This window comes from Butyrivibrio sp. NC2007 (assembly GCF_000421405.1).
In the GTDB taxonomy this organism is placed as follows: Bacteria; Bacillota; Clostridia; order Lachnospirales; family Lachnospiraceae; genus Butyrivibrio.
In genome coordinates this window covers 57,672-173,014 of sequence record NZ_ATWY01000005.1, presented here as the reverse complement: position 1 = coordinate 173,014, position 115,343 = coordinate 57,672, and the positions used below count along the sequence as shown (strand labels likewise).

104 protein-coding genes and 1 tRNA gene (2 of these 105 cut by a window edge) are annotated in these 115,343 nt (G+C 45.6%); 9 read left to right on the top strand and 96 right to left on the bottom strand.

The annotated features are described in order from the left end of the window. The 18 genes from rffA to G632_RS0105850 form a co-directional block, all read right to left on the bottom strand. Positions 1 to 959, bottom strand: the 5' portion of a protein-coding gene (gene rffA, locus G632_RS0105935) for a dTDP-4-amino-4,6-dideoxygalactose transaminase (protein WP_022768110.1). 178 nt of this gene lie to the left of the window's left edge; the window shows 959 of its 1,137 coding nt (coding positions 1-959); the start codon lies at positions 957 to 959; its stop codon lies beyond the left edge, outside the window. A 3-nt stretch (positions 960 to 962) separates the two neighbouring features. Beyond that, entirely contained in the window at positions 963 to 1,466 is a 504-nt protein-coding gene (locus G632_RS0105930) for a GtrA family protein (protein ID WP_022768109.1), read from the bottom strand. Between the two features lie 11 nt (positions 1,467 to 1,477). Further along, on the bottom strand, positions 1,478 to 3,214 hold the full coding sequence (locus G632_RS0105925; RefSeq protein ID WP_022768108.1) for a hypothetical protein: 1,737 nt from the start codon (positions 3,212 to 3,214) through the stop codon (positions 1,478 to 1,480). Next, complete coding sequence (locus tag G632_RS0105920) at positions 3,211 to 4,344, bottom strand: acyltransferase (protein ID WP_022768107.1); 1,134 nt, start codon at positions 4,342 to 4,344, stop codon at positions 3,211 to 3,213. Before G632_RS0105920 ends, G632_RS0105925 begins: the two co-directional genes overlap by 4 nt. Positions 4,345 to 4,359: 15 nt before the next feature. Then, complete coding sequence (locus tag G632_RS0105915) at positions 4,360 to 6,108, bottom strand: ABC transporter ATP-binding protein (protein ID WP_022768106.1); 1,749 nt, start codon at positions 6,106 to 6,108, stop codon at positions 4,360 to 4,362. A 6-nt stretch (positions 6,109 to 6,114) separates the two neighbouring features. Continuing rightward, entirely contained in the window at positions 6,115 to 7,188 is a 1,074-nt protein-coding gene (locus G632_RS0105910; protein WP_022768105.1) for a glycosyltransferase family 2 protein, read from the bottom strand. Positions 7,189 to 7,280: 92 nt separating this feature from the next. Further along, on the bottom strand, positions 7,281 to 8,291 hold the full coding sequence (gene pseB, locus G632_RS0105905; RefSeq protein ID WP_022768104.1) for a UDP-N-acetylglucosamine 4,6-dehydratase (inverting): 1,011 nt from the start codon (positions 8,289 to 8,291) through the stop codon (positions 7,281 to 7,283). Positions 8,292 to 8,387: 96 nt separating this feature from the next. Beyond that, positions 8,388 to 9,959: a hypothetical protein gene (locus G632_RS0105900; RefSeq protein WP_022768103.1), complete on the bottom strand. Its 1,572-nt coding sequence runs from the start codon at positions 9,957 to 9,959 to the stop codon at positions 8,388 to 8,390. A gap of 2 nt (positions 9,960 to 9,961) precedes the next feature. Then, positions 9,962 to 10,969 (bottom strand): glycosyltransferase family 2 protein, encoded by a 1,008-nt coding sequence (locus G632_RS0105895; protein ID WP_022768102.1) that lies wholly within the window; start codon positions 10,967 to 10,969, stop codon positions 9,962 to 9,964. Then, positions 10,962 to 12,179 (bottom strand): hypothetical protein, encoded by a 1,218-nt coding sequence (locus G632_RS0105890; RefSeq protein WP_022768101.1) that lies wholly within the window; start codon positions 12,177 to 12,179, stop codon positions 10,962 to 10,964. The genes G632_RS0105895 and G632_RS0105890 overlap by 8 nt, the downstream gene beginning before the upstream one ends. Before the next feature lie 8 nt (positions 12,180 to 12,187). Then, the gene (locus tag G632_RS0105885; protein WP_022768100.1) at positions 12,188 to 13,378 is read right to left on the bottom strand and encodes a glycosyltransferase family 4 protein; all 1,191 of its coding nucleotides are present in this window, start codon (positions 13,376 to 13,378) and stop codon (positions 12,188 to 12,190) included. A 6-nt stretch (positions 13,379 to 13,384) separates the two neighbouring features. After that, the gene (locus G632_RS0105880; RefSeq protein WP_026512413.1) at positions 13,385 to 14,674 is read right to left on the bottom strand and encodes a glycosyltransferase family 4 protein; all 1,290 of its coding nucleotides are present in this window, start codon (positions 14,672 to 14,674) and stop codon (positions 13,385 to 13,387) included. 16 nt (positions 14,675 to 14,690) lie between these two features. Further along, positions 14,691 to 15,569, bottom strand: a complete 879-nt coding sequence (locus G632_RS0105875) for a glycosyltransferase (RefSeq protein ID WP_022768098.1) — start codon at positions 15,567 to 15,569, stop codon at positions 14,691 to 14,693. Next, a complete protein-coding gene (locus G632_RS0105870; protein WP_242826709.1) occupies positions 15,566 to 16,390 on the bottom strand; it encodes a glycosyltransferase in 825 nt (274 codons plus the stop codon). The genes G632_RS0105875 and G632_RS0105870 overlap by 4 nt, the downstream gene beginning before the upstream one ends. 11 nt (positions 16,391 to 16,401) lie before the next feature. After that, positions 16,402 to 17,808, bottom strand: coding sequence for an exopolysaccharide biosynthesis polyprenyl glycosylphosphotransferase (locus G632_RS0105865; protein ID WP_022768096.1), 1,407 nt, complete (start codon positions 17,806 to 17,808; stop codon positions 16,402 to 16,404). A 16-nt stretch (positions 17,809 to 17,824) separates the two neighbouring features. Continuing rightward, complete coding sequence (locus G632_RS0105860) at positions 17,825 to 18,571, bottom strand: glycosyltransferase family 2 protein (RefSeq protein WP_022768095.1); 747 nt, start codon at positions 18,569 to 18,571, stop codon at positions 17,825 to 17,827. Beyond that, complete coding sequence (locus G632_RS0105855; RefSeq protein WP_022768094.1) at positions 18,571 to 19,509, bottom strand: glycosyltransferase family 2 protein; 939 nt, start codon at positions 19,507 to 19,509, stop codon at positions 18,571 to 18,573. The genes G632_RS0105860 and G632_RS0105855 overlap by 1 nt, the downstream gene beginning before the upstream one ends. 108 nt (positions 19,510 to 19,617) lie before the next feature. Next, positions 19,618 to 20,478, bottom strand: coding sequence for an AraC family transcriptional regulator (locus tag G632_RS0105850; RefSeq protein WP_022768093.1), 861 nt, complete (start codon positions 20,476 to 20,478; stop codon positions 19,618 to 19,620). 137 nt (positions 20,479 to 20,615) lie between these two features. On the opposite strand from G632_RS0105850, the gene gmd reads away from it, so the two are divergent. Both gmd and G632_RS0105840 read left to right on the top strand, forming a co-directional pair. Beyond that, positions 20,616 to 21,707 (top strand): GDP-mannose 4,6-dehydratase, encoded by a 1,092-nt coding sequence (gmd, locus tag G632_RS18960; protein WP_022768092.1) that lies wholly within the window; start codon positions 20,616 to 20,618, stop codon positions 21,705 to 21,707. A gap of 18 nt (positions 21,708 to 21,725) precedes the next feature. Continuing rightward, the gene (locus tag G632_RS0105840; RefSeq protein ID WP_334291360.1) at positions 21,726 to 22,667 is read left to right on the top strand and encodes a GDP-L-fucose synthase family protein; all 942 of its coding nucleotides are present in this window, start codon (positions 21,726 to 21,728) and stop codon (positions 22,665 to 22,667) included. Positions 22,668 to 22,758: 91 nt separating this feature from the next. On the opposite strand, the gene G632_RS0105835 is transcribed toward G632_RS0105840, so the two are convergent. From G632_RS0105835 to G632_RS0105650, 38 genes are all read right to left on the bottom strand, one after another. Beyond that, positions 22,759 to 23,196, bottom strand: a complete 438-nt coding sequence (locus G632_RS0105835) for a CAP domain-containing protein (protein ID WP_022768090.1) — start codon at positions 23,194 to 23,196, stop codon at positions 22,759 to 22,761. A 141-nt stretch (positions 23,197 to 23,337) separates the two neighbouring features. Continuing rightward, positions 23,338 to 25,158, bottom strand: a complete 1,821-nt coding sequence (locus G632_RS0105830) for an LIC_10190 family membrane protein (RefSeq protein ID WP_022768089.1) — start codon at positions 25,156 to 25,158, stop codon at positions 23,338 to 23,340. A gap of 29 nt (positions 25,159 to 25,187) precedes the next feature. After that, positions 25,188 to 25,640, bottom strand: coding sequence for a divergent PAP2 family protein (locus tag G632_RS0105825; protein WP_022768088.1), 453 nt, complete (start codon positions 25,638 to 25,640; stop codon positions 25,188 to 25,190). Then, positions 25,640 to 26,512, bottom strand: a complete 873-nt coding sequence (gene rfbD / locus G632_RS0105820; protein ID WP_022768087.1) for a dTDP-4-dehydrorhamnose reductase — start codon at positions 26,510 to 26,512, stop codon at positions 25,640 to 25,642. The genes G632_RS0105825 and rfbD overlap by 1 nt, the downstream gene beginning before the upstream one ends. Positions 26,513 to 26,600: 88 nt before the next feature. Beyond that, positions 26,601 to 27,779 carry a DUF3048 domain-containing protein gene (locus tag G632_RS18955; protein WP_022768086.1) on the bottom strand — a complete coding sequence of 393 codons (1,179 nt, stop codon included), beginning with the start codon at positions 27,777 to 27,779 and terminating at the stop codon, positions 26,601 to 26,603. A gap of 54 nt (positions 27,780 to 27,833) precedes the next feature. Continuing rightward, positions 27,834 to 28,097: an HPr family phosphocarrier protein gene (locus tag G632_RS0105810; protein ID WP_022768085.1), complete on the bottom strand. Its 264-nt coding sequence runs from the start codon at positions 28,095 to 28,097 to the stop codon at positions 27,834 to 27,836. Positions 28,098 to 28,115: 18 nt separating this feature from the next. Then, a complete protein-coding gene (locus tag G632_RS0105805) occupies positions 28,116 to 29,390 on the bottom strand; it encodes a CdaR family protein (RefSeq protein WP_022768084.1) in 1,275 nt (424 codons plus the stop codon). Next, complete coding sequence (gene cdaA, locus G632_RS0105800; RefSeq protein WP_022768083.1) at positions 29,387 to 30,253, bottom strand: diadenylate cyclase CdaA; 867 nt, start codon at positions 30,251 to 30,253, stop codon at positions 29,387 to 29,389. Before cdaA ends, G632_RS0105805 begins: the two co-directional genes overlap by 4 nt. 19 nt (positions 30,254 to 30,272) lie before the next feature. After that, on the bottom strand, positions 30,273 to 31,211 hold the full coding sequence (locus tag G632_RS0105795) for a hypothetical protein (protein WP_022768082.1): 939 nt from the start codon (positions 31,209 to 31,211) through the stop codon (positions 30,273 to 30,275). 1 nt (position 31,212) lies between these two features. Then, on the bottom strand, positions 31,213 to 31,608 hold the full coding sequence (locus tag G632_RS0105790) for a hypothetical protein (RefSeq protein WP_022768081.1): 396 nt from the start codon (positions 31,606 to 31,608) through the stop codon (positions 31,213 to 31,215). Positions 31,609 to 31,617: 9 nt separating this feature from the next. Continuing rightward, the gene (locus tag G632_RS0105785) at positions 31,618 to 32,025 is read right to left on the bottom strand and encodes a hypothetical protein (protein WP_022768080.1); all 408 of its coding nucleotides are present in this window, start codon (positions 32,023 to 32,025) and stop codon (positions 31,618 to 31,620) included. Between the two features lie 18 nt (positions 32,026 to 32,043). Next, on the bottom strand, positions 32,044 to 32,787 hold the full coding sequence (locus G632_RS0105780; RefSeq protein ID WP_022768079.1) for a ComF family protein: 744 nt from the start codon (positions 32,785 to 32,787) through the stop codon (positions 32,044 to 32,046). Beyond that, positions 32,768 to 35,026, bottom strand: coding sequence for an SF1B family DNA helicase RecD2 (recD2, locus tag G632_RS0105775; protein ID WP_022768078.1), 2,259 nt, complete (start codon positions 35,024 to 35,026; stop codon positions 32,768 to 32,770). The genes G632_RS0105780 and recD2 overlap by 20 nt, the downstream gene beginning before the upstream one ends. A 75-nt stretch (positions 35,027 to 35,101) precedes the next feature. After that, the gene (locus tag G632_RS0105770) at positions 35,102 to 35,515 is read right to left on the bottom strand and encodes a hypothetical protein (RefSeq protein WP_022768077.1); all 414 of its coding nucleotides are present in this window, start codon (positions 35,513 to 35,515) and stop codon (positions 35,102 to 35,104) included. 19 nt (positions 35,516 to 35,534) lie between these two features. Further along, positions 35,535 to 36,368: a flagellar hook-basal body protein gene (locus tag G632_RS0105765; RefSeq protein WP_022768076.1), complete on the bottom strand. Its 834-nt coding sequence runs from the start codon at positions 36,366 to 36,368 to the stop codon at positions 35,535 to 35,537. A 140-nt stretch (positions 36,369 to 36,508) separates the two neighbouring features. Further along, positions 36,509 to 37,453, bottom strand: coding sequence for a flagellar hook-basal body protein (locus G632_RS0105760; protein ID WP_022768075.1), 945 nt, complete (start codon positions 37,451 to 37,453; stop codon positions 36,509 to 36,511). A gap of 63 nt (positions 37,454 to 37,516) precedes the next feature. Continuing rightward, a complete protein-coding gene (locus G632_RS0105755) occupies positions 37,517 to 38,509 on the bottom strand; it encodes a rod shape-determining protein (protein WP_022768074.1) in 993 nt (330 codons plus the stop codon). 155 nt (positions 38,510 to 38,664) lie between these two features. After that, on the bottom strand, positions 38,665 to 39,354 hold the full coding sequence (gene pseF / locus G632_RS0105750) for a pseudaminic acid cytidylyltransferase (protein WP_022768073.1): 690 nt from the start codon (positions 39,352 to 39,354) through the stop codon (positions 38,665 to 38,667). 14 nt (positions 39,355 to 39,368) lie between these two features. Beyond that, positions 39,369 to 40,442 (bottom strand): UDP-2,4-diacetamido-2,4,6-trideoxy-beta-L-altropyranose hydrolase, encoded by a 1,074-nt coding sequence (gene pseG / locus G632_RS0105745; RefSeq protein WP_022768072.1) that lies wholly within the window; start codon positions 40,440 to 40,442, stop codon positions 39,369 to 39,371. Further along, positions 40,442 to 41,497 (bottom strand): pseudaminic acid synthase, encoded by a 1,056-nt coding sequence (gene pseI / locus G632_RS0105740; protein WP_022768071.1) that lies wholly within the window; start codon positions 41,495 to 41,497, stop codon positions 40,442 to 40,444. Before pseI ends, pseG begins: the two co-directional genes overlap by 1 nt. Positions 41,498 to 41,511: 14 nt before the next feature. Next, a complete protein-coding gene (locus G632_RS18950) occupies positions 41,512 to 41,967 on the bottom strand; it encodes a GNAT family N-acetyltransferase (protein ID WP_022768070.1) in 456 nt (151 codons plus the stop codon). Positions 41,968 to 42,003: 36 nt separating this feature from the next. Next, positions 42,004 to 43,092 (bottom strand): glycosyltransferase family 52, encoded by a 1,089-nt coding sequence (locus tag G632_RS0105730; protein WP_022768069.1) that lies wholly within the window; start codon positions 43,090 to 43,092, stop codon positions 42,004 to 42,006. A 137-nt stretch (positions 43,093 to 43,229) separates the two neighbouring features. Continuing rightward, complete coding sequence (locus G632_RS0105725) at positions 43,230 to 44,888, bottom strand: hypothetical protein (protein ID WP_022768068.1); 1,659 nt, start codon at positions 44,886 to 44,888, stop codon at positions 43,230 to 43,232. A 115-nt stretch (positions 44,889 to 45,003) separates the two neighbouring features. Continuing rightward, positions 45,004 to 46,746, bottom strand: coding sequence for a DUF6044 family protein (locus G632_RS0105720; RefSeq protein ID WP_022768067.1), 1,743 nt, complete (start codon positions 46,744 to 46,746; stop codon positions 45,004 to 45,006). After that, positions 46,736 to 47,881 carry an N-acetyl sugar amidotransferase gene (locus tag G632_RS18945; protein WP_022768066.1) on the bottom strand — a complete coding sequence of 382 codons (1,146 nt, stop codon included), beginning with the start codon at positions 47,879 to 47,881 and terminating at the stop codon, positions 46,736 to 46,738. The genes G632_RS0105720 and G632_RS18945 overlap by 11 nt, the downstream gene beginning before the upstream one ends. A gap of 51 nt (positions 47,882 to 47,932) precedes the next feature. Beyond that, positions 47,933 to 49,453 carry a sensor domain-containing diguanylate cyclase gene (locus G632_RS20975; RefSeq protein ID WP_022768065.1) on the bottom strand — a complete coding sequence of 507 codons (1,521 nt, stop codon included), beginning with the start codon at positions 49,451 to 49,453 and terminating at the stop codon, positions 47,933 to 47,935. A gap of 34 nt (positions 49,454 to 49,487) precedes the next feature. Then, the gene (locus G632_RS0105705) at positions 49,488 to 50,630 is read right to left on the bottom strand and encodes an EpsG family protein (RefSeq protein WP_022768064.1); all 1,143 of its coding nucleotides are present in this window, start codon (positions 50,628 to 50,630) and stop codon (positions 49,488 to 49,490) included. Further along, positions 50,631 to 51,530 carry a hypothetical protein gene (locus G632_RS0105700; RefSeq protein WP_022768063.1) on the bottom strand — a complete coding sequence of 300 codons (900 nt, stop codon included), beginning with the start codon at positions 51,528 to 51,530 and terminating at the stop codon, positions 50,631 to 50,633. Between the two features lie 76 nt (positions 51,531 to 51,606). Beyond that, complete coding sequence (uvrA, locus tag G632_RS0105695) at positions 51,607 to 54,480, bottom strand: excinuclease ABC subunit UvrA (protein ID WP_051154880.1); 2,874 nt, start codon at positions 54,478 to 54,480, stop codon at positions 51,607 to 51,609. A 108-nt stretch (positions 54,481 to 54,588) separates the two neighbouring features. Then, on the bottom strand, positions 54,589 to 56,580 hold the full coding sequence (gene uvrB, locus G632_RS0105690) for an excinuclease ABC subunit UvrB (protein ID WP_022768061.1): 1,992 nt from the start codon (positions 56,578 to 56,580) through the stop codon (positions 54,589 to 54,591). Between the two features lie 101 nt (positions 56,581 to 56,681). Next, positions 56,682 to 56,921, bottom strand: a complete 240-nt coding sequence (locus G632_RS0105685) for a hypothetical protein (RefSeq protein ID WP_022768060.1) — start codon at positions 56,919 to 56,921, stop codon at positions 56,682 to 56,684. Further along, on the bottom strand, positions 56,918 to 57,892 hold the full coding sequence (locus G632_RS18935; protein WP_022768059.1) for a serine/threonine protein kinase: 975 nt from the start codon (positions 57,890 to 57,892) through the stop codon (positions 56,918 to 56,920). The genes G632_RS0105685 and G632_RS18935 overlap by 4 nt, the downstream gene beginning before the upstream one ends. Positions 57,893 to 57,904: 12 nt before the next feature. Continuing rightward, positions 57,905 to 58,687, bottom strand: coding sequence for a PP2C family protein-serine/threonine phosphatase (locus G632_RS0105675; protein WP_022768058.1), 783 nt, complete (start codon positions 58,685 to 58,687; stop codon positions 57,905 to 57,907). 113 nt (positions 58,688 to 58,800) lie between these two features. After that, positions 58,801 to 60,102, bottom strand: a complete 1,302-nt coding sequence (locus G632_RS0105670; RefSeq protein WP_022768057.1) for a S41 family peptidase — start codon at positions 60,100 to 60,102, stop codon at positions 58,801 to 58,803. Between the two features lie 18 nt (positions 60,103 to 60,120). Continuing rightward, positions 60,121 to 61,344 (bottom strand): murein hydrolase activator EnvC family protein, encoded by a 1,224-nt coding sequence (locus G632_RS0105665; RefSeq protein WP_022768056.1) that lies wholly within the window; start codon positions 61,342 to 61,344, stop codon positions 60,121 to 60,123. Positions 61,345 to 61,369: 25 nt separating this feature from the next. After that, complete coding sequence (gene ftsX / locus G632_RS0105660; RefSeq protein WP_022768055.1) at positions 61,370 to 62,266, bottom strand: permease-like cell division protein FtsX; 897 nt, start codon at positions 62,264 to 62,266, stop codon at positions 61,370 to 61,372. Continuing rightward, positions 62,256 to 62,996: a cell division ATP-binding protein FtsE gene (gene ftsE, locus G632_RS0105655; RefSeq protein ID WP_022768054.1), complete on the bottom strand. Its 741-nt coding sequence runs from the start codon at positions 62,994 to 62,996 to the stop codon at positions 62,256 to 62,258. The genes ftsX and ftsE overlap by 11 nt, the downstream gene beginning before the upstream one ends. 46 nt (positions 62,997 to 63,042) lie before the next feature. Next, the gene (locus tag G632_RS0105650; protein ID WP_022768053.1) at positions 63,043 to 64,125 is read right to left on the bottom strand and encodes a PucR family transcriptional regulator; all 1,083 of its coding nucleotides are present in this window, start codon (positions 64,123 to 64,125) and stop codon (positions 63,043 to 63,045) included. A gap of 271 nt (positions 64,126 to 64,396) precedes the next feature. On the opposite strand from G632_RS0105650, the gene G632_RS0105645 reads away from it, so the two are divergent. Next, a complete protein-coding gene (locus tag G632_RS0105645; RefSeq protein ID WP_022768052.1) occupies positions 64,397 to 64,585 on the top strand; it encodes a YjfB family protein in 189 nt (62 codons plus the stop codon). Between the two features lie 66 nt (positions 64,586 to 64,651). On the opposite strand, the gene G632_RS18930 is transcribed toward G632_RS0105645, so the two are convergent. The 13 genes from G632_RS18930 to mtaB form a co-directional block, all read right to left on the bottom strand. Continuing rightward, complete coding sequence (locus tag G632_RS18930; RefSeq protein WP_022768051.1) at positions 64,652 to 65,575, bottom strand: CPBP family intramembrane glutamic endopeptidase; 924 nt, start codon at positions 65,573 to 65,575, stop codon at positions 64,652 to 64,654. A gap of 8 nt (positions 65,576 to 65,583) precedes the next feature. Beyond that, positions 65,584 to 66,414: a CvfB family protein gene (locus G632_RS0105635; protein WP_022768050.1), complete on the bottom strand. Its 831-nt coding sequence runs from the start codon at positions 66,412 to 66,414 to the stop codon at positions 65,584 to 65,586. Positions 66,415 to 66,453: 39 nt separating this feature from the next. Further along, entirely contained in the window at positions 66,454 to 67,182 is a 729-nt protein-coding gene (locus G632_RS0105630; protein WP_022768049.1) for an acyl-[acyl-carrier-protein] thioesterase, read from the bottom strand. Positions 67,183 to 67,278: 96 nt separating this feature from the next. Further along, positions 67,279 to 67,351, bottom strand: a tRNA-Gln gene (locus tag G632_RS0105625). Positions 67,352 to 67,508: 157 nt separating this feature from the next. Further along, a complete protein-coding gene (locus G632_RS0105620; protein WP_022768048.1) occupies positions 67,509 to 69,620 on the bottom strand; it encodes a glutamine synthetase III family protein in 2,112 nt (703 codons plus the stop codon). Between the two features lie 68 nt (positions 69,621 to 69,688). Further along, entirely contained in the window at positions 69,689 to 70,933 is a 1,245-nt protein-coding gene (locus G632_RS0105615; protein ID WP_022768047.1) for a peptidase U32 family protein, read from the bottom strand. Positions 70,934 to 70,953: 20 nt separating this feature from the next. Next, on the bottom strand, positions 70,954 to 71,598 hold the full coding sequence (locus G632_RS0105610) for an O-methyltransferase (protein ID WP_022768046.1): 645 nt from the start codon (positions 71,596 to 71,598) through the stop codon (positions 70,954 to 70,956). After that, entirely contained in the window at positions 71,588 to 72,016 is a 429-nt protein-coding gene (locus tag G632_RS18925; protein ID WP_022768045.1) for an endolytic transglycosylase MltG, read from the bottom strand. Before G632_RS18925 ends, G632_RS0105610 begins: the two co-directional genes overlap by 11 nt. A gap of 18 nt (positions 72,017 to 72,034) precedes the next feature. Beyond that, positions 72,035 to 73,714, bottom strand: a complete 1,680-nt coding sequence (locus tag G632_RS0105600; RefSeq protein WP_022768044.1) for a ribonuclease J — start codon at positions 73,712 to 73,714, stop codon at positions 72,035 to 72,037. Between the two features lie 59 nt (positions 73,715 to 73,773). Continuing rightward, complete coding sequence (locus tag G632_RS0105595) at positions 73,774 to 74,037, bottom strand: DUF1292 domain-containing protein (protein ID WP_022768043.1); 264 nt, start codon at positions 74,035 to 74,037, stop codon at positions 73,774 to 73,776. A gap of 6 nt (positions 74,038 to 74,043) precedes the next feature. Next, complete coding sequence (gene ruvX, locus G632_RS0105590; protein ID WP_022768042.1) at positions 74,044 to 74,469, bottom strand: Holliday junction resolvase RuvX; 426 nt, start codon at positions 74,467 to 74,469, stop codon at positions 74,044 to 74,046. Continuing rightward, positions 74,469 to 74,744, bottom strand: coding sequence for an IreB family regulatory phosphoprotein (locus G632_RS0105585; protein ID WP_022768041.1), 276 nt, complete (start codon positions 74,742 to 74,744; stop codon positions 74,469 to 74,471). Before G632_RS0105585 ends, ruvX begins: the two co-directional genes overlap by 1 nt. Before the next feature lie 137 nt (positions 74,745 to 74,881). After that, on the bottom strand, positions 74,882 to 76,231 hold the full coding sequence (gene mtaB, locus G632_RS0105580) for a tRNA (N(6)-L-threonylcarbamoyladenosine(37)-C(2))-methylthiotransferase MtaB (RefSeq protein WP_035782094.1): 1,350 nt from the start codon (positions 76,229 to 76,231) through the stop codon (positions 74,882 to 74,884). Positions 76,232 to 76,305: 74 nt separating this feature from the next. Between mtaB and G632_RS0105575 the strand changes: the two genes are divergently transcribed. Further along, entirely contained in the window at positions 76,306 to 76,536 is a 231-nt protein-coding gene (locus G632_RS0105575) for an HPr family phosphocarrier protein (RefSeq protein WP_022766493.1), read from the top strand. 82 nt (positions 76,537 to 76,618) lie between these two features. Here G632_RS0105575 and thiI read toward each other — a convergent pair whose 3' ends face one another. From thiI to G632_RS0105495, 16 genes are all read right to left on the bottom strand, one after another. Then, a complete protein-coding gene (thiI, locus tag G632_RS0105570; RefSeq protein WP_022768039.1) occupies positions 76,619 to 77,821 on the bottom strand; it encodes a tRNA uracil 4-sulfurtransferase ThiI in 1,203 nt (400 codons plus the stop codon). Between the two features lie 10 nt (positions 77,822 to 77,831). Next, positions 77,832 to 78,989: a cysteine desulfurase family protein gene (locus G632_RS0105565; RefSeq protein WP_022768038.1), complete on the bottom strand. Its 1,158-nt coding sequence runs from the start codon at positions 78,987 to 78,989 to the stop codon at positions 77,832 to 77,834. Between the two features lie 8 nt (positions 78,990 to 78,997). Further along, entirely contained in the window at positions 78,998 to 79,756 is a 759-nt protein-coding gene (locus G632_RS0105560) for an RsmE family RNA methyltransferase (protein ID WP_022768037.1), read from the bottom strand. Then, a complete protein-coding gene (prmA, locus tag G632_RS0105555; RefSeq protein WP_022768036.1) occupies positions 79,756 to 80,793 on the bottom strand; it encodes a 50S ribosomal protein L11 methyltransferase in 1,038 nt (345 codons plus the stop codon). The genes G632_RS0105560 and prmA overlap by 1 nt, the downstream gene beginning before the upstream one ends. Positions 80,794 to 80,870: 77 nt before the next feature. Next, the gene (gene dnaJ, locus G632_RS0105550; RefSeq protein ID WP_022768035.1) at positions 80,871 to 82,049 is read right to left on the bottom strand and encodes a molecular chaperone DnaJ; all 1,179 of its coding nucleotides are present in this window, start codon (positions 82,047 to 82,049) and stop codon (positions 80,871 to 80,873) included. A 5-nt stretch (positions 82,050 to 82,054) separates the two neighbouring features. Further along, the gene (dnaK, locus tag G632_RS0105545) at positions 82,055 to 83,941 is read right to left on the bottom strand and encodes a molecular chaperone DnaK (protein ID WP_022768034.1); all 1,887 of its coding nucleotides are present in this window, start codon (positions 83,939 to 83,941) and stop codon (positions 82,055 to 82,057) included. Positions 83,942 to 83,986: 45 nt separating this feature from the next. Then, on the bottom strand, positions 83,987 to 84,631 hold the full coding sequence (gene grpE / locus G632_RS0105540; RefSeq protein ID WP_022768033.1) for a nucleotide exchange factor GrpE: 645 nt from the start codon (positions 84,629 to 84,631) through the stop codon (positions 83,987 to 83,989). 30 nt (positions 84,632 to 84,661) lie between these two features. After that, on the bottom strand, positions 84,662 to 85,693 hold the full coding sequence (gene hrcA, locus G632_RS0105535) for a heat-inducible transcriptional repressor HrcA (RefSeq protein ID WP_155828845.1): 1,032 nt from the start codon (positions 85,691 to 85,693) through the stop codon (positions 84,662 to 84,664). Between the two features lie 213 nt (positions 85,694 to 85,906). Next, the gene (locus tag G632_RS22115; protein WP_022768031.1) at positions 85,907 to 86,470 is read right to left on the bottom strand and encodes a DUF6465 family protein; all 564 of its coding nucleotides are present in this window, start codon (positions 86,468 to 86,470) and stop codon (positions 85,907 to 85,909) included. A 128-nt stretch (positions 86,471 to 86,598) separates the two neighbouring features. Then, complete coding sequence (locus tag G632_RS0105525; protein ID WP_022768030.1) at positions 86,599 to 87,246, bottom strand: phosphatase PAP2 family protein; 648 nt, start codon at positions 87,244 to 87,246, stop codon at positions 86,599 to 86,601. A 21-nt stretch (positions 87,247 to 87,267) separates the two neighbouring features. Next, on the bottom strand, positions 87,268 to 88,458 hold the full coding sequence (locus G632_RS0105520; RefSeq protein ID WP_022768029.1) for a pyridoxal phosphate-dependent aminotransferase: 1,191 nt from the start codon (positions 88,456 to 88,458) through the stop codon (positions 87,268 to 87,270). 124 nt (positions 88,459 to 88,582) lie between these two features. Further along, positions 88,583 to 92,140 (bottom strand): transcription-repair coupling factor, encoded by a 3,558-nt coding sequence (mfd, locus tag G632_RS0105515; RefSeq protein ID WP_022768028.1) that lies wholly within the window; start codon positions 92,138 to 92,140, stop codon positions 88,583 to 88,585. Beyond that, entirely contained in the window at positions 92,137 to 92,766 is a 630-nt protein-coding gene (gene pth / locus G632_RS0105510) for an aminoacyl-tRNA hydrolase (RefSeq protein ID WP_022768027.1), read from the bottom strand. The genes mfd and pth overlap by 4 nt, the downstream gene beginning before the upstream one ends. 83 nt (positions 92,767 to 92,849) lie before the next feature. Continuing rightward, positions 92,850 to 93,143, bottom strand: coding sequence for a septation regulator SpoVG (gene spoVG, locus G632_RS0105505; protein WP_022768026.1), 294 nt, complete (start codon positions 93,141 to 93,143; stop codon positions 92,850 to 92,852). Between the two features lie 42 nt (positions 93,144 to 93,185). Continuing rightward, the gene (gene glgD / locus G632_RS0105500) at positions 93,186 to 94,304 is read right to left on the bottom strand and encodes a glucose-1-phosphate adenylyltransferase subunit GlgD (RefSeq protein WP_022768025.1); all 1,119 of its coding nucleotides are present in this window, start codon (positions 94,302 to 94,304) and stop codon (positions 93,186 to 93,188) included. A gap of 2 nt (positions 94,305 to 94,306) precedes the next feature. Beyond that, positions 94,307 to 95,575, bottom strand: coding sequence for a glucose-1-phosphate adenylyltransferase (locus tag G632_RS0105495; protein WP_022768024.1), 1,269 nt, complete (start codon positions 95,573 to 95,575; stop codon positions 94,307 to 94,309). Between the two features lie 212 nt (positions 95,576 to 95,787). Between G632_RS0105495 and murC the strand changes: the two genes are divergently transcribed. The 4 genes from murC to G632_RS0105475 all read left to right on the top strand — a co-directional run bounded on the left by murC (position 95,788) and on the right by G632_RS0105475 (position 101,187). Next, entirely contained in the window at positions 95,788 to 97,182 is a 1,395-nt protein-coding gene (murC, locus tag G632_RS0105490; RefSeq protein ID WP_022768023.1) for a UDP-N-acetylmuramate--L-alanine ligase, read from the top strand. A 292-nt stretch (positions 97,183 to 97,474) separates the two neighbouring features. Continuing rightward, the gene (locus G632_RS0105485; RefSeq protein WP_022768022.1) at positions 97,475 to 98,563 is read left to right on the top strand and encodes a DnaD domain protein; all 1,089 of its coding nucleotides are present in this window, start codon (positions 97,475 to 97,477) and stop codon (positions 98,561 to 98,563) included. 426 nt (positions 98,564 to 98,989) lie between these two features. Continuing rightward, positions 98,990 to 99,973, top strand: a complete 984-nt coding sequence (locus G632_RS0105480; RefSeq protein ID WP_022768021.1) for an ATP-binding protein — start codon at positions 98,990 to 98,992, stop codon at positions 99,971 to 99,973. Then, on the top strand, positions 99,973 to 101,187 hold the full coding sequence (locus G632_RS0105475; protein ID WP_022768020.1) for a ribose-phosphate pyrophosphokinase: 1,215 nt from the start codon (positions 99,973 to 99,975) through the stop codon (positions 101,185 to 101,187). Before G632_RS0105480 ends, G632_RS0105475 begins: the two co-directional genes overlap by 1 nt. Before the next feature lie 25 nt (positions 101,188 to 101,212). Here the strand turns inward: G632_RS0105475 and G632_RS0105470 are convergent, their stop codons facing one another. The 8 genes from G632_RS0105470 to G632_RS0105435 all read right to left on the bottom strand — a co-directional run bounded on the left by G632_RS0105470 (position 101,213) and on the right by G632_RS0105435 (position 109,534). Beyond that, positions 101,213 to 101,866, bottom strand: a complete 654-nt coding sequence (locus G632_RS0105470; protein WP_022768019.1) for an HAD family hydrolase — start codon at positions 101,864 to 101,866, stop codon at positions 101,213 to 101,215. Positions 101,867 to 101,869: 3 nt separating this feature from the next. Then, entirely contained in the window at positions 101,870 to 102,499 is a 630-nt protein-coding gene (locus G632_RS0105465; RefSeq protein ID WP_022768018.1) for a lactate utilization protein, read from the bottom strand. A gap of 23 nt (positions 102,500 to 102,522) precedes the next feature. Beyond that, entirely contained in the window at positions 102,523 to 103,014 is a 492-nt protein-coding gene (locus G632_RS0105460; RefSeq protein WP_022768017.1) for a hypothetical protein, read from the bottom strand. 136 nt (positions 103,015 to 103,150) lie between these two features. Further along, complete coding sequence (locus G632_RS18915) at positions 103,151 to 104,806, bottom strand: S1C family serine protease (RefSeq protein WP_022768016.1); 1,656 nt, start codon at positions 104,804 to 104,806, stop codon at positions 103,151 to 103,153. Positions 104,807 to 104,888: 82 nt separating this feature from the next. Further along, positions 104,889 to 105,158 carry a hypothetical protein gene (locus G632_RS0105450; protein WP_022768015.1) on the bottom strand — a complete coding sequence of 90 codons (270 nt, stop codon included), beginning with the start codon at positions 105,156 to 105,158 and terminating at the stop codon, positions 104,889 to 104,891. A gap of 87 nt (positions 105,159 to 105,245) precedes the next feature. Then, entirely contained in the window at positions 105,246 to 106,262 is a 1,017-nt protein-coding gene (gene galE / locus G632_RS0105445; RefSeq protein WP_022768014.1) for a UDP-glucose 4-epimerase GalE, read from the bottom strand. 121 nt (positions 106,263 to 106,383) lie between these two features. Continuing rightward, a complete protein-coding gene (locus tag G632_RS0105440) occupies positions 106,384 to 107,613 on the bottom strand; it encodes a UTP--glucose-1-phosphate uridylyltransferase (RefSeq protein WP_022768013.1) in 1,230 nt (409 codons plus the stop codon). Between the two features lie 226 nt (positions 107,614 to 107,839). Beyond that, entirely contained in the window at positions 107,840 to 109,534 is a 1,695-nt protein-coding gene (locus G632_RS0105435) for a GH25 family lysozyme (protein ID WP_022768012.1), read from the bottom strand. Positions 109,535 to 109,679: 145 nt separating this feature from the next. Here G632_RS0105435 and pap point away from each other — a divergent pair, with 145 nt between their 5' ends. Beyond that, positions 109,680 to 111,155: a polyphosphate:AMP phosphotransferase gene (gene pap, locus G632_RS0105430; protein WP_022768011.1), complete on the top strand. Its 1,476-nt coding sequence runs from the start codon at positions 109,680 to 109,682 to the stop codon at positions 111,153 to 111,155. A 50-nt stretch (positions 111,156 to 111,205) separates the two neighbouring features. Here the strand turns inward: pap and G632_RS0105425 are convergent, their stop codons facing one another. The 3 genes from G632_RS0105425 to xylB all read right to left on the bottom strand — a co-directional run. After that, positions 111,206 to 112,165: an NAD(P)-dependent oxidoreductase gene (locus tag G632_RS0105425; protein ID WP_022768010.1), complete on the bottom strand. Its 960-nt coding sequence runs from the start codon at positions 112,163 to 112,165 to the stop codon at positions 111,206 to 111,208. A 141-nt stretch (positions 112,166 to 112,306) separates the two neighbouring features. Further along, positions 112,307 to 113,785: an L-fucose/L-arabinose isomerase family protein gene (locus G632_RS0105420; RefSeq protein ID WP_022768009.1), complete on the bottom strand. Its 1,479-nt coding sequence runs from the start codon at positions 113,783 to 113,785 to the stop codon at positions 112,307 to 112,309. Between the two features lie 70 nt (positions 113,786 to 113,855). Further along, positions 113,856 to 115,343, bottom strand: partial view of a xylulokinase gene (gene xylB / locus G632_RS0105415; protein WP_022768008.1) — the 3' portion only. 51 nt of this gene lie beyond the right edge of the window; 1,488 of the gene's 1,539 nt are visible here — the last part of the coding sequence; its start codon lies beyond the right edge, outside the window — the gene reads right to left on this strand; it ends in the stop codon at positions 113,856 to 113,858.

Here is a 115,343-nt window from a genome sequence, read left to right as displayed (position 1 = left end):
TGAGAAGCAGGAAGGACATCGTTAGCCATGAGATAATCGATAAGGCCCTTTCTCTCCTCGAAGTCCTTACATTTAATGTAGAACATGTGGGCATTGTGAACGCACTCTTTTGGCACATAAGGCAGTTCAATAAGGCCCTTCTCTTCAAGAGGCTTAAGTGCCTCGTAGTATCTGTTGTAGTGATTCAATCTGTCGGCATTGATCTCATCTGCCATCTGAAGCTGAGCATAGAGGTAAGCTGCGTTCATATCGCTTGGAAGATAGGATGAACCGGGCATGATCCAGCTGTACTTATCAACCTTGCCAAGCTTATAGAGGGTTCTGTTGGTTCCCTTTTCTCTGATGATGATGGCGTTATCAACATAGGTCTCATCGCGAAGAAGAAGCGCTCCGCCCTCACCCATGCTGTAATTCTTGGTCTCGTGGAAGCTGTAGTTACCAAAATCTCCGATGGCACCGAGAGCCTTGCCCTTGTAGGTTGCCATAACGCCCTGAGCAGCATCTTCAATGACAAAGAGGTTGTGCCTTTTTGCGATGTCCATGATGGTGTCCATCTCACAGCCAACTCCTGCGTAGTGCACAGGGACGATAGCTCTTGTCTTTGAAGTAATTGCCTGCTCGATCAGATTCTCATCAATGTTCATGGTGTCAGGTCTGATGTCGACAAAAATAACCTTGGCACCTCTTAAAACAAAGGCATTGGCAGTTGAAACAAAGGTGTAGGAAGGCATGATGACTTCATCACCCTCTTTGATATCTGCAAGAATCGCAGCCATCTCAGTGGCATGAGTGCAGGAGGTTGTAAGAAGAGCCTTTGTAACTCCTGTCTTTTTCTCGATCCACTCATTATCTTTTGCTGTGTATGGACCATCTCCGCAGATCTTCTGGTTCTCTACACACTCTTTTATGTAATCAAACTCTTTTCCCGTATAAGGGGGAACATTAAAGTTAATGCGCATGATTTAATCCTCTTTTTTCTTAAATACGATAAGCTTACTGATGATGTAATTAAGTACTATTACAATAAATGTCGCTCCAAGCTTTACCGGCATCTCAGGGAACTTCAGCAGTGATACAAAAATAAAGATCAGGCCATCTTCAACAACAAGTGTGAAGAGTCTTCCCGCAGTGAAGGAACCTGCCTGCTTGAGGAAATCCTTTTTGTTATCAACTTTTCCGTCAAACACCCATGTTCTGTTTGTAAAAAACTGAAATGCAACGCAAATAACCCAGTCGATAGTGTTATTTACGATCGGATTGAGGTGCATTACGCCCTCACCCATAAACCAGAACAGGAAGATGCTCAGAAAGAATGTAAGTCCTCCGAAGAACAGGTACAGAAGCCCTTCCTTATATTTCTTGTAAAAAGGTTCTAATATATTCAGAACCGGCAGTGACATGATCTTGTCAAAGATATCCTTCTTCTCTGCTACCTGTGTTTCAATTGTTTCATGTGTCTCAGTCATTTCATAAACTCCTATTTACTGCTAAAAACCATAAATCTATCATTCTCAAAGACCTTATTATAATCGTGATTAGCAATATAGTCCATCAAAATGTCATATTTCTCATCTATGTTGGCATACTCAGCCAGGTCTTTTCCCATGATCACAGAAGGTGCATCCCCAGATGTACTAAGTTCCATAAGCTGCTCATCAAACTTGGATGTCGAATAGCTGTCAAGATCCGGCCATACGGTGTCGATTGCAGGCTCCATATCAAGAATGTATGAAAGTCCCGGAACTCCACCAAATAAGAGGACTTTGTCCTGCAAAAGACCCTCATCCTTAAGTGCAGCATAAAGCTCATCCAAAGTAGCTGCATTCTCTTTAGTTGTCTTCATCCCCGAAACCTTAGGAATGCTGCAGTAAGCATCTCTCTTGCTTCCATCCACAGCATCCATAAAAGCAAAGCTGAAATGGAAAATGATACCCTGAACAATGAGCACGGTAATGACCATGGAGATCATGGCCTGCCATGCGAAATGGTACTGAGCCTGCCCTACTCTCTGCATCAGCCTTCTCATGAGCCAGAGTACTACCGGCGCAACTATAAAGAGGTTATTGATAACAGGGAAGGTGTAGTTGTTGCTTCCAAGGGGCGTTATGAGAATTATCATAAGCGCCGCAAAAGCAAGGGTCTGCTCCTGTTTGCTTCCGTTTAAAACTCCTGTGCTTCCTACGATGCACAGGATAAGTGCGATGATAACAAACATCATGGCTGCCTGGAAGACACAGTCATAATAGTGATAATTTTTTGTAAATACACCTCTCGAGAAATAGAACTTAACGACTATGAAAAGTCCTGCGATGTACAGGAGCTTTTTTACCAAAACATATCTGTCCGGAAGGAGCATGAACATAATGATTCCTGCAGCTATGCAGGGAAGCATGATAAACATGTCCGTAGCGGTACTGAAATATGCACTTATGATGGAACTTATCATTCCGCCGGCTGTATAGTCAGAGGCCTTCTCGGTCATTCCAAAAAGGCTTCCTATCATCTCAAAGTAAGCGCCGGGACCATAAAGACCTACAATTCCGATAAAGGGAATTAAAAGGCCTGCGATATATCCCGCGATACAGATAAGGGTCTTTTTCAGAGTCTCCGAAAATTTGCCGTGAGTTATAAATGCGTAGAACCATAAAACCAGTATCATTGCAGCTTCTACCACATTTGGAAAGCGGGCCATAACGCTCATTCCAAAGCATACACCTGCAATGACAAGAAAGAGGTTCTGTCTCTTCCACTCGAAGATTCCCACCAGCAAAAGAAGTGTTCCCAGCGTAAAGAACAGATAGGTCAGATAGTTGTACATGATGACTCTTGGGCACCAGCACAGGCTCTCTGCAATGAACTCACCGATGAAGATCATCCAGCCCGGCATCCACTTCTGCAGAAGGTAATAGGGCAAAAGAGCTATCAGACTTATCACAAAGCTGCAATATACGCTCATTCCCAGCATGGTCCCTGCAAAGGGAAGGTTCATAAACAGCCTTCCTGCCACGTTACTGAGAAACGTTGACAGAGCCCACATGGGATCTATATTTCCAAGAAACTCATAGTTGGAAAGGCCGTAGGTGGTGTCCGTTATATCCAGCCCCAAATTAAGGCCAATAAGCGGATATAAGAGAAGGATCACGGGAAATACGTACTTTTCCAGCGGAGCCTGGTACTTTTTTAAATTAAGGAAATAGCTTCTAAAGTTTCTCAATCCAGCTCCTCGTCCAGCTTTCTTACCTGCTTAAACAGCCAGGTGTCATGAAGGACTCTTCCCACATAGTCAAAGATCATCTTTCTGATCCAGTCCACAAAAATACCTGCTAAAAATACAATGAGTATCGACCTTACAGCGTGCCATGCAAACAGCGGAACACTATAGGTCGGAACGCTTCCCATAAGGCTTTCCATCCACTCTACCCATCTGTCTCTGATCTCCACATGCATGTGAAGAAGATATACACCAAAGGTGAGGGGGCCAAGGAATCTTACCACGTCGGCAGCTTTATTTTCTCTCATCTTAAAGAACCTGAAGAAGGAGAACAGTCCAAGCGACCCCGTTAAAGTGAAGAAAAAATTGAAGTTAAACGGTACTTCCTGAAAATGAGCAACTCCGCCCCAGTTATAGTTTATGTAGTAAAGAGAGATACTCATGGTGGCTATGACCGCACAGGATATCACAAATACGAGGGCACTGTTTCTTGCGTTGTAGAATAGAACAACATCGTACTTGCGGATATATGCCGCTATGAGATAGAGGCATATAAACCATCCGTAGTCATATCCGAACTTATCCGTTGGGAAAAGAACCGGAACCACACTCTTTATAAAGCAGAACCAGGTAAGGAGAAGAAAGATCACTGCCCTCATCTGTTTTCTTGAAAGTTTCTCAACAGCTGCATTCATAACAGGTGCCAGGATGTACATGATCACATAGGCTGTCACAAACCAGTAATGCTCTGAAGAAATCGGGAATATGTATTCCACGATCTTGTACATGGAGTCATATCTTACTCCGGAAGATGCTCCTACAGCCTGCATCACAAGGGATATTATCAGTGTGTAGAAGTACACCTGACAGATCAAAGTGATGATGCGGCTGAGTTTCACCTTGCCCTTTGAGAGGAAATATCCGCTTATCAGCACATAAACATTAAGGCCTGTTATGACAAAAGCCTCCATGATATTTGCAAATATATTGACGGCTGTAGCAGGAATCCCAAGCTGAAGCAGCGCATTCGTGTGCGTGTTGTAATGCAGAGTAATTATCATGAACATTGCAATCACTCTTAGAAGTTCAAAGCTGGGATTTCTCTTTTTACCCAAAGAATTAGTACCTTCCATAACTCCTCCAAGGCTTTACTTAAGTGTAGCCTTACCCTCTCCAATACTGTAGATCATGTCGCACTTCTCAATGGTCTGAAGCCTGTGAGCGATAATGACCAGAGTCTTCCTGCCGTGAAGTCTGTTGATGGAATCCATGATGGCTGCCTCGGTGTCATTATCCAGGGCAGATGTGGCTTCATCAAGAACCAGAACCTCAGGGTCTTCAAAAAGAGCTCTTGCAATACCGATCCTCTGGCGCTGTCCACCTGAAAGACGAATACCCCTTTCGCCTATCTGTGTGTCGAGCCCCTCAGGAAGCTCTTTTACAAACTCATCAAGAGCCGCTTCCTTAAGTGCCTGCCAGACCTTGTTATCATCTATTTCATCATCGGGAACGCCAAATGCCACGTTCTTTCTGATGGTTGAATCCGTCATAAAGATTGTCTGAGGGATGTAGCCTATGTTCTTAAGCCATCCCTGGTAGTTGGTGTTTACATCCACGCCGTCAGCCAGGATCCTGCCGTTCTCGGGCTCAAGGAGTCCCAAAAGCACGTCAACGATTGTTGTCTTACCTGCTCCGGATGTTCCTACGATACCGACAGACTTGCCAACAGGAATCTCCATGGTAGCTTTATCTAGGATGAGCTTGTCCGTTCCGGGATACTTATAGGTAATATCCTCCATCCTGATTGTCTTTGTTACAGGGAGCTTGGTAACTGCAGTCTTAACGCGGTAGTCATCGCTGTTGTAAGAAATTGACTCATCGTGGATTTCCATCTGGAGATTGTCGCTAACATTGTCCAGGAAAGGCTCAAAATACGCGATTGATGTCAGGTAGTTGTTGATCCTGTTGGCGCTGGGCAAGAGACGCGCTGCAGCAGCTGCAAGGACCGTGAGCTGAGGAAGGAGCGTCGTGATGCTGGTTCCTGAGAGCATAACTACAAGCATGTATCCGACCATTCCTGCGATGGCGATGGTCTCGATAAGGAGTCTTGGTGTTGAGTTGTAGAGATTGTACTTCTGAACGGCATTTACATAGCCTGCTCCGCAGTCAGCGTAGCCATTGATGAAGTAGTTCTCCTTATTTGCAACCTTGATCTCTTTTATTCCTGTTACGGACTCATAGATCCACTTGTAAAGTCCGCTGTAGTAATCCTGGTTATCCTGACCTGCCTTGACCATTACAGGCTTGATAAAGTACTTGATGACAAGGAGCACGATAACAAGCAGAGTTGCTATTGTCAGTGTCATCCTGGCATCCTGACTAAGAAGGATAGCTACCAGGCAGACAAATACTATGATCTCACTGATAAGCTGAAGGCAGCTAAGGATCAGTGCGTAGAGATTGTTTACGTCTGATGTGATATTCCTCTGGATTACCGTTGTATCAGCGTTCAGATAATACTCATAAGGACGCTGCATGAAATTGATCATCATACGCCTTGAAGTTGCGAACTGATTGGTATATACAAACCGAAGCTGAACAACATTCATGAAGTATAAGAATACGTTCTTGATTACAAAGACAAGAATCAGCGCCACCATTATAAGAGCCGCCAGCTGGGTTGTACTGCTAAGGTTAAAGAGATTGTAAACGCCTGATAAGATCTTGCTTTCTTCCACCTTCTGGGGATCGATGACAACTTGCATAACTGGCGCTATCATTGCGATACCCAGTGATTCCAGGACGCCACCAATGAGCATGAGAATGACTATGCCCACCATCTGTCTCTTTTGCTTCTTATCAAGAAGCACTTTTAATTTGCTGATAATCTTACGCATTAAGCTTTAATTCCTTCCTGACAGACTGCTCCTTAGATCTCTGTAGAACCACAGCAGTCTGTAGTATATATAAAAGAATAAATGGGACTTCATCTGAAATCCTATGAGTTTCCTCTCCTCGGGATGTATCTTCTCCAAATAATAACGATTGTTCTGGAAATTTGGGAAGGTCTCTTTCATCTCTTTTCCAAGAGCCTTGCAAAAATTATAGCATCCTTTAATTTTGTATCTTTTTGGCATGGCTGAGAACAATGTGTTGACATAAAATAACACAGTGTACTGAAATTCTATCTCCGGAAGATAGTCTTCATAATAGCCATTTTCCTTTGCCTCGGACACTATCATCCTGCCGGCCACCATTCGGTCCTCGAGGTTCTTTTTTGAAATGCTGTGGACCGTTGATGAGTCATGCTGATAGTAAAAGTAAAGAGGCTCCCGGATGTATTCAAAGTGTTTGGCTCTCGTCATCCAGGTGTTGCTGACCGCATTGTCCTCATAGAAGATGTCCTCAGGGAAGATATCCACTTTATCTTTGGTCCCGGGCACATAGTCTCCCAGGATAAGTTCCCTTTTATATACCTTGACCACAAGACTTCCGGTCTCGATAAGGAGCTTCCGGTATCTCTCTTTGTCCATGACTCCTGTCTGCTCAAAGTTATTGTTGTGGACGATCTCGCCAACCTTGAAGCTGTGCTCATGGGTCAGGTTATAGTCGCACCCTACCATATCGGCTCCGGTCTCTTCAGCCTTGCCAATCAGTCTCTCGTAGTAATCGGGGACAACCCAGTCATCGGCATCGATAAAGCCGATCCACTCGCCCTTCGCCCCGGCAAGTCCTATATTCTTGGCTCCGCCCTGATGACGGTTCCTGTCGGAGGCGATGGCGATAAATCTGTCAGGGTATCTGTCCTGATAAGACCTTAATATCTCCAGGGAGTTATCCGTTGAGCAGTCATCTACAGCGATTATCTCAAAACTCCCCGGCGCAAGGGTCTGATTAACCAGACTGTCCAGGCAGTACTCCAGCTTCCCATCCGCCGCCATATTATAAACCGGTACGACAATACTTAGTTTGATCATATTCTCCCCGTAAACTTGCCTCTCAAACAACAAAGGAAGCATCGGCCACTTAAAGACCAGGTGCTTCCGATTAGTCTGAATTTCTGTATTTATCAGTGATCTACTGCTTCACTGAGTCTGTTTCTGATATCCTCCACACTCATCCACTCAGTGTTGTTACCTGAGCTGTAGTAGAATCCGTCGGGAACTCTCTTTCCGCCGGGAGCGGGAACGATCTCGTGAGAGAAGGAAACCTGAGGATATACGATGAAGTGTTTATCATACTCGTAAGTATTAGGAGCATCTTCCTTGGTAACCATTACTTCATCAAGCTTCTCACCGGGTCTTATGCCGACTTCCTTGGTTCCGATGCCCGGGCACATAGCCTCAGCCAGGTCCTTGATGTTGAATGAAGGGATCTTGCTGATGAAGGTCTCTCCGCCCTTAGCCTCTGCAAGAGCCTTAAGAACCAGCTCAACACCTTCGGGAAGGCTGATCCAGAATCTTGTCATACGATAATCGGTGATAGGAAGCTCTTTTTCCCCTTTCTCAATAAGGCTCTTGAAGAAAGGAATGATGGAGCCACGGCTTCCGGCTACATTTCCATAGCGGACGATCGAGAAGTTGATGTCCTTGGAACCAGCGTAAGCGTTAGCTGCGATAAAGAGCTTATCTGAAACCATCTTGGTTGCACCGTAGAGGTTAACGGGATCTACTGCCTTATCTGTTGAAAGAGCCACAACTCTCTTAACACCTGTCTTAAGTGCTGCGTTTATTACGTTCTGAGCGCCGTTAATATTGGTCTTGATGGCCTCATCAGGATTGTACTCACAGGCAGGAACCTGTTTGAGCGCAGCTGCATGAACGATGTAATCAACATTCTCGCAAGCTCTCTCAAGTCTTGCCTCATCTCTTACATCTCCGATAAAGAAACGCATCTTGTCAGCGTTGTCCTTATATATCTTCTCATTGGACATAGTGAACTGCTTGAACTCGTCCCTTGAATAGATTATGAGCTTCTTGGGATTGTAATGCTCAAGAACATACTGAGTAAAGCAGTGTCCGAAAGAACCTGTTCCCCCGGTAACCAGGATCGTCTTATCATCAATAATTGATCTTTCCATTTTAACTCTCCATAAATATTGTTTTTATCTCATGACATTCATAGTCACTCTATATCATATACTAATGAGACGCAAAGGTCAAAAGAGCTGTTCTCATCACTTAACTTCATAGGTAGTCCACATATCTTCAGTAAATACACAGCTCATGGCGCTGAGCTTCTTACAGCTGTCAAACAGGTTCTCAAAAGCATCTTCCTGAAGCTCGTCATCGGCTGCATAGAGGATGATCTTATCTGCACCGGTAACTGTCGGATCTGTGATCTTATCAAGGTTCTCCTCATCCATGTAAAAGACCTTTGGATACTCTAAAAGCTCATCCGTAAGCCTCCAGACATTCTGAGGCGTCTTGGGATTGAACATTACCACCGCAACTTCATCTGCGTTCTCTGAAGCATACGCCATCTTTTCCGTATCCTCAGGATATAAGAACAGCACACTCTTATCACTAAAATGCCCTTTTAGTAAAAGAGCTATCAGAATTGCTCCCATTGCATAGATGAGTGCTTTGTTGCCCATATCACTCAGGACGTAGTAAACATCCATAAAGATCAGCAATATCAGAAGAGAATAGATTGGCATCTCATATCTGTTTGAAGCGCTTCCTACGAGGAGTGCTGTCTTCGACGTCAAAAGGAAATACCCCAGTGATGCAAGCGTAAGTATTATGATCTCTGGCCTTGGAGCCGGCTTTCCTTCCTTCTTTACCCTCTTTTTGGACGTTATCTTAAGGAGAAGTCCCATAAAGATGATAAGCACAATTATAAGAAGTCCTCCGGCAAACACGAAGTCATTAAACAGCCCTGTAAAGAAAGATAGCCTCATCCAGGTATTAGCAATGTCAAAGAGACTTCCCGAAGCATCTCCTCCGCGATATCCTCCAAACATATGCCTTGGAGCTGATGGGTATGTAAGTACCGCAAAAGCGAGGCTTACAGCGCAGCCGGCAACATATGTAAGGCCTACTTTAATGTCTTTTTTGAAAAAGACAATCCAGAGGGTGGTAAGAAATCCGATTCCCACAAAGAAAAAGATGTAGAAGTACTGGATCAAAAAGCCGATGTAGGAAGTGATCATTATCGGAAGAAGGCTCTTGAGCACAAAGTCCTTAATCTCCAGAGCGTTGTTGTCAAAGTCCTGTATGAGCTTTATATGAAACAGCGCACAAGCGATCAGCGCTGCCCCGAGCCAGGCATACATTCTGATCAGCATATTGCAGGATACAGTCTGAGGATTGAGCCCCCAAAATAGCAGAACCGCCACCTCAACAGGAAGTGGAACCTTGAGTCGTTTCATGAGCAGACAAAGAAGCAGGAATGCCACCACAAAAGCCATCAGATTTGTTATAAGCCCCGTCCACTTGGTGAATTGTCCCGGAACAAAGCTGCAGAGCGTGTGGAACAGAAAATAATAAAATGGCGGATGCACATCCCAGGACTGAACCAGCTTAACCATTCCATAGTTAAAGCCCTCTCCCGGCTTAACGGCAAACTCATCCAGCACAGCCTGCCTCTCCTGCCACTCCCTGTCAGGCTGAAACAGCCCTATGCTTCTGTTACTGGAGTAGTAGGTATAATATTCATCCTCGTGAAATCCCGCCTTCTGTGTTCCGTAGAAAATGCTCAGAGCCAGCGAGATAATTAATATCAAGCCAAATATATATTTTTTCATTATCAAAGTCCCCGAATCCGAGCATGAAGAGTCCTTACGCCCTTGGGCGCGATGGTAAGGAGCATTAAATACGCCTTCTGTTTAGCGGTAAGATACTTGTTTGTGAGCATCCTTCCAAAGCCGGATCTTAGATCCGACACAACTTTTTTGTAAAAAGAATTATCTGCCGTCATCTTGGAGATTGGAATATGAAGCAAATAGTCGAGCCTTTGCACAAATCCAAACCTGTAGGCAACGGGTACAAGCTCGGGGTTACTCTTTTTGACCAGATCAAGGGCCACGTCGGCGTTTCTTACGATATCCGTAAATACCGGCGGGAAATAGTCCTTATCCCGAGCCTTTTTCCTTGAGTTAGAGCCGGTCCTGTAAAAGACATGGTAGGTAGCCTCGGGAAGAAGAACGAGCTTATTAACCTTCTGAAGCATATGGATCATCAGGTAGAAATCTTCGTTGAGCTCCCCTTCCGGAAATCTCATATCCTCGGTAAATAGTTCTCTCTTTGTGAGCTTGGTGCAAAAAGACGCATCTCCTGTGTGCATAAGAAGAGTCCGAAGGTGCTCAGCGGGAGTAATCTCTTTTTCCTTATCAAATCTCTCAAGGACATCCGGGAGCTTATCACCGCTTTCGGATATCTCGTCTCTGGCGATCTGTATCATGTCCGCACCGGTGCGCATGGCAGCTTCCATCATGGAGCTGTACATGATTCCGGAAATATAATCATCACTGTCAACAAAGCCAAGGTAATCCCCTGTTGCAACATCTATCCCGACATTCCTTGCGCTGCTGGATCCGCCGTTTTTCTTATGGATAACCTGGACGTTACTATATTTATCCGCAAGTTCATCGGCCTTTTTGGCTGTTCCATCCGTTGAACCGTCATCCACCACGATTATCTGTAGAAGGTCTTTTGGATAGTCCTGAGCAGCAACCGAGTCCACGCACTTCTCTAAAAGGTCCTCTATGTTATAGGCAGGTATGATAACCGATATGCTTTTGCTAAAATCAGGCATCTGCCACCTCCGGTGTTTTCATCTGTTTATAAAGGTCATAGCCCACAAGCATTATTATGATCAGATTCATAAGTGACATGAGCCACATGTCTTCAACAGTCGTTCCAAACAGGAACTTTGAGTAAGTTACTATCGATACGAACTGCATCATGACGAGAACTGCCAGCCTCTTATAGTTTGTAACTGCGTAAGAAACAGCTATAACTTCCGGCAGATATCCATACCTCTCATGCATGACAGGAAGAGTGAAAAGAGCTATTTCTGCCGTAAATATAGCGATCGTTATCATAAAAAGGCCGTCTACTCGAAACTTCCTGTTTCTGACGTAATATGCAATAAAGCCAAGTATGGCTATGGCTGCTACTGTTGCTGAAGCTATTATTAGTTTTCTGGTTTCAAGGTTTAGTCCCGGATTTACCACCATGAATATGCTTGGGTAGTTCATGGTGAGCATACTGTAGGTGGAAACCTGCTTTCCATAAATGGAAAAAAGTTCAGCAAAACTTCTTCCTGCAATCATAGCAGGTATCATAGTGATAAAAAGGACCACCGGGAGCCAGAAAATATATCGTGCTTTAATTTTACCTTTAAGCCACATTATTATCAGGAAAGGAACAATAAATATCACCTGCTGTTTAAACGTATATCCAAGGGCCAGATATATAAATACCCTGTTATTGTTACCCTTAAGCGCATGAAGAAGGGATAATAACACAAAGGCTGTATAGATTGAATCGCACTGTGCCCAAGCCGAGCTGTTTAAAACAACCGTCGGAAGGATCATTACTCCGCCAAAAGCCATGACTGATTTCTGTACATTACCCTCAGTAACGCAGTAGGCAATCCTAAATATGGTCATGGCGCAGATAACATCAAATATAACAGATACAGTCTTTATCAGATGGAGGTCTTTCCCTGCGATATAATGGAGCAGAACGATAACGTACTGATACATGCAGCCGTAGTTGATGGTGCTTGCATCGCTCTCAAAGGGCGTTATCCCAAGATATCCGATGCCTCCGGCCCTATGGCACTCCTCCATCCAGTGGGAGAGAAAGTGATAGTAATCCCCCGATTCAAAATCAAACAAGGGGAGTCTTATGGCTATTCCAAGCCCTAACATAAACACCAGGAAGAACAGATCAACCATCCTTAACCTGATGTCCTTTAATCTTATTTCACTGTCCAAAACATCATCTAAAACGTTCATTTAGGCACTCACTCCAAGTGGTTTTTCTCCTTGAGAGTCCTGGAGAACCCGGGAGGTGTAAGGACCGCTGCCGGGCTCATGGGACCGTTATCTGTAGCAACCGGCGTCTTTCCACTCTCAAGCTCTCTGCAGAATCTAACCAGCTCTGCTGCTGCATTCTTTGCATTCCACTTGTTATTTATTGTTTCCATGGCAGCTGTGCCCATGGGTTTTATCATATCAGGGTGATCAAGAAGGAATCTTACCTTATGCTCAAAATCCTCATAACTGCCATCTTTATAGATAAGACCGTTCTTGCCCTCTTCTATAAGAAACGGAACTGCACCGGCTTCATTCGACGCCACAACAGCGCATCCGCTCTGCATCGCTTCGTTAACAACTGCTCCCCAGCCCTCGAGATAATTGCTGGTGAAAAGAAATATATCCGCCCCTCTCATGTAAGAGAGAACTTCCTCAGGGGTTTTCCCTCCGGTGAGATTAACTGACGCTTCAAGTCCAAGCTCTTTTACCATATCTGTGAGCCTGTCCTTGAGGGGACCATCGCCCACGATATCCATACTAAAATCAAAGCCTGCAGCCTTTAGAGCCGCTGCGACCTTAACCGCGAACTCAGGGTGTTTGAGGTCAATAAGCCTTCCGGCCCAGCACAGGCGCTTTTTATCACCGCCTCTTTGAGCCACTGCCTCACTACCTGCTGCATCAGGGAAGTATCCCCATTTAAGCATCTTGCCTGGGAAGCTTTTGATCAGACTAAAATCCGATGCCACATAAGCTCCGGTGCATAGGAGATAGACCGGTTTATTCCTGAACTTAAAGTGTTCATTGTACTTTTTCATAAGACCGCGGGGACTTATGAATTTCCACTGACCCTCTCTGTAAATTCTCTCGCTGACACGGAAGGAGAGCTTACCGGAGGAGAGCCTTTTTTGCTCTACATCCCAGATGCGGTCCTCAGTCCAGCCAAAGAGAACAACGTCGGAGTTAAGGATAAGGTCTTTTGCCCGTTCCTCTTCCTCGTAGTAGCGCACCACGAAGGAAAGGGCTGAATCATCGAATCCCCACCCCATATTAAGGCGCTTCTCCTCCATGGGTATGGTCTGGATAAAGAAAAACTCCACATCATCGCCTATCTCGCTCATCGCCTTACAGAAAGGCAGCTGGTGGTGATTTATGTAGTTGGAAACAAATGTTATCCTCAATTTGTCTTACCCTTGCCTGTCATCGATATCCTTGTAGATCTCAATGAGTCTTTTAAAGTTAGTATCAGCGTTGTGGGTGATCCTTGCATGAGCAGCTGCATTATCTCCGTAAACTGCCGCAATAACAGGCTCGTCCCATATCTGAAGTATTGCTCTTGCTATATCATCAACGTTGCCTTTTTCAAATAACACGCCATCCTTATCCTCGGAAACCATGTCAGGGATTCCGCCAATTCTCGAAGCTGCAATCGGCACGCCAAGAAGCATGGCCTCTCCCAGCGAATTGGGCGAATTCTCAATAACCGATGGGCAGACAAAGACGCTGCATTTAAGGAAGCGCTCCTTCATCTCCTGGTCAGTCAGCATTCCAACCATGGTGACTTTCTTTTTAAGATGGCCCTTGGAAATAAGGCTCTTTATATACTTGCCGTATGCACTGGCTCTCATAAAGTACGGGTATTTGCTCTCGCCTTTGCCAATGATGTTGTTGCCGGCCACATAGAGGTGAGCATCCGGATACTTCTCTAATATCTTAGGCATTGCGTTTAATACAAAATGGAAGCCCTTAAGAGGGTAATCTCCCTGAGACAGGAAGATAGTGTGTGGCTCTGCCTTCTTTTCACTCCACTTGCCCATGTAGAAGCAGGGTCTCATGGTCTCGTTCATGTGATAATATCTTGCTTCAGGATTGATCTTCTCGATCTCGCTCTTGTCAAAAGAGGTTCTTCCGGTTATATTGCCTACCAGCATAATGGCTTCTCTCTCATGCTCTCCGCGGATCTTATACTTCTCCTGCTGCTGCATAATGGAGTCATCTTTAAGTCTGTCCCTTAAAGTCACGGTTCTCTGAACCTCTTCGGGAATGTCAGCCATGTACTCCCTTGCGATCACACTGCAGACACCCTGGATTCCCAAAAGAACTCTGTCCGGATTACCGAAGGCTCTTATCATTGCCAGAGTGTGCGGGAATTCAGTACCAAAGATGTGGACAACATCCGGCTTAAAGTCATCCAATATAACATGGAACCTGTTCTCAACTGTTCCATCGTAGATCTCGGGATGGTTTAAGTCCTCCCTGAAACCATAATAAGTAATGCCGTCTATCTCCTCGCTGGATGAGGCAATACTGCCTTCAGCGGGAAAACATACGGCCAGAGTGATCTTTTCGTCGTCCTTTTTCTGTTCCTTTATTCTGTTAAGGCATCCTGTAAGCCAACCCTCTCTCACCGAATACGGCAGATCATGAGCAATGGCGTAGGCAGGAAGCATGACGTTACAAAGCCAGAGTACTCTCAAATCTATTACCCCTTATTTATCTCCTTTTGCCTCTAAGCGCATAAATGATGTTCTTGACGGCATTGTAAGGACCTGAAGTTAACTTGTTTGAAGCAATCGCTGTACGCAGAGAAGAAAGAGTTATTATTCTCAAAAGGTCATACTTCTTTATCTTGGACGCAGGAAGATACATCGCAATGATCTCCTTGCGCTCTTTCTCCGATATCTTGAGGTTCTGGGCTGAATATCCCCCGCCCTCATAGTCAGTGATTATAACCGGCATATACACGGTTTCTGCCTTCTCTCTGTAGAAGCACCTGAGGAACTGCTCGTAGTCAGCCCTTACCTTATACTTAAGGTCAAAGGGATTTCTGCAGATAAGGCGCTCATCGTAAAAGCAGGCCTGGTGCGACGGAACATTTCTATAGCAACCATAGTCATCCATCTTAGGATTTGAAGCGACTTTGCTGCCCGCGGAGCAGTCAAAGATATCTCCGTAGTATATTACCGGAAGTGTGGTGCCTTCCATAAGGTTCCTCTCAACGATATGCCTGTGCACATCCCTGAGTACGTTTTCATTTCTGAACAGATCTCCGCAATTTAAGAAGAACACGTATGATGGGCTCTCTCCAACCTTAAGCTCCCCGTCAAGGGATGCGCAGGCTATATTCATTGCGTGATAGATACCGTTGTCACAGCTCTCCATCAGTGTAATCTTACCGGGATTCTCATCCCCTGCCTTACTGACAGAATATGCTGCTCTTAGCTTCTCTAAAGATCCGTCGGTGGACATTCCGTCTTTTACAAGTATCCTATAGTCCGTAAAGGTCTGTCTGTTTACGCTCTCTACGGTCTTAAGGAGCTTGTCTCCCGCGTTATACGAAACGACAATTATTGTAAAAAATGGCTTCTTCATAGCTTTCTCCCATGCCTGACTCCGCTGCACAAAAGCTTGTAGCAGTGCATTAGTCCCAATTCTTTGCACATTTCATTTCTGTTTTTAAAAAGAAATCTAAATCCAAATATCATTGCCATCTTTCCGTAAAGGAAGTGGTATAGTACTCCTCTGTCGAAGAAGAATTTCTCATCCTTATAGCCCTTAAACCAGGTGGATTCGCCCTTGCGCTCTTTGCCTATTGCTACAGGAGTCCTGTAGATTGCAAGTCCGGCCTTCAGAGCGTCATGTAAAAAGAGAGAATCCTCTCCGTTCATGAAGGGTGCTCCGCCTCCAAATAAAAGCGAGTACCTGACACCTGTGTCCATAAGTTTCTGCCTTCTTGCACATATGGCATAAGCCGGATATCTGCCGTAGTTACGCCAATTAACCCTGACAAAATCTGTGTTCCAGTAGGTTTCCCTTCCCTCCTGAGCCTTGACGTTAAATAATAAAATGTCAGCCTCCGGATGCTTATCAAACTCCGCGATCACCTTCTGTACGTACCCATCGTCATAGACAATGTCGTCATCACCGAACTGTATAAGCTCGTGGTCGGCATTTTCCAGGGCTGTATTTCTTGAAAGTCCTACGCCCTTTTCCGCCCTGCAGAAGATTCTGGCTTCATAATCCTTAAATTCCTGTATGTAATCCCAGCTTTTGTCCGTCGTATTGGCGTCCTGATCATGGCCGATAAGCTGGTTGACTATCACAGCATCACAATCCAGGTTCATGTTTCCGATCAGCTCTTCAGGATCCTTGTTAACAGCAGATATTAAGATTTGCAGTCTCTTGTTGGCCATACCTGACTCCATCATGAGTTCTTCTGTGCTGTGGTCTGATTCTCCTCAACGCCCTCTGTACTGTCAGGAGTAAAGAGGATCTTGACGGTAAGAAGCATCAGCTTGATATCCAGCCAGATCGAGTAGTTTTCGATATATGTAAGGTCAAGCTTTAATTTGTCATAAGGTGTGGTGTTATATTTGCCGTAAACCTGTGCATATCCGGCAAGTCCCGCTTTAACCTTCATTCTGAAGGCAAACTCCGGCATTTCCTCAAGGTACTGCTTAATGATCTCGGGGCGCTCAGGTCTTGGTCCTATAAAGGACATATCGCCGGCGAGGATATTAAAGAGCTGTGGAAGCTCATCAATCCTGCAGGAGCGGATGAATTTTCCAACAGGTGTTATTCTTGAATCGTTCTTGGCAGCAAGTCTTGCAACGCCGTCTTTCTCAGCATCAACCCTCATGCTCCTGAACTTCATGATCTTAAATTCCTTCATATCCTTGGTGCAGCGGATCTGTTTGTAGAGCACCGGTCCCTTATCATAACACTTGATAACAATAGCTGTTACAAGCATGATGGGCGAGGTCAGGATTATAAGAATGAGAGATATCAATATATCAAAAAGTCTCTTGATGGCTCTCTGTTCAATCTTAATGGAATACTCTCTAAGGAGAAGTACCGGTGTATCAAAGAGATGAAGTTGGGATGATCCTTTTAAGAGAACATCCGTTATCTTAGGCATTACGTATATCCTGATATTTCTGCCATAGCAGTACTTAACAAGACCGTTTCTGAACTGACTTGGTACATCCCAGATAACAACACCGTCATATTTGCCAAGGCACTCTTTATATACCGCATCGATTCCCTCGGAGATATTGATCTTCTTGGCGATATGGTACTTGTCTTTTCTGGTGTTGAACTTGGTAACGATATCATCAACAGGATATACTCCGCTTACAAGAAGAAGCTCTCTCGGCGGGAATATATGCATATAAATTGCATTTGTTATGTATGCCCACACAAAGGCTATAAGGAGCTGGAAAAGGAAAATCACGAAGATCGGAGGAACCTGAACCAGCCAGTTGTTCAAAAGTGAAATCTGGAAATAGGAGATGAAATTGACCATGAACAGTGCAAATATCTGTGAGAAGAACACGTCCATAGGTCTTAGGTAGCCAATCTTCAGTCCACCGTAAGTGTTCGAGAAAAAGAGCAGCAGAATGAAATAGATGGCAAGAATAAGAAGATGTCCACGGAAATAGAGCTTTAGTCCGTTACCAAGCGCATATCCGTCCACACTGATACGAGGTCTTGAAACCTCGGGATAGTATACTTTAAACCAGAACCATGCATATACAGCTGTCTGCATACACAGTCCAATAAATCCCAACAGCAAAACAAGGATTCTCTTTTTTGATTCTCTTTGTTTCATACTCTTCCCACGGCAGTTAAACCCTTCTAAGGGTTGCTCTTACTGCCCATCCTCCAAAATAAAATAATGACTTTGCCACAGAAAGTCCTGCGATGTTTCTGTACAGGAACCATATCCTTCTTATGGCTTCCAGCTTATTAGAAGACAAAGACTTGGCCGGTCTTCTGTAAATAGCCAGATTCTCATCAAGACCGTATGCCTCGTACCCACTCTTTAAGATCCTCCACCAGGTGGCTGTATCTTCGCTTGGGACATTGGGCATATGGATTATTTCCATATCTATCTTCTCGGTATCAAACATCACCGTAGTGGTGAAAATTATTGTCCTTGAAAGTGCCTGTTTGTACTTAAGAACCGGCGGCACATGAACAATCTTACCTGTAGGGTTTGCCTTCTCATCGCCAAACTCATAGGCGTGAAAACAGAAGGCTGCGCCAGTCTTCTCCATGTATGCCACCTGCTTTTCAAGCTTGTCAGGCATCCATACGTCATCCGCATCAAGAAAGGCGATGTATCTTCCGGAAGAAGCATCAATACCGGTATTTCTGGCTTCAGCTGCCCCCTGATTCACATTCTTTTTGATGAGACGGATTCTTTTACCCTGTTTCTTAATGTAATTCTCAATGATCTCGGCGCTGTTATCTCTGGATGCATCGTCCACCAGGATAAGCTCCCAGTCCTTGTAGGTTTGTCTGCAGACCATCTCCATGGTCTTCTCTATGTAGTTTGCTGCGTTATAGACCGGAACAACAATGCTGACCATCACAGTTCCTCTTTAACTATATATAAGGGACGGTTCTTAACTTCCAAGTAGGTCTTGGACAGGTATTGTCCGACGATTCCCACGCAAAAGAGCTGAACACCGCTAACAAACAAAATGATGCAGACCATGGAAGCCCAACCAACAGTATTATTGGGATCTCCAACTGTCCACTGTCTTACCATGACAATAATAATGAACAGAAATGCCACGATACAAAAGAAAACTCCAAGGAATGAAGCCATGGCAAGGGGCGCAGTTGAAAATGCCATGATTCCATCAATGGCATAGGCAAAAAGTTTCCAGAAGGACCACTTGGTCTCTCCCTTCTTTCTCTCGATATTCTCAAATTCGAGCCATTTATTCTTAAAGCCAACCCAGCCAAATATACCCTTGGAGAATCTGTTATATTCTCCCATGGAAAGTATGGCGTTTACAAAATCTCTTGTCATGAGCCTGTAATCTCTGGCTCCGTCAACGATCTCGGCCTTGGTCATTTTATTGATGATCTTATAAAACTGCCTTGCAAAGAAGGATCTGATGGGAGGCTCGCCTTTTCTGTTTACTCTTCTGGTTGCAACAGAATCATAGCCCTCTTCAGTAATGGCCTTTAACATCTCCGGAAGAAGAGCAGGTGGATCCTGAAGATCACAGTCCATGATGACAACGTAGTCACCCTTTGATGCATTAAGTCCCGCATACATTGCAGATTCTTTTCCAAAGTTTCTTGAAAAGCTTATGAGATGAACCCTTTTATCTTTTTCATTAAGCTCTTTTACTCTGGATACAGTCTCATCCTTAGAGCCGTCATCAACAAAGATGAGTTCAAAATCAACGTCCGAAGACTTAAAGAAAGCCTCGTTCTTTATAAACTCATCATAGAAATCGAAAATATTCTCCTGTTCGTTAAAGCATGGAACAATAGCACTAAGCAGTTTCATAGCGTTACACTTTCTGGTCTTATTTTGTCAGGTGCGCACAGTATCGCAATCCTAATCCTTATTCTACACTTATTGCGCCTTTCTTTCAATGTTGCCGTAGGGGCAAGCTCACTTCCAGCTCATGCGATATTCGAGGGGGCTTACCCCTTCAATCTGCTTGAACATGCGGGAGAAGTAATAAAGCGGTGTTATTCCGCAGCTGGCGCCAATCTCCTCCACAGTCTTGTCCGTGAAGCGCAGCATCTGCTTGGCATGGGTGATTCGTACAACGAGCAGGTAGTTAATGATTGAAGTTCCAACCTGTTCCTTGAAACTCCTTGAGAGGGTGTACTTACTCATCAGGAAGTTATCCGCAAGCATATCGAGCGTTATCTTTTCCTGATAGTGGGTACCCAGATATTCCTTAAGGGCACTTACCGTCTTACTGCTTCCACTCTGCTGTGTTATCTCGGGATTCCAGCTGAAGGTCATAAGGAAGGTCACAAGCCCCGATAAGTATTCGTTGATCTTAATGTCCCTGATGTAGTCGGAGGACCTTGACACGGAGTTTAGCTCATCCCACAAATGCATGAACCTTGAAGGGTCATCAGGCCTAAATACCGGCTGACCACCTCTTTCTATGTACTTAAGATATATGGGCAGGAGATTTTCACCGTTAAAGTGGATCCACTCGATAGACCACAGGTCATTGGAAGTCCTGTGGGAATAGAGGTTCTGACAGTTGATAAAGACACAATCCCCACAGGATACCGCGTACTCTTTTCCCTCATAGTCGATAAACCCACTGCCACTCTTAACGTAAATAAAAAGAAAAGAGGACAGATTCTGCCTCTTGCTGGTGTGGGGCTTCTGAGCTGTCAGCCTGCCAATTTCCTGCAAATACATAAGATTATTCTTGGCAAATTCAGAGGGGGTGTACAAAAGCCTGTCCGAGGATACGTATTCACCTTGAAATAATTGATTCTTCATATTTCTCATTATAAAATCGGCAGCAAGATAATGCAAATCAAAGTCAAGAAAGTGAATTTAAAAAGTGATAACATATAAATATAATGATAGGGAAAAGTACAAATCTAAATGTTTTTTTGTTAAGAAAGGATTACTATATGGCAAAGAAAGCTTTGATAACCGGTATAACCGGTCAGGACGGATCTTACCTCGCAGAGTTCCTTCTCGAGAAGGGCTATGATGTTCACGGTATCATCAGAAGATCATCTGTGGACTACAGAGAAAGAATTGCTCACCTTGAAGGAAAGCCCAACTTCCACCTTCACTACGGCGATATGGGCGATTCCATGAGCATCCTCGGCGTAGTATCAAAGGTTCGCCCGGATGAAATATACAATCTTGCAGCTCAGTCACACGTTCAGGTTTCCTTCGATTCACCTGAGTTTACAGCTGATGTTGACGCAACAGGTGTTCTTCGTGTTCTTGAGGCAGTTCGTCTCTGCGGGCTTACTGAGACCTGCAGAATTTACCAGGCATCAACTTCTGAGCTCTACGGTAAGGTCGAGGAAGTTCCTCAGAATGAAAAGACACCTTTCCACCCTTACAGCCCTTACGCTGTAGCCAAGCTCTACGGCTACTGGATCGTAAAAGAGTACAGAGAAGCTTACAACATGTTCTGCTGCTCAGGAATCCTCTTCAACCACGAGTCTGAGCGCCGCGGAGAGACCTTCGTTACACGTAAGATCACTCTTGCTGCTTCCAGAATTGCTCAGGGCAAACAGGACAAGCTCTACCTTGGAAACCTCTCCAGTCTTCGTGACTGGGGTTATGCAAAAGACTATGTTGAGTGCATGTGGCTGATCCTCCAGAACGACAAGCCTGAGGACTTCGTTATCGCAACAGGTGTACAGCACTCTGTTCGCGAATTCGCTCAGCTGGCTTTCCACTATGCAGGCATCGAGCTTGAGTTTAAGGGAGAAGGCGCAGATGAGAAAGGATACGATAAGGCAACAGGTAAGGTTCTCGTCGAAGTATCACCCGACTTCTACAGACCTACAGACGTCGTTAACCTCTGGGGCGACCCAACCAAAGCAAAAGAGAAGCTCCACTGGAATCCACAGTCCACATCCTTCGAGGATCTTGTAAGGATCATGGTCGAGCACGACATGGCCAAGGTTGCTGTTGAAAGAGCCAACGAGCACGTTGAATTCAACCTGGCAGAGTTCCTTGAGAAAGGTATTGATAAGTAATAGAGGTACAAAGATATGATGGAAAAGAATGCAAAAATCTATGTTGCAGGCCACAGAGGAATGGTTGGCTCTGCCATAGTAAGAGAACTTGAAAAGCAGGGTTATAACAACATAATCACAAGAACCCATAAAGAGCTTGACCTCACAAGACAGGATCAGGTAGAGAACTTCTTTGCCGAGCAGAGACCTGAGTACGTATTTCTTGCAGCAGCCAAGGTTGGCGGAATCATGGGTAATTCACAGGCGCTTGCAGATTTCATGTACGAGAACATGATCCTTGAGATGAATGTAATAAATGCAGCATGGAAGAACGGATGCAAGAAACTTGAATTCCTTGGTTCCTCCTGCATCTATCCCAGAATGGCACCTCAGCCCATGAAGGAGACTTGCCTTCTTACTTCCGAGCTCGAGAAGACCAACGAGGCCTATGCACTTGCTAAGATTTCCGGTCTTAAATACTGTGAATACCTCAACAAGCAGTACGGAACCGACTACATCTCAGTAATGCCCACAAACCTCTACGGACCAAATGATAACTATCACCCCACACATTCACACGTACTTCCTGCTCTTATCCGCCGTTTCCACGAGGCCAAGGAGCAGAACCTTCCATACGTAACCTGCTGGGGTGACGGAAGTCCCTTAAGAGAATTCCTCTATGTTGACGATCTTGCCAACCTCTGCGTATTCCTTATGAATAACTACAGTGGCAACGAGACAGTTAACGCCGGCACAGGAAAAGAGCTTACGATCAAGGAACTTACCGAGAAGGTTGCAAAGATCATCGGCTACACCGGAGAAATCCGCTGGGATCCCACAAAGCCCAACGGAACACCAAGAAAGCTTCTTGATGTCTCCAAGGCTAAGGCTCTTGGCTGGACTTACACCACAGAGCTCGACGACGGAATAAAGCTTGCTTACGAGGATTTCCTTAACAATCCTATGAGAGCAGAAAGATAACAGAATAAAATAAACAGTAAAAAGGCCCGCCACTTTCAAAGTAACGAGCCTTTTTATATATTCGAAACACCCCTACCTAAGGTATTTAGAATCAGTTAAATTCGCAGACAATATAGGTTTCACCATTGGCGCCCTTGTAATATGCGATGCCGACACCGGTGCAGTTCTTTCTCATCACATTGGCTTTGTGCGTGGGGCTAAGAAGCCATGCCAGAACTACATTTTCAGGGGACTGCTGCGCATCATTTACTGCATGTGCAAGATTTTCTGCGTTGGTTGCTGCCGATACGGTATGCCACGCCTTTCCGTTAGGCCTGATGTGAGAAAACTTCTTGGAGCATTCTACTGCTCGAGTCTCGGCGACATTAGTAAGTGTCTGGTCAATACTTACAGCCGTAAGCCCCTGACGGGCCCTTGCATCGTTCATCAGCGCCACAATATCATCCTCCCTGGCAGCTTTTGCTGTAACAGGTTGAAATAATATTCCAAGCATAAAGACCAGGATCACCGAAAAAATCGCTCTTCTCATAATGTATCCTCCAAGCGCAGCTTATACGCTTTTCATTAATTCATGATACATTATTTCGTAATAAAAATCAGAGAAGTACAGTCTTTTGTCAGAAAATTTAGTTTGTATTAATAAATTGCCAAATAATTTATAATGTTTTTATTATTGGTGTACAGCCTTAAATCCTTCTTTAATTTCTCCCCCTATAAGTTCTACTTCCCCCGTAATATCATGGGTTGCAGAAGGGAATGGATCATAGCCGACCTGGTCTCCCGAAACGGGATAATAAAAGGTCTCATCACCCAATTTAAAGGTATCTACTTCATAGCTGCCATAGTCCTGCTGCCTTAGCAGATACTCAGGGTTAAAGTGCCTGTTATCCTCCAGTGCAACAATCGCACATTTATAGATAAACCAGGCTAAAAAGACGATAACGAAGGCCTTCACCACAGTGTCTTTTACCTCATCCTCGAAGAGCCTGTTGTAGGCGAGAATAAATGTCCTTCCCAGAATCACTGCCGGCAGGAGCCAGACGTATACAATTCCGTATCTGATAAGCGGAGCGCTCATGAACCAGAATGCAAAACAGCCGATAAGAGTTCCTCCGATCGTAAGAAAGTCCGCCATGCTCAGCATACTTCTGTGGCTGATTTCAAAGACCTTGGAGTCATTAAGACCCTTTAACTTCTCGGTCTTTTCTCCGGCAAAGGCAAGTACAAAATACACAAGATAAATAACATACACTATGATTGAAAGCAGCGCCAGTATCAGCATTATCTTATCTAAACCCGTAATACTTGCAAACCAGTTCGGTATCCACTCAGACATTGGTGCACTTGCGTAAGTTGCAACGTCGTTGTAGCCTCTTCCGAAGGTCCTGATCTCAAGGGCATCATAGGCTGCGAGACCTTTTGGAATCTCCCAGTAAAAGCCAAAGAAATCAAGGAAAGTTACCGGATATAACAGCCATCCGGACAGGATTATATTCCTGATGAGGAACGGGAGCACAATTACAAAGGCAAGCGCCACCGAAACCCAGAATGCCCTCATCTTCTGTTTTGTCCTGTTGTGGAAAAGCTTATAGATCGGAACTATTGTCAAAAGAAGCATCGGCGCTGCGGAAAGTTTGATGGTAATAGCAAATACTCCCAAAAGAGCCAGCAAAATATATGGCAGATAGGATCTCTCATGCCTTACATTCATATCAAGCCAATGGATGATTATGTAGAAAACGAGGCAGGAAAGGAAATAGTCTGAAGCCGGAGCCATCATCTCATCATATATGGTAAAGAGATAGTAAATGGCTGCAAGACGGGCAAAGTCCGAGATTACCGGATGTCCTCTTCTGACGAAGTTCTTGATATCGACGCACTGCCATGCAAGGAGGAGTGCGAAAAATCCGGACATTACATGATAGGACTGTCCCCCAAGAAATCTAAAACTATAAAGAGCTGACAGCGGAAAAGCAGAGCTGTTATAAGCAAGTCTCACATGTAGATTGCCAAGACCTCTTACGATTCCATATTCTTCTATCCAACGGATTGCCTGGGCATGATAAAGATCCGAGTCATAGTGCATATACCCGTGTGATGCCCCATAGGCCATGATCAGAAAAACTGCAAGATATACATAGAAGTTTGCGCCGGCTTTCAGCTTGCCAAGCATACTAAGAAAATCATCACTGAGCTCCTCGCGATAATAAACAGCGATAAGGACGCTGAGTGCAAGCAAAACCAAATTGGCACCTAAAGAAACCTTTGTAAATAGACTGACTATCTGCGCATAAACTGTAACCAGAACAATTCCGGTAATGATGTAGCTCTCTCTGAACTTAAAGTCGTATCTTCTGCTTTCTCTTTCGTGTTTCTTGTTCTTTTTGCCGGGAAGCATACCCGGCATATTGACCAAAGACATCAGAAAGCCGTATCCAATAAGATATGTTGTAGCTATGACATACATCCAGATAACAAGCACTGTCAGCATAGTTATTTATGCCCCCAATAGGTAAGTGATTAAAGATTGCAAACGACGATTCCTACAATTATGCCAAGAAGTGCGCCGAAGAAAACCTGCGTCGGTGAATGTCCAACGAATTCCTTGAGCTTTTCCTCCGGAGAGATATCACTGTTTTGTACAAACCAGTCCATCATGTTGTTGATGACCTTGGCCTGTTTGCCCGTCTCGCGTCTTACACCCATGGCATCATGCATGACGATGAGTGCAAGAATGGCTGTAACTGCAAATTCAAAGGTATCCGGTCCAAAATAGAAGGCTGTAGACGTCACCATCGCCATTACTGTTGCCGAGTGTGAACTTGGCATTCCGCCATCTCCCAAAAGCCTTTCGGGATTAAAAGTCTTATTTACCGCAACATATATAATGGTCTTCAAAACCTGAGCTACCAGCCAGCCACAAAACGCAGCAATAAGTATTTTGTTGCTAAATAAACCGCTAATAAAACTCATCAAAGCATCTCCTTAAGGTAAACTTCGATTGCATCATGCCAGTCAGCAAACATAAAGTCAGATGTAAGCTTGAACATATAGTTCTCAAGAATACTGTATGCAGGTCTCGGAGCTGCCTGAGGGTTCTTCTCAGTGTATTCCTTGGTTGTTACGTGGTTAACTCTGGTTGACTTGCCGGCGATCCTGAAGATCTCCTCCGTAAAGTCTGCCCAGTTGGTGTCACCCTCACAGGTACCATGGAATACTCCGTAGTTCTCGGTTCCGAGAAGGAAGTGGATTGCCTTTGCCAGCTCTTTTGTACTGGTTGGTGTACCGAGCTGATCCTTAACAACGCTTACCTCGTCGTATTTCTCTGAAAGAGAGAGCATTGTCTTAACGAAATTCTTGCCGTCTCCGTAGAGCCATGCAGTTCTTATGATAAAGAAATCCTTGGCGAACTGCTTTACCATTTCTTCGCCGGCAAGCTTTGTCTTTCCATATACACTGACAGGTCCTGTCTTATCAAACTCGGTATAAGGTCTTGTGCCATTTCCCTCAAAGACGTAGTCGGTTGAAACATGAACAAGCTTAGCACCAACCTCAGTTGCTGCTATTGCAAGGTTTCTCGGGCCGATTGCATTTATCTTGTAAGAGAGGTCGATATCACTCTCCTGCTTATCAACAGCAGTGTAGGCTGCGCAGTTGATGATGGCGCTTGCTTTTGTCTTTCTTGCAAGGTCGACTACCGCATCGACATTAGTGATATCAAGCGGAATGATTCCTTCTCCCTGGAATACATCTGTATTGATAAGCTCATACTTATCCTTTGGAAGCTCTAAGTTGATTGCTCTTCCAAGCTGTCCGTTACATCCGGTTACAATGATTTTCTCCATTTTAATCACCTTTCAGTTTTATCTGACGAAACACTTAGCGGACGACATCTCTGCCGTCCGCCTATTATTTACATTACGTTTGCAGATATCAATCTGCGTACTCTACTCCGTTAACCTTGAACTTGGAGAATGACTTACCCTTAAGCTGAACAACAAAGATCATTGTTCTACCTGTGTTGAAGGTAACCTCATTACCGTTGTCATCAAAGTATTTTGTAGGTGCGTAGTCATCTGTCTTTTCCCAGGTAACATGGATCATCTTGCCCTTGGTGATAAAGTAACCATCGTTGGTTGTATCGTGCATCTGATAAGCAAGGTATCCGTTGTCATCACGAGTCTCGTGATATGTTCTCTGGATCACGATATTTGCAAATGAAAGCTGCTCACCTGTAAGAGCATCCTTTTGAGCTGAGCCGTAAAGAGTCTTAAGATATACGCCCTTCTCTTCATCATAAGTAAGGGTTGACTTGGTAACAGGGAAGCATCCTGACATATCGATCTCAGTTGCCTCTACAGCATCTGAGTAATCCTCAAGTGTGTTGGGATTTGTATATCCTGTAAACTTAAAGTGTGGCTCACCATTAAATGAATCTCTGTGCTCAAGTGAGAAACCGGCCTTGCTGATAGCACTTGATACGTGAGATCCGTCTGTGAAAGCTGTGTGCTCTGAAGTACTTCCCTCAGGTACTCTGAAGAATGCGCCGTAATCAGAACCCATAACACCACCGACACCGTTTAAGTTATCTACATCTGAACGTGTAAGAATTGTCTTAACATAGAGCTCAGGTCCGCCGTAGTGAACGATAACCGGATCATACTCAAGAGCAGCATATACGAAGTAATCACGGATACTACGGATATTACCGATACGCTCAAGATTCTGCCAGTCCTCAACGATACCCATCTGACGGCTCATGCTGCCTTCTTCCATGATCTCATAGAAAACTGCCACATTGCTAAGTCCGTACTGTGGCTGAGCTTCCTTGTTGATAGGGTACATAACTGCGATAGGTCTTGTATTATTAACAGCTTCATCAACCCACTGGTTTGTGAAGTAGCTTCTTACCATTCCTTCTGCAGGAGGAGCATCCTCATCGATAACCTCTTCCTCTTCAGATGTTGCCTCTGTTGCTGCAGGTGTTACATCCTGAACATCTTCAAGCTTCTCAATACTAAGTCCGACAACAGCTTCATCGCTGGCTTTTCCGCAACCAAAAAGCATTGTTACAGCAAGACCTGCAACTAATGCAGCTTTTAACTTTTTCATTTCCAAAACTCCCTCTTTAAAATTTTAACTCATGTGATTTTAACACAAGATAGTTCACTCGCCAAGTCCTGTTTCAATGGCCTCAATAAGCGCCTGCATAGCCTCTTCTTCATCCGGGCCTTCGCATTTAAACTCCAGTTCATCGCCGCATTTGATGCATGCACCCAGGACGCTCAAAACACTCTTTGCATTGGCCGTGTTATCACCGTAATTAAAAGTAATATGCGATTTATAGTTCATCGCCACCTTGCAAAGATTGCCGGCAGGACGAAGATGTAATCCTGTAGGATTGGTAATGACAACTTTTTTCGTTACCATTAAGCATTTCCTCCTAAATTAATTCTGTTCAACTGTCACATAGACACTCACTGTTCCCTTTTCGCTGACGCCCTCGGGCAAAGCCCAATCCACATCTGCGCTGTAGGTTCCTGCTGTGAGTTCGGTAAGATCATTAGCTGCGAGTATTTCATCTACACTTACACTTCCCTGAAGAGAATTCTCTGAAATGGCATTAAGAGCAGCAGAAAGCCCCTGAAGAGTAAGTGATACGGTGTCATACTCACTGTCATCGACATAGACCTTAAAGCCCTCGGCTTCTCCGTTAACGCTTATCTTGGAAACATTCACGTCGTAAGTTCTGCTCTCGACAGGTGATACATGTATCACCACAGAAACAGATCCGTTAAAGTCTTTATCCGCCAGAGTTACCCCTGATGGAAGGAACTGGCTCAAATTATAGGTATAAGTCAGATTTGAATTAAGCCCATCAACATTTATGTTGGGATCATCAACAATGATCTCGTTTACGGATGAAAGAGTGCTGCTTCTGCCTGCTATCTGCACAGCATCAGGGGTACTCTCAATCTCTTTTGTAAAAATGTATCCGTTTGCCGGCACTCCTGTCACATTATAAGTGATCGGCACATACTTGGTCTCATAGATTACAACGTTGACTCTTACTGTCTTGATGTTCATAGAGACAAGTGAAGCATCTACAGGCTCTCCCTCGGAATCAAGCAGTACAATATCCGCATCGGTTCCTATGTTGGAGGTAAATCCTGTGACATCGACATCTACCGTGGCAGAAGCGACACGATTTACAACGGATTCAGGTCCGCTTATCCTCACCATGTTCTGCTCGGTGGAGACGTCTCCGATAACATATCCGTCAGCCAGTGAACCTGAGGTTGTTGCTCCGAGAGCAAGGGATTTTGATGCCTTTCTCTCTACGCTGAGCTTGACCATGTCGGAACTGGTGTCTATCTTCTCAATCTTGTCAAAGTACTTGTTGGTCTTAACATCGATATTAACGGTATTGAAGCTTGAAAGCTCCTGCAGATCCGCTGTTGCAATAATATTGTTAAGACTCAGGGAATCTATTATTGATCTGGGCGCATAGATTGTCACACTGCTGATGGTATCACTGCCATCAAGAATGGTGTAAACCTGGCCCTGATCGGTAATAAGATTGGTGTTTTTTAGTGTTACGGGAATATTGTTGTACCTCACCGAAGTGATGGGGTCGTTTATGTTGGTTACAAGGAACCACACAACCATCGCAAATATCAGTGAAGCAAGCTTAAGTCCCCAGTTGGCCGTCAGTCTCTTCATTTTCTCACCTTGGCCTTTCTGGCAAGGTACTTGATGGGTGCTTCTTCCTCATGCTTGTCCTGGATAACTCTCAGGCGCTCCCTTAGCCTGTCACTGTCAAGAGCTCTTTCAAGCTCTCCTTCATATGCAACGCTTATCTTACCTGTCTCCTCTGAAACTATGATAACAAAGCAGTCTGAAGCCTCAGACACACCGATTCCTGCACGGTGTCTTGTTCCCAGTTCCTTACCGATTCCCATGTTGTCGGAAAGCGGAAGATAACAGGTTGCCGAGGTGATCCTGTCACCACGGATTATTACTGCTCCGTCGTGGAGCGGTGTATTATGCTCGAAAATATTGATGAGGAGCTGACTGGTTACTATTCCGTCCACATCAATACCGGTTCTCTCATACTCAGTAAGCGGATGATTCTGCTCAATAACGATAAGCGCTCCGGTCCTGACCTTGGCCATCTCAACGCAGGCTCTTGTGATCTCATTGAGAGTCTTGTCCGAGAACCTTCCGGAACTCTTCATATCACCAAGGGACAAGACATTGGAAAAGAAATTCTTCCTTCCCAGTTCTTCCAGCGCCTTCCTGAGCTCGGGCTGGAGTATTACCACGATAGCTATGATGGCGATACTGAATACCCTCTCAACAATCCACAGGATCGTCGACATGTTTAAAAGCGCACAGAGCAAAATGAACACAAGAATAACTATGACCCCTTTTAAAAGAGACCATAGTCTAGTACTTCTTGCCCATACCAGAATGTGATATATCAGAAACGCAATGATAAAAACTTCCAATACATCAGAAAATCTGATGGTTGGCATGTGAAGGCTTGTTCTGTTGAAGTCAAAAATAAAATCTAACTGATCCATGACATTCCCCAAAAACTAATCAGTGCTGCTCTCTTGCGCGGTTAATCTTTTTTACCTTCCTTTCGGGGGTTGCGACAGTAACCTTGGGCACTGCCTTGACATAGTAATAATACTCGTCATCTTCAAACTGAACCTTCTCGGTTCTGCTGTAATCCATGTTAAACGCAAAGAACTCAACCACCAGCATCAAGAGTGCTGAGATGATAGTTCCCAAAATAACCCCGGCGATCGATATCTGTGTATCTGACATGATATCTCCGATGAGGGTAAAGATCATAAGTCCGATGGATCCTGCTGCGATGGCAATCTTCCAGCAGTGATCGATTGAAGATCTTCTGATGATGTAAACCAGTATCAGGACAATGGCAAATACAACTATCATCACCATCATCTCCTTGTTGCCGATGATTCCATTGACAATTGTAGAGAATCCGTTGGCTGCCTCCACTACTCCGTCACTGCCAAAGCTTGTGGCATTTGAAGAGAAGTAAGTGATCATGTATGAGATTACAAGTCCGAAGGAAACAGAAACTACTGACGCCGGTGTTCCCAAAAGTCCCATAGCAAGTGGCATAACATATGGGATATGCATGAAGAAAAAGATCGGTGTCAGAAGAACCGCCAATGTGTCCTTAGGCGAAAATCTGAAGTACAAAAGGAACATCAATATAAATATCACCAGTGCGATGAGCGCACACTCCATCGCAAGGGAATACAGATGTCCCAGGATAAACGCTGCTGAAACAAATACAATAAAATTAGCCGGAAGAATTGCGCACAAAAGTGAAGCCATCATGACAATGGCGATATTTGTAAGTGCGTCCATATATCCGAGCTTGCTGTTGATAACCAGGATAGACACAAGTGCCAGAAGGAATTTCCAGACGTATGTGATGTAAGTTTCATACTTGATGTAAAAGCGCTTTATATACTGTTTTAATTCCAATAGTGATGTCATGTCATTGTTCCTTTTCGTAAATTCTGGCTAATTTCTTAAGATCTGCATAATATGCCTTCATACTCTTACGCATCTTGCTGTAACGATAGGAATAAATGACATATGATACAAGGGAATACACGCCAACAAGCAGGAGGTAATACATCAAGTACCTCCTGCCGATGGCTAATAGATTTTCAGTATTGTATAAATTCGATAAAACGGTTTCAAAGTTGCATAAAACATAGGTCGCGACTACTACTCCAAAGACAATAGTGGCGCTTATCAAAGATTTAAGAACATTGAATCCAATGTAGTCGCTCTTAAAGTATGAATTGATTGCGTCGTTCTTCTTGCCCTCGCGATCTATGAAGGCAGCCATTTTGGTCATCAAAATGACTTTTTCTTCGTTTAACATCGCTGCTCCTTAAGTATCCAGGAAGCGCATTCCGGCCTTAGGCTCCTTCTTAACAGGCTGCTGAAGTGCAGGCTTTGGTTTTGCAAAGGTGCTGTTGAGTGTATTGGCCATGCTGGTCTTACACTTAGCACAAAATCTTCCTGTTGTTATAGGCTCTCCGCAGCCCTCACAGAGAAGCTGGATTGGAGAATCCTTAGAGAACATAAGTCTCTCTTCACGAATCCACTGCTGGATCTGCTTGGTAGAAACCTGGTTTTCTTCAGAGATCATTTTCAAGCTTGCAGTAGGATTGTCTTCTATGTACTGTTTTACCTTTTGGAAATCTTCCTCGATGGCCTTCTTACAAGGGTCACATATCGGCTGACCTCCGATGTAATTAAACATCTTTCCGCATCTTGCACAATTCCGTAAGTTCATAAGCTGACCTCCATATATTTAAGTAGTTTGCCCGATAGCAAGAGTCAAACAGTATATTTTCTTAACTCCCGCCATCCGAAACTCATGGGCGATCTCATCAATAGTACTTCCAGTTGTATAGATGTCATCGATAATAAGTACGCACTTAAATTTTACATCATTTTTAGCTATAATAAAAGCTTTTTTCAAATTATTACGGCGTCCGCGAGCGTCCAGTTCCTTCATCGGAGCTGTGTTTCTGACCCTTCTTACCAGACCCTTAAGGACGGGTATATGCAACTGTGCAGAAACTGCTTCGGCATATACTGCTGCCTGATTGTAGCCTCTCTTTCTCTCTTTCGCAGGATACATAGGCACCGGAACTATTGCTTCTATGCCCAGGCCTTTAAGTTTCCTGCCAAGGATCTTACCCGTGGCCAGTCCGTAGAAATCAGCATATTCCTGCCTACCCATATACTTGAATCTGTATATGGACCCCGAAATGGATCTGTAAGCAAAGACAGAGTAGCCTCTGTCAAAGTTATGCTTCGTCCGTCTGCAGTCCTCGCAGTACTCCTGTTCGTCGTCCGAAAGAGGCTTTCCGCATTTTGCACAGGTTGCGCCTCTTACATATTCAATTTTTCCAAGGCACTTTCTGTGAATAAGTCCTGCCCTTTTTATGTGCCCATCTCTGATCTCAAAGGCCGGAACTACCCCGTCGCATACCGGGCACCTTCTGGGGTATAAAAGATCCAGTGCCCGTTTAAAACTCTGATGTATCAAATATTTCTATGATCCTGTCTTTCAATCCTGTATATCTTTTGAGCTGCTCCTCGTTCTCCACCATGCTCATAAGAGTCTGGCTGCTGCCGAGGATGCATACCGTACTTCTGGCCCTTGTAACTGCCGTGTACAGAAGGTTTCTGTTGAGTAGGACTCTTGGCCCACCCAGTATCGGAAGCACAACCGCCGGATACTCGCTTCCCTGAGACTTGTGAATGGTTATGGCATAGGCAAGCTCTATCTCATCCAGATCCGCAAACGGATATCTGACCTGCCTTCCCTCATCAAATTCCACGATCACATCCTGTGAATAGTCGTTTATCTGCTTGATGACTCCCATGTCTCCGTTGAACACTCCGGTTCCGGAATCTATGGCGATGTTGAACTTGCCAACAACCTCCCAGGTAGCCTGATAGTTGTTTCTTATCTGCATGACCTTGTCACCCTCGCGGAAGGTGCAATCACCGTAGGTGTGCTCCTTCTTGTCAGGGGACGGAGGATTTAAATGCTCCTGAAGAATAAGGTTTAGCTGCTGCGCCCCAAGCGGTCCTTTCTTCATGGGGGTCAGCACCTGAATATCGTAAGGTCCTGCGTCCACATAGGATGGAAGCTTGTCTCTTATGAGCTGTACCATATGCTTGTAGATAACGCCTGCATCGCTCCTCTCAAGGAAAAAGAAATCCTTGCTCTTGTTATCGAGAACCGGCTTCTCTCCGTCGTGGATCCTGTGAGCATTCATGACGATGTCGCTCTCCTCGGCCTGCCTGAATATCTTTTTCAGATAGGTGGTCGGGAATTTACCACTGTCTATAAGGTCCCTAAGAACCTGTCCCGGGCCTACGCTCGGAAGCTGTGAGCTGTCTCCGACCAGTATCAGGTGTACTCCCGGCACCAGTGCCTTGAGCAGTGCGTAAAAGAGATGAATATCCACCATAGACATCTCATCAATGATGATAGCATCCGTCTCTAAGGGGTTATCTCGGTTTCTCTCAAAATGTACGCCGGAGCTCTTCACTGACATGTCATCGGACATCTGTCCCGAAACCTCCAGCAGCCTGTGAATGGTCTTGGCTTCATACCCGGTTGCCTCGGTCATTCTCTTGGCAGCTCTTCCTGTAGGCGCTGCCAGCATGATGTCCAGCCCCATCCCGGCATAATAGCTGATGATGGTGTTGATGGTAGTGGTCTTACCTGTTCCCGGACCTCCCGTGATAATGACAACACCATTGGTAATGCTCTGCAGCACTGCATTTCTCTGAAGGTCGTCAAGCTCAATTCCCTTGCTCTCTTCAAGCTTCAATATTAGCTTTTTGTACTCCTCTTCCTGAGCAGGTGTTATGTTCTCCTGAAGATTAAGACCTTCAAGCATGGCTGCACAGCCCTGTTCCTCATAGTAGAAGCTTGCTGCGTAAACCTGATCATCGCCTTTGCAGATGAGCTTACGATCCATCATCAGATTGGATATGTGAGTCTCTATATTGTCCCTTCTGATCTCGTATCCGGGCCTTGTCTGAAGCACCTGTATGGTCCTTGCTATAAGCTCCTCCATAGGAAGATAGGTGTTTCCATCCGCAGCTGACTGAGAGAGAGCATAGAGGATTCCGCTCCTGATACGGTAGTCGGAATCAACAAGGATTCCTGCTTTCTCAGCGATCTCGTCGGCAGTCTTAAATCCGACACCGTTTATATCCTCAGAGAGCTGATAGGGATTCTCCTTGATAACGCTGTATATGCGATTCCCATAAGTGTTAAATATCTTGACCGAAAGGGCATTTCCAATGCCAAACTGCTGCAGAAAGATCATGGCATCGCGCATTTCTCTTTTGCTGGCCATCTGCATTCCGATGTCCTGGGCCTTATTAAGGCTTATGCCCTTGACCTCCGCAAGCCTCTCGGGCTCATCCTCAATGATCCTGAAAGTGTCATCTCCGAACATCTTGACAATACGGGCAGCAAGAGCTTCCCCCACGCCTCTGATGGCGCCGGAGCCCAGGTATCTCTGCATTGAAGCTGCATCATCGGGTATTGATATCTCGTAAGAAGAAGCCTTGAACTGACTTCCGTAGACCGGATGGTTGACGTATTCACCCTCTATCTCGATGGTATCGCCAACATCGACATCACGAAAAGAGCCGGTACAGATGATCTCGGTATCGGCTGTAACAATATTTAAAACCCCATAGCCATTCTCGGCATTTTTATATAAAAAGTGTTCTATGTATCCCTTTACTTTTTCCATAGACTGAATTATAGCATAGAAAAAGTCGCCAAGACTTTAAGATTTTCTTAAGATTTGACGACTTTTATAATTTTATTAAACCTGCTCCGGACCCTGTGTCTTTTCTGCTTCAGGAGCTGTAGGAATGTCATAATTTCTTTTCAGATTCTCGTAGAGCATCTGGGCAAAGCCATTACTCTGGGTATCTACCGAATCAGCACATATCTCCTGGAGAGTCTGATTCTTGAAGTAGTCAACCAACGTCGAGGTGGATTTGTCCTGATCGTCGGGCTTGAGAGCATCCACGGACTTCTGCATCTCTTTGTAGATCTGCTCCATAAAGTAGGCTTCAAATCCCTTACAGGCCTGCCAGAGTTCATCGTCGGTAGACTTAGCTGAAGTGTTCTCAAGCTTTTTCTGAAGAGCGATGGTGCTGGCGTTCTTGCTCTCCTGCATTGCATATTCACTTATTGCCGATGCGTTTATACCGCTGACATTAAAGCTCGCCATAACTACCCCTAACTACAGCTTATCTCTTAAGAGAGTTAGCTGTCTGCATCATCTCATCTGTTGTCTGGATCGCAGTTGAATTCATTTCATAGGCACGCTGTGCAACGATGAGGTTAACCATCTCTGTTGCTACGTTTACGTTTGATCCTTCAAGATATCCCTGAACCAGCTCGGATCTCTTAATGTTTCCGGCTGCCTGATTCTCATTGATAGCTGCTCCGCTGGCTGCCGTCTCCTGCCATGCCACGCTTCCTACTCTCTGAAGACCTTCTCTGTTAGGGAACTGCCAAAGACCTATCTGCATTCCGCCAACTTCCTGAGGAACGCCCTGTGCATCAGGATAGTAGATCTTGCCGTCTCCGCCGATGGTGATACGGCTGGCAACCATGTTTCCGTCTACCTGAATAGGCTGATCATTGATTCCAAGAACCTTGTTACCTTCTGCAGTGGTAAGAACAAGAGGTGATCCGTTTCCGCCGGAAAGAGCCCATGTGAAGTTACCGTTTCTTGTATATAATACTTCTCCGTCAGTTGCTCCCTGGTACTTGAAGAAGCCATCGCCACTAATGGCAATAGCTGCAGGATTTGCATTCTCCTGAAATGATCCCTGGGAAAAATACTGATTGATCGTAGAAGTACGAACACCAAGGCCTACCTGTGATGTGGTGGGCTTGGGTGCGCCGTTTGCTGTTGTAGTTATAGTCTGTAACTCTTGATATAAAAGAGATTTGAACTGAGCGCCCTGTGCCTTATAGCCCGTTGTGTTAACGTTGGCGAGATTGTTGGATATAGTATCCACATTCGTCTGCTGGGCGTTCATTCCTGTAGCTGCTGACCATAAACTTCTTACCATATTCAGTCACCTCCGATTCAGTAAGAGCTGTTACCATCCGTGGCTCTTTGCTGAACAATGCGTCATCCGTGACTTCAATATAGTTCTCTGTTTATTTATCGTCATACTGTGTGAGTTAAATTATTAAAAATTTATAAAATTTAACTCAGGGTTCCGATCTGGTTAACCGCCTTATCCAGAGTATCATCAATTGTGGTGATCATCCTCTGGTTGGTGTCATAGTTTCTCTGAACTGCAATCATGTTAACCATCTCATCAACTACAGAAACATTGGACTGCTCCAAAAATCCCGCATAAACCTGGCCGGTAGCCTCTACCTGAGCAGCATCGTCCGTAGGAATAAATCCATTCTCGCCGTAGTGCTCAAGCGTTGTATAGGTACTCATTCCATTTCTCTGAACAGTCTTTTCAAAGTCGAAGACTCCTATGGTAGCAACAACCTGTCCGTCCTGAACCACCTCTCCATTGGTAGAAATCTGTACGGGAAGGTTGGGATCAAGTTCAATGTGTCCCTGATCCTGTGAAAGAACAAAGTCGCCGTCCTGAGTAACCAGAACGCCTTCACTGTTAAGAGTGAAGTTACCGTCTCTTGTATAGAGCACCATCTGCTCGTAGCCGTTATCTCTCATCTGATCAAGAGAGAGCTTGCCTGCCTTGTAGGCTGCCAGAGTCCTGTCGTTCTGATATCTTGAAAGTCTCCAGTTGTTGGTATTATTGGTACCGGTTGTATCCTCGTCCTCGTTTTCATCCTCAGCCTTCATGGCGTATTCGACTGCGAAAAATCCGCTTCCGCCGATGGCCATATCGAAGGTGTTATGAGTCTCCTTCATGGGGCCCTCGGTCCAGTCTACATAGCCCTCGCCGATCTTAACCCCGGGATTAATAATGCCCAGTCCACGAGCAGTGAACGGGGCATCAGTTATGTCTTTAATTTTGAGCGCAAGCTGATCCTTGAAAGACTGTGCAGTTGCGCCTTCCTTCTTGTAACCATTGGTATTGGCATTGGCAAGATTGTTGGTGAGCACATCCATCCTGTGCTGCTCATTGATCATCCCTGTGTAAGCAGTGTAAAGACCCTTTACCATACAAAGTACCTCATGCCATCCTGGCCATTACTACCGCTCTATCCATGAGCAGTGATGTGTGTATTAATCCTCGCGGTAACCGGATACGAATTCAATGTAACGGCCTGTTCCGATAGCAACGGCTGTCATTGGATCCTCAGCGGTCATTGTGTTGATACCTGTCTTTGAATAGATAAGGTCCTCAAGTCCGCGAAGAAGTGCTCCACCACCGGTAAGAACAATTCCTCTGTCAGCGATATCTGCTGCCAGCTCCGGGGGTGTATTCTCAAGGACGCTATGGATAGCCTCAATGATCTGGCTTGTAGGCTCTCTGAGCGCCTCTTCTGTCTCTTCTGATGATACTCTTACTGTCTTGGGAAGACCTGTTACAAGGTTTCTTCCTCTTACGTCCATTGTGTCGTTCTCAGCTCTTGGATAAGCTGAACCGATCTTGATCTTGATATCCTCGGCTGTTCTGTCACCGATAAGCAGATTGTGTTTCTTACGCATGTAACGAACAATTGCCTCGTCGAAGTCATCGCCTGCAACCTTAACGGATGTGCTGACAACGGTTCCTCCAAGAGAGATAACAGCGATATCTGATGTACCACCGCCTATATCAACGATCATGTTTCCACATGGCTTTGTAATGTCAATTCCGGCTCCGATAGCTGCTGCAATAGGCTCCTCGATGGTCTCAACATCTCTTGCTCCGCAGAGTCTTGTAGCATCTTCTACCGCCTTCTTCTCAACCTCTGTTGCTCCGGAAGGAACGCAAACAGCGATAAAGGGCTTTCTGTGGATCCTTCTGCCGATAGCCTTCTTGATGAAGTATCTCATCATCTGCTCGGTTATCTTGTAGTTGGAAATAACGCCCTGACGAAGAGGTCTTACAGCTACGATGTTACCCGGTGTACGACCAAGCATAAGTCTTGCATCCTCTCCGATAGCCTTGATCTCTTCTGTATCTCTGTCGTAAGCCACAACTGATGGCTCTTTTAAAACAACGCCCTTACCCTTGATATATACAAGTACAGAGGCTGTACCTAAATCGATTCCGATATCTGCATACTGCATAATTCTCAAATACCCCTTTCAACGCATTTATGAAAGCGCATAAACGCGGATAATAACAATAAGTCTATGATTTCATTCCACATTATAACGCAAAGGATGACAATTTAAAAGAGGGCATTCATCCTTTATATATATCGGATGCCCCCTTTCATAACTTAACCTTCATTCAAAAGATTGTATTTAAGCTCTGCCAGTTTCCAGTCAACTTCGTTGTCGATGTCCTGAACCTCAAGTTCCGAGAGTTCCATGGGAAGGATATCTCCCACCATTATCCCGCGGTTCTTAAAAAAGCTCTCGCTCCTTACCACATAAAACTGCCCTGCGTCGTGGAAGTGCGGCTCAAGATCCTGGCTCCTCTTTGAGAGGTTCTCAGGCTGCCTGAACACCAGCTTTCCGTCGTGTACCTCCATTGCCCTCTGAGGCGGATAGGAGAACCTTACAACGGGGATAAGTGAATCGGCATCAGATTTTGCCAGCTCCTCAACAGCGTCTTTTAACCTCTTTGCTGTTATAAACGGCGCCGTAGGATAGATGCAGCAGAAGATGTCGAATTCCTCTCCTCTTTCCTTGTAGGTATTGAGCACCTCTTCGATGACATCAACCGTTGTAGCAAAGTCATTCGCAGTCTTCTCGCTCCTGAAGAAGGGCACCTTGGCTCCGTACTTTTTTGCAATCTCTGCAATCTCCTCATCATCTGTGGAGACCATTACTTCGTCGAACACTCCGGATGAGAGCGCCGCCTCAATTGAGTATGCGATGATGGGCTTACCATTGAACTCCTTTATATTCTTACGGGGAATCCTCTTGCTTCCTCCCCTTGCTGTGATCATAGCCAGTGTTTTCATAGATAAATCCTCACTTAGTTTATTGTTAAAAGAGCTTTTGCAATCCTTACAGCTCCTCGGCCGTCAGTAACGCCGGAAAGGGCATTCTTCATGGCCGACAGTTTTTCTTTATTCGTCAAAAGAGCTTTCACCTGATTGCAGATATTCTGCAAGGTCTCTTCTCTGTCTCCCTCTTTGGTAACATCTCCTGCAAAAGACATTCCGCCTGTCCCCTGCCAGAATGATACGTTGAACTTCTGATTGTCAGCCACCTGATAGTATATGACAGGGAGGCAAACAGCTGCGCACTCTGTCAGCATGGTGCCTGCTGCTGCGATGGCAAGGTTGCAACTCCTCATAAGATCTGCCATCTGCTCCACGTTCTTTAAAACTTCAACATTCCGGTATCTGCCGGCGTAGTCCCTCAGGATGTCTATGCCGGATACCATGTTGCCGGCAACAACCTTGAAGTTTGCCTTTGAGATAAGGTCCTGCTCCTCCATGGCCTTTATCACGCCTGAGAGCATTCGGTAATTGTCCGTCCCTCCGGAGGTGACAAGGATGTTGAAGTCATCGCTTTTTGCATTGCTGCTATCTGTTTCTGAGTAAAACTGCTCGCGAAGCGGTGCATAGGACAGGCCAAGGAGCAGCTCTGTTGGCGCTTTCCTGTATCCGCTCTGTCCCTTGTAGAGCTCTTTATAGTTCATGCTCTCATAGTATCCGCTGTAGTTAATGAGTATATCTACCGGATAAGGCTCTTTTCCCAGATCGTCCATGTAGGCGATGGGGCAGATATCCTTAAGTTCTTCAAAATATCTGACAGTGACTTGATAGGAATCCACCAGAAGGGCTTTAATTTTGCGCTCATCAAGTTCGCGTCTAAGTGCCGGGATCTCTTTTTCCATGTCCTGCCAGTTGCTGCCAAGGACAATCGTCTCGATACCGGAAACGCCTTTCGCGTAAAGGTTAACCAGTTCTCTTGACTCTTCGTCCGCCACAAAAAAGGTCACAGACTCTCCCTGCTTTACTATTTCCTTTGCGATAGTAATGCAGCGCATGACGTGACCTGTTGCGATTATTCTGTTGGCATCTGCTCTAATACCGATCATCAGTCAATAAGCTCCCAGCTAAGGGGTGTGCCTTTCTCTATGTCCTGAGATGCCTTTCTGCCGAGGACTTCCTCGTAGTGCTTGGTGTGCATTCCGATTCCCGGGCGGATGGATCTCACGTTTTCTTCAGTTATGGTCTCGCCCTTCCTAATGTCTTTTACCACGAAAAGAGATCTTGAAAGGCCGCGTTCCTTGATCTGCTTGTCAGTAAGCTTGTATTCATAGCTTCCGAGGGCTTCTTCCATGATGCGCACTTCCTTGACCATCTGGGCAAACTCAGAGGGTTCCATGGAGAAGGCATCGTCAACGCCTCCGGCTGAGCGGTTCAGGGTCAGGTGCTTCTCTATCATCCTGGCACCGAGGGCGATGCTTCCAACGGGGATTGTTCCGCCGGGCGTGTGGTCTGAGAGGCCGACAACGCAGTCGTATTTGTCCTTAAGATTCTGCATCATGCGAAGGTTCACAAGGTTGTAGGGTGTAGGATATGCGCTGACACATTTAAGAAGGATCACCTGGTCGTTACCCTCTTCCTTGCAGGTGTTAAGAGCGAGCTCTATATCCTCCTCGTAGGCAATTCCTGTCGCGAAGATAATGGGCTTGCCGAGCCTTGCGATCTTCCTGATAAGGGGAATGTCGTTTATCTCAAAGCTTGCGATCTTGTAGGCAGGAACATTTAAGTTCTCAAGATAATCTACGGATGTGGGGTCAAAGGGCGATGAGAACGCCTCCATTCCGAGCTTTTTGGCCTCAGCAAAAAGGCCTTCGTGCCACTCCCAGGGAGTGTAGGCCTCCTCGTAGAGGTTATGAAGGGTCCTTCCGGCCCAGAGTCCGTCGCCGGGTGTCATGAACCAGGGCTTGTCGCAGTCGATGGTTATGGTATCCGCTGTGTATGTCTGAAGCTTGATGGCATCCGCTCCCGCTTCCTTGGCGGCGTGGATGATCTCTATGGCTCTGTTGTAGTCACCGTTGTGATTGCCGGAAAGCTCAGCCACTATCATGGCAGGGTGGTTTTCTCCAACCGTTTTGTTTCCGATCCTGATCTCTTTATTAAACATAGTTATCTGTCACCTCAAATTTCTTTTGTGAAGCAGTAGGAATCTTCTTCCTCTGACTGGGTGTAGCCGTTTGCGATAAAGCACTTGCAGGAAGCTTTGTTGCCTTTAAGGACACTGCCTTTGAGTCCGGTTATCCGCTCTCCCGCTTCTGTTTCTGCAAGGGTCTTTTCAAGAAGGGCAAGGATCTTTTTGCCATAGCCCTTACCGCGGGCTTCGGGAGCTATCATATAGCTGATCTCTCCCGTGGTTCCCTCTATGTCTATCCTGATGTTGCCGGCCTTTTTGTTGCCGTTCATGAGGATGTACATGAGGGTATTCTCCCGGCCGAGGCGCTTTCCGAACCAGAGCATGTGGCTCTCAAGGTCTATCTCGTCCTTGTTAAAAGAGTTTGCGCGGGTATCGGGGTCATTTCTCCAGTTAAAGACATCCTGCGCATCTTCAATTGTCGCATTACGTAAAAACAATGCCATTTTATTTTTCCTTTTGGGTAGCAGTGCTGCTCCGTGCTATTTGTCGAGATTTTCTGTCTTTCTGTGAATGGACGGATCCTCGTATTTATCAAGAAAATCCAGGCCCAGATAGACAATCTCTTTTGCAAAATAAACATTCTCCATCTGAGTGATGACGGAGATCACTTTATCAACTTTAAAGCCCTCGATGTCGCCAAGAACTTCCATGGGGAACTTGTCTCTGATGACAACTGTGTCAGGGAACTCTTTTTCATAGTCAAGAACATCCCTGGGGTGGGGCTTGATGATAACGCGGTTGTCTGCCTTGTACTCATCGATGATGTCGCCAAAGAGTTTCTTACGGACATCCATCTCGCAAAGGGGTTCGGTAAGGATCATGACCTGTGGACGTTTGTCGCTGCCATCTCCGATGAGCTGTGATACTACGCTGTCTTTGTTCTCAAGGAAGATATCCACCAGGACTTTGTGGTCCTCAGGGGTGAGCTTATTATTGAGCTCTTCTCTGGGCTCCTCCACTACGTTTGGCGGAAGCGAATGATTGGCGCTGATATCGTTGACTTCATAGTCTATGCAGTATCTGCTGTATCCGCTCTCTATAAAGATCAGCCCAAGCGCTGCCATGGCGCGCTTAAGGGGCCATGCACCTCTGTTGGCGTTGCGGGCCTGATCGTCAAGCCTTCCGGAATTAAGGCCATCCTCAATGGCATGATAACGGATCTTCTTGTAATTTAAGTAGTAGCCGATAGGGTCCGAGTCGCAGAACACATACACATCGCTGTACGCTGAGAGGTCTGTCGGAATATGTGGTTCCTGGAGCTTACCAAGGAGCTTGGTATAGGTGATCCTCTGAAGAAGATTGGCAACAATGTTGCCCTTGTCCCTGTGATAGCTCATGACTTCTTCGCTGGTCACATCTTCCTTCTCATCAAACATGAAGACTCTATCGAACACTCCGGCTCTCTCGAGGCGCTCTTTTAACCTTCCGAAGTCATTGGACATTGTGCTTAGCATGATGTCCGCCTTGGCGCTTGAGTCATGTCTTTTCACCAGCTCTTTTACCACAGCTATGTAGGCGTGGTAGTAGGTGTGGCATATGTAAATTCTTGTGTTATCTCTTTTACTCATATCAACAATTATATTCTAATTGCACAAAATAAAAAAGATGAGTCACTGGGGACGTTTCAGATTGACTCATTTTGAGTCAATCTGAAACGTCCCCGGTGACTCATTTTGAGACGAACTGAAACGTCCCCGGTGACTCATTAATCCTGTACGACTGCGTATTCTACTGGCTGGCCGGAGAAGTACTCGTCGAAGATTCTGGTAAGATTGGAGTCGTCCTTAACCTCTTCGGCAGTAGCTCCGTCCTTGGCGTAGTAGTAAGTAGCGTTGCCTGCTGTGTCGAAGACTTCGGATGCTTCCTCGGCTACAACGAGCTTATTATCCTTAACTGTGTACTTGAAAACCTCATGATGTCCGCCGACGTAAATGTAACCGTCATTGAGGGTAACAGGATAAGCTGTTCCGATTGAAGCTACCTGACCGATCATTACGATAGAATCATTATCATATACAAACAGTGATGAATCGATGGCATTCTTGGTGTCATTCTCTCCGTTGTAGCATGCGCTTGAAACGAAGAATACGTCTGTATCTCCGACAGGTTCATTTGCATATCCCATGCCGGGCTTGAAGTCATCGATCATCTTGGTGAAGGTTGCGTACTTACTAAGATCAACCTTTGAATAATCGATAGGAATAAGGTCTGAGATGGGCTTAAGGTCGAGATTTAAGTATCTCTCCTCAGTCATCTTAAGTCTGTCTGTGTAATCCTCCTCGGTCATGCTCTCCCAGGTCGCTCCGTCATCGTAGCTTACAAACCATGGATTCTTCTCATCTTCGTAGCCGTCATACTTAAGCGTGAACTGCTGTATAAGATTTGTTGTGCCGGGTTCGATCTCATATAAAGCCACTTCGTTTTCATTTGCACCGCCGGAAGCAACATTTGCAAATCCGCTGTACTCAAGGGCATAGCATCTGTTTCTTGAAGTTCCGCTGATAACGTGTGCCGGCTCTCTGTTTACCATGGTGTAGATGTCGTACACCACGGTAGGCTCGCTGCTATCTCCGATAACACCGATGATGAGATCGTCAACACCATCGCTTGAGATATCCCTGTAAGCATAGCCAATCTTATCAAGTGCCTTCTCGCCCTCGTTCTGGATGAGTGCACCATACTCCGGGCTAAGGCCATTCTCCTCAAACTTGGCTGCATCCCAGCCCTCTGTGCAGGCCTGAACAAATGAATCAAGTGTAACAAAGTACAGGTCCTCACCCTTGATGCCTGCACCGTACATATAGTAATAACCATCATTTGCCTGAATGGATTCGATAATGCTGTCTGTTGCCAGATAAAGCTTGTTGTAATCCTCAGCTGATTCCATATCGGGATATGTCACGTAATCCCACTGTACATCTGATGGATAGCCCTTTAAGACATCTACAGTCTGTCCCTCGGGAGTCAGGATCTCGCCAACCTTTGTGTACATTCCGCCTGCAATGTAGTTCTTGTCTACATCTGCAACTACGGAAAATGCATATCCACCAAAGCCTGCCTCGTTACTTGCCTTGTCGTAGAAGCTGATCTCGTTACCGTTTATGTATGCAAGAAATTTGCCCTTGAATTCCTCGGGCATTGTTATTGAATAAAGATCTGTTGAAAGAACCATGTCCTCAACATAAGTAATGTCCTGACCCAAATCAGCTTCTGCAGTTTCTGTCTCGGGAGCCTGCTCTGCAACCTCCTGCGCTGCCTCAGTCTCCTGTGCCTGCTCTGCAGGTGCTTCTGCTACCTGCTGTGTTCCGCAAGCTGTAAGTCCAAACATAACACCAACCATTAAAAGTGCAATTCTTCTCTTCATAATAAATCTGTCTCCTCTTCTCTCTTAAGCGACCGTTGTGGCCTATCATTTTTCTCAACAAAATGATAATAGCATTAGATTTATCACAGAATTATCACACCAATCTCAAGGTGCTTTAAAGTTCATAAACAAAAATGGTATAAGGACTGCTCTCATCCGTGTAACTGCCAACCAGATTAAGGCCGATATCTGCAGCATTACTGATTTCAAACCTTGCAAATATATATTTGCAGTCAAGACTCCTTAGCTCATCCATGTCGGCAACAAGTCTCTTGTCTACGGGATCCATAACGCGAAGTGGTGCGTAGGTGTTTTCATCATCAGCTGAGATAAGGTTGACCCTTGCTCCCCATCCGACGAAGTATGAAGCAAGCGAAGGTGAGCCTTCAAAAGCAGGCTCAATAACCTTGGTCCACTTATCCTTGTACTCCTGAGCATACATGCCGAGATATCCGTCAACGGAAGCAATACCGTTGTAGTTGAGGATAGCGGGATGGAAGCCGTAGGTAGCAGACCATTCGCCGTTATAATCAATCTCGTCCTTGATCTTTTCAAAAAGCTTAGCTGAATAGAACTCGTTGTAATTAACAGTGCTGGTTTCTTTGTGCTTAATAACCTTGTATGCCTGATTGTAGCAGGTGTAGTAGAAATCGTTGTAAACCTGCGGAACAAACATTACAACAACCACTGCCAGGGTGACGATAACGTTTGCAAGCAGCTTAAGGTTCTTTTTCCCATAATCGTACATGCGGATGCAAACAAGAAGAAGCTCTGCGTACCACAGGAAGGTGTTAAAGTAAGCTGTACGTGCAAACTCAAAGCCTGTAAGAGGCGGAAGCAGCATTTCAAAGAGATGCCTGAAAGGTGCAAACTGATACAGACCAAAGATCAACACGTTGAAGATGATCCAGAGCATCACCAGATTAATTGGATCTGTCAGTATCTCTTTTGCCTTACCTGCTCTTACGTGGCCGATGTTGATAAGAACCATTGCAATCAGCACCACTCCCAGCACAATGTAGGTATGTGAATCCTCCGAGTGGAAGGATGTGTTCACAAATTCACTAAAGGCAGTAGCCATGGCCTGTCCGAAGGACAGATCGCCGTGGTCCATGGTGGTCCTGATGGTGACAGTATCCGTTCCGAGCATCTGCCCGAAAAGCCTGTACTCGAGAAGGATATATCCCAATGAGAGAACAACGATTGATGCGAAGGTGCTCTTTGGGAATTTCCTGTCCCTGATCCACAGGATGATAACCGCACAGACCATGTAGCTCAGGATAAAGAAGCCATGGTATGAGAAGTAGGAAATCAGCGGATAGAAGAACACTGCCACATACCACGGAAGTCTCTCTTTAAAGCTCTGCGCGAAGTAGAGCTTTCTCAGGAAAAGAACTATAAAAGGCACCGAGGTAAATGCAATGCCGTAGGTCGGGAAAACCGGTATCATTCCGAAAGCTGCTGCGATGACGATAACAAGGGGCTTATAGTTTTCGTAGCGCTCCTTATATATGTCTTTGGCCAGGAGGATGAAAGACAACATTCCGATGGCTATCTTGGCAGCGTAGCCGGCAAGGTACGCCCAATAGGTGGGCAGAATTATGTAAAAGAAATTGTAGAGATTAAATTCAGAACCGAAGAGGTCCCTTGGCACTCCGTGAAGAATGGGAGCGTCAACTCCGTGAGCAAACCAGAGATGCGCCTTCTTTAGCATCTCATAGTGGCCCATAAACAAATCTAAATTATCGTGGATCTGAAAATAGCTCTCCCCACGAAATACAAGGAACACTGCCGCTTGTATAAGAAGCAGTGTTCCTGTTAAGTACATATACCAATACTTTTTTATCTTATGATTCATAGTCCTCACCAACTGTGAACTTAGGAGTCCATTTTCCGTTTACTTTCTCGAAGAGATCTCTGTTGACGTACTTATCAACAACTTCCCAGAACTCTGCCTCGGTGATAGACAGATACTTGCAGGCCTTGGCGATGTACTGCTGACCGCAGAGTCCGTCGTACTCGTTGACGTACCACTTTCCGTCCTCTCTTGAGAATCTTCCCTCTCTGATGTCGTAGCAGATCTCATCTGTAGCGTATCCGAAACCGAACTTTAAGTACTTGATCATCTGGTTAGGAATCTGAAGATCGCAGTCGAGAGCTGTGTATCTTCTGTAGCGGCCAAGATCATGAAGATCTCCTGATCTTCCGGTAAGTCCTCTTGCAACAGCAAAGTCTGCGTTGCTGACCTGTGACCATTCTTTGGTGTAGTACTGAAGGAATATAGCCTTGATGCCCTTAGCCTGCATCTCCTCAACGGTAGGAATCTTGTAGAGGAAAAGATCTTTTTCAGTAATGTTGTTTGAAAGATCAACGAAGCTGTCTACGCTGGCTCCACGGATTGTCTCAAGCTGCATTACAGAGAAAGCGTTACCTGTTGCTTCCTGGTTCTTGGCAGCGCCAAGAGTAAGAGCTGCGTTCTCGCCCTGGATGATAAGAGGGATGTTGAACTTAACAGCCATGATGTATGAAGAAGCCCAGAGGCAGTACTCTGAAGCTGCGATGATATTGCCGCGCTCAAAGAATGACTTTCTTGCGAGCTTCTTGGCAACGATAGGATTTGGACGGATTGAGATGATGTCAAAACCAAGGTTGTTTAAGTTATTGATGTTCTTGCGACCGATCTCTGTGATCTCGTCAGGCATGCAGTTGATAAGAAGGGGATTAAGTCCAAGCTTCTCCTTGGCATATACTGCCTGGAAGGTTGAATCCTTACCTCCGGAAACACCGATGATACAGTCATAGATATTTCCTCTCTTCTTGGCCTCTGCCTTGGCTTCCTCAGCAAAGCCCCTGAGCTCTGCCTCTCTTGCAGCCCAGTCTATTGTAGCCTTGGATTCCTCGTATCTGCAGGCAAAACAGATCTGCTCATCATCGAATATGATGCCCGGTCTTGTATCCGGCTGAAGGCATCTCTTGCAATATCTCATCTTCATGTCTAAATCCTCCGAAAATCTTATGAATAAATTATCCCGTTAAGTATACAATTATTGTTTTCTTCTGTCTATTCCCGCAGCCTTGTAGTATTCAGCCTTATCACTGTACATCATTCTGTCCGCCACCTTCTCAAGGTCTTCTACAGAAAGTTCAGGATGATCTTTATGGGCTGCATAGCCTACGGCTATTGTAAGTACATTCTGATATTTGCCATGCCAGGATGCAGCCTCATTCTTCATATCAGTCAAAAGAGCTTTTGAGTCATCGGTATGTACAATAGCAATAAACTCATCACCGCCGGTACGATAAACCTTGCCCCTCGAGGCAACTGCCTTTAACAAACATTCAGAACAAGCCTTTATGAGCTCATCTCCTGCAGCATGACCCTTGGTATCATTGGCGGCTTTCAGTCCGTTTACATCAATTGAGAAAACAGAGAAATCGTCCTCGATCTCTTTTTCATGATACACAAGTATATCTTCCTCGTAGCATCGTCTGTTATAGAGTCTTGTGAGCTCATCCGTCATCGCTATACGAATAAGGTGCTCTTCTCGTCTCTTCTCTTCTTCTATGCTTTGGATAGTAAAGACAACGATCATCGGTCTGCCGTCATCGCCTCTTTCAGCCACAATGTACTGAGCTCTGAACCATCCGCTGTACTTGTTGATGAACTCACCGGATATGATCTTTTTGTCTCCAAGCCTGTCCTGAACAGTAGTTATATTTGTAAAATTGATAAACGCTTGTGCCTGGTCCTCTACAATATCCCCCATAATCTGGCGGGTCATATAAGTGTGGTCATACACAGCAAAGTCAAGCTTCTTCTCGTGGAGCTTGTCATCTGCATTATCGTCTCTTAAAGGGCGCTCAGTCATCTTGTAGAAGTCAATGAGGTTAACCTTGTCATAAATCTCCGCCATTGAATCCAGAATGTCGAGCTGCTCTGTCATCTGAGTTTCATGCTCTATCAGATCTTCCTGCTGGACCATTGTGTCCCGGAAATAGGTTGACGCCAGTCTTCCAAGGGCAAGACCTGCGAATGTCATGATAATGGTCTCTATGGTATATCCGCCAATTGCATTAAGAAAATACGCCAGCGTTGTCTCATAGTCTGACCTCATACCGGAAAAATAAGGCGCTACCATCCATGTAGAAAGCAGCATCAGACAGTAGTTGGATATTACAGCGAAAATATATATCCTGGTATCACAAAACAGCAGGCTAAGGAGCGGCACTAAAAACCAGGTCAGATAAACCGCGACACGTCCATAGGTCATATGAGCCAGGAGCATGTTAAAAGCCAACAGTGCAGTAATACTAGTCACCACAGAATCCGGCCACTTCTTAAGCATCAGATAATGTCCAAAGGCAAGTATCGCCACTATCACAGATATCTGAATGCATATATCATAATCCACATTCTTGAATATATCTCCTGCGACTCCAAGCGCTATTGCCGGTCCTGTAAAAATGCAGAACCACAAAACGACATTGAGGGATTTGTTTACTGCTATTCGATTTTTCCTTAAAAATTCTGCATAGGATTTTGTTTTCTGGGGGGCATTATCCATATTAGTCCTCCTGTAGTGGCTTTATATCAGATCTTTAGAACGTATCCGTCTGGTTGAGCCATCTGTGATCGTAAAAGAGCCAGCTCTTATATGGCAGTACTCTTACGCCCATCTTGTCTGCTTCTCTAAGGAAATACAAAAAGTAAAGAACGCAGAAGGCGATTACTGCAGTTGTAACTGCCTTTTTCTTTTTTGGGTTCTTTATGCTGCAGATGATATTTGGCAAAAGAAGCATCTGCGCCGTTGTCAGATAGTATGAAAATCTCGTTACCAGAGGAAGCCAGTAACAGTTCAGGTAAAGAGCAGTTCCCATGATGTTCATGTTGAAATACATGCGATTGTCGATGCGGTTTTTGATGGCATCTTCGTAGCAGATGAGGCATATCACCAGGACAAAAATGCATCCTGCTATCGGAGCTGCATAATCAATAATTGTATGAACTTCCTCGATATACACGGTATTTCTGTATGAAGGATAGAGCTTAAGTGCAATATCCATTATCTGTTTGTTAAAGAGTCCTACCACAGCAGCAAAGACTGCCAAAAGAGCTATCGCCCATTTCTTCCACTGCACCCTTGCCAGAAGGTACATAGGAATTACTACCAGCACAGACTTGTGGAAGGTTGCTGCAAACAGTATCAGTACAAAGAACTTGATGATACCCTGCCAGTCTATATCCACCAGATAGCGCAGTGCAAAGGTGGCGATGGCCAGCGCAAAGTAATACCTGACAGTATTAAAGCTCTTGTAGTAAAGGCCAAATGTCATGAATATGAAAAAACCCCAGGCAAAGCTGTCGCTCTGATCCCTGATCACTTTCAGGAAAACAGCTACTATGGCGGCTCCGAAAACTCCGAACATCAGAAGATAATCTTCCTTGCCTGAGAGTGTGTATAGTATCCTCACAGCCAGATTAAATCCGGGTTCGGTAACAACATATCCCCTCTGGAATATCTCATGGCAGGTAACCACGTAGGTTCCGTAGTCATTGCCAACCTCGTGGCGAAGAGCTGCAAGGGTTGTAAGTATCACAAACACAGAAACAAGACACAGAGCATTAAGAGCTCTCTGCCTTGTAGTATATCCCATCAATATTTCACCATGCGCTTTAGAAACTGTCTGAACATGGCAAGCCAGCACGATGGTGATGGCAGCTATCAGCACGTAAAGAACCATTTACTCCATCACTCCGACTATTTTTATATCCTGCTTCCTAAGGGTATAGACCACCTTGTCCATAACCTCTGTCTTATCTTTTCCGGATCTGAGCTTAAGGATAACTCCGTCCGCTGCTCTCATTCTGTCGAATTCATCAAGATCATATCTGAACTGATCTGTGGCAAGCTCTATATAGTTGCCATCATACTGCAAAAGATGTGATCTGTTGGCGTTGTACTCGTCGGTATCTCTTTTGCCAAGGTAAGGGATCTGTGGGTATCTGATGACCCAGTCTCTCTCGGTGTAGATGGCATCGTCAAAAATTCCGTATAAAAGAACTGCAAACAGACTTACGAAAAGACCTATGAGAGCACCTAAAAATGCTGCATTGCCCTCTCTGGTATACTCGTCATACTCCTCAATCTCCGCATCTGTCCAAAGATCGATTGATGCTATCATGTCCAATACATCTGCAAATGCAGGAAGTGCAACCTTGTAGGCATCAGAAATGCTCTGTATCATCTCCTTGTCTGTACCTGTAACAACAACGGTGAGAATCCTGTAATCTCCAAGGATCTCTCCCTTGACGGACTCAAGTATCTGAGCCTTGGTAATGCCGGGGGCAACTTCCAGTACCTTGTTCACAACAGGGTCATCTCTTAATATTCCGTCCCAAGTATAGGCATTGAAATAATCCGGTCCCTGAGGAAATGCCTCGTAATCAAAGTTTATATAATAGTCGTTTCTTATGCGGTAAACTGTATTGCCACTCTTTACATTGCTATAGATCACATAGCTGACAAATCCCAGCAGCGCACCGAGTGCTGTTACTGCAATGACAATCCAGAATCTCTTTACAAACTGTCTAAAGAACCTTTTAAGGTCTATAGGTCTTGTATCAAAGTCCTTTGTGGACATGTTTTCCCTCCCCCGGATGGCAAAATTTACTCTATTTTAATAATAAGAATTGAGCCGTCCCAATGCAACAACCTATTTACTTAAGGAGTCTCTTTATGTATGCGCCTGTATAGGACTTTTTGCACTTTGCAACTTCTTCAGGAGTTCCGGCAACAACCACTGTACCGCCCTTGGAACCTCCCTCGGGGCCCATATCTATGATATAGTCTCCGGTCTTGATAACGTCCAGGTTGTGTTCAATGACAACAACGGTGTTTCCCTGATCAACAAGAGTGTGCATGATCTTAACAAGCTTCTGGACATCTGCAAAATGAAGACCTGTTGTGGGCTCATCCAGGATATAAACGGTCTTGCCTGTTCCAACCTTGGAAAGCTCAGTTGCAAGTTTGATCCTCTGAGCCTCACCACCGGAGAGCTCTGTGCTGGGCTGACCCAGCTTCACATAACCAAGTCCTACATCGTAGAGAGTCTGGATCTTGCGCTTGATGGTCTTAACATTCTCAAAGAACTTGAGAGCCTCCTCTACTGTCATATCCAGGACATCGTATATGTTCTTGCCCTTGTATCTGACTTCCAGAGTCTCGTGGTTGTATCTCTTACCTCCGCAGACTTCACAGGGCACATAAACATCAGGAAGGAAGTGCATCTCGATCTTGATGATACCGTCTCCTCCGCAGGCTTCGCATCGTCCGCCCTTAACGTTAAAGGAGAATCTTCCCTTCTTGTAACCCCTTGCCTTAGCGTCGGGAGTTCCCGCAAAGAGATCTCTAATCATGTCAAATACGCCGGTATAGGTTGCAGGGTTTGAACGTGGTGTTCTTCCGATAGGCGACTGATCTATGGCAATTACCTTATCAACCTGCTCAAGTCCCTCAATGGCCTTGTGCTTGCCGGGGATAACTCTTGCCCTGTTTAGATCTCTTGCCAGGTGCTTGTAGAGGATCTCGTTGACAAAAGAGCTCTTGCCTGACCCGGATACACCGGTAACAATGGTCATTACTCCAACCGGAACATCTATGTCGATGTTCTTAAGGTTATTTTCCTGTGCACCTTTTATCTTGAGCCAGCCCTTTGGCTGTCTTCTGGTAGCAGGAACTTCTATCTTGAGTTTTCCGGACAGGTACTGGCCTGTCACAGACTCTTTTACCTTCATGATATCCTCGGCAGTTCCGCAGGCAACGATCTTGCCTCCGTGTGAGCCGGCTCCGGGACCAACGTCAACGATGTAATCCGCAGCTCTCATGGTATCTTCATCGTGCTCAACCACGATAAGGGTATTGCCAAGGTCTCGCAGGTTCTTAAGTGTATTAAGGAGCTTGTCATTGTCCCTCTGATGGAGACCGATACTGGGCTCATCTAGGATGTAACATACTCCGCAGAGGCCTGAGCCAATCTGGGTTGCAAGCCTTATTCTCTGAGCTTCTCCGCCGGAAAGAGTTCCCGTTGCTCTCGAGAGAGACAGATAGTCCAGTCCCACATCTACAAGGAATCCAACTCGTGCCTTGATCTCCTTGAGTACCTGGGCTCCTATCATCTCCTGCTGAGTTGTGAGCTTCATGTTCTCGAGATAGCTTTGAAGCTCATCTATGGACATGGAAGTGATCTCGTAAATATTCTTGTCATCTATGGTTACAGCAAGCGACTCCTTCTTAAGTCTCTGACCGCCACAAAGCTGGCAGGGAGTAATTCTCATAAACTCCTCATACTCTGCCTTCATAGCTTCAGAGAAAGTCTCTCTGTAACGCTGTTCTACGTTCTTGATAAGGCCGTCAAATTTGATGGGGTAATCACCTTCGCCCCTCTGACCCTTATAGTGAACCTTAACGGTTCTGTCAGAACCGTAAATTATCATATTCTGAACTTCTTCAGACAGATCCTCGAAAGGTGTATCAAGGCTGAATTTGTATTCCTTGGCAAGTGTTCGGAGTACGGCGTTACTAAAGCTTGAGTCCTTGTTGGCTGACTGCCATCCCATTACAACGATACATCCGTCATTGATGGACAGACTCTTATCGGGGATCATGAGATCGGCATCAAATTCCATCTTGTAGCCAAGTCCCACACAATCAGGGCATGCGCCGAAAGGATTGTTGAAAGAAAAGCTTCTGGGCTCGATCTCAGGGATACTGATTCCGCAGTCAGGACACGCAAAGCTCTGACTAAAGCTCAGTTCCTGTCCGTCAACTACGTCCACAAGAAGAAGTCCCTCTGTAAGCTGAAGGGCATTCTCTATGGAATCGGTAAGTCTGCGGCGAAGATTCTCATTGTCATCTCTGACCACGATTCTGTCTACGATGATCTCGATGTTGTGCTTGATATTCTTGTCCAGCTTGATCTCTTCTTCGGAAATGTCGTACTGGCTGCCATCAATCCTGGCTCTTACATAACCTGCACGCTTAGCTCTGTCCAGGGTCTTCTGGTGTTCACCCTTTTTACCTCTGACAACAGGTGCAAGGATCTGGAGCTTGGTTCCGTCACCCAGGGCCATGATCTGATCGCACATCTCATCCACTGTCTGTCGGCGGATCTCTCTTCCGCAATTGGGGCAGTGAGGAATACCAATCCTCGCGTAGAGAAGCCTGAAATGATCGTAGATCTCAGTAACTGTTCCAACGGTAGATCTGGGGTTCTTGTTGGTGGATTTCTGGTCGATGGATATTGTGGGGGAAAGTCCCTCGATTGCCTCAACATTGGGCTTGTCCATCTGTCCCAGGAACATTCTGGCGTAGGATGAAAGAGACTCCATGTAGCGTCTCTGACCCTCTGCAAAGATGGTCTCAAAAGCAAGAGACGACTTACCTGAACCTGACACACCGGTCAGGACTGTAAGAGTCTCCCTCGGGATCTTTACATTTACATGTTTTAAGTTATGTTCACTGGCACCACGAACCCTGATATAGTCGTGTATATCAGAGGGAAGAATCCTCTTGGTGGTGTTCTTTTTGGTCATCTGATTTTCTGACATAAATATTTCCCTTCCAGAGTAACAAGGAAGTTACTCCTCGCTTCGCTCGGAGTGACACGTTCGAACTAAACTCGATAATACCTCGTTAAGTTCTCACAGCCCTGACGTGAGCTCGTTGTGCACCTTCTTAAGATCGATGAGCTGATCACGCAGCATTGCAGCTGTCTCGAAATCCAGCTCCGTAGCCGCCCTCTTCATCTTCTTCTGAACCTGGGCAATGAGCTTCTCCAGCTCGTCTCTGTCCATGGATTCAGGATCCTTCTCAAACTTAACTTCTTCCTTGGCAACAGCCTTGGTTACTGCAATGAGGTCACGGACTGCCTTCTTGATGGTCTGAGGTGTTATGCCGTGTTCCTCGTTATATTTCTGCTGAATAGCGCGACGTCTCTTGGTCTCATCGATGGCCTTTTTCATGGAGTCAGTCATGGTATCGGCATACATGATTACATGGCCCTCAGAGTTTCTGGCCGCACGTCCGATGGTCTGGATAAGAGAAGTCTCAGAACGAAGGAATCCCTCTTTATCCGCATCTATTATGGCAACCAGAGATATCTCCGGAATATCAAGACCCTCTCTAAGAAGGTTGATACCCACAAGAACGTCAAAGACATCAAGTCTCATATCCCTGATGATCTCAGCTCTCTCCAGGGTATCGATATCCGAGTGCAGATACTTGACCCTGATTCCTGATTCTGCAAGGTATTCTGTAAGATCCTCTGCCATACGCTTGGTAAGTGTAGTTACAAGGACCTTGTTCTTGTTGTCTATCTCTTTCCTGATCTCACCGATAAGGTCATCTATCTGTCCCTCAACAGGGCGTACGTCAACCTCCGGGTCCAAAAGACCTGTCGGCCTGATCACCTGCTCGGCACGAAGAAGCTCGTGTTCCTCCTCATACTTACCCGGGGTAGCCGAGCAGAACAGCATCTGGTCGATGTGCTGCTCAAACTCCTCAAAATTGAGAGGTCTGTTATCAAGAGCAGATGGCAGTCTGAATCCATAGTCCACCAAAGTAAGTTTCCTGCTCCTGTCGCCGTTATACATAGCTCCAACCTGCGGAATTGTCATATGTGACTCGTCAACGATGATCAGAAAATCATCGTCAAAGAAGTCAAGAAGAGTCAGCGGAGGCTCGCCGGGTTTGGCAAAATTAAGGTGTCTTGAGTAGTTCTCAATTCCGGAACAAAAGCCCGTCTCCCTCATCATCTCAACATCAAAGTTGGTGCGCTCAGCAATTCTCTGAGCCTCTATAAGTCTGTCCTCACCCTTAAAGAACTTAACCTGTTCCTCGAGCTCTTTCTCAATGTTGTCACAGGCTGCATTGATCTTCTCCTGAGGGACAACATAGTGAGAAGCCGGGTAAATCATGACATGGGTCAGCTCGCTCCTGACCTTGGAAGTAACAGGTTCAACTTCACAGATCCTGTCTATCTCATCTCCGAAGAACTCAATCCTGATCAGATAATCATCAGCGTTGGCGGGAAAGACCTCAACCGTATCTCCGCGAACCCTGAAGTTACATCTTCCAAGTTCCATGTCGTTTCTATCGTACTGGATTGCCACAAGATCCTTGATCAGTTCATCTCTGTCCTTGGTCATGCCCGGACGCAGTGATACTGACATGCCCTTAAATTCCTCAGGGCTTCCAAGGCCGTAGATACAGGATACACTGGCAACAACGATCACATCCTTCCTCTCGGCAAGGGATGCAGTTGCAGAAAGTCTGAGCTTATCTATCTCGTCGTTAATCGCAGAATCCTTGGCAATATAAGTATCAGTCTGTGGCACGTAGGCCTCAGGCTGGTAATAATCGTAGTAAGAGACAAAGTACTCTACAGCATTCTCCGGGAAGAACTCCTTCATCTCACCATAGAGCTGTCCTGCCAGAGTCTTGTTGTGGCTGATGATAAGTGTGGGCTTATTGAGCGCAGCAATAACATTGGCCATGGTAAAGGTCTTACCTGAGCCGGTTACTCCCAGCAGCGTCTCAAACTGATTGCCCTCTTTAAAACCATCAACTAATTTCTTGATCGCCTGGGGCTGATCGCCCGTCGGCTTATATTCAGAATGTAATTTGAAGTCCATGTTTTACCCTCAAATTCTGGTCCACAAACAATAAGTGCATATACGTTGTCAGTATATCATTTTCAAAGTACATTGTCCACAATTTTTAGAACATCTGTTCGTTATAGATTGATGGAATCGTAGGTGTATACAAGGTCCTGCTCGATCACGAAGTCCTCATCGCACACAGAGCCTGAATAGTCTCCGCGGCCAAGTAGCTGCGTCGTGCACATAGCAGCCGTTGCAGCTCCTTCCGGAATTATCTCCGGCGTTTCACCACCCTTTGCAAGAAGGCTTCCAAGTCCCAGTATCACCACAAGAGCAACGAAAACCACCAGAAAGGTATAAGCAAAGATCATCATTCTTCTTCCTCCATAGGCAACTTTAGCCATTCAATATCATCGCCGTATTTCTCATCAAGTATCTCTCTTATTCTGATACCTGCCCTTCCAAGTCTTTCTTTAACCGAAGGGATTCTCATCTGAGCGTCTATGGCGGCGTAGCTCACAAACGTATCGTAGTGAGTTAAGCCCAAAGAAATGACCATCGCAAGTACTGCTGCCACTGTGACATATCTGACGTTCGCCAGAACCTTATTCCTAGCAGCAATTTTCGGATACTTCTTCATTGCCACCCTAATTTCTCTGCAGCTTCCAAACCGGTCTTCCCTGTCCGGTCTTGTACATTTATCGATTATAGCCATCAGTTCAGGTGAGCACTTACCACCCATGATCTGCAAAAGAGTCCTTCCAAAGCAGTATATGTCCGTCCTCGGGTCTGTCTGTCCGAGGTTCCCATACTGCTCAGGTGCTGCGAAGCCGCCGGTTCCCAGGTTCCTGGTATCTGACATCGCCCCGCCCTCATAGTATCTTGCAGCTCCGAAATCGATGAGCGATACATGCCCGTCGGGACGCACCATGATATTGGCAGGCTTTAAGTCGCGGTAGACGACAGGTCTTTTGCCACCATGCAGATATGAAAGGATATCCAGAAGCTCAAGCCCCATGGCCACAGCCTCTTTCTCCCCAAGAAAGCCCTTGTGCTTAATGAACTTCTCGAGGCTGTTTCCCGGAACATACTCAAGGACAAATGCATCGTCATAAACATCTATGAGTTTCGGAATCGCAGGGTGGCTCAGCACCTTAAGAAGTCCCACTTCTTCCTCTACTGCACATCCTATATCTCCGGCTCCGTACACATCTTTCTTTATCTGCTTGATGGTTACAGCTCTGCCCTTCTCTTCATCAATTCCCATGAGAACTACGCTGCTTCCGCCCTCGCCAAGCTTTCTTTTTATTCTGTATTTATCCCTGTATAAAATTCCTGTATCCATCCCAATTACTCCTTAAAACTCCAGACACATGGCTGCTGCTGAAATGTTATCCTTCTCTTTTCTGCTCCAGGCGAGCTCAGATAGCTTTTTGCACTCCTGCAGCATATCCATATCCGTCACGCACATCTGGGGACATAGCTTTTTATGCATCTCCTCAGGACTCAGTGTTCGCCAAAATCCGTCGCTACAGGCTAGGACAGTTGTGCTTCCTGAAAATGTTCCATGGCCCACTTCGATTTCCGGATCCATCGTGGTTCCCACGGACCAAAGAAGCACATTTCTCTCAGGGTCTGTCTCCATTTCCCCGGCTGTTATCAGGCCCTTATCCAGCTTATCCTGCACCAGGCTCTGGTCCTTTGTTATGGCCCGGGCTCTGGCGCTGTCTATCAGATATATCCGGGAGTCACCTATATTCAGTGTCATGTACCTCGTACCAATCTGCAAAAGAGCTGTCATAGTGGTTCCAAGGTTTATCCCCCTGTGCTTGCCGTATCTCTTAAGCTCTCCGCAAACCTTCACAATGAGCCTCTTTAGCGATATCTCCGCAGTCTTAAACAGCTCATCCTCACTCATACCCTGCATCAGAGACAGTTCCTCATTAAACCACCTCTCCAGAGCCCTTATCACTTTGCAGCTTGCAACTTCGCCTTTAGATAGGCCTCCCATTCCATCGCATACTGCGGCAAAAGAGATCCTTCCGTACCTTCTCGTATTGGCTACCTTGATCATAGCCGCGTCCTGATTTACCTTGCGCACTTTGCCGGCATCGGTAAAAATACATGCCTTTACTTCCATAAAACTCGTTACTCCTGAAAACTGTTAGAATAAACATATGATGTGCTACGCACAAAAAAATAAGACTGTGCCGAAGATGTTCGACACAGTCTTTGATATTACACGTATACAATTTAATTGTCAAGAAGTTTTTCCATGACCTCGATACCCTTTTCGAGCTGATTGTCTGTTTTGTCCTCAGCGTAGGCATCTGCGTCAAATTCAATCTCTACATCCGGCTCAATTCCTATGCCGTGGATGTTGTTGCCGTTAGGAGTGTAGTAATCACTTACCGTGAGCTTAACGGCTGTTCCGTCCTTAAGATCAAAGATCCTCTGAACGATTCCCTTACCGAAGGTTGTTGTTCCGACCAAAGTTCCGATCTTGTAATCCTTGATGGCTCCTGAGAGGATCTCGGAAGCGCTGGCTGAATACTGGTTTACAAGAACAACCACCGGAATATCGATCTCATGCTCTCCATCGCACGTGTAGTCATCTCTGTTTCCGTCCCTGTCGACGGTATAAACAATAAGTCCCTTGGGAAGGAGCTGTCTTGCGATCTCGCATACAGCCTGAAGGCTTCCACCCGGATTACTTCTGAGGTCGATGATAAGGCCCTGCATATCCTTCTCACGAAGCTCTGCCATTCCCTCAGCGAACTGGTCGGGAGTAACGTCATCAAACTCAGTGATCTGAAGGTATCCGATATTCTCTTTTTCTCCGACCATCTTGGTTGTTACTGTAGGAACCTCTACTGCGCTTCTCTCAACATCAACCTCGATCTGCTCTCTCTTGGAGCCTCTTAAGATTGTGAGGTGCACCGTTGTTCCTTCAGGCCCCTTGATCAGCGAAACAACTTCATCCAGCTCAAGGCCGCTTGTAGACTCTTTATTTACCTCAGAAATGATATCGTCAGTCTGAAGCTCTGCTCTCTCAGCGGGAGTTCCGGGCATTACGCCTGAAATCCTGGGAAGCCCCATATCTTCATCTATGCTGACATAAGCACCGATTCCGTAGTAAACACCTGCAGTGTCGGACAAAAGATCATTGAGCTCCTCCTCTGTGTAGTATACAGAGTAAGGATCGCCCAGCGAATCCATAAGTCCTTTATAAATACCGTCTGCTTCAACCTCATCGCTGACATCGGGCTTGTAGTAATACTCGTCGATCACATCATCGAGAGCCTCAATCTTTTTTGCAATGTCTTCTGTGAGAAGGTCGTCTCCGCCGAGCTTACCTGCTATCTGGGAAGAGCCACCAAAAAATCCCGCAAAAGGATTAGCAAATAAGAAAACATATATTCCTGCCACTATGAACAGGGCGATGAAGCATCCCACCAATATTCCGGCTATGAACCTTCTGGTGAGTTTCCCCTTATCCTCAGGTATCTGAGGCATCTGTGGGGGCATTGATTCAAAATTATTATTAGTATCCACTTTTTACTCCTATCCGGCTTACTTAAGATAATTCCATGGGCTTACGTAATTGCCGTTAAGTCTCACACCAAAGTGAAGGTGCGGACCTGTAGATCTTCCGGTCGAACCTACTGCTCCGATCTTGGTTCCCGAGGTAACATCCTGTCCCTTTGAAACGTAGAGAGCCGAGCAGTGCATGTAGATGGTATAAAGACCTCCTCCATGGTTTATCATGATGTAGTTACCCATGGATGAGTTGTAATCAGCAGCTACTACTGTTCCGTTGTAAGCTGCCAGTATAGGTGAGCCCGATGGGGCCGCCAGATCTATACCGTTATGCATCTTCTCGATTCCGAGAGTCGGATGCATTCTCATGCCATAATTATCAGAAATTCTGGTGTAGTTGGGAGCAGGCCAGGTGAACATTCCGCCGTCATACATGTATCTGCTGTAGAGCGATGCCTTGTCCGCCGCAACCTCCCTCTCCAGGGCGGCGATTGCTGCATTCTCAGCCTTGATCTCGTCCTCGTAGGCCTTGATGGCTGCTTCCTTTTGAGTGATATCCATTTTAACAGCTGAAAGCTCATTAGCCTTGGTATCCATCAGCGCCTGAAGAGAAGCTTCCTCATCTTCCTTGGCAGCTTTGGCTTCATCAAGTGTAGCCTTTTCTTCCTCAAGAGCCTCTTTGGTTAGCCTTATCAGCTCTGTTGTCTGTATGTATTCGTTGAGCTTCTGCCTGTCATAGGAGGAGAGCATCTCAATGTACTCCGCCTTGTTCAGCATGTCAGCGAAGGTTCCTGACTGTATGAGAAGTTCAAGATAGAGCGTATCTCCGCGCTCATACATAAACTTGATACGCTTCTTCATGGCCTCATACTGTGCTTTTTGAATAGCTTCAGCCTCTATAAGCTCTGCAGTTGTTGTCTCTATCTCCTGCTCTTTTTCTGTTATCTCGTTATTAAGGGAATCAATCTTTTCCTGGATATCAGTAAGCTGTCCGTCCAGCTGAGTAATATAGTTGTTGAGGTTGGACTTACTGGTCTCCAGTTCCTTCTTGACTTTCTCAAGATCTGTCTTGGCATTCTTAAGAGAGTCTCTCTCTTTCTTGGCCTCGCTGATCTGATTCTCCTTGGCCTTGATTGACTCCTCGGTAACCTCAGCATAACTGGTAACAGCAGACGACATAAAGACAAAGACAGCCATTAAAAGGCACAGGATAACGCCCGATATTCTTTTTGTGCTTCTTTTAAAAAATCTAATCACCTATGGGTCGTCCTTATCCTGATCTTTATACGTGCAAGTGCTTTCTTACTGTGATGAAACTTCCGAAGAAACCGATACCAATACCGATGAGAAGTGATATAGGAATCAGACTGTTGAACACTGTCTCAACAGGCAGGAAGTTCAGGAGTGAACTTAGCATTGTAAATCTTGATACAACGTAGGTGATAACGTGTGTATATACGAAATAGATAATGACCAGAGGTATAGCGGATCCGATAAGACCGATAAGAATACCCTCAACAACGAAGGGTGCTCTTACAAAGAAGTCTGTGGCACCGATATACTTCATGATGTTGATCTCGTCTTTTCTGACTGCAATACCCATAGTTACCGTGTTGCTGATAAGGAATATTGATACCAGCAAAAGAACTATGATAATACCCGCAGACACATAAGCAATAAGGAGGTTGAGTCCGCTGAGTGTTGTAGCTGTAACCTCAGACCTGTTAACCTCTCTTACAGATGTGATGGACTCTATATAAGTTACAAGAGCCGGCTGCATTGATACGTCGTTAAGATAAATCTGAAGGTTGGCTGAATCTGCCAGAGGGTTCTCTGTGAATCCGTCTGCATACTCTCCAAGGTACTCCTCCTTGAAGCCTTCCCATGCCTCATCAGCTGAAACGTACTGAATCTCACGTACCTCTGTCCTCTTCTCCAGATCACTCTTTACCGCAAGGATCTCATCCTCAGTTGTTCCCTCGTTGAAGAACACTGTTACAGAGACTCCTTCCTCCGCTGTCTTAACCACGTTCTGGAAGTTTGTGATTATGGCATAAAACAGGCCAAACAGGAAAAGACATGCTGTAATGGTAGCAATTGATGCCAGTGTGTACCATTTATTACGTCCCAAGTTCTTAAAGCCCTGGCCTATTGTGTAAAAGAAACTATTAATCCTCATCGATGTACATACCCTCTTCCTCGTCCTCTATAATGACGCCCTTCTTCATGGTAATAACTCGCTTCTTCATAGCATTTACTATCTCTCTGTTGTGAGTAACTACGATGACGGTTGTACCATTCTCGTTGATCTGTTCCATGAGTTTCATAATTTCCCAGGAATTATTGGGATCCAGGTTACCGGTAGGCTCGTCAGCAAGAAGAATGGCCGGCTTGTTTACAAGAGCCCTTGCAAGAGCAACTCTCTGCTGCTCACCACCTGAAAGCTGATTGATCTTGTTTTTGTATTTTCCTGCCAGATTGACAGTGGCAAGTATTGACGGAACGTTACGCTTTATGTCCCTTGTGGGAGTCTGAACAATCCTCTGGGCAAAAGCGACGTTTTCATAGACGTTTCTGTCCTTTAAGAGACGGAAATCCTGGAATACAATTCCAAGGTTTCTTCTGAACTTCGGAATCTTGCTGTGCTTGATCCTCTTTAAATTATATCCGAGAACTGTGATCTCGCCGTCAGTGGGAACAAGCTCTCTGAGCAGGAGCTTGATAAGAGTAGACTTACCTGATCCGCTGTCGCCCACTATAAAAACAAATTCACCCCTCTTAATGTGAAGGGTGACTCCGTTTAAGGCCGGTGCACCCGTAGAATAAGATTTAGTCACGTTTTCAAGCGTGATAACCTCATCCTCGGGGATCTGCCTGTTTGTCCTTCTTTTTCTGTATCCTCTTTCCATAACTCTCCTCTTTGTTAAACCGTAATATGCCTACCTGACATATCAATTACGTGAACCTCTCCATATACTTCATATATCTTACAACCATTAATGCAATTTTGAAAGTAATGGCATCGTCAAAGACTCTCAGATCGAGGCCGGTGCTCTTCTGAAGCTTGTCCAGTCTGTAAACAAGAGTGTTTCTGTGGATGAAGAGCTGTCTTGAGGTCTCGGATACATTGAGGCTGTTCTCAAAGAACTTATCAATGGTGCTTAAGGTCTCCTGATCAAACTCATCAGGATTCCTTCCTCCGAAGATCTCTTTTATAAACATCTTGCAGAGCGGAATAGGAAGCTGATAGATAAGTCTTCCGATACCCAGCTCGCTGTAGCAGATAACCTTGCGCTCGTCAAAGAAGATCTTGCCTACATCAAGAGCCATCTTGGCTTCCTTGTAGGAACGGCTCACTTCCTTGATCTCGCCAACAACTGTACCATAGGCGATCCTTACGCCTGAAAGTCCCTCTTTTTCAAGTGATGATAAAATATCCTCAGCTGATCTTGCAATCTCGTAAGGCTTAGCCATCTCGCTGACATCCTTGACTACGATGACGTTGTCCTCATCTACCTCTGTTACAAAATCAGTTCCGCTGCCCACACAGGTTCTTGTGAGCTCAAGTATATTGCTGTCTCTTCCACCGGCGCACTCTACGATCATGGCAACTCTCTTGGCGTCGCTCTGGATGTGAAGCTTCTTGGCTCTGCTGTAGATATCAACCAGAAGAAGGTTGTCAAGGAGCAGGTTCTTGATAAAGTTGTCCTTATCAAAGCGCTCTTTGTATGCAACCAAAAGGCTCTGGATCTGATATGCGATCATCTTGCCCAGCATATATACGTTGTCGCCGCTTCCGGTGCAGATGAGCAGATACTCAAGCTGCTGCTCGTCATATATCTTGAAATACTGATAGCCCTGTATCTCCTGCGAATCTGCAGGTGACTCAACAAAGTCCCTGGCCACTGCCGAAACGTTGCCGATCTCATTGGTGGTAGATGCAACCTCCTTACCGTCAATATCAAGCACACAAAGGTCTACATGCGCTATGTTCTTGAGTCCGTCGATTGTGTTCTGCAAAATCTGATTGGATATCATGTATCACTCTTTCTTGCACCTTTAGTGCAGATTAAATTATTACAATATTTGTAATGAAAAAACATTACTTATCCATTTTAATATAAATGTACAAAAAAATCTATACAAACAGAGGTGTTTTTTGTCTATTTTTTTAATTTTGTAGTCAAAAGTCACAAAAACGCCTCTTATTTTTTGCCATCCGACTTTCTTCCTGGCAATTATATTTTTGTCCCTCCAAGCCGATATAACAGATAAGGGAAAGTATATTCATACACAAGGAGGTGGCCTTATGGATATTCCTGCTTTATCGATGGCCCTTGCTCAGAACAATATCAAGAATGATTATGGCGTTGCTATGCTCGCAAAGAGTCTCGACAACCTCGAGGCAAACGGCGCAGCCATGGTTTCGGCCATGAATTCAATGCCCTCGCCATCTCTTGATCCCAATGTCGGTCAAAATATCGACATAAGTATCTGAGGCCATCAAAACCGTGCAGTATTGCACAAGAAAAGACCCGCTGAACGCATCAGTGGGTCTTTTTGATTATATAAAGCTATTTAAAACTTCCAGTCCGATCATATAAACTGCAGCAATGACTATGGCCAAAACAAGCGGAACAGTGATGAGTTTGTAGCCCTGCTTGCGACATTTCGGAATGCTGACAAAGAACTCTTTTCTCTTCTCGATATCAGATATCTTTATCACCACACAGAACGCGATTGCCGTGAAGATGACCGCTGCCACGAAGTAGATTCCAATGGTTAAAAGAATCTGTCCCGTAGCCTCCATATCTGTGAGCATGCTCTCTGCATTATCCAGAACATCCGAAGTTGCATACATCAGCACCACCTCAATAGAGTTGAAGGTTGCGTGGGCGATAAACGAGGTCAACACACTTCCCGTAGCCTCCACCAGGAGTGCTAGCATAAGTCCCATGGCTGCGCCATAAGCAAACTGGTTGAAGTTCATGTGCGTCAGTCCAAAGAGGATCGACGAGAGGATCATGGAACCAATGATCCTGCCGGTTCTCTGATAACTCTGAAGGAAAAAGCCTCTAAACACAACCTCTTCTACCAATGGTCCGAAGATTCCTATCAGCAGAAACATCTCCCACATGGGCATTACGGTGATCTCATCCGAGAGTCCCACAATTGTGTTATCAACAAAGAGCATCGAAACCGAATTGATGAAGGTTACCAGCGGGAAAAGAAGCACCACATACAGAATCGTAAGAAGCGCAGACGATATCTTTATCCTTTTAAAGGGAATAAGCACCCCAAGCCTGTCTCCGTGGTAAAAGATCGTAGCAATGGCCGGAACCAGTATCATAAGCTCGCTTAAGATGTTACTGGCAGTAATGGAGAGTGCACCTCCTGTGGTAAATACCCAGGCCGTCAGTAAAAGTACTAGCGCCAGTGTGGATAGAATCATATAAAGATAAGCTCTATTGGCTCTTTTATAGTCCATTTAAGTCCTCACTTTTTGACAATTGAATCGGGTCTTATTTCGATCTTGCCTTCCTTGAGAAGTCTTCCGACAGCTCTTTTGAACTCATTCTTACTCATGCCTGCCTTATCTCTGATAAGTTCAGGTGAAGCCTTATCCGTAAATGGCAGCTTTCCGCCGCACTGCTCTATCATGGAAAAGACCTTCTGGGCATCTGTATCCATCTGAAGATATGCCTTTTCTCTGATGCTCAGATTGAGCTTGCCATCATCCTTAACAGACACAACTCTTGCTGTTACCTGATCGCCAATCTGAATGTTTCCATAGAGCTCTTTCTTGGGGATCAGACCTGAGTATATGTCATCAACAGCCACAAAAGCGCCGAAATTATCGCTCATCTCATAAACAGTGCCCTTAACCTTGTCATCCTTGCCATAGGGCGAATTTGTAAGCAGATACTGATAAACGTTCATGGTCACACAGAGTCTGTTGCTCTTGTCGATGTACATGGCACAGAGCACCTCTTCGCCGGGTTTAACCTTTCTGGTCTGCTCCTTGAAAGGAAGAAGTACGTCTTTCTCAAGGCCCCAGTCCATGAAAGCTCCGATTCTGGCAACATCCTTGACCTTAAGCATTCTCACATCGCCCAGCATGATCTTTGGTTCATTGGTCGTCGCGATCAGCCTGTCGTCTGAGTCTCTGTAGATAAAGACCTCTATCTTGCTGCCGACTTCTGTTCCTTCCGGAACCTGCTTATTTGGTAAAAGAACTTTCTCCTCCGGGTCGGTATCTGCAAGATACACACCGAAGTCCACCTTCTTAACTACCTTTAAAACCTGCTTTTCTCCTAATTTGATCATAAGTCCTCCGTTTCTCTCTACCGAGATTTCGCAATTGCTTCATTGCGCAATAAACTCAACCTTGCAGACACTATGTCCGTCTGCATCCTTTAAATTAATAGTATAAGACATATTGCCATTTTGCAAAGATTTATAAACATCGGGGTACAATATATCCCCAAGTCTTGCCTGTTTCCTGTATTCAGCCCTTATTCTCTTGATATTGATGCTCTCATTATCAAGTCTTCCAAGAGCCATTCTCACGTACTGTCCATTGTTTACGTGATTGTTCGTATCAAGATGGTGCTCCCTTACCACGATCTCATCCGCTGCCACAGGAGTAATATCTCTGGGAATAACAATCTTTCTTGGTAAGTATTCCATATCAAGGCGCTCCTCCACAGGATAAGCCTCAATGATCTCAGGAGTCACCTTGGCAGGAATCCCTTTTTCAAAGTTAAACAGTATCCACTCGGAATTGGCAATAGCAAGCCTCTCACCCTCTCTGGTGTCCATAAAGAAGTTACGAAGGCCAAAATAGCCCTTGATCTCGTAGGGCACAGTTCCTATTGTCACTTCCTCGCAAAGCTTTGGGAGCCTGTTTATCTCAATCTGCCAGGAACTCAAAACCCAAGCCAGTCCATTACTTTTAAGATACTCCATGGAAGCCGGTCCGTCCTGTGTCTGGAACGTAGAACAATCCTGAAAATAGTTGATCAGGGATTCTATTGTCAGTTCCGCATTGGTATCTGTTTCGCTGTATCTGATTCGTGAATTGAAGCTGTACATAAGTACCTCCTTATACCTGCCATTAAATTGCAAAGCCGAAATCTGCAATAACACGAAAAAAGCTCCTCAAAGCTAACGCTTTGAAGAGCTTGATAGCTGGGCTAGTAGGATTCGAACCTACGTAATGACGGAGTCAGAGTCCGTTGCCTTACCGCTTGGCGATAGCCCATCGGACAAGAAATAATTATACGTGGTCTTTTTATTAATTGCAAGTACTTTTTTTGATTTTTTTTAAAAAGTTTTGGTGAGTCAGTGGGGACGTTTCAGTTTGACTCATTTTGTGAAGCAAAATGAGTCAAACTGAAACGTCCCCAATGACTCACATATTAGCCCTCGAAGAGGAGATCTGCATATGTAGGGAAAGGCCAATCCTTTTTATCCACAAGCATCTCAAGCTTGTCGGCAGGCTCACGGAGAGCCTCCATGGAAGGTCTTACCTTATCTTTATAGAAATAAGCAAGCTTTCTCTCATCTGTGATCTTGCCGGCCTTGGCCTCATTGGCCTTAAGCTGGTCAAGGGCCTTCTTCATCTTGTTGAGCTCTGTTGTGATCTCATTAAGCTCATCAGCCATAGCTGAAGCATCAGCGCCTGCTGCCTTTACTTCGTTGACATCCTTGGCAAGACGTCCTGCGTACTTCATAACTGCAGGAATGATCTGCTTGGAAGCCATGTCAATCATTGTGAGAGCTTCGATGTTGATGGTCTTAGCGTAGTTCTCGAAGATGATCTCTTTTCTTGATTCAAGCTCAACCTTAGTGTATACACCGAAGTCTTCAAAGAGCTTGATCGCCTTCTTGGTAGTAAGTGTATCTGCTGCCTCGATTGTGGACTTGATGTTTGGAAGTCCGCGTCTCTCAGCCTCTTTTACCCATGCGTCTGAATATCCGTCACCGTTGAATATGATCCTCTGGTGCTTGGTCAGGTATTCCTTCATAAGGTCATGAACTGCAACGTCGAAGTCCTTGGCCTTCTCAAGAATGTCTGCTGCCTCGCAGAAAGCCTCGGCAACGATGGTGTTAAGTGTTGTATTTGAGCTGGCCATTGAATCTGATGAGCCAACCATTCTGAACTCGAACTTATTACCTGTAAAGGCAAAAGGTGATGTACGGTTTCTGTCTGTTGCATCCTTCTCAAACTGAGGAAGAGTTGAAACACCGGTCTTGAGCTTGCCTCCGCGCTTACTGGACTTGGCAACGCCGGTCTCAATGAGCTGTCTTACAACGTCTTCGAGCTGCTCTCCGAGGAACACGGAAATGATCGCAGGCGGAGCCTCGTTGGCACCAAGCCTGTGGTCGTTTCCTACATCAGCTGCGCTCTGACGAAGAAGGTCAGCGTGAGTATCAACTGCCTTAAGTATGCATGCAAGTACAAAAAGGAACTGAACGTTCTTGTTAGGTGTATCACCGGGATCAAGAAGGTTCACGCCGTTATCTGTGCAAAGAGACCAGTTGTCGTGCTTACCTGAGCCGTTAACTCCGGCGAAGGGTTTCTCGTGAAGAAGGCATCTCATGTGATGATGCTCTGCAACTCTCTTCATGGTCTCCATAATGATTTGGTTGTGGTCTACTGCGATATTTGCAGTCTCGTAGATAGGAGCAAGCTCGTGCTGTCCGGGAGCAACCTCGTTGTGCTGAGTCTTGTCCGGAACGCCAAGCTTCCAGAGCTCTGTGTTGAGGTCCTTCATGTACTCTCCGACTCTCTCACGGATAACACCGAAGTAGTGATCCTCCATCTCCTGACCCTTTGGAGGCATTGCTCCAAAAAGTGTTCTTCCGGTAAAGATAAGGTCCTCTCTCTTCATGGACTTATCCCAGTCAACAAGGAAGTATTCCTGCTCAGGACCAACGGATACGTTGACTCTCTTGGCTGTAGTATTGCCAAAAAGTCTTACGATACGAAGAGCCTGCTTGTTAACTGCTTCCATGGATCTTAAAAGAGGAGTCTTTTTATCAAGAGCTTCTCCTGTATATGAACAAAATGCTGTAGGGATGCAGAGGGTAACACCTGCTCCGGACTCCTTAAGGAAAGCCGGTGATGTGATATCCCAGGTTGTATATCCTCTTGCTTCGAATGTAGCTCTAAGGCCGCCCGATGGGAATGATGATGCATCAGGTTCACCCTTTATAAGCTCTTTTCCTGAAAAAGAAGTGAGCATGTGGCCATCGGCGTCAGCGCTTCCAACAAATGAATCATGCTTCTCAGCTGTAATGCCTGTAAGCGGCTGGAACCAGTGGGTGTAGTGTGTTGCTCCCCTCTCCATTGCCCAGCTCTTCATCTCGTTGGCAACAACATCAGCAGACTCCTTGGAGAGTTCTCCGCCGTTCTCGATGACGTTTATAACTTCCTTGAAGACAGACTTCGGAAGACGCTCTCTCATCGTCGCGATGGTAAAGACGTTCTGACCAAAGATCTCTTCTACATTAACCACATTGCTCATCCTATGTTCCCCTTTAAACTGAATTTGTATTCAACTATACAATAATTCTTAGAAAACTCAAGTGTTTTTTACTGTTCCTTGGTGGAATCCTCTGCATCCACTCTGAGAATATCGTATTTTGAAGGCGTGACAGAAAGGTCAAGATAAATGACTTCCTTGGAGTGCGGACAGGACTCTACGGCTGTTCCATCCTCTCTGTACATGCCTTTTACTGTAGTCTTTACATCAGTTCCGTCGGGCTTCATGATCTCGATCTCATCACCCACGGAGAACTTGTTTCGCTGCTCTATTCTTGCATAACCCCGCTCGTCAATGTCATAAACGATTCCGAGGTAGATATATTCATTTATGTAAGTGTTGTTGTCATAGATCTGAGTCTCATCACTGGGCTTGCCAAAATAAAAACCTGTGGTGAACTGGCGGTAAGTACATCTTGAAATCTGATCAAGATACCATGGCATGTTCTGCCTGTACTTCTCCTCCGACTCAAAGTAGTCATCGATAGCCTTTCTGTAAGTCCTTGCAACGGTTGCAACATAAAGGGCTGTCTTCATTCTTCCCTCGATCTTGCAGCTGTCCACACCTGCATCCACCAGCTCCGGAATGTGCTCTATCATGCACAGATCCTTGGAGTTGAAGATATAGGTTCCGCGCTCATTCTCATAAACAGGAAGGTATTCACCGGGTCTTTTCTCCTCCACAACCGCATATTTCCATCTGCAGGGATGAGTGCAGGCGCCGTGGTTGGCATCACGCCCTGTGAAGTAATTGGACAAAAGACATCTTCCCGAATATGAAATGCACATAGCGCCATGGATGAAGCACTCCATCTCAAGATCATCCGGAATCCTAGACGTTATTTCTTTTATCTCATTTATGGAAAGCTCTCTGGCTGCAACGACTCTCTTGGCTCCGAGGTCATGCCAGAAATTGTAGGTCTCATAGTTGGTGTTGTTGGCCTGGGTTGAAACGTGGATATCAATCTCGGGGCATATCCTTCTGGCCTTCATGAAGATGCCGGGGTCTGCGATAATCAGTGCATCAGGCTTTAGCTCTTTTAACTCATGAAGATAAGTCTCAACACCGTCGAGATCGTAGTTGTGGGCCAGGATATTGACGGTGACATGGACCTTGACGCCATGGGCGTGAGCAAACTCAATGCCCTCCTTCATCTCGTCGTGGCTGAAATTCTTGGCCTTGGCACGAAGCCCGAAGGCATCTCCGCCGATATAAACCGCATCGGCGCCGAATGTTACGGCTGTCTTAAGTACTTCAAGACTTGATGCAGGTATTAAAAGTTCAGGTTTTTTCATTTATTCTTTCCTCTTAGATCTTAGAGCTTAACCGAAAGTGTCATTCCGTCTCCAACGGTTAGGATTACTGTGTTTAGCTGATCGTTGTGCTTAAGCTCATACAAATACTCGCGCATCCTTGCATGGATGGTGCGATTTCTTCTTGTTACCGCAAACCTTGACTCAAACACGTCTCCGTCCTGGAGGACATTGTCTGAAACCAAAAGTCCGCCTTTGTTAAGAATCCTCAGGCAGTCAGGCAAAAAATTGATGTACTGCCCCTTGGCTGCGTCCATAAAAATAAAATCATACCCCGGATCAAGACCCTTTAAAATATCTGTGGCGTCCCCCTCCAACAGTGTGATTTTACCTTCTGTGTCGTATTTGGAAAAATTCTCCCTTGCTACGGGAATTCTTTTTTCAAACTTCTCTATAGTTGTAATTTTGGTATCTGCATCTGTATATGTTGCCATTAAAAGTGCAGAAAATCCCACAGCGCAGCCAACTTCCAAAATGTTCTTAGGCTTATTCTGGGCCATTAGAAATTTAAGAAGTGCCTGTGTATCCTTGCGGATAATGGGAACCTGATCCTCTAGCGCTGTTCTCTCCAGTTCATCAAGAAACGGGAGATTGCCGGGATCAAGAGAATTTATAAAGCTGCTGATCCTGTCGTTCTCACCCACCATCTGACTCGTCTCCGCTCTCCTGGCTACTTGGGCCATCTTCTCCTTCGGCTCCCTCCTGTCCGCCTGACATTACTGTCAGCATCTCTTCAGGAGTCATGGCAGTGCTAAGCTCATAGGTTCCGGGCTTTTCCTTTTCATGGTACTCCGAGAATCTCTCCTGGAGCTTAAAGAGTGTCTTGTCCTTGATAAGGCCAAGGCCGGCAAGATTGTCAGCTATGGTATCCACATCATCTCCGCTCTTAACGGTAAAGCTCACTGTCCTTCCGGTACCGGATGAAACAGCTGACTGGTTAAAGATCTGGTATCCATAGCTGTAAGCCAGCTTAGAATATTTTGAGATCAGCATGATCACAATGATGACAAAAGCTGCCTTAACAGCCAGGTCCAAAAATCCCAGTGCAAATTTTTTTGCGTTCATAAAAACTCCCCGAAGGCCTTAGAAATGTGTATCCATAATGATCGGCATGATCATTGGCCTTCTCTTTGTCTTTTTCCATATGTAATCGCTAAGGGTATCCTTGACGATGTTCTTGAGCTTGGTCCAGTCGGTAATGCCCTTCTCAAGCGCCTCTGTGACGTCGTCATAAACCATGTCCGTCGCATCCTCAATGAGTTTGTCGGACTCCCTTACATATACAAAGCCTCTTGAAACAATGCTCGGACCTGATACCAGCTGAGCACTGTCCTTATCAATTCCAAACACAACAATTACAATACCATCTTCTGCAAGATGCTGTCTATCTCTGAGGACAACATTTCCTACATCGCCGACTCCGAGACCATCAACAAGGATAGCTCCCACAGGAACCTTGCCTGCCACTTTGGCGCTGTCCTCTGAAAGCTCAAGAATCTCGCCTGAGTGAAGGATAAAGATATTCTCCTTGGGGATTCCAAGGTCTTTTGCAATCCTTCTCTGAGCGATGAGATGTCTGTACTCACCGTGAACAGGCACGGAATATTTAGGCTTAACCAATGTGTAGATGAGCTTGATATCCTCCTGACATGCGTGTCCTGAAACGTGCACATCCTGGAAAATAACCTCTGCTCCCTTCATCTGAAGCTCGTTGATGATGTTGGTTACCGCCTTCTCATTACCCGGAATCGGATGAGATGAGAAGATAACTGTATCTCCGGCACCTATAGTGATCTTTCTGTGCTGACCGTTGGCCATACGGCTAAGGGCAGCCATACTCTCTCCCTGGCTACCTGTTGTGATGATGGTAGTCTTGCTGTCAGGGAAGTTCTTGATCTGATCAATATCTACAAGAGTGTTCTCAGGAATCTTGATGCACTCAAGCTTCTGGGCAATATCAATGATGCTGACCATACTCCTGCCTTCCACCGCAACCTTACGGCCGCACTTGTGGGCGGTATTTATGATCTGCTGAACTCTGTCAACATTGGATGCAAAGGTAGCAACGATGATCCTTGAGTTCTCGTGATCCGCAAACAGGTTATCAAGAGCCCTTCCCACAGTCTTCTCGGAAGCTGTAAATCCGGGGCGCTCTGCATTTGTCGAATCACACATAAGGGCGAGAACGCCTTTTTTACCGATCTCAGCAAAGCGCTGAAGGTCGATGGGGTCTCCGTATACAGGTGTATAGTCAACCTTGAAGTCTCCTGTGTGCACAACGGTTCCTGCCGGTGAATAGATGGCAAGAGCTGCTGCATCAACGATGGAGTGATTTGTTCTTATAAACTCAACCCTGAACTGTCCAAGGTTTATGGACTGTCCAAACTTTACAACCTTTCTGCGGGTCTTTTTAAGAAGGCCGTGCTCCTCGAGCTTGTGCTCGATAATGCCCATGGTAAGGCGTGTTGCGTAAACCGGCACGTTGAGCTCATGAAGAACATAAGGAAGCGCACCGATGTGGTCCTCATGTCCGTGGGTAATTACAAAGCCCTTTACCTTGTCAATATTCTCCTGCAGATATGTGATGTCAGGGATTACAAGGTCGATTCCCAGCATGTCATCGTCGGGAAAAGACAATCCGCAATCCACTACAATAATACTGTCTTCGTATCTGAAGGCAGTGATGTTCATTCCAATCTGCTCAAGGCCACCTAACGGTATAACCTGCAGCTTGGACGTGTTTTCAGTTTTCTTTTTGCTCAATATAATTCCTCCATATAAATTTGGCGGACGCACAGAATAGGATATAAACCTCTTGCCCGTTAAATATCCAGATCTATGCCATCCTCAGAAAGCAGCTTACTAAATACACCTGCAACTGCTTCAAGCTCCAGGTCGTCATCCACGATAACATAAACTGCCTCTTCATCTTTTAAATCGGAGTCGTCGCGCAGTATAAGCGCCTCTCCGTCACCATCTTCTTCATCTGTGACCAGTAGATATGTCTTGCCACCTATTGTGGTCTGTTCAAGACAGTAAAACTCTACCGCATCTTCGCCATCGGGGCTGAATAAAATCTTTTCCAAAATAAATCACCTTTTCAATCTGTTGTCCAGATAGTCCTGAAGAATTATCTGGGCTGCAATCATATCAACGTACTCTTTTCTGTCTTTCCCCTTGATGCCGGCTTCATCCATTATTTCATCCGCCTCAACTGTTGTAAGGCGCTCATCAAGCATCTCCACAGGAAGTCCTGTTCTTCTCTCAATCCTGTCTGCAAATTCCAGGCATAACTTAGAGCGCTCAGAGACCGACTCATCCATATTCAGGGGAAGTCCAACAATAACCTTCTCCACCCCGTACTCCTGAATGAGTTCTTCTATGCGCGCAAGAGTTCTTCTAAGTTTGTTTTCTTCTTTTCTACGGATAATTTCTTTGCCCTGGGCAGTGAGCAAAAGCTCATCGCTGATCGCCACTCCCACAGTCCTGGACCCGTAATCAAGTCCCATGATCCTCATTACTTCTTAGCCCAATCGTTGCTCTTAATGTACTCTGTGAGCATCTCCTCAACGAGTTCATCTCTCTCAACCTTCATGATAAGACTTCTTGCACCCTTGTGGCTTGTGATGTATGTAGGGTCTCCGGACATGATGTAACCAACGATCTGGTTTACAGGGTTGTAGCCCTTCTCAAGAAGTGCATCATAAACTACTGAAAGTACCTTTTTAACGCCTGTCTCAGGTTCTACTTCAACTTTGAAAAATTGGGTATTTCCTAAATCCTGATCTGCCATTATTTTTTCTCCATTCTTATATTTTGTGAGGGAGTCTTCCCTCTTATAATCCTTCAATTAAACAATATACCAATATAATGATACCAAACCATTTGCATTTGTTCAAATTTGAGTCAAACTGAAACGTCCCCATTGACTCAAACCAGAAGCGTTTCATCGTTTAGCATTCCGGTTGGCACAACGCTTGTGATCTCGCCGGATACAGCCTCACCATAAGCGTCTGTCCCCTCTTTTACAGCAACTCTGACATATCTGTCTGTGTGCCCTATCATGTATTTAGCGCCGCCGTGCTCCTCTTCATCCTCCCAGAGGACCTTGAGCTCTTCTCCGATAAAAGACTCTCTGTAGGCCTTGGAATCTCTCTCTGTAAGTTCGATCAGTACATCGCTTCTTGCAGACTTCTGTCTGTCGGTAAGCTGGTCGGGAAGACCTGCTGCCACGGTGCCCTTTCTTGGCGAATACTTAAAGACATGCATCTCATAGAACGCAATGTCCTCTGCAAATTTCCTGCACTCCTCAAACTCTTCCTCAGTCTCGCCCGGGAAGCCAACGATAACGTCAGTGGTTATAGCCGGCCTGTCAAATGCCTTGCGCAAAAGACCTACCGACTCCATATACTCTTCGGCGGTGTAATGTCTGTTCATTCTCTTAAGCACTGAGTTGCATCCGCTCTGGAGAGATAAGTGGAAATGAGGACAGAGCTTACTGATCTTTGCAAGCCTCTCAACATTTTCAGCGGACATGAGCCTTGGTTCGATAGAGCCCATACGGATCCTCTCTATACCATCAATTTCATTTACCTTCTCAAGAAGCTCTATAAGCTGTGGCTCACCCTTATCAACACCGTAAGAGCCCACATGAATACCTGTAATTACGACCTCTTTCAGTCCTTTTGCCGAAAGGTCTTTCACCTCAGAGAGAACATCCTCCATGTCACGGCTTCTGACCCTTCCTCTCGCGTAAGGGATTACGCAGTAGCTGCAGAACTGATTGCAGCCATCCTGAACCTTGATGTAAGCCCTTGTGTGCTCAGGAAGGTCTGAGAGTCTCATGTTCTCATATTCGTGTGTAGCATTTATGTCTATGACGCTCTTTCCGCCCATGGTCTTGTCAAAAGAGCCTTCTCTTGCCGACACGAATTCCTCAAGAATATCAACAATCTCTGACTTTTTGTTGTTGCCGATTGCAAGATCTATGCATTCATCCTTCTTGACGCCGTCCATTCCTGTCTCTACGTAGCATCCGACAGCCACAACCACAGCGCCTGGATTTTCTTTTTTTGCCTTGTGGAGCATCTGTCTTGATTTTCTGTCGGCGATGTTGGTAACGGTGCAGGTGTTTATGATATAAACATCCGCAACATCAGTAAATGGCACGATTTCACAGCCTGCAGCAGACAGCTTTTGCCCCATTACATCCATCTCATAACTATTAACTTTGCAACCAAGGTTGTGCATTGCAACCTTCAAACCACTAATCTTATTCATTTTTATGTTGAAAACCTCATTGACTTTTGACAATCATACGTTTACTATAAAGAAAAGAAGGAGGTACTTGACCAATGAAGACAGTTAAGATTTCTTTAAATTCCATCGATAAGGTTAAATCTTTCGTAAACGATATTACGAAGTTCGATTATGACTTCGACCTTGTATCAGGAAGATATGTTATCGATGCCAAGTCTATTATGGGTATTTTCTCACTCGATCTTTCAAAGCCGATCGACCTTAATATCCATGCAGAAGACGGCGCTGAAGAGATCCTTGAGGTTCTCAAGCCCTACATGGTCTAATCAATTTTTGATTAGATCTTCTTAAGAAGATTATTACAGACCATCCCAATTTGGGATGGTCTTTTTTTGCATAAATACCGCTTTATTTCTTTATCTCAATTACTTCGTCTGTATCAAGCGCTATCTGAACCAGCTCATCGATCTTCTCTGCGAGGTCCTCCTCGTGTCTTTCAATAATATCGAGCCTTGGCTTTGTTACAGGGTGTTTTGCAACAAAGATAGTGCAGCAGTCCTCGTAAGGAAGGATTGATGTCTCATAGGCATCAATCTTAACAGAGATATCTACGATATCCTGCTTATCAAAGGCGATAAGTGGCCTGTAAACCGGCATGTCTTTTACCACCTCACCTGTACACATAAGGCTCTGCATAGTCTGGGATGCTACCTGTCCGATGCTCTCACCGGTTACAAGTCCCATGCATCCGGATCTTGCTGCCAGGATATCTGCGATCTTCATCATGTATCTTCTCATGATGATGGTAAGCTCGTCGTGTGGGCACTTTTCATATATGTACATCTGAATATCTGTAAAGTTGATAACATGAAGCTTGATGTTACCTGTGTACTTGGCGATAACACCTGCCAGGTCGACAACCTTCTGCTTGGCCATCTCACTGGTGTATGGAGGAGCATTGAAGTAAACAGCCTCCATATCAACACCTCTCTTGGCGATCATGTAGCCTGCAACAGGTGAATCAATTCCGCCGGAAAGAAGAAGCATTGCCTTTCCTGCTGTACCGATGGGCATTCCTCCGGGTCCCGGGATGATCTCAGAGAAGATGTTGAGCTTCTCACGAATCTCAACATTTATAAGGATCTGAGGGTCATGCACGTCAACCTTCATCTCTGGGTAAGCATCAAGGATTCTGCCGCCGATCTCAGCTGCCATCTCCATGGAATCCATAGGATAGCTCTTATCAACTCTTCTGCACTTAACCTTGAAGGTGCGCTTCTTGTCCGGGTATACTCCGTCAACAAAGTCAACAACCGCCTTGCACACTCCGTCTACATCCGGAAGGTTGTTCTCTCCGTCTCTTTCTATTGTCACAGCAGGACAGATTCCGGTTATTCCAAAGACTCTCTGGAGCGCGGAAACTGTCTCGTCAAAATCAAAGCCTGTAGCCTCGATATATACTCTTCCTGCTACCTTGGAGATCTTGAACTCTCCGTCGCACTTTGCAAGAACTCTTTTGATCTGCTTAACAAGAGCGTCCTCAAAGATGTATCTGTTCTTGCCCTTAACTCCTATCTCTGCGTATTTGATAACAAAAGCATGGTACTGCATATCTTTCTCCTTAATGCCTGTAAAACTTTCTCATGGTTTCTACCTGTGAAGAGAGGACATCCAGAAGGTAGTCGATCTCCTCTTTGGTTGTCTGCGTGGACATACTGATACGAATGGTTGATTCCAAAAGACTCTTATCAAGCCCGATGGCCTTTAGTGTGTCCGAAACGTGTGGATTGTTGGAAGTACATGCACTTCCGGCTGAGACGTAGATCTCCTTGCTACTTAGCATGTTAAGGATGGTCTCCGCCGCCAGTCCCTTGATTGAGACGCTCACAATATGCGGAGCTCCCTTCTCGCACTCAGGGCCGTTAAGCCTTATGTCGGAAATCCTCTCAGTAAGGCTCTCCATCAGGTATTTCTTGAGCTCGTAAAGAGCACTTATCTTTGTATCAAAATCATCGTAGCACATCTGCGCAGCCAGGGCCATTCCTGCGATTCCCGGGACGTTCTCGGTTCCGGATCTCATGCCCTTTTGCTGGCCTCCGCCGTAGCAGATTGGGACAATCTTTGTACCTTTTTTGATGTACAAAAATCCCACACCCTTCGGTCCGTGGATCTTGTGGGCGCTGACAGCCAAAAGGTCGATGTTCATGGACTTTGGTCTTATCCTGAACTTGCCGTAGGCCTGCACAGCATCTACGTGAAATACTATCTGTTCATTTATAGATTTTATGAGCTTGCCGGCCTCAGCAATCGGTTCAACTGCGCCGATCTCATTGTTTACAAACATCATTGACACCAGGATGGTATCTTCTCTTATGGCGTCCTTAAGGTCTTCAAGCCTGACAACACCGGTCTCATCAACAGGAAGATAGGTTACCTCGAACCCTTCCTTAACAAGCTCCTGGCAGCTCTCCAAAACAGCCGGATGCTCAATTGAAGTTGTTATGATGTGCTTACCTCTCCAGGCATTGGCTCTGGCAGCACCGATTATTGCCGTGTTGTCTGACTCTGTTCCTCCGGAGGTAAATACTATCTCCGCAGGATCAACCTTCAAAGTATCCGCTATAGTCTCTCTTGCACTAAAGAGTCTGTTGCTTGAAACCACGCCCATATGATGGACACTTGAAGCGTTTCCGTATTCTTCTGTCATTATCCTGGCCACCAGCTGTGCTACTTCGTCGTAAGCTCTTGTGGTGGCTGAATTATCTAAATATGCTCTCATTTTATTTCTCAGCTTTCAAGGTGATACATAAGCCATGCTATTGCTGTAAATCCGGCTGTCTCAGTTCTCAGAATCCTCTTGCCCAGTGTGATGGGCTTTATGTTATTCTCTGAGCACAGCGCTATCTCTTCCTCGGAAAATCCCCCTTCGGGTCCGATGAAAAGAGCTATATTCTGGCCGGGTTTAATATCCTCAATTATCTGCCTGGTCACCGATATGTCTTTTGCATTCTCGTAGGGAATAAGGCGCACTTCAATGCCTTCGCTCCCGCAGTACTCTATGGCCTGCTTCATGGTCATGGGCATTAAAACTTCCGGAATGATGCCACGCTTACTCTGCTTGGCAGCAGCCTCGGAAATTGCCTGCCACCTCTTTATCTTGGCAGGAGCCTTCTTCTCATCGATCTTAACAACGCACCTCTTGGTCTTCATGGGCACGATCTTAAAGGCTCCAAGTTCAACCGCCTTCTGGATGATGAGCTCCATCTTATCAACCTTGGGAAGTCCCTGGAAAAGATATATCTTAGAGGGCAGCTCGTTCCCAAGCTCTTCTATAAAGCACAGATTGCCGATGACGGATGAATCCCTTATCTCTTCAATCTCGTAAAAGAGCTCTCGCCCTTCATCCTCTTCTCTGATGCTTACAGAGAACTGCTCTCCCACCTTCATGCGAAGGACGTTTACTATGTGGTTGTAATCGCTGCCTGTTATCTCGACCTTCTTGAGGTCAGGACTCACCTGACAGCTGTCTACAAAGAAATGAAACATCAGTTTTTCCTCGATGTGATTGAAACCCAGTCTCCCTGATGATGGATCTCGAGGATCTCAAGACCTGCATCAAGATGCGCCTTCTTTACTTCCTCTTCCTTGGTGTTGATGATACCTGAAGTGATGTAGATTCCGCCGCTCTTAAGCTGGTTAAGGATGACCGGTGTCAAAGGAACCAGTACGTTTGCCAGGATGTTTGCGACAACGATGTCATACTTATCGTATCCAACCTTGTCCTGGACTTCTTTATCGTCAATGATATTGCCGATCATCATGTCAAACTTATCGGCAGAAATACCATTGTTCTCCATATTTTCTTTTACCGCAGGAACTGCGCATTTATCAAGGTCTGTTCCCACAGCGTGCTTAGCTCCGAACATAAGGGCAAGGATTGAAAGAACTCCGCTTCCTGTTCCGACATCCAAAAGCTCTGTGTCCGCTGTTACATATTTCTTGAGCATCCTGATGCAGAGCTGTGTCGTCTCATGCATACCTGTACCGAAAGCTGTTCCGGGATCGATGTGAAGGACCATGTTAGCCTTGCCTTCGTCCTCTGCGCTCTCTTTCTCCCAGGATGGAATAACAAGTATATCATCAATATAGAATTTATGAAAGTACTGTTTCCAGTTATTGATCCAGTCTATATCCTCGGTGACATCAACGGATATTGTGCCGTCGCCTATATCAGAAAAAGACTTAAGTTCATCAAGCTTCTCTCTTATGGCCGCCTGCATCTCTTCGGGAGTCTTCTTAACTTTCTCTATCTCTCCCTCGTCATTTGGAAGTTCAACAGTGAGCATGTTGTTATCATCTATCTCTACAAAAAAGCTAAGATAAGCAACTCCGCTCTCAATGCCGTTTTCTGTCTCGTCCGGCTCAAGCTCAGGTGCATCGATGAACATCTGCTCCTTGTCTGCTGCAGATAAAGGTGCATTATCCTCGATCTGCGCTCCCTCAAGACCGATGTCCTCAAGGTAACTTACAATAATGTCCTCTGACTCTTCATTTGTTCTTACACGGAAACGCATCCATTTCATAATAGAATTCCTCTTTCACACGTAAAAAACTACCGTAGTTAATGCTTCTAACTACGGTAGTATATCATAAATCAGCGTCACTCCCAAAATTTCTTTTTCTTTTTGCCGCCTGAGCCTCCGGAGTTACTATCTTCATTACCCATGAGTCTCTCAGCTGCTGTAAGAGAATCGCCTGTCTTTTCATCGAACTTCTTAAGAAGGTCCTTAGCTTCCTTGGAGAGTTTCTCAGGAACCTGTACCACAAGTGTTACGTAGTGGTCACCTCTCTGCTCCTTGTCTCTAAGGGATGGGATACCCTTTCCGCGAAGTCTTACTCTTGTGTCTGTCTGGGTTCCGGCCTTAACATCGTAAGCTACCTTACCGTCGACAGTATCTATAAGAACTGTTCCGCCCAGTGCTGCAATAGCAAAGGATACAGGAACCATTGAATAAACGTTGTAACCGTCTCTCTGGAAAATAGGATGCTCAGATACAACAACCTCAACAAGAAGGTCTCCTCTTGGTCCGCCGTTGACTCCGGGTTCACCCTTTTCTCTTATTCTTACACTCTGGCCGTTATCAATGCCGGCAGGAATTGTAACCTTGATCTTCTTGCGACTTGCAATGTATCCGGTTCCGTGACAGTCGGCACACTTCTCTTTGATGACCTTACCTGTACCGCCACATTCAGGACATGTCTGAACGTTTCTTACAGTGCCAAAGAAGGACTGCTGTGTATATACAATCTGTCCCTTACCACCGCACTTGGTACATGTCTGTGGTGATGTTCCGGGTTTAGCTCCGGTTCCATGACATGTTGGGCATGGATCCTTGATGGTGAGCTCAAGCTCTTTCTCGCAGCCAAATACAGCCTCAAGGAAGGTTATGCGCACGCTTGCACGAAGATTGGCACCCTTTGAAGGGCCACTTCTTGCGCCGCCTCTTGCACGTCCGCCTCCGAAGAAGTCACCGAATATATCACCAAAGATGTCGCCAAAGTCTGCACCGTTAAAGTCGAATCCACCACTGAAGGGATTACCGCCGCCCTCAAAGGCCGCATGTCCGAACTGGTCATACTGACGCTTCTTCTCAGGGTCAGAAAGTACCGCATAAGCTTCGGATGCTTCCTTGAACTTATCGGCTGCAGTCGCATCACCCGGATTCATATCCGGGTGATACTTCTTGGCAAGCACTCTGTATGCTTTCTTTATTTCGTCCTCAGTGGCATTCTTACCAACGCCCAGGACCTCATAATAGTCGCGTTTCTGTTCCGCCATTTAACTCAGACCTCTCTGTAATCTCCATCAACTACATTGTCATCATTTGAAGATGTGCTTCCTGCGTTCATATCAGGACCTGCGCCGGCACCCATATCAGGGCCTGCACCTGCAGCACCTGCTGCTCCCTGAACGTTCTCATACATCTTAGCAAAGAGTGCCTGAGCATCGTTCATGAGCTTCTCCTTCTGGCTCTTAAGAGAATCGATCTCTGAGTCTGAAAGCTCTTTATCCTTGGTCTGCTCAAGTGTTTCCTTGAGAGCCTTGATGTCATCCTCAACTACCTGCTTCTGAGAAGCGTCGATCTTGTCGCCAACTTCCTGAAGAGCCTTCTCTGTCTGGAATACGAAGGAGTCAGCGTCGTTTCTTGCATCGATGCCTTCCTTACGCTTCTTGTCCTGAGCCTCGTACTCCTGAGCCTCTTTAACTGCCTTATCGATATCCTCATCAGACATGTTAGAACCGGCTGTGATTGTGATGTGCTGCTCCTTGCCTGTTCCAAGGTCCTTAGCTGATACGTTAACGATACCGTTAGCATCGATATCGAATGTAACCTCGATCTGAGGAACACCTCTCATTGCCGGAGGGATTCCATCAAGTCTGAACTGTCCAAGTGACTTGTTATCCTTAGCGAACTGTCTCTCACCCTGAAGTACGTTGATATCTACGGCTGTCTGGTTATCAGCAGCTGTTGAGAATACCTGGCTCTTCTTGGTAGGAATTGTTGTGTTACGCTCGATAAGTCTTGTAGCAACACCACCCATTGTCTCGATTGAAAGTGAAAGAGGTGTTACATCAAGAAGAAGGATATCGCCTGCGCCTTCATCACCTGCAAGCTTACCACCCTGGATACCTGCACCGATTGCTACGCACTCATCAGGGTTGAGGTTCTTGGAAGGCTCCTGGCCTGTGAGCTGTTTAACCTTCTCTACTACGCAAGGAACACGAGTTGATCCACCAACAAGGAGAACCTTACCGATATCTGCGTTTGTAAGTCCTGCATCCTTCATAGCGTTCTGAACAGGGATAGCTGTTCTCTCTACAAGATCGTGAATGAGCTCTTCGAATTTAGCTCTTGTAAGATCTACATCGAAGTGCTTAGGGCCATCAGCGCCTGCTGAGATGAAAGGAAGGTTGATGTTGGTTGTTGTTGAAGAAGAGAGCTCCTTCTTAGCCTTCTCTGCAGCTTCCTTAAGTCTCTGCATAGCCATCTTATCGCCTGAGAGGTCAACGCCCTCTTTGTTCTTGAAATCCTGAACCATCCAGTTGATGATCGCCTGGTCGAAGTCATCACCACCGAGGTGTGTATCACCGTTTGTTGAAAGAACTTCGATAACGCCGTCACCGATATCGATGATTGATACATCGAATGTACCACCACCAAGGTCGTAAACCATGATCTTCTGCTCTTTCTCGTTATCAAGACCGTAAGCCAGAGCTGCTGCTGTAGGCTCGTTGATGATTCTCTTTACCTCAAGACCTGCAATCTTACCTGCGTCCTTAGTAGCCTGACGCTGAGCATCATTGAAGTAAGCAGGAACTGTGATAACTGCCTCTGTAACCTTTTCGCCGAGATACTGTTCTGCATCAGCCTTCAGCTTCTGAAGGATCATAGCTGAAATCTGCTGAGGTGAATACTTCTTGCCGTCGATTGTACGGCCGTGATCTGTACCCATATCTCTCTTGATTGATGAGATTGTGTTCTCAGCATTTGTTACTGCCTGACGCTTAGCAGGCTCGCCGACGATTCTCTCGCCGTTCTTTGTGAAAGCAACGATTGAAGGTGTTGTTCTAGCGCCTTCTGCGTTAGCGATAACGGTGGGCTTACCACCTTCCATAACTGCTACGCAGCTATTAGTTGTACCAAGGTCGATACCAATAATCTTACTCATTTCTTTTTCCTCCGTTTATAATAATAAGATTCTGTATTTACTAAGTTATTGTGCTACAGCCACCATGCTGTGTCTGAGCACTGTATCATGGAACATGTATCCCTTCTGAAGCTCCTGGGCAACGATTCCGGATTCGTATTCCTGGGATTCCACCTGCATTACTGCATTGTGGAGGTTTGGATCAAACTCTTTTCCAACCGCTTCTATGGGGGTTACTCCGAGATCTTCAAGCTGCTTGATGAGCTGCTTGTAAATCTTGTTCATGCCGTCTGCAAAAGCTCCGTCTTTCTCAGCTTCGGGAACTGCTGCAAGACCTCTCTCAAAGTTATCTACTACAGGAAGGAGCTTCTCAAGGACATTGCCCTGACCAAGTTCGAACTGCTGTGATTTCTCTTTGTCGGTTCTCTTCCTGAAGTTCTCAAACTCCGCCATCTGTCTCAGGACTTTGTCGTTAAGTTCATCGATCTTTTCCTGAAGCGGATTCTTCTTTTCTTTTTTATTTTTTTCTTTTTCTACAGTAGCCTCTTTTTCAGCATCATCTTTTTCCTCCTGTGTATCAGGTGTCTGTGCTGTTTCTTTCTCTTTGGCTTCCTCTTCAAGTTCTTCCATGATGTTCTCAAGAACTTCTTCTTTTTTCTTTTCCTCAGCTGTTTTAGCCTTGGAAGAAGCCTTCTTCTTATCTTCGCTCAATTCAAATTGCCTCCTTAAAGCTTATGGGAGCTAGTCCCTTTTATATAGATCATCAAGTGCGTGACGCATGTTCTTAAGCGTCTTTATAACCTTGTCGTAATCCATTCTCTTGGGTCCGATGATTCCTACCGTACCCTTCATGCCATCACCAAGCTCGTACGTTGCGGTAACAACGCTGCAGTCCTTCATGGACTGGATCGGTGTCTCGTTACCGATGTAGACCTGGATTCCGGTCTCTTCATGGTCAGAGGAGAGTGTGTCCTCAACGATACTCGAAAGGTCCTTGGTATCCTCAAAGGTGCTGATGAGCTCGCTGGCCTTGGCCGAATCCGTAAGCTCAGGATACTTAAAGAAGTTCATCGTACCGCTGGTATATATCTGAAGGTCGTCATCAGCTGTAATTGATTCTGCAGCTGCATCGATGACGTTTCCGATGATCTCACTATGAATTCCGGCTTCCTGCTTGACTGCTGCGATAAGGCCTAAGTTAATGTCCTCTACAGCAAGTCCGTCCAGCCTTGTATTCATGAGAATGTTAAGCTTGAGCATTGTTGCGTCATCAAGTTCCTCTTCAACGGGAATGATCTTGTTCTTAATGACGTTTCCTTCTATGACGATGGTCGCCAGAAGGTGCTCTGCATCAACCTTGGAAATCTGGATGAACTTGAGCTTGTTCTTGCGGATCTGGGGTGCTGAGATCATTGTGGCGTAGTTGGTATCAACCGCTAGGGTCTTAGCCACCTGCTTAAGGAGGTTCTCAAGCTTCTCTTCCTTATCAAGAAGCATCTCCTTCATGTTCTCAACTTCCTGTTCCTTGTCCCTGAGCATCTCATCTACATAGACTCTGTAGCCCTGGTCGGAAGGAATTCTTCCCGCAGAAGTGTGGGGCTGAATTATAAGTCCCATCTCCTCAAGGTCTGCCATCTCATTTCTGATGGTGGCTGAACTCAAGTTAAGATCAGTATCCTTGGAAATAGTCCTTGATCCGACAGGCTCTCCTGTCTCAAGGTAGTTCCTTACTATTGCATGTAGTATGGTTCTCTTTCTCTCATCAAGTTCCAAGTCTGTACCCCTTCCTCTGTCTCCGGATTTCATTGAAAGGCTTTTATTTTGAGTTGTTAGCACTCAATCCATTCGAGTGCTAACATCTTCTCTGTAACATAAAATATCACTCGCGAGAACTAATGTCAACCTTCTAAATGTTAAATATGGATAAAAAAAACAGCAGGCACTGAAAGTGTCTGCTGTCTGTAGTCTCATTATATAAGAGAATGATCAAAGATCGATTCTGCCCTGTACCTTGTCATCAACAACGTAGTAAGCTGCATTCTCTTCAGGCTTTACATAAACGCTGAGCTTCTTCATAGCGTCTACATCTCCGCCCATATCGTACTTGTAGTTGTTCTTAGCGTTTGTAACGATTGTATCGTATGTAACGCTTCTGTCACCATACTGAAGAACGATGTTGGTCTTAACTTCTGTTGTAGCTGCTGCCTTCTTTGCTGCAGGCTTCTTAGCTGCTGTAGCTTTCTTTGCAGGAGCTGCCTTCTTAGCAGGTGCTGCCTTCTTTGTCTCAGCCTTCTTTGTTGTAGTAGCTTTCTTAGCTGCAGGCTTCTTAGCCTCAGTCTTCTCAGCTGCCTTCTTAGGCTCAGCCTTCTTAGCAGGTGCTGCCTTCTTAGCTGCAGGCTTCTTAGCTGCTGCTTCCTTAGCAGGTGCCTTCTTCTCTTCTGCCTTTGCAGGAGCTGCCTTAACTTCTGCTGCCTTAACTTCTGCAGCTACAGGTGTCTTGATTGTTGCAACAGGCTTCTCAGCTGCATCAGTCTTCTTGATCTCTGCCATTTTTACATTTCCTCCTCAAAATCATTGTCTGATTTGTTGTAGCTCGTTAAAACAATAAAGCGATTACGAAATAGAGTTTACACTCATTATTTTGCCTTGTCAACGCATTTTCAAAGTTTTAAGGACTTTTAATCCTTGATATATGCGGCATAAACAGAAACCAGTGTCAGGGAAAACAGTATTCCCGCGAGTATGTCGGTGGCCCAATGCACTCCGGCCAGCATTCTTGCGCATACTCCGACTACCATAAGCACGGCACCAGCAATAGTCAGTATTCTGACATAGCTCTTTTCGGAAAAGAGTCTTTTCCATGCGATTATGGCACTTCCGAAGACGCTGCAGATAATCAGTACATGGCTTGATGGGTACGAGGTCTCAAGCTCAGTCTCTCCGGGCGGAATGATCGGTCTGTAGTTGATCGGGATCTTACTGAAAGCAACGTAGATGATCGCAACCACCAGATACAGCATTCCAAGTCCAAGGATGGTCTTTCCGACTTTGGAAATACTCTTTGTCTGTACAAGTTTTACAACGCCCATAAAAGCGAAGAACGCAACTACCAGAAATGCCAGCACCATCACCAGATCAGATATAGTGTCAAACATTTCGTTATATCCCAGAAGATTGGCAACAGCTCCGTTCAATGAAGAAAAACCAACGGATGTGCCTTCCGGACCTATGGCCGCTCTGTCCACAAATGCTGTGAGAACCGAGAATATCACAGTAACCAGTAAAAGACATATCGGCTTTGTCGATGAATTTTTCTCAAACTTCAATTTAAACATCCCCTTTCGGCATTACTTACCATATTCCTCTTTGACGAATTTTCTGAGGGCAACCATTGCTCTCTCAACCTTTTCGGTATCGATGCAGTAAGCCATTCTGAAGAACCCGGGTGCTCCGAAACCGTCAGCCGGAACAAATACCAGATCGTACTTTAAAGCTTTTTTACAAAATGCTACTGAATCCTCCTCCAGTGCCTTGGGCATTATATAGAAGGTTCCGCCGGGCTTAACTACTGTGAAGCCAAGTTCAACAAGTGTGTCATAGATGATGTTCATGTTGGTCTCATAAACTGAGAGATCCGCTGTAAGTGAACATACCTTGGCAACAGCCTGCTGAATAATAGAAGGAGGACAGTTGTGTCCTGTGCCTCTTGAAATCTGTCCGCACATGGGAACGATGATATCCGCACCCTCGCAAGCAGGATTAACTGCAACGTATCCGATACGCTCTCCAGGAAGTGAGAGTGACTTGGAGAATGAATAACAGCTTAAGGTGTGATCGTAGAACTTTGAAACATAAGGTGAATCTGCTCCCTTGAACACGATCTCTCTGTAAGGCTCATCTGAGAGAAGGAAAATGTTGTGACCATACTCTTTTGACTTCTCTCTTAAGATATCAGCAAGTCTCTGAAGTGTAGCAGTTGAATATGCAATACCTGAAGGGTTGTTAGGTGTATTTACAAGAACTGCTGCCACGTTCTCATTTATCATCTCCAGGAACTTATCGAAGTTGATCTGAAAAGAGCTCGTATCTGCCGGAACTACGCTGAGCTTACAGCCTGCGCCTGTGATGTATGGACCGTACTCAGGGAAGTATGGAGCAAAAGCGATCATCTCATCGCCGGGCTTAGTCACTGCTCTTACTGCATGCGCAACAGCACCTGCTGCTCCGGTTGTAGGGAAGATATGCTCCGGACCATAATTCATTCCGAATCTCTCATTCAAAGATTTTGCTATCTCTTCTTTATATAGAGGGTTTCCAAGGCTTGGTGTATAGCCATGAAGTGTCATGGTGTCCTCTTCCTGAAGGAGTCTGATCATCTCATCCGTAAACTCCTTGGGAACTTCCACACTCGGATTTCCCAGACTGAAATCAAATACGTTCTCGTATCCTACTTCTTTTCCCCTGGCAGTTGCATACTCTGAAAGCTCTCTTATTACTGACTTGGCTCCGAGCATGCTCTTGTATTGTTCGTTAATCATAGCCGTTCCTCCTAAATATATATATGGCTGTTCGTATATCTATGCCGTGATATTTGTATGATTATAGCATAATACCTGTTTGATTATATCATATTGTTTAGCAGTTTACATTATTAAAGTGCCATCACGCCCGCAGCTCTCTGAGCTTCTCAATAAGCGTCTCGGCGTCTTCAAGAAGCTGCTTCTCGGCCTTGGTGGGGTTTGTGTCCTTCTTGTACTTGTAGACAAATACCGGAATGCCGGTGCTGTGGAAGGCCATGTTCCCCTTGTAGGAGGCGATAAAGCCCGGGATCTTGCCGGGATCTATCTTGGCGTTTGGACTTATCTTGATCTCGATACTGCCGTTTCCGCCCTTTACTTCCATGATGTAGAGCTCGTGCGCCCTTGCACGTAAAAGAGATATACGAAGAAGGTTAAGTGCTGTCTCGGGAACTTCTCCGAATCTGTCTATGAGCTCGTCCTTCATCTCATCACATTCTGTCTGATTCTCTATGCTTGCGATCCTCTTGTAGATCTCAAGCTTCTGATCCTCGTTTAAGATATAGTTGTCAGGAATAAAGGCACTGACATCAAGGTCAATACTTGTTCCGGGCATATCCAGGACTTCCTCGGTATCCTCGCCCTTTCTGATCTTGACCGCTTCACCGAGCATCTTGCAGTAGAGATCGTATCCTACTGCTGCCATGTGTCCGCTCTGCTTTTTGCCAAGGAGATTTCCTGCACCTCTGATCTCAAGGTCCCTCATGGCGATCTTGAATCCGCTGCCCAGGTCGGTAAACTCCTTGATGGCTGCAAGTCTCTTTTCCGCAACTTCCTTGAGCATCTTGTCTCTCTTATACATAAGGAAGGCATAGGCTGTCTTGTTGGATCTGCCGACACGGCCCCTTAACTGATAGAGCTGGGAAAGTCCCATCTTATCCGAGTCATGGATGATCATGGTGTTAACGTTAGGGATATCAAGTCCTGTCTCAATAATAGTAGTAGAGACAAGAACATCTATGGTTCCGTCGATGAAGTCGTACATGATTCTCTCAAGCTCCGACTCCTTCATCTGGCCATGGGCAAAGGCAACATTGGCTTCAGGCACAAGCTTCTGAATTCTGGCAGCTGTGTCAGCTATGGTGTTGACTCTGTTGTAAACATAGTAAACCTGTCCATTTCTCGAGAGCTCTCTGACAATGGCCTCTCTCACCAGCTCGTCGTTGTACTCCATGACGTAGGTCTGGATCGGAAGTCTGTCGTTGGGCGCTTCCTCAAGAACACTCATATCTCTGATACCAACCAGTGACATGTGAAGAGTCCTTGGGATAGGAGTAGCTGTCAGCGTCAGAACGTCAACATTCTCCTTCATGGTCTTTATCTTTTCCTTGTGGGTTACGCCAAAGCGCTGTTCCTCATCCACAATAAGAAGACCGAGGTCTTTGTATTCAATATCCTTTGACAGGAGCCTGTGGGTTCCGATAACAACGTCAACTAGGCCCTTCTTAAGGTCTGTAACAGTCTTTTTCTGCTCGGCCGGTGTCCTGAATCTGGACATGAGATCAACCCTCACCGGGAATGCACGCATTCTCTCGGAGAAGGTGTTGTAGTGCTGCTGAGCAAGGATGGTTGTGGGAACCAAAACCGCCACCTGCTTGCCGTCCTGAACCGCCTTGAAAGCTGCGCGAATAGCAACCTCTGTCTTTCCAAAGCCAACATCTCCGCAGACAAGTCTGTCCATGATCCGGCTTGATTCCATATCTCTCTTGGTATCGTCGATGGCAGTGAGCTGATCCTCCGTCTCCTGATAAGGGAAGGCATCCTCAAACTCCTGCTGCCATACTGTATCTTTTCCAAACTCAAAGCCCGCAGCCTGCTGCCTCTTGGCATAGAGCTCCACAAGATCCTGAGCCACCTCTTCAACCGCAGCTCTGACCTTATTCTTGGTGTGGCTCCAGTCGCCGCTTCCAAGCTTGTTGAGCCTTGGCTTGTGAGCGTTCTCATCATCGCCACCGGATGCGTACTTCTGGATGACAGAAAGACCTGTAGCCAGAACGTAGAGATTTCCGCCACCTCCGTACTCGATCTTGATGTAATCCTTGACCACGTGGTCGGTCTCAATCTTCTCGATGCCTCTGTAGATACCAAGACCGTGGTCCTCGTGGACTACATAATCACCTATCTTAAGGTCAGCAAAGTCGGAGATCTTCTCGCCGCTGTACTGGCTCTTTTTCTTTTTCTTCTTCCTTGTGTGCTCGGTGAAGATATCACTCTCCGCAATGACTGCGAACTTGATGTCAGGATACTCAAAGCCCTTCATTATCCTGCCGTAATAGGTCATGATCTCGCCGGGCTGCAAGACCCTACCCGGATCCTCGCTGTAGAAGGCGCTGACAAGGTTGTCGCGAAGGTCCTCAACTATTCTCTTTGCCCTTGTTCTTGAGCCGGAGAGAATGAGCACCTTGTAGCCTCTTTTTGCGTAATTTTTAAGGTCGCTGACCAGAGAGTCGAAGCTGTTGTTGTAGGCTGCGATACTCCTTGCCTTAATGTCCCAGCTCTTTTCCGGGGAAAAGAGATTTAGAGAAGCCGGCATTGCAAGAGCAGACACCAGGACTCTCCTGCCGTTACCCATTCTTGCTATGCAGTTGTCTATGGGGTAAAGAATGTCCATCTGTCCCGGAAGCACATATCCCTTTTCTGCTCTGTGGGTCATGCTCTCACGAAACTCCGCTTCAACAGCCATGGCGTGTTCCTGAACGCGCTGTGGCTCGTCGATAAAGATACAGCTCTTGCCCTTGGGGAACATCTCCTGGATGGTGACTGTATCTTCATAGAAATATCTGATATAGCTCTCGAGATTGACTGCTGCCTTCAGTTCAAAGAGCTGCTCCTTGAGCTCCTCAGTCTGCTTTTTTAGCTGATGAGCTTCTGCAGTCTTAAACTCATCTCTCAGAGCCTTTACTACTTTATCTGTATCTTCCTGAATCTTCTCAAACCCCTTTTCAAGCTCCTCATCCTCAAGGATGATCTCGGAGGCCGGGTAGATATCCACAGACTCAAGCTTCTCAAGGGATCTCTGGGAGAGAATATCAAAGCTTCTTATGGAGTCGATCTCATCGCCCCAGAGCTCGATTCTGAAAGGATTTTCCTCTGTCAGGTCAAAGACATCCACAATATCTCCGCGGATTGAGAACTCACCGGGAGCTTCTACCTGATAGTTTCTGGTATAGCCCATGGTGACAAGCTTTTTGCCGATCTCAACAACGTCTATCGCACTGTGTCTGTCCAGAGAAAGGATATGATTCTTGATGACTTCGGGCTTTATCTGCGGAGTCATAAGGGCAGCAAAAGTAGTGACCACCGTTACTGGTCTTCCCTCGATGAGCCTTCTCATGCATCTGATTCTCTGCCTTGCGATCTCGTTGCTGTGAACGTCGGCCTGGTAGAAGATCAGATCCTTGGCGGGATATACTGTGACATTTCTGTCGTAAAACTTGTAGTCTTCATAGATCTCTTTTGCCCGAAGGTCAGAGTAGGTCACGATGATCCTGTACTTGAAATCAGCGCCAAGACCGTCTATGAAGTGGAGCTTCTGCGAATCAACGCAGCCTGTTACCTCAGCGCAGGCGAAGGGCTTTTCAAGATACTCATTTATTTCATTAAATTCCTTCAGCTCAGAAAGGGGTGTGGTGATCGCTCTCATTTAACTTTTCCGTTGAATTTGTTCATGGCGCTGTCGGTGCCTTCATCGATAATGCAGGCGACAGCTTCGGCTGCTCTTTCAATACTTTCCTCAATAAGGGTGGCGTCTTCTCCCTCAAAGTGTCCCAGGACCCAGTCCACCATATCCCACTGTTTGGGCTTTTTGCCAACTCCGATGCGGACTCTTGAGAATTCATCATGCCCAAGCTGAGCTATGATGTTCTTAAGTCCGTTGTGTCCTCCGGCGCTTCCCTTGGGGCGAACTCTGAGGTTCCCCACATCAAGCTCGACGTCGTCGGAGATCACGATAAGATTTGTCTTTGAATCTATTTTGAAATAATTACAGATAGGAGCCACTGCCTCACCACTGAGGTTCATGTAGGTCAGGGGCTTAAGGAGGATAACTCTCTCGCTTCCTATCCTGCCCTTACCATAGACTGCCTTAAACTTGGTCTCTGTAAGACCTATGTTATATTTATCGGACAGGTGATCAATGGTATCAAAGCCCACGTTGTGCCTGGTTCCGAAATATTTTTTCTCCGGGTTTCCAAGTCCCACTATAACGAACATATTGCCGTCTTCCTCTTTATTCTTCCCTGAAAATAATGCCTTTAAAAATTCGAACATCCCATCCCCCAGCATAAATCAGGGGACCTAGTAATCTAAGTCCCCTGTTATTATACCCATTATTCACTTTAAGCTATTGTCTGTCAAGCCTCTGCAGGCGCTTCCTCGCCCTCCGGCTCCTCAAGAGATGCCTTGTCGTAAGCCTCAAGAATCTGGCTCTGAAGTACGCCTCTCATGTCTGAGTTGATGGGATGCGCGATGTCACGATACTCTCCATCAGCTGATTTCTTGCTGGGCATTGCAATAAAGAGTCCTCTCTCGCCCTCGATCACTTTGATGTCGTGTACAACGAACTCGTTGTCAAAAGTAACCGAAACCACTGCACGCATCTTGCCCTGCTTTGTAACCTTTCTAACACGAATATCTGTAATCTTCATAGTGTAACCCCCTCTTGATTACAACTCTGTTGCCGAATAACCTTAGATTACGTACCTCTCGTTATTCTCTACGACTACCTTTATTCCATTTTCTTCTTTATAATATGAGTTTGCCTGTATTGTGCCGTGGCTCTCTACAATGCAATTCTCAATATGTGAGTTATCTCCGATGTATACATCATTCAGAATGATTGAATTCTTGATGTAACAGTTGTTTCCGATGAAGGCGCCTTTGAAGATTACTGAATCCTCAATGGTTCCGTTTATGATACAACCGCTGGAGATAAGGCCGTTCTTAACGTTTACCCCTACGTTATACTTAGCCGGCGGAAGGTCGGAAACCTTAGTGTAGATACCCGGATACTCACGGAAGAAGTACTGACGGATCTCAGGCTTTAAGAAGTCCATGTTAGTCCTGTAGTAATCTTCTACGGAAGCGATGTTGCTCCAGTAATCCTTGATCTTGTATCCGTATATTCTCTTCATATCCTTGTATCTTACAAGGATGTCTCTAACAAAGTCGTATCTCTCTTCCTCTTCAGCTCTCTCAATGAGCTCGATGAGCTGTCTTCTTCTGATGACGTAGATACCACAGGAGATGGTGTTGGATCTTGATACAACGGGCTTCTCCTCGAACTCCTCGATACGGCTCTCCTCGTTCATACGAACGGTTCCGAATCTCTCAGTGTCGATTGTTGCCGGCATATCCTTGCATACAACTGTGATGTCAGCCTGCTTCTGAATGTGGTACTCAAGAAGCTTGCCGTAGTCCATCTTATATACGCAGTCTCCTGAAGTGATAACCACATACGGCTCGTGGCAGCTTCTAAGGAAATCAAGATTCTGTGCAATCGCATCTGCTGTACCTCTGTACCAGAGATTACCTGATGCCTTAACTGCGGGAGTGAATACGTAAAGTCCTCCCTGCTTACGTCCGAAGTCCCACCACTTTGATGAACTTAAGTGTGTGTTAAGACTTCCTGCATTGTACTGTGTAAATACGGCTACTGTCTGGATGTGAGAGTTGGTCATGTTACTAAGTGCAAAGTCGATACTTCTGTAAAAACCAGCCACCGGCATTGCGCAAACCGCTCTTCTCTTGGACAGTTCCTGCATCCTGCTACTGCTGCCGCCTGCTAAAATAATACCAATCGCCCTCATACTTAATCACCTGCCTTATCTAATGTTCTTCCGCTGTCCAGGACTCCGTCCACGTAGTCGTCAGCAGTTGTAACTCCGGAGATCATAGTGTTCTTACCAACCTTTACACCGTCTGGTATAACTGATCTCTCTCCGATAGTGCAGAGACCTTCACAATAAATTCCGGGCTTGGTCTCATTCTCTTTTTCCTCGAAGGTTCCCAGTATAACGCCGTTTCCAATCTGTGCCCTCTCAGCAATGATAGCTTTCTCAATGCTGCAGTTCTCACCGATCTGAGTCTCGTTCATGATGATGGAATGGCTGACAACCGTTCCCTTACCAATCTTGACGCCGGGTCCTATAACTGAGTTGTAAACCTTACCTTCTATATCGCAGCCTTCGCCGACAATACTTCTCTCAATGGCACTCTCCGGGCCAAGGTACTGTGGCGGCTGAACTCCGCTTGATGTGTAGATCTTCCAATACTCTTCGTAGAGATTGAACTCAGGCACGATGTCGATGAGCTCCATATTGGCTTCCCAGTAAGATGTAAGAGTTCCTACATCCTTCCAGTATCCGTCGAACTCATAAGCAAATAATGACTGTCCCTGTTCCTTGCAGTAAGGAATGATATGTTTACCAAAGTCCAGTCCTGCCTGATCTTTATTCTTGATAAGCGCATCCCTGAGGGCCTTCCATGAGAAGATGTAGATACCCATCGAAGCAAGATTGCTGCGTGGATGCTCAGGCTTCTCCTCGAAGTCCACAATACGCTTGTTCTCGTCTGTTATCATGATACCGAATCTGCTGGCCTCTTCCATAGGAACAGGCATAACAGCAATGGTAACGTCAGCACCGCTTGACTTATGGAAATCAAGCATTGTCTCGTAGTCCATCTTATAAATATGGTCACCGGAAAGAATCAGGACATAGTCCGGGTTATAGTTTTCCATGTACTCCATATTCTGATAGATTGCGTTTGCAGTTCCTGTGTACCACTCACTGTTCGCACTCTTTTCATACGGAGGAAGAACTGTAACTCCACCGAAGTTACGGTCCAGATCCCACGGTATTCCAATTCCGATATGGGAATTAAGTCTGAGCGGACGATACTGTGTCAGAACGCCGACAGTGTCCACTCCTGAATTGATGCAGTTACTGAGTGGAAAGTCGATGATTCGATATTTTCCCCCAAATGAAACTGCAGGCTTTGCCATCTTAGATGTCAGAACGCCCAGTCTGCTACCTTGCCCACCTGCTAAAAGCATGGCGATCATTTCTTTTTTTATCATGCTCCACCTCGTTGCTAAAAGATCTTTGTGACTCACCAAATTGCCTTTTTTTCTATATTTTAGTATAGCACAAGAATGCCGTAAAAAAACACGAAAAAGTCTAAATATGATATATAATTAACGTAAACGTTTTCGAATTTTCTGATTTTTGACTTTGCATGAATAAGTGCTAGAATAAAGTAGTTTCTTATTTAATAAAGAAGAGGAAAACTATGTATAAAATTGATTTCAAAAATCCTGAACATATCTATTTTATCGGTATCGGCGGAATCTCAATGAGCGGTCTTGCACAGATCCTTGTGGAGGAAGGCTTTAAGATTTCAGGTTCCGATATGAAAGAGTCCGCTATGACAAGAGCTCTTGAGGACAAGGGTATCCGAATCTTCTACGGACAAAAGGCCGAGAACATCACATCTCTCGGAACCATAAACGCCGTTGTTTACACAGCAGCTGTTCGTCCCGACAACCCGGAATTCGTAGCTGCCAAGAACGCCGGCATTCCAATGCTTACAAGAGCCGAGCTCCTTGGACAGATCATGAAAGAGTATGATCTTCCCGTGGCTGTATCAGGAACTCATGGTAAGACCACAACAACTTCAATGCTTTCAAAGATCCTTTTGGAAGCAGAGACAGATCCCACCCTCTCAATCGGCGGAATCTTCAGTGACATAGGCGGAAACATCCGCGTTGGTAAGTCCGAGTACTTCGTAACCGAAGCCTGCGAATACACCAACAGCTTCCTTAGCTTCTTCCCCAAGATCAGCATCATTTCAAACATCGACGCCGATCATCTGGATTTCTTTAAAGACCTTGATGACATCAGACACTCTTTCAGAAAGTTTGCCGAGCTCCTTCCAGAGGACGGAACTCTTGTTATCAACGGCGAGATCGACAACGTTGAAGAGATCACAGGCGGCCTTAAATGCGACATCATAACTTACGGCTCAACCGATACCTATGACTACTACCCGACAGATATTACCTATGACGATCACGGTAATCCATCCTTCACAGCTCATCTTCCGGGAGGAAAAGAGCTTGCGATCTCCCTTTCTGTTCCGGGAATCCACAACGTTTACAACGCACTTTCAGCAATCGCTGTTGCAAACATTCTAAATATAGAAGAAAGCAAAATTGTGTCTGCGCTGGATGCATTTCACGGAACCGGCAGACGATTTGAATACAAGGGTGAGATCGGCGGAGTTACCATAATCGATGACTACGCTCACCATCCGACAGAGATCCGTGCCACATTAACTGCTGCACAGAATTACCCTCACAGCAAGATCTGGTGCGTATTCCAGCCACATACCTACACCAGGACCAAGGCACTTATGAACGAATTTGCCGAGGCACTTTCACTGGCAGATCATGTCATCCTTGCCGACATTTATGCAGCAAGAGAAAAAGACAACCTTGGAATAAGCTCACGTACTCTGAGGGATAAGATTGTTGAACTCGGCCACGAATGCAATTATTTCCCTACCACGGAAAACTTTAATGAGATTGAAAAATTTCTTTTGCAAAATTGCACTAAGGGAGATTTGTTGATAACCATGGGAGCGGGAGATGTTGTAAAAATCGGCGATGAGCTCCTTGGAAGGTAAAACTTATCCACATTTCCACCCGAAAATATATTTTATGTAAACTTAATTCGGTGGATAAAGGTCTGGTCTAGAAACCCTATGCCAGACCTTTTTTAATTAGATTTGTAATAAATAATCCACGTTATCCACATTGTCCACAAAACTTCTTCAAATTAGAAACCCTTGATGTTTACTGGATTTCTTCGTCACTTTTTCCATATCATTTTAAAAATCCCCATGCTATAATCTGAATTGTTCCGAAGAACCAAACAATTCTTTTTCGGATATTTTATGAAGTAGGTGATGAAAGTTTATGATGGGGCGTGTGACGATCAGTTCTAATTGTGGGGAGGATTCTACTTATGTTTCCAACATCTTTATTGACGAATATATGCAGGACGCAAACGATGCGCAGATTAAGATCTACCTCTTTTTACTGCGTATGATGAGTGCGAATTTACCTACCAGTGTTGAGGCTCTGGCAGATAAATTCAACCATACGGAATCGGATGTGATCCGTGCACTTAAATATTGGGAGAAAAAGGGACTTATCAGTCTCGAATATGACGGCTCCCAGAACCTTACCGGAATTCATATGGAAGATATCGTAGCTCAGCAGCACAGACGCTACGGCAGAAGAAGGGGCGACAGCGTCCAGAATCAGGCAGCAGCACAGGTTGTAGCACCTGCTGTTCCTGCTCCGGCACCGGCTAAGACCGCTAAGGCAGCTACTACAGATGTATCCAATCTTCTGTTCATTGCAGAGCAGTATTTCGGAAGGACACTTACAAGCACTGAGATGCAGACCATCTGCTACATTCACGATGATCTGGCTTTCTCAGACGACCTTTTGGACTATCTGATGCAGTATTGCGTCGATAATCATAAGAAAGATTTCAGGTACATGGAGAAGGTGGCCATTAACTGGAATCAGCAGGGCATCAAAACGCCAAAACAGGCCCGCGCGGAAATCTTTAAACATGATAGCGACTTCATCGCTATCATGAAGGCACTCGGTATGGAAAACTCACCTACTGAGAAGGAGACAAACTTCATTCTCAAGTGGCGTGGGGAGTTGGGATTTTCGATGGATATTATCCTGGAAGCCTGCGACCGCACTGTTATGGCGACACAAAAAGGACGTCTTAAATATTGCGACGCCATTTTACGCAGCTGGCACGAGAAAAAGGTTAAAACAAGGGAGGATATTGCCAAGCTTGATGCCAACTTTACCGCAGATCTCGCCAAGAAGAGATCTAAGGCTTCCATATCATCCATCGATACCAAACTTCGTCTAAGCGAATCATCTATTCGTTCAGGCGTATCCCAGAATCGCTTTAATCAGTTTCAGCAAAACACTTATGATTTTGCCGAGCTCGAGAAAAAGCTTCTGGACAACTAAAGCTCCGACAGATTGGGGAATCAGGTCGGACGACGGTTCATAAGCTCGGCCCTGTACCTTGGCCCGGCGGTGGCACTTAGCCTTCCCTGGAGCACGTACAGGGCCATACTTATGTGTAGTGTAAGGGCTGAAGAATTTACGGTATTGGAAGAATACGGCTGGGATAGTTATATATATCCCCTTTTCTCGGCAAACCGGGCGACTCCGATGAGCCCAGGGCATCAATATCTGCGTGCATGGGCACTTGATATTGATTGGTCTCATCTACGTGGTTTGAAATCGAAAAGGGGATATATATAACTACCCCATCCTTACACATCGAATATATGTAAATATGATTCAGACATACATCATATTTGAGTGTGGTTCGAATAAAGGTAGGATGTGGTTAATAGATTTCAGATACATATTATGAGGAGTTAGTGTATGGCGTTAACTAATGCGCAGTATGATGCGATAATGCATGAGTATGAGGAGAGAAGGTATCTTCATAGACAGGAGCAGGAGGAAAGGCTTCAGAGTGTTTATGAGGCTGTTCCCGGGTATAAGGAGCTGGATGATGAGACGGCTACTGCTTCTGCGGATTTTGGCAGAAGAATGCTTTCTGGAGAGAAGCTTGATAGAAGCGATCTCAGAAGACAGCTTGATGAGATAGCAAGACAAAAGCAGCTTCTGCTCAGAGAGGCTGGTTACTCTCCTGATTTCCTGGATATGGGTTATACATGCCCTGACTGTAAGGACACAGGATATGTAGGCAATGAGAAGTGCCATTGCTTCAAGCAGAAGATCATTGATACTCTCTATGATAAATCCAACCTGAGAATGCTGGTAAAGAAGGCGAATTTCAGGAATATGAAGGATTCTTATTATCAGGGAGAGGATCTGGTTAAATTTCTGGGGGCAAAAAAAACTGCTGAAGAATTTGTGAATAATTTTGGCACCGACTACCAAAATTTATTTATTTATGGTACAGTTGGTACGGGTAAAAGCTTCTTGTCCATTTGTGTGGCAGACGAAGTACTGAAAAAAGGCTATTCTGTAATATACTTCAGTTCAATCGGACTGTTTGAGATGATCGCAGAAAATACTTTTGATTACAAGGCCAAGGATGAACTCAGAGCCCTTTATGATGATATCTATAACTGCGAACTACTGGTTATAGACGATCTTGGTTCCGAGAGGATTACTAACCTGGTTACTTCAGAGCTCTTTGCACTTTTGAACGAGAGGGATAATCGCAAAAAATCAACTATAATTACATCTAATTTATCGCTAGAGGGATTACAACAAGCCTATCAGGATCGAATTTTTTCGAGGGTCACAAGCAATTTCAAATTGCTTAAATTATCAGGTCCTGACATTCGAAACCAAAAGAAGATTGCCCAAAAAGAAAGCGAGGATTTTCACTAATGCCAAGAAAAGAGGAGAAGCGTAATCTGGAGACCATTCCTGTAGGTTCCCTTGGAATGATACCCCTAAAAGGTACAAGGCCACTTGCAGAGAAGGTTGATTACTATCTCGTTAAGTGGAGAGCAGAAAGAGAGAATGAGCACAAAGGCAGCCTGGCATTTACCGGCTATGAGCGTCCTTCCTACATTCTTGAAGCTGAGATTCCCAGATTTGGAACCGGTGAGGCTAAGGGTGTTATCAAGACATCCGTACGTGGAGATGACCTGTATCTCCTGGTAGATGTATGTAACTATAACGAAACATACAAGTTATTCGGACAGGAAAATCACATGTCCCCTGATGATCACTATCAGGATCTTAAGAGAATCATTGCTGCCGTAGGTGGTAAGGCAAGAAGAATTACAGTTATCATGCCTTTCCTTTACGAGTCAAGACAGCACAAGAGAAGTTCCAGAGAGTCACTTGACTGTGCTATCGCACTTCAGGAACTTGTAAACATGGGTGTTGATAACATTATCACCTTTGATGCACATGATGCCAGTGTTCAGAATGCTATTCCTTTAAATGGTTTTGAAACTGTAAGAACAACATATCAGTTCATCAAGGCTCTGCTCAGAAGCGAGTGGGATCTCAAGATTGACTCCGAACACATGATGGTAATAAGCCCGGATGAAGGTGGTATGAGTCGTGCAATTTATCTTGCCAGCGTCCTCGGTCTTGATGTTGGTATGTTCTATAAAAGACGTGACTACACTCAGGTTGTTGACGGAAGAAACCCTATCGTTTCTCACGAATTCCTGGGTACCAGCGTAGAAGGTAAGTCAGTTATCATCGTTGATGACATGATCTCCTCCGGCGAGAGCATGCTGGATGTAGCAAGAGCCCTCAAGGACAGAAAGGCTTCAAGAATCTATGCATTCTCAACCTTCGGTCTGTTCACCTCAGGTCTTGATGCATTTGACAAGGCTCACGAGGAAGGCCTTATCGACAAGGTATTTACAACAAACCTCATCTATCAGTCACCTGAGCTTCTTTCAAGAGACTGGTATGTAAGCTGTGATATGAGTAAGTACATTGCATACCTCATTGATACACTTAACCATGACGCTTCAATCAGCGATCTTCTTAATCCTGTTGAGCGTATCAACAACATCATTGAGAGATATAACAGCGGAGAATTAGTCGCTTCCATGAAAGCTGAAAAAGCTCAATAATAAAGTCAAAAGAAAAGCCTGATCGTCAGATCAGGCTTTTTATATCCAGTAATTTATCAACTTTTCTATAGAGCTTTTTGGAAAGCTCCTCATCGGGCTGGGTTAGGTCCGGAACCATTATGACCTTACACCCTGCCAGGTATGCGCTGGTAACACCGTTTGGAGAATCCTCCACTGCGAAGGTTTCAGACGGGTCAAGCGAAAGCTCCTTGCAGGCATATGCGTATATATCAGGTGCCGGTTTACCAAGCTTAACCATGTTGGAGCAGATGATCTTATCAAAGTAATCAAACAGATCTATCTTCTTTAGGTATCTCTCTGCCCTCGGATATTCATTGGCAGTTACAAGAGCTGTCAGGACTCCATGTTCCCGAAGCCAGGTCAGTATCTCTTTTGCCCCGGGCTTAAGTGGGATTCCGCCTTCCCTGATCATCTCTTCCACGATCCCTTTTCTGTATTCCCTAACCATCTGATAGTCGAAGTCCTCACCGAACCACTGCTTGAATCTCTCAGGAGCAAAGGGCCTTCCCAGGGAGCGAAGCTCAAGTGGCATCCAGTCCTCCGTCTTGTAGCCAAAGTGCGCAAGAGCCTTTGGCCAGGCTATCTGATAGTATTTCTCTGTATCGGTAAGTGTTCCGTCCAGGTCAAAAAGAACGGCTTTTACAGTCTCTTTTCCCATGACTTAGAATCCTACATTCTCTCCTACTAAGATTACCTGAATCCTTCCCTCGTGCTTGGAGAAACGAGTGATAAGGAACTGGCAGCAGATGGTATCCGGAGACTTGCAGTCCATGCATGCGCCGGTCTTGGCACACGGAGTAGAAAGGCCAAAGCGCTGAGCATTTACAGGCGCTGCCACATTTCTTGCTCTCTTCATGGCACTGTCGAGATCAGGGCAGATCTTGTTCATGCTGATTATGAAAAGAACGTGCTTCGGGCCCTGAGCGATCGCTGAAACTCTGTTTGCGTTACCATCGATGTTGACAAGGATTCCGTCGTCAGTCATGGCATTGGCGCTGGAGATAAAGAAGTCGGCGTCATAGGTATCAAGCATAGCCTGTCTCTTATCTTCCATTGCATCTCTGTCAATAAATCTGTAATCTCCTGCCTTAAGAGCATCAACCAGTCCGATCTCATGGGCACTCATTGCACCGCCCATTCCAACGCTGCACCCTTCCGGAATAAGTTCAAGTGCCTTCTGAAGCGCCTCTCCCTTGGTTGCTGCATAATATGCCTTCATATTCCTTGACTCAAGTCCCTTAATGACTTTCTGAGCAAAGAGTTCGTTTCTTTTCCTGATCATCTCGTGCATAAGAATTCCTCCGTCAGCTCTTTTTACTTAGAGCCATACTCGCCTTCAACACCATACTTCTTCATCAGCCTCTTGATAAAGAACGGCTGTAAAAAGAACACCAGAATATATCCGACAACAAATGTTATTGCCAGAGAATGAAAAAACATAGGGCCAAACTCAAGACCGGCCATTCCGTTACTCTGCTTCATAGCTACGCTGTAAGCAAGTGTTACCATAAGGAAGGTGATTATCGGAGTGTAGATCAGGTTTGAAACAAGGCTCTCAACAAGTCTTGCCTTCATGGTTCCGCGAATTAAGTTAAAGCTCTTGGAAACATCGCCGGCAACTTTTCCTACCGGGATCACAAAACCGATGATAAGGCTTATGATAAGGCTCACCACAAAACTCATTATCCAACCCGGAACGGTAAAATGTCCTGAGGTTGCTGTTCCTACAATTGACAGGAAAAAGCTCATGGTAAATCCCATCAAAAGACTCATATCCCTGTAGATCTTTTTAATCTTATCTCGCATTGATCGTGCTCCTTAAACAGTATTTTTAATGGTTCACTTAAGAGAATTCTACCACGTAACCGTACATACTAACAACAAAAATCCGCAGACAATAAGCTTTGTCTGCGGATTTGATAAGACATATTTTTTTTATTTATCAGCCACCGTTACTGTTGCTGCCGCCCTGGCCGTTCTGACCGTTCTTGCCACCAGGTATTGCAGGCTGCTGGAATGTTCCGTCGTACTGATCAGAGGTCTCTCCATCTTCACCGGCATTTGAATCCTGTCCGCCGTGAGCTGAAGCTGCGTGTCCGAGAGTTACGTCGTACTGCTCTTCCACATACTCTGCACCGTTCTGTCTCATTACCTTGATGGTTACTGTAGTACCTGCAGCATAGAACTGAAGTCTTGTCTGAAGGTCATCCATTGATGTGATCTCTTCACCGTCAAACTCAGTAATAACATCACCCTTCTCAATTCCTGCCGCCTCAGCACCGCCGTTTCTTGAAACCTCAGCTACATATACGCCGCGAGGGATTCCGTAAGCTGCCTCAACTTCTGCTGTAACACTGACACCTGAGATACCGATGTATCCTCTGTCCTCATCAGAAACCTTAATCTTGGTCTCTTCGTTCATGAGCTTATCAATGATGGGCTGTGCATCTGAAATAGGAATAGCATATCCCATGTCATCTACGTACTGTCCGCCAAGCTTGTTGGAGTTGATACCGATAACTTCGCCCTTAAGGTTGATAAGTGCTCCGCCTGAGTTACCGGGGTTGATGGCTGCATCTGTCTGGATGAATGTTCCTGTAACGCCCTCTTCAACCTCGATCTCACGATTAACCGCTGAGATTACACCTGTTGTAACTGACTGACCATAGCCAAGTGCATTACCGATTGCAATTGCCGGCTCGCCGAGCTTAAGTGAATTGCTGTCACCAAGAGTTGCAATCTTGATAGCATCTTTTGTCTCTGAGCTGATATCTTCAAGCATTACTGCGATAACCGCGAGGTCTTTATCTGAATCGGTTCCTTTTACAACTGCCTCTACTGTGGCATCATCCGCAAAGATTACTTCCAGGCTGTCAGCACCTTCGATAACGTGGTAGTTGGTTGCGATAAGGAGCTCTGTGTCATTCTCTCCAACAATGAATCCGCTGCCTGATGCTGTTGCTTCTTCTGTCTGAACGTATCCGAAGTAGCTTGCTGATGCAGTGTAGTTGTTGTGGATCATAACCATTGCAGGCATTACTTCTTCTACTACTGCTGTTACATCTGTTACAACACCAAGTGATGTCTCGGAAACGGTTGTTGTTGAAATTGAGTTGTCAGAATCAGATGCTGCTGAAGTCTTATCTGTTTCAGTCTCTTCCTTCTGAGCCTCTGCAACCTCCTCTTTAACTTCCTCTTCAGTATTCTCTACCAAAGCCTCTTTTCCCGGAACCGGTAGTCCAAATCTGTCTGCTACCTGTGTGTAAGCAAAGCCCACACCACCGACTATAAGAGCAAGTATGCAAACTGCTGCGATAACCTTAGCCGCTGTATGTTTCTTCTTGCCGCCGTTTGCAGGTGGTGTTACAGGGGGCTGGGTGTTTGCATTGTACTGGTAAGTACCGTAGGTTGGGTGTCCGTTCTGATTGTAGTTGTAGCTACTCTGTCCATAAGAATAATTGCTGCTGTAACCATTGTTGTAGCCGTTATTGTAATTGCTGTATGGACCATTGTTTGTTGTTTGGGATGTATTAGCATTCCACTGACCGTAGCTTGTAGAGCCAGTGGACTGTTGACCATTCTTGTCATCTTCGTACATATTGGTGAACCTTCCTTTCTTTTGATGGCTTTAGTATAGATTCAATCTGTGACAAAAATGTGTTTTATTTCTTATATAAAAATTAATAATCTTCTTCCAAAATTTGAATTTCCATATAGTCAAAAGAGACTTCTTCAATGAAAGAATCCGCAGTAAATCTGCATTTGTCGTGGATCTGGAAGTCCTTGATGGTGTTATCAAGCCATATAGGTTTGGAGAGATCCATTTCATAACATGCCTTCTCCAAAGAGTTCATTACCTTATGAGTTCTTGTGTCAACCGTGTCGTCACATATTGTTGTATCTCTCAGAAGATGGTTGTCTTTAAAAAGCTTTACCCAAAGTCTAAACATAAATTACTCCCACAATGTCTTTTTTCTTACATTATAAAAGCCGGCAGTCATTTTGACTACCGGCTCCTTAATTGCGATAAGTACTTATCAGTCTTCGTATCCGTTTGGATTCTGGCTCTGCCATCTCCAGGAATCAGCACACATCTCTTTGATTCCGTTCTCTGCCTTCCAGCCGAGCTCCTTTTCAGCCTTTTCAGCCTTAGCATAACAGGTTGCGATATCGCCGGGACGTCTGTCCTTGATCTCATAAGGGATCTTAACTCCTGTTGCCTCTTCGAAGTTCTTGACGATGTCTAAAACGCTGTAACCAACGCCTGTTCCGAGGTTGTAGATATTAAGTCCGCTTCCGGGTGCAAGCTTTGCAAGTGCCTTAACATGGCCCTTTGCAAGGTCAACTACGTGGATGTAGTCACGCACGCCTGTGCCGTCGGGAGTGTCATAGTCATTACCGAAAATCCCAAGCTTAGGAAGCTTACCAACTGCAACCTGTGTGATATATGGCATGAGGTTGTTAGGAATTCCGTTGGGGTTCTCACCGATGGTTCCGCTCTTGTGAGCTCCGATAGGATTGAAGTATCTAAGAAGAACTACGTTCCACTCGTTATCAGCCTTCTGGATATCGGAAAGGATCTGCTCGAGCATTGACTTGGTCCATCCGTAAGGATTGGTGCACTGTCCCTTAGGGCAGTCCTCTGTGATGGGCACGAATGCCGGATTTCCATATACTGTAGCAGATGATGAGAAGATGATGTTCTTGCAGTTATGCTTTCTCATTACATCTACAAGTGTAAGTGTTCCTGTAATATTGTTATCGTAGTATTCCCATGGTTTCTGGACAGACTCTCCAACCGCCTTAAGTCCTGCGAAGTGGATCACACTGTCAATCTTTTCTGCGGAAAAGATCTTTTCCAGAGCCTGTCTGTCTCTGATATCAGCTTCATAAAACGGAACCTTCTTGCCGGTGAGAGCTTCTACTCTCTCAAGACTCTTTCTGCTTGCATTGGCAAGGTTGTCCATTACAACAACGTCTTCTCCTGCGTTCTGAAGTTCAACTACTGTGTGTGAACCGATATAGCCTGCGCCACCTGTTACAAGAATTGCCATACGTTACCTCTTTTCTAAGATGCTTATTTGTTTACTATGGTTGAATTGTAAGGCTCTGAGCCTTTTAAATCAATAAACTTATGTTGGGACAATCAGTCGAAATGTTAACTGGTCGAAACTATCAAAGCTCGATTCCGTTTAACTTGCAAAGCTCTCTTGCTGATTCAACTGAATCTACTCCCTCTTTGTTCTTGATAGGAGCAAACTCTTTTTCCCTTACAACCTCATATGGAAGGCAGGTAGGAAGCTCGTGGATCATATCAAGAACCAGCTGCTCGAACTTGCATCCGTTTGGAGATTCAGGCTTAACAAGGTTTGCGTTCTCATCGATGTATGGAATCTTCTTCTCAACTACATGGAGAGGAAGTGTCTTTTTAGCAATCTCATAAAGGTCATTCTCATTGAAGAGGTAGTTGAGGATAACGCCGTAGTTGTAAGCAGGATCGCCGTTCTCGTCCTTGGCATCCATCATCTCCTGAGAGAGCTCATAGTACTCAACGATAGAAGGCTTGCCATCCTCAAGGCACATAACTCCAACCTTCTCATCGGGAGCGTTCTTGCGAACAACCTTAGCGCCACAGCTTACACCTGCTGTAAGTGTTGCTCCTACAAAGCAAGGATCTGCGATTCTCTGAAGTACGTTATCAACTGCGAAGATGTCAATCCACTCGATGCCCTCTTTCTGAATGAGGTCACGAAGTCCGGCCTTAAGCATTGATGCATACCATCCGGCGTTTCCGTTAGGTGATGTAGAGATTCTGCCCTTGCCCTCCATGTAAACCTTGCCGTTGTAATCGGATGCCGGAGCCATATCCTGCTTGAAGAATGTGATCTTCTCCTCAGGGTATCCAAAGAAGTTGTGCTCCTTAAGGAAGTTTATTGTAGCATCGTTATTCTTCTCACTTGTCATGATGAAGAGTCTGATGTATGCGCCATCAGCCTGCTTAACTGTATCAAGAAGGTTCTCGATAATTCTCTGGAAGATGAATACAGGCTTTGTAAGTCCGATGTCATACATTCCCTTAGGGTTGTCGCTGCCAAGTCTTGTTCCCATTCCACCTGCAAGGAGGCAAGCAGCAACCTTTCCTTCCTTGAGTGCCTTGATTCCTGCTGCAGCAAACTCATCTTTTCTTCTCTCTATCTCTGAAACCTGCATAGCTGCCAGAGGGCTGAACTGTCCTCTTCCCTCGCTCTTACCGAGGTTCTTGCAGTTCTCAAGGACAGCAAAATCTGTCTCATCGATCTGTGTGAGAAGATCCTTCTTCTCTGTATCTGAAATTTCATCATAATATTTAAGGACATGTTCCTGTCCAAAGGTTTCCAGTTTCTTCTTAGCTTCTTCTAAATTCATATCTCACTCCTAATTCCTTTTCACTTAAGTTTCCATAAAATTGCGTTTTTGACCTCATATATAATACTACAAAACCGTTTTTCCTAAAAGCCATATTTCGCACAAAAAAGAGGGCTGTTTTCCCAGCCCTCTCATGCTTTTGCCTAATTATTTACATTCGATGAGTCAAATTGAAACGTCCCCGGTGTCTCAAAATGAGTCAATCTGAAACGTCCCCGGTGTCTCATCAGCCGCCCTGAGCGGGAGCTGCAGGATCTGCTGCCGGGTCTGCAGGAGCAGGAAGCGGAGTTCCGGGTGTCCAGCCGGCGGGATCTACAAGGAGACCGTTCTTGTCGAAGGTGCAGTTCACACCGTCGAGAGGTACTGTAACCTTAACCAGCATTCTTCCGTTGTTGCCGTCAAAGAATCTCCATCCGTCAGGCTGCTGTACCCAGCCTACAACCTGATGTCCGTCTGCAGGATCAAGGTAGTAAACGCCGTCCTTAAGAGAAGCCATTCCAACTACCATCTTGCCGTCAGCACCGAAGTAATAACTTGCACCGTCAATGGCATTCCAGCCTGTAACCATCTTACCGTCAGGTCCGAAGTAATATCTGTTTGCCACATCGCCTGACCAGCCAACAAACATAACGCCGTCAGCGCCAAACATGTAGTTGGCCTTATCAATTGTCTGAAGTCCGACTACTGCTGCATTTCCGGGTCCGAAGTAATATCTCTGGCCCTGCTCATTAGCCCACCAGCCGCTGAGTGCAATACCGTCAGCACCAAACATGTAAAGGCCGGTCTCAAGTGCATGCATACCTGTGAGCATAAGTCCGTTGGCATCGAAGAGATAAAGCTTGTCACCGATCTGTGTAAGACCTGTGCGCATCACATACTGCTCATCGAAGTAGCGAATGCCGTCCTCGAGCTGTAAGAAGCCTCTCTGGCAAACGCCGTCAGCATTGGCATAATATACTGTTCCACCCAGGTTCAAAAGACCTGTGCATCTCTGGCCGTTCTCGTTGAAGTAGAAACGTGCTCCGTCTATATCGGCAAAGCCTGTAAGTGCAAGGCCGCCCTGATTTGGATCGAGGTAGTAGATTCCGCTCTCATCCTGGAACCATCCGGTCTGGATAAATCCGTTGGGATCCGCGTGATATCTCTGGCCGCTTAAGTTGATCCAGCCATACTGTTTGCGGTAGTTGTGGTAGTAGTAAACGTGTCCGCCCCAGCTGTTGAAGCCCTCAGGAATTATCCTTGAGAAGTAGTCAACATAGAGGTGGTTAACATCTACTCTTGTAGGGATTCCGGCATATGTAGCGTGGGAGCTTGACTGCCACATTGCATAGTCACCGGGATAATCGCAGAATGAATTGTACTGTGCAACCCATCTTGCTGATGACACTGCAGGCATTCTTCCCATGAACCAGTTTCTGCTTGCATATACCATTGGCTCATAGCCGGCTGCATTTATGATTCCGCAGAAAGTATCAGCAATAGCCTGAAGCTGTGCTGCATTAAGACCCTTCTGGCAGGAGTCTTCAATATCAATTGCGATGGGGAATGTTACTGTATAAGGTGCGATCCATGCCAAAACCTGATTGGCCTCAGCTGCTGCAGCTTCCGGTGTTGTAGCATAGGAATAAATGTAGATACCTGTGCGTACGCCGGCTGCATTTGCACCGTTGATGTTGTTGATGAACTGCTCATCAAGGCCCTTCTTGGTTGTGCCGACTCTTATCATGGCAAACCTTACGCCCTGAGAAGCTACCTGGCCCCAGTTGATTCCGCCCTGATACTTGGAGACGTCGATTCCGACTGCCACCTCAGGACCTACAGCCTTGGTCTTAATGGCTGTTCCGGGACAAACAAGTAAAAGTGCCAGCATGCCCACGAGCATTCCGGCAGAAACGATGATTCTCTTCAAACTTTTTTTCATACCTCTACCCCGTTTTTTACAGATTTCTTAACATTTATTATAAGTGAAAAATGTACCCAAGGCAATTAAAACAGTCCCGTATTTATGGGCGGTTTTGTGGTATTATATTGTTGTAAAATCGTTATAGAATTAAGGAGGAAGACCTATGCTGAAAGACTTTATAAAAGCCGAATTACCGGATGAAGAAGAGCTGAAGACAAAGCTCAAGGAAGAACGTGCTCGCCTGTCTGCATTCCAGATGAAGATAAAAGAAGCAGGTCTTCCCGTGATGGTTTTGTTTGAAGGCTGGAACGCTGCAGGAAAAGGCGCCCTGATCGGGAAGATCATAAGAAACATCGACCCGAGATTCTTTAAGGTTGCCACCATGGACAGGGAGCCAAGCCCCGAGGAAAAGAGATATCCCTTCCTCTACAGATACATAAAAGAAATTCCGGAAGCCGGCAAATTCCGCTTCTTTGATACCTGCTGGATGGAGGAAGTGGTTGACGGCGTGCTTGATAAAAAGCTCACCGAAGAGATTTACCAAAAAAGAGTTCACTCCATAAACGTCATTGAAAGGCAGCTTTGCGACAACGGTTATCTGGTCATAAAGTTCTTTTTCCATATATCCAAAAAAGAACAGAAAAAGCGCCTGGAAAACCTTCAGGGTAGCAAAGACACCAGCTGGCGTGTAGACAAGGACGACCTTCTGCAGAACAAGCACTATGACAGGTGCCTTGAGGTGTTTGAGAAGTACCTTAGCGACACCAATCAGTCCCGCGCCCCGTGGTACATCATCGACGCCACAGACAAGAAATGGGCTGAGCTCCAGGTTTTGCAGTTCCTTAATCAGGGCATAGATATCGCGCTGAAGAACCAGAAGATGAATGTTCCGATTCTTCAGAACACCTTCCCTCTTGAAAAATCCTGCAAGCTCTCTGAGATATCTCTTGATGATAAGACTGTATCTGCTGAGAACTATGACGCTGAGCTGGACAGACTTCAGAAGGAGTTAAAAGAGCTTGGAAACAAAGTTTACAGAAAGAAGATCCCTGTAATTATTGCCTACGAAGGCTGGGATGCTGCCGGAAAGGGCGGAAACATAAAGAGGATCACAGAGGCCTTAGATCCAAGAGACTATGTGGTTGAGCCGATCGCCAGCCCCGAGCCCCACGAAAAGGCCCGTCACTATCTGTGGAGATTCTGGACAAGACTTCCAAAGACCGGTCACATCACTATTTTCGACAGGACCTGGTACGGCCGTGTAATGGTTGAAAGGCTTGAGGGATTCTGCTCCGAAAACGACTGGCAGAGAGCCTACAACGAGATCAATGAGTTTGAAAAAGAGCTCAGCGACTGGGGCGCAGTCATCATCAAGTTCTGGGTTCAGATCGACAAAGACACTCAGCTGGAGCGCTTCAACGACAGACAGAACACTCCTGAGAAGCAGTGGAAGATCACCGACGAAGACTGGAGAAACCGTGAGAAATGGGATCTCTACGAGGGGGCAATCGATGAGATGATAGCAAAGACCAGCACCACCTTTGCACCCTGGCATGTACTTGAATCCGTGGACAAGAAATACGCAAGGATCAAAGCACTGAAGATCGTAATTGAGCAGATCAAAAAAGCACTTGAATAAAAAAAAAGCAGCCTCTTCACTCAACTATGAAGAGGCTGTTCTATATATGATCAATTTACAATATTCCTTGGTTTTCCTTCCATCCAGCTCACGATGTTTTTCTTAACTTCGTCAAGGCAACGGGTTCTTGCCTGTGTGCTGGCCCAGGCCAGGTGCGGTGTTACAATAAGTTTTCCGCTGTCCTGAATCTTTAAAAGAGTGGAGTCTTTAGCCATGGGTTCGGGGCTTAAAACATCGAGTCCCGCTGCGGCTATTTCTCCGTTTATAAGAGCATCAGATAAGTCTTTTTCCACAACAACCGCGCCTCTTGCGACATTTATGAGGATTGCGGTTTTCTTCATTTTCTCGAAAGCTCTTTTGTCAAAAAGATCTCTTGTCCTGTCAGATAAAGGACAGTGAAGGGAGATCACGTCTGACCTTGTAAGAAGCTCGTCAAAGCTTACCTGTTCATAGTCTGTGCAGTCACTGTGTCCGGAGGAAGCATAGAATATTACATGAGCGCCGTAAGCTGTCGCTATCTGAGCAACCTTTCTTCCGATGTTTCCCATGCCGACGATTCCGTAGGTCTTACCATCGAGTTCATCGAAGGGAATATCCAAGCAGCAGAAATGCGTCTGATTTGCGTAGGCTCCGCTCTTTACAAATTCATCGTAGTGGCGGAGGTTCTCCATGAGATAAAAGAGCATAGCGAAGGTGTGCTGGGCAACGGAGGCTGTCGAGTAATTCACAACGTTTGCAACCTTTACTCCGTGTCTGTCACAGGCCGGAATGTTGGCGTTGTCAAACCCGGTTGCGAACTCGCAGATGAGTTCAAGGTCCGGTGCTGCATCCAGGAGCTTATCCGTGATCTGACTCTTGTTGATCACAAGGACGTTAGCGCCATTAAGCCTTTCTGCCGCATTTTCCTCAGTCACCTTGTCATCGTAGTAGGTAACCTCTCCCAGCTCATCATAAATGCTGTAGTCCATATCTGTTCCGACACTGTCTTTGTCAGCGATCACTATCTTCATGCGTAATGCTCCTTCTATGTTAATACTTACTGCCTTTCGCAATTGAGTTCACTATATCAAATACTGCCGTTAGTATCAATTGCAAAGTAAAAGTCCCCTCCGCCGGTGAAAGCGGAGAGGACTTTTTCAGTCGTCGATAAATTATGCGAAAGGATTCTCTGTTGGATAAGGAAGAGATGCAGGCTGATTGTAGCCGATTGTCTCTGCTCCAACATACTTGAATACCTCAAAGAGTGCCTTTCCGAAGTGTCCGAAAGCAACTGCTCCGTGATGAGGGAAGTTGTTCTGGATAAGAACGTGTCTGTAGAATCTTCCCATCTCAGGAATAGCGAATACACCGATACCACCGAAGGACTTTGTAGGAGTATTGAGAACTTCTCCCTGTGCAACATATGCACGAAGGTGGTTGTCAGATGTGCTCTGCAGTCTGTAGAATGTGATATCACCGGGAATGATGTCACCCTCAAGTGTTCCCTGTGTAACTTCCTCAGGAAGGTTACGAGCCATGATTCTCTGGAACTTCATCTCGCAGCTTGAAAGCTTGCTTGTGCATGTATTTCCGCAGTGGAAGCCCATGAATGTATCTGTGTGCTTGTAGTTTGTCTGATTCTTGATTGACTGCTCGTACATATCATCAGGTACAGAGTTGTTGATATCAAGAAGTGTAACAGCGTCGTTACTGATGCATGTTCCGATGAACTCAGAAATTGCACCGTAGATATCTACTTCGCAGGATACAGGAATTCCGCGTCCTGTAAGTCTTGAGTTAACGTAGCAAGGAACGAAACCAAACTGAGTCTGGAATGCAGGCCAGCACTTTCCGGCGATACATACGAACTTCTTGCTTCCTCTGTGCTCCTCGATCCAGTCAAGAAGTGTAAGCTCGTACTGAGCAAGCTTCTCAAGAATCTCAGGCTTCTTGTTGCCTGCGCCGAGGTCTTTCTCCATGTCAGCCTTGATGTCAGCGATTCTTGGATCACCTGCGTGCTTGTTGAAGCTCTCGAAGAGGTCAAGCTCTGAGTTCTCTTCTACTTCTGCACCGATGTTGTAGATCTGCTGGATAGGTGCGTTACATGCAAGGAAGTTCATAGGACGAGGTCCGAATGCGATAACCTTGAGGTTTGAAAGGCCATAGATAGCTCTTGCGATAGGCACGAACTCGTTGATCATCTTAGCGCACTCTTCAGCTGTTCCTACAGGGTACTCAGGAATATAAGCCTTTACGCCACGAAGGTGGAGGTTGTAGCTTGCATTGAGCATTCCGCAGTAAGCATCTCCTCTGCCGTCGATAAGGTCATTCTGTGACTCCTCTGCTGCTGCGCAGAACATAACCGGTCCGTCGAACTTCTCAGCGATAAGTGTCTCTGAAATCTCAGGTCCGAAGTTTCCAAGATATACGCAAAGTGCGTTACATCCGGCTTTCTTGATATCCTCAAGAGCTTCCATAGCCTGGATCTCGCTCTCGATGATACATACAGGACACTCATAGATATCCTTCTCATCAAAGTTCTTCTTGTAGGCATCGATAAGAGCCTTTCTTCTGTTTACAGCAAGTGATGCCGGGAAACAGTCACGGCTAACTGCAACGATACCAATTTTTAAATCTGGAATGTTAATCATAATAATCCCCTTTCTACTCTCAGAAATCTTGTTTTATTTTCAGAGGCCAGATGCCTCTTAGATACATTTATCAAAGCTCGGCAAGTGCCTTGTAATCATCCTTAAGGTCTGCATAGAGCTTCTTGTAAAGCTTGTGGTACTCTGCATACTTGGCAGCATTATCTGCTACAGGCTCAGTCTCTTTTGCCTTAGTGATAAGCTTGTCGCAGGCTTCCTGTACGCCCTCATATACTCCGCTGCCTACGCCTGCCAGGATTGCTACGCCAAGAGCAGGTCCCTGTTCCTGGTTGATGGTTGCAACCTTGCATCCGTAGAGGTCTGAGAGCATCTGTCTCCAGATCTTGCTCTTTCCGCCTCCGCCGCAGGCCATCATCTCTTTTACACTGATACCCATTTCATTGAGGATATCGTTGCAGTCACAGAGTGAGTAGGAAACGCCTTCCATAACTGCTCTTAAGAGATGCTTTCTTGTGTGGATACCTGAAAGTCCGAAGAACACGCCTCTTGCCTTGTCATCAAGGTGTGGTGTTCTCTCACCGTTGAGGTATGGCAGATAGATAAGTCTGTCTGAACCAACGGGAACGGTCTCGATATCCGCATTTATAAGGTCATAGGGATCAACTCCCTTTTCCTTGGCTTCTTCTATATAGCTCTGGCAGAAGTTGTCTCTGAACCACTTGAGTGAGAAACCTGCTGCCTGGGTAACGCCCATGATGTGCCATGCGCCCGGTACTGCGCAGCAGCATGTGTGAACTCTGCCCTTAGGATCGATGGATACCTTGTCTGTATGTGCAAATACAACGCCTGAAGTTCCGATGGTTGTGAAGGCTGTTCCCTCTCTTACAACGCCGGTTCCTACAGCAGCTGCTGCATTATCACCTGCACCTCCGACAACTACAGTGTCTGTAGTAAGTCCGAGCTGACTTGCGATCTCAGGTAAAAGAGTTCCTGTAACCTCGCAGGACTCATGCATCTTGCCAAGGAGTGCTCTGTCGATTCCGAGCTTGTCTAAAACTTCCTGTGACCAGTCACGCTTTGATACATCCATCAGCTGCATTCCTGATGCATCTGAAACCTCTGTAGCGAACTCACCGGTCAGAACGTATCTGATGTAATCTTTAGGTAAAAGAATGTGTCTGCACTTCTTGTAGTTCTCTGGCTCCTTGTTGCGAACCCATAAGATCTTGGCAGCTGTCCATCCTGTAAGAGGAGGATTGGCTGTGATCTCGATCCACTTCTCACGAGGCATAATCTTAAGCATCTCTTCTACTTCATCGCCTGTTCTCTGGTCGCACCAGATGATTGAAGGTCTGATCACTTCGCCGTTTTCATCCAGCATTACAAGTCCGTGCATCTGTCCGGAGATACCGATACCCTTGATATCTGCAGCATCTGATACCTTACCTGAATCAAGAGCTTCCTTAACAACTGCTGCTACAGTCTCAAGTGAAGCTTTCTTCCAGTCATAAGCATCCTGCTCAGCCCAGCCGTTCTGGGGAGTGTACATGGGATACTCGTAAGCTCTCTCAGCAACAACGCCGCCGTTCTCATCAAAAAG

Coding starts and splice junctions, on each gene's coding strand:
- G632_RS0105930 (WP_022768109.1), bottom strand. CDS start 1,466: ATGACTGAGACACATGAAACAATTGAAACACAGGTAGCAGAGAAGAAG.
- G632_RS0105920 (WP_022768107.1), bottom strand. CDS start 4,344: ATGGAAGGTACTAATTCTTTGGGTAAAAAGAGAAATCCCAGCTTTGAA.
- G632_RS0105915 (WP_022768106.1), bottom strand. CDS start 6,108: ATGCGTAAGATTATCAGCAAATTAAAAGTGCTTCTTGATAAGAAGCAA.
- G632_RS0105910 (WP_022768105.1), bottom strand. CDS start 7,188: ATGATCAAACTAAGTATTGTCGTACCGGTTTATAATATGGCGGCGGAT.
- pseB (WP_022768104.1), bottom strand. CDS start 8,291: ATGGAAAGATCAATTATTGATGATAAGACGATCCTGGTTACCGGGGGA.
- G632_RS0105900 (WP_022768103.1), bottom strand. CDS start 9,959: ATGAAAAAATATATATTTGGCTTGATATTAATTATCTCGCTGGCTCTG.
- G632_RS0105895 (WP_022768102.1), bottom strand. CDS start 10,969: ATGCCTGATTTTAGCAAAAGCATATCGGTTATCATACCTGCCTATAAC.
- G632_RS0105890 (WP_022768101.1), bottom strand. CDS start 12,179: ATGAACGTTTTAGATGATGTTTTGGACAGTGAAATAAGATTAAAGGAC.
- G632_RS0105875 (WP_022768098.1), bottom strand. CDS start 15,569: ATGAAGAAGCCATTTTTTACAATAATTGTCGTTTCGTATAACGCGGGA.
- G632_RS0105870 (WP_242826709.1), bottom strand. CDS start 16,390: ATGGCCAACAAGAGACTGCAAATCTTAATATCTGCTGTTAACAAGGAT.
- G632_RS0105865 (WP_022768096.1), bottom strand. CDS start 17,808: ATGAAACAAAGAGAATCAAAAAAGAGAATCCTTGTTTTGCTGTTGGGA.
- G632_RS0105860 (WP_022768095.1), bottom strand. CDS start 18,571: ATGGTCAGCATTGTTGTTCCGGTCTATAACGCAGCAAACTACATAGAG.
- G632_RS0105855 (WP_022768094.1), bottom strand. CDS start 19,509: ATGAAACTGCTTAGTGCTATTGTTCCATGCTTTAACGAACAGGAGAAT.
- G632_RS0105850 (WP_022768093.1), bottom strand. CDS start 20,478: ATGAAGAATCAATTATTTCAAGGTGAATACGTATCCTCGGACAGGCTT.
- gmd (WP_022768092.1), top strand. CDS start 20,616: ATGGCAAAGAAAGCTTTGATAACCGGTATAACCGGTCAGGACGGATCT.
- G632_RS0105840 (WP_334291360.1), top strand. CDS start 21,726: ATGGAAAAGAATGCAAAAATCTATGTTGCAGGCCACAGAGGAATGGTT.
- G632_RS0105835 (WP_022768090.1), bottom strand. CDS start 23,196: ATGAGAAGAGCGATTTTTTCGGTGATCCTGGTCTTTATGCTTGGAATA.
- G632_RS0105830 (WP_022768089.1), bottom strand. CDS start 25,158: ATGCTGACAGTGCTTGTTATCTGGATGTATGTCATAGCTACAACATAT.
- G632_RS0105825 (WP_022768088.1), bottom strand. CDS start 25,640: ATGAGTTTTATTAGCGGTTTATTTAGCAACAAAATACTTATTGCTGCG.
- rfbD (WP_022768087.1), bottom strand. CDS start 26,512: ATGGAGAAAATCATTGTAACCGGATGTAACGGACAGCTTGGAAGAGCA.
- G632_RS18955 (WP_022768086.1), bottom strand. CDS start 27,779: ATGAAAAAGTTAAAAGCTGCATTAGTTGCAGGTCTTGCTGTAACAATG.
- G632_RS0105810 (WP_022768085.1), bottom strand. CDS start 28,097: ATGGTAACGAAAAAAGTTGTCATTACCAATCCTACAGGATTACATCTT.
- G632_RS0105805 (WP_022768084.1), bottom strand. CDS start 29,390: ATGAAGAGACTGACGGCCAACTGGGGACTTAAGCTTGCTTCACTGATA.
- cdaA (WP_022768083.1), bottom strand. CDS start 30,253: ATGGATCAGTTAGATTTTATTTTTGACTTCAACAGAACAAGCCTTCAC.
- G632_RS0105795 (WP_022768082.1), bottom strand. CDS start 31,211: ATGACATCACTATTGGAATTAAAACAGTATATAAAGCGCTTTTACATC.
- G632_RS0105790 (WP_022768081.1), bottom strand. CDS start 31,608: ATGTTAAACGAAGAAAAAGTCATTTTGATGACCAAAATGGCTGCCTTC.
- G632_RS0105785 (WP_022768080.1), bottom strand. CDS start 32,025: ATGAACTTACGGAATTGTGCAAGATGCGGAAAGATGTTTAATTACATC.
- recD2 (WP_022768078.1), bottom strand. CDS start 35,026: ATGGAAAAAGTAAAGGGATACATAGAACACTTTTTATATAAAAATGCC.
- G632_RS0105770 (WP_022768077.1), bottom strand. CDS start 35,515: ATGGCGAGCTTTAATGTCAGCGGTATAAACGCATCGGCAATAAGTGAA.
- G632_RS0105765 (WP_022768076.1), bottom strand. CDS start 36,368: ATGGTAAGAAGTTTATGGTCAGCAGCTACAGGAATGAACGCCCAGCAG.
- G632_RS0105760 (WP_022768075.1), bottom strand. CDS start 37,453: ATGGTAAAGGGTCTTTACACTGCTTACACAGGGATGATCAATGAGCAG.
- G632_RS0105755 (WP_022768074.1), bottom strand. CDS start 38,509: ATGCAGTATGCAGATATCGGAATCGATTTAGGTACAGCCTCTGTACTT.
- pseF (WP_022768073.1), bottom strand. CDS start 39,354: ATGAAAACACTGGCTATGATCACAGCAAGGGGAGGAAGCAAGAGGATT.
- pseG (WP_022768072.1), bottom strand. CDS start 40,442: ATGATCGGTATTAGAGCAGATGCCAACAGAATAATCGCAACAGGTCAC.
- pseI (WP_022768071.1), bottom strand. CDS start 41,497: ATGTTTAATAAAGAGATCAGGATCGGAAACAAAACGGTTGGAGAAAAC.
- G632_RS18950 (WP_022768070.1), bottom strand. CDS start 41,967: ATGGCATTGTTTTTACGTAATGCGACAATTGAAGATGCGCAGGATGTC.
- G632_RS0105730 (WP_022768069.1), bottom strand. CDS start 43,092: ATGAGTAAAAGAGATAACACAAGAATTTACATATGCCACACCTACTAC.
- G632_RS0105725 (WP_022768068.1), bottom strand. CDS start 44,888: ATGAAGAGAAGAATTGCACTTTTAATGGTTGGTGTTATGTTTGGACTT.
- G632_RS0105720 (WP_022768067.1), bottom strand. CDS start 46,746: ATGAATCATAAGATAAAAAAGTATTGGTATATGTACTTAACAGGAACA.
- G632_RS18945 (WP_022768066.1), bottom strand. CDS start 47,881: ATGAAGATGAGATATTGCAAGAGATGCCTTCAGCCGGATACAAGACCG.
- G632_RS20975 (WP_022768065.1), bottom strand. CDS start 49,453: ATGGATAATGCCCCCCAGAAAACAAAATCCTATGCAGAATTTTTAAGG.
- G632_RS0105705 (WP_022768064.1), bottom strand. CDS start 50,630: ATGGTTCTTTACGTGCTGATAGCTGCCATCACCATCGTGCTGGCTTGC.
- G632_RS0105700 (WP_022768063.1), bottom strand. CDS start 51,530: ATGTCCACAAAGGACTTTGATACAAGACCTATAGACCTTAAAAGGTTC.
- uvrA (WP_051154880.1), bottom strand. CDS start 54,480: ATGACCAAAAAGAACACCACCAAGAGGATTCTTCCCTCTGATATACAC.
- uvrB (WP_022768061.1), bottom strand. CDS start 56,580: ATGGACTTCAAATTACATTCTGAATATAAGCCGACGGGCGATCAGCCC.
- G632_RS0105685 (WP_022768060.1), bottom strand. CDS start 56,921: ATGATGATCTTTGCTTATACCTTTCTGGTGGTTTTCGTTGCTCTTGTG.
- G632_RS18935 (WP_022768059.1), bottom strand. CDS start 57,892: ATGGATACAGGAATTTTATACAGGGATAAATACAGAATAAAAAGAAAG.
- G632_RS0105675 (WP_022768058.1), bottom strand. CDS start 58,687: ATGGAAGTAAAGGCATGTATTTTTACCGATGCCGGCAAAGTGCGCAAG.
- ftsX (WP_022768055.1), bottom strand. CDS start 62,266: ATGAGGATTAATAGTTTCTTTTACACAATAGGCCAGGGCTTTAAGAAC.
- ftsE (WP_022768054.1), bottom strand. CDS start 62,996: ATGGAAAGAGGATACAGAAAAAGAAGGACAAACAGGCAGATCCCCGAG.
- G632_RS0105650 (WP_022768053.1), bottom strand. CDS start 64,125: ATGATATCCAATCAGATTTTGCAGAACACAATCGACGGACTCAAGAAC.
- G632_RS0105645 (WP_022768052.1), top strand. CDS start 64,397: ATGGATATTCCTGCTTTATCGATGGCCCTTGCTCAGAACAATATCAAG.
- G632_RS18930 (WP_022768051.1), bottom strand. CDS start 65,575: ATGGACTATAAAAGAGCCAATAGAGCTTATCTTTATATGATTCTATCC.
- G632_RS0105635 (WP_022768050.1), bottom strand. CDS start 66,414: ATGATCAAATTAGGAGAAAAGCAGGTTTTAAAGGTAGTTAAGAAGGTG.
- G632_RS0105630 (WP_022768049.1), bottom strand. CDS start 67,182: ATGTACAGCTTCAATTCACGAATCAGATACAGCGAAACAGATACCAAT.
- G632_RS0105620 (WP_022768048.1), bottom strand. CDS start 69,620: ATGAGCAATGTGGTTAATGTAGAAGAGATCTTTGGTCAGAACGTCTTT.
- G632_RS0105615 (WP_022768047.1), bottom strand. CDS start 70,933: ATGAAAAAACCTGAACTTTTAATACCTGCATCAAGTCTTGAAGTACTT.
- G632_RS0105610 (WP_022768046.1), bottom strand. CDS start 71,598: ATGGTGGGTGAGAACGACAGGATCAGCAGCTTTATAAATTCTCTTGAT.
- G632_RS18925 (WP_022768045.1), bottom strand. CDS start 72,016: ATGAACGCAAAAAAATTTGCACTGGGATTTTTGGACCTGGCTGTTAAG.
- ruvX (WP_022768042.1), bottom strand. CDS start 74,469: ATGAGGATCATGGGACTTGATTACGGGTCCAGGACTGTGGGAGTGGCG.
- G632_RS0105585 (WP_022768041.1), bottom strand. CDS start 74,744: ATGGCAGATCAGGATTTAGGAAATACCCAATTTTTCAAAGTTGAAGTA.
- mtaB (WP_035782094.1), bottom strand. CDS start 76,231: ATGAATAAGATTAGTGGTTTGAAGGTTGCAATGCACAACCTTGGTTGC.
- G632_RS0105575 (WP_022766493.1), top strand. CDS start 76,306: ATGAAGACAGTTAAGATTTCTTTAAATTCCATCGATAAGGTTAAATCT.
- thiI (WP_022768039.1), bottom strand. CDS start 77,821: ATGCAGTACCATGCTTTTGTTATCAAATACGCAGAGATAGGAGTTAAG.
- G632_RS0105565 (WP_022768038.1), bottom strand. CDS start 78,989: ATGAGAGCATATTTAGATAATTCAGCCACCACAAGAGCTTACGACGAA.
- G632_RS0105560 (WP_022768037.1), bottom strand. CDS start 79,756: ATGTTTCATTTCTTTGTAGACAGCTGTCAGGTGAGTCCTGACCTCAAG.
- prmA (WP_022768036.1), bottom strand. CDS start 80,793: ATGAAATGGATGCGTTTCCGTGTAAGAACAAATGAAGAGTCAGAGGAC.
- dnaJ (WP_022768035.1), bottom strand. CDS start 82,049: ATGGCGGAACAGAAACGCGACTATTATGAGGTCCTGGGCGTTGGTAAG.
- dnaK (WP_022768034.1), bottom strand. CDS start 83,941: ATGAGTAAGATTATTGGTATCGACCTTGGTACAACTAATAGCTGCGTA.
- G632_RS22115 (WP_022768031.1), bottom strand. CDS start 86,470: ATGGCAGAGATCAAGAAGACTGATGCAGCTGAGAAGCCTGTTGCAACA.
- G632_RS0105520 (WP_022768029.1), bottom strand. CDS start 88,458: ATGATTAACGAACAATACAAGAGCATGCTCGGAGCCAAGTCAGTAATA.
- mfd (WP_022768028.1), bottom strand. CDS start 92,140: ATGAGAGCGATCACCACACCCCTTTCTGAGCTGAAGGAATTTAATGAA.
- pth (WP_022768027.1), bottom strand. CDS start 92,766: ATGTTCGAATTTTTAAAGGCATTATTTTCAGGGAAGAATAAAGAGGAA.
- spoVG (WP_022768026.1), bottom strand. CDS start 93,143: ATGAAGATTACAGATATTCGTGTTAGAAAGGTTACAAAGCAGGGCAAG.
- glgD (WP_022768025.1), bottom strand. CDS start 94,304: ATGAGGGCGATTGGTATTATTTTAGCAGGCGGCAGCAGTAGCAGGATG.
- G632_RS0105495 (WP_022768024.1), bottom strand. CDS start 95,575: ATGATAAAAAAAGAAATGATCGCCATGCTTTTAGCAGGTGGGCAAGGT.
- murC (WP_022768023.1), top strand. CDS start 95,788: ATGTATAAAATTGATTTCAAAAATCCTGAACATATCTATTTTATCGGT.
- G632_RS0105485 (WP_022768022.1), top strand. CDS start 97,475: ATGATGGGGCGTGTGACGATCAGTTCTAATTGTGGGGAGGATTCTACT.
- G632_RS0105480 (WP_022768021.1), top strand. CDS start 98,990: ATGGCGTTAACTAATGCGCAGTATGATGCGATAATGCATGAGTATGAG.
- G632_RS0105475 (WP_022768020.1), top strand. CDS start 99,973: ATGCCAAGAAAAGAGGAGAAGCGTAATCTGGAGACCATTCCTGTAGGT.
- G632_RS0105470 (WP_022768019.1), bottom strand. CDS start 101,866: ATGGGAAAAGAGACTGTAAAAGCCGTTCTTTTTGACCTGGACGGAACA.
- G632_RS0105465 (WP_022768018.1), bottom strand. CDS start 102,499: ATGCACGAGATGATCAGGAAAAGAAACGAACTCTTTGCTCAGAAAGTC.
- G632_RS0105460 (WP_022768017.1), bottom strand. CDS start 103,014: ATGCGAGATAAGATTAAAAAGATCTACAGGGATATGAGTCTTTTGATG.
- G632_RS18915 (WP_022768016.1), bottom strand. CDS start 104,806: ATGTACGAAGATGACAAGAATGGTCAACAGTCCACTGGCTCTACAAGC.
- G632_RS0105450 (WP_022768015.1), bottom strand. CDS start 105,158: ATGTTTAGACTTTGGGTAAAGCTTTTTAAAGACAACCATCTTCTGAGA.
- galE (WP_022768014.1), bottom strand. CDS start 106,262: ATGGCAATTCTTGTAACAGGTGGCGCAGGCTATATCGGTTCACACACA.
- G632_RS0105440 (WP_022768013.1), bottom strand. CDS start 107,613: ATGAATTTAGAAGAAGCTAAGAAGAAACTGGAAACCTTTGGACAGGAA.
- G632_RS0105435 (WP_022768012.1), bottom strand. CDS start 109,534: ATGAAAAAAAGTTTGAAGAGAATCATCGTTTCTGCCGGAATGCTCGTG.
- pap (WP_022768011.1), top strand. CDS start 109,680: ATGCTGAAAGACTTTATAAAAGCCGAATTACCGGATGAAGAAGAGCTG.
- G632_RS0105425 (WP_022768010.1), bottom strand. CDS start 112,165: ATGAAGATAGTGATCGCTGACAAAGACAGTGTCGGAACAGATATGGAC.
- G632_RS0105420 (WP_022768009.1), bottom strand. CDS start 113,785: ATGATTAACATTCCAGATTTAAAAATTGGTATCGTTGCAGTTAGCCGT.